Below are 83,056 nucleotides of genomic sequence, written 5' to 3'. Positions count from 1 at the left end.
GCGCAAGCGCCCGTTTAGCAACGAAGGGACTGGACTGAGCCCGTAGTACGATAAAGGAAACACGATGAACCTTGGTGAATCGATGTTGACTTATCGTACGGAGGCGAGGGAAGTCCATTCGTTGCTGGGCGCTGGAGCTGGACTTGGCCCCACTCTCATTAAAGAGTTATACACAAGCTAGCAATTTTATAATTTCCCAGACAGTAAAAAAGTAGTTCAGTTTTAGAGGTGGTTTTTCCTCAAAAACTGAACTACTAATCTTAAAAGTCATGTGATTTTAGTTTTATGAACTAACACTTTTAGCTTCTACATTTTCCTCTGATTGTTCTTCTGTTTGATTAGTTAAGCGTAGCGGAATCTCTTTCAAGAATGAAATTAAGATTAGAGCTACACCAAGGACAAACACACCAAATAAAAAGGCGCCACTAAGCGAAGTACTTAAAATCTCTCGCATAGATTGAATTATTTGATTAAATAAAGGCAACATATCAGCTGGGACCTTCTCTTTTACCCCAGCAATTTTATCAGGATCCATGAGGACTTGAGGATCCTTAAGAGCTCCCATGTTTTGAAGCTTGGAAGCAGCTCCACCTGTAGCTTTTGCCATCATCTCTTTCATTTCATCTGCCATAATAAGGTTCATAATAGAGCCCATTATGGAAACACCTATCGTTCCACCTGCTTGTCGGAAGAACTGTGAGGCTGATGTGGCAACACCTAGATATTTGTGATCCACTGCATTCTGCACGGTAAGAGTTAGTACCGGGAATGTCAGACCTAAGCCCAGACCAACCATTACTAGGTTACGAATAACTCCGAATAATGTTGTATCTATACTCATTCGAGACATGGAGAACATCCCTAGCCCCATAATTGTCAGACCCATTAGAGCAAAGATTTTATAACGTCCTGTTTTTGTAATAAGCTGACCACCTATAGTACTTGTGACAACCATACTAAGCATCATCGACATCATAACAAAACCAGTGCGTGTTGCTGAAATGCCTAATACCCCTTGAACAAAGAAAGGCATATACATAATTGCACCGAACATCCCCATTCCCATTAACAATCCACCTACATTGGATATCGTGAAAATGCTATTTCGGAATAAATGCAGTGGAATAATGGGGTTTTCTGCACGTGTTTCAGCAAAAATAAAGATAACTAATGCAATTGATGACCAAACAAACAATCCAATAATCATCATCGAATCCCAAGCAAAGGTTTTACCTGCCCAAGAGAAAGCTAAAAGTAAAGGCACAATGGTTAGAGCTAGAATTACAGCACCTACATAATCGACTGAAGTTTTCCCTGCTGATTTTACATTCGGGAACATCTTCCAGATCATCGTAAAAGCCACTAGGCCAAACGGAAGAAAGACCCAGAATACCCAGTTCCATTGCCATGTATCCACGATATAGCCACCTAGAGTCGGACCAAAGACACTCGCCAATCCAAATACGGAACTCATCATTCCTTGCCAGCGTCCTCGCTCACGAGGAGGGAACAAGTCACCAATTGCCGTGAAGGATGTAGACATGATCATTCCGCCACCAAAACCTTGTAAGCCACGATAAATGATCAATTGATAAATATTCACGGAAGTCCCGGATAGAAAAGATCCTAAAATAAATATTCCAATACCCGTGAGAATGAATGGTTTTCGTCCGTACGTATCAGACAGTTTTCCTACTAAGATGGCTGTGATACTTGTTGTGAGCATATAAATGGTAAATACCCAGCTAAAGTAATCCATGCCTCCAATATCAGCCACAATAACAGGCAATGCTGTACCAACAATCGTCTGGTTCAACGCTGCAAATAGCATCGCTGCCATGATCGCAATCATTATGGTGACCTTCTGTTTATATTCTAAATGTTCCATAAGACATTCCTTTCTATAACTTTTTGAAAATACGTAGCAATTCTTTGATTTCATCTTGTGATAAAGAATCAAATCGTTGTTTCATATACGCTTCTCGTTTTTGATCTAGAGAGTTAAAAACTTCCTCTCCTTCATCCGTTAACGTAAATACCACTACACGACGATCCTTTTCTGACCGTGTACGTGTAATAAGGTTTTTCTCAGCTAAACGATCCATGACAGATGTGGCGTGACTGTTTGACACACCAAGCGTTGATGCAAGGCTCGATACATTCTGGTTTTGATTTTCCGAGATCGCTCGCAAAAAGCTAAATTCGCTACTAGTGAAGTCCTCACCTAACATTTCATTTAGCCCTTTACGAAAATCTCGAATAAAAGAACGCATTACATGTTCAAGCTCCACGATATCCTTCATTTTATTTTGATCCATCCAAATAATCCCCCAATCGAAAATCTCACTACATGAATATTAAACTAGGTTAAATATTTAATCAAGAAATATTTAGCGTTTATCAACTATAACCTAAGCGCCCCATTTAGTCGAAAACTTCAAAATAAGATATACTGTGTAGATGAATAACTTGAACGCATTGAGAGTAGCAACTATCTCCATATGCGCTTTGAATTAGAAGGGGATGTGGGTTGTTTTGCCTGATTTAATGGTAGGAAGGATGTGTTAAACATGCTTCTTATTAAATTGTCTAACTTAATGAATGACTATAATTATAAATGTTGTATATATTAGTTTTGCGGTTAGTTGGGGGTGCAATCATGAAGAAAAGCTCCATGTCACAAAAACCCTGGATTTATAAATCAGGAATCCTACTTATTATTTTTTCGGTACTTACCTGGATTTTATCCCCTATCGTCATACCCTTTTTACCTCTAACGAGTGAGGTGAAAGCGATTACGATTACAAGCTGTCTGGTTATAGGTGAGGTAATCTTTTGGATAGGTGCTTTGATGGTAGGAAAAGAAGTAGCAAATAAAATTAGAAAATCATTTAATCCTGTAAATTGGAGAAAAAAATCTGATCAAAAGAAACGTGACAATGAACTATAGAAATGAAAGTAAATAAAAACAAACATATTTAAGGTGAGAGATAGGGGTACTGAAAATAATTTTTAAAAAAGAGCGAGACTGTAAGCAGTTTCGCTCTTTTCATGTAAAACCCAAACGGGATTATAAAAGTAGGATTATGTAGCTATTCACTCTAGAACTGATCGGCTTACACGTCTATTTGTTTATCCCCTGTGCTGTTTATATTAACTTCAGATAGCCCTAATGTATTGTGATCAAATAGAATGTCTTTGACCATTTTAATATTTTCCTTTTCACACTGGATAACGATCATGACTTCCCCACCGCTGCCCTTTTTTAATTTCTTCATGATTTCCTTTTTCTCAATGAGAAAATCAAAGGCTAAGCCTAAAATGGCACCAATCGCAAACCCAATTAACCCCCATAAAACAGGCCCTCCAGTCCAAATAAACCCATAGATTGTTCCCAGTACAGTAAAAGCTGTAGCAAAAGAAACCGCAATTTCGAAGGTTTTAATACCTTCTCCAGTAATCACATCAACATTCTTCTTTCTAGGCTGTTGATCCAAAGGGATGGCGAATATGTTTTCCTTGGAAATCCCGCTTTGTGTTAATTCATTTATAGCTAATTCAACATACAAGGAAGAAGCAAAAGAGGCTACAATGTTCATTTCATTCCCCCTCTCTGACAAAAGTTTCGATTTAAATTGTTTTGGTTGATTAGACTTTTTTAAATATTTGGCTTGTTGTGTTTTATACAATTCATTACTTTTTATACAAAATAAATAAGCATCAAAAATTGCAAACCCATAAATAGAGGGAAGAAATAATAACCACTGTGGATCAAGGACCTCGGTAGCCTTGTCAAATTGACCCAATAAAGTCATGTGCATAGAGGGAAGTAAATTAGAAAAATACACTGAAGGTACAACCCATACAATCACATAAAATGCAGTTGGAAGTCTATTTATGTAAAGGTGACCCAGCCCAGGTAGAATAAATGACCATAAAGCAGCAATACGAGGTCTCATTTTATCTAACAAATTATGGTCATACCATGCCAGTTTTGTAGGCGTTATATTCTCAGCTGATCCGAAACTATCCGCTAAAATGGCGAATTTATTCGTTTCCATTACACCCCGTCTACTATCCCAAATACCAAAAAGATAAACCGGAATGTATATAAGGATCCATCTTGTATCTAATACTTGAGTGGCCAACTCAAATTCTCCAATAAATGAATAATAAATAGCTAAATTAAAGTTTGCGTTTAGGTTTATAAAAAACTCCCATAATATCAAAATTCCACCCATTAGATATTTACACATCGCAATTTGAGGAATTCCCGGAAATGCAGCCGCCCACCACATAGCAATGTAGGGGTTTCGGATCGTAACTAATCCTATATTAATGGGTGATATGACTGCTTTGGAGTAACGTTTTTGGTTTATATTCCCATTCATCACCCTACCTCCTATAACGATAGACATATATTATATTTTTACCAACTACTCCATATTTATCAGAGTAAAAGTTGTACCGAAATATGAGGGGTGTTAAGCACAAATAAAAGTGCCTATCCCTCCGCTCTTACAGAGGTATAGACACTTTTTCACATTTACTATTTGTCATTTTAGATTGTACTCTTAATCATTGAATGAAGGTGACCTACTAAAACCTTCTTTTCCAATTGACCTTTGTCACTAATTAAAGAATTAAAAATGACTTCTACTTCCACTCTTCCTCCGTCTATATCTTGAAAAACTAGATGGGACTCACCCTCTTCATGCGGAAGTCCAAAATAAATATAATTTTGAATTGAATCCCCAATGATGTCTTGAACTGAGTAACCTAAAACCTTCTCTACTGATGGAGAAGCATACATGATAGTGTCATTTGGATCCAATGTAATAACAAGATCACTAACGTTGTCTAACACAAATCTGTTTGTTGTCTCACTTTGAAGTAGCTCTTTTTCAATCTGCTTTCTTTCTGTAATATCAACACATGATCCAATAACTGCTTTTACCTCTCCTCCTTTTCGAACTGGGCGTAAGGAGGCAAGGTAATAAACATCGCCAAAGTTTCCCTCGTATGTTACATGATCTTCCCCACTCCAAGCTCTTTCATAATAAGAAAGTTTGGGTTGGAGATCCTCATATGCAAGAAAGTCTTTTAACTCTTTTCCAACAACTTTTTCAGGGATTAAGCCAACTTTATAAAGCAATTCCCCGTCACATAATGTATGGATAAAACGGTCCCCTACTTTTTCAAACTTAAAGATCATCCCTTGTTGCTGACGTACCGTTTCAGTCAATTCATTTTGTGCATTTAGGATTAACCTCTCCATTTCCTTCTCTCTTGAAACTTCTTTAGAAAGACTAAAAGCGTGCGGGTGGTCCTGTATTTCTGCAAATTTACTTACAAACTCTTCAGGAGGTAATGGTTTGCTAAAGAAGTACCCTTGAGCTTCATCACAGAGGTTGTTTTGTAATTTAAGCAAATGTCCTTTTGTCTCAACACCTTCAGCTACAACTCCTAAATCTAATTCATGAGACATTGCAATAATCGTTTTGACAATAGTTTCGTCTTTGGCATCTTCTGTACAATTGTACACAAAGGATTGATCAATTTTAAGCTTATCAATAGGTAGATCTTTTAAGTATGAGAGGGAACTATACCCTGTCCCAAAGTCATCTAAGCTAATCTGAACACCGATTCTCTTCAGTTCTTTCAATGCTTGAATACCTAACTCAAAATCCATCATCATACTTTCTGTAACCTCGAGTTCTAGGTACTTTGGTGACAAATTGACCTCTTGTAAAATATTTTGAATTTCATCTGCAAGATTTGGTTGGAACAACTGGCCTCCTGAAAGATTTACCGAAATCACCATGTCTGATAATCCGTCATTTTGCCATGTTTTCGTTTGTTTACAAGCTGTATGTAATGCCCACTTCCCGATAGGAAGAATCATACCTGTTGCTTCAGCAATCGGTATAAATTCGTTGGGAGGTACTAAGCCTTTCTCTGGATGTTCCCAACGTATTAAAGCTTCAGCACCTGTGATTTCAAATGTTCTCAGGTGAAGCTTTGGCTGGTAAAAAAGAGTGAACTCATTTCGTTCTAAAGCTTTTTTTAGATCGTCCTCTGTTATTCCTTTGTTCATTGTAATTTGATTTATTTCATCGTCCTTTTTTAGAAGAGTAGAAATGTTTCCTTTTTGCTTCAAAATATAAAAAGAACATAAGCTAACAACCAGTACACCAATTCCTATTAAATATACCATTCTATTAAAGCCCTTCCTTACTCTTCCAACAAGAGATCAGCCAAGGTAAAACCAACAAGACTATATCCCTATTCAATTAGTTTATTTTAAGTATTCTATACTATATTCATACCATGAAAATACAACTCGTTTCAACAAAAATCGACACAGGTTTATGTAGAATGTGTTACAAAACTGGTGTCTCCATTTAATTTAAGATTATAGAAAAAAACCCTCATCATTTATTGATAAGGGATTTCAGTTTATATAAGGTTTATATTTTAAGGTTAAAAATCTTCATAAGGTTGATCAAGATAACCATCAGTCGCATTCACAAATAGTAGATCTGATTTATTCATCCCTCTGAATTCATGTACAAGCTCAAATTCTCCAGACAACTGTGAATATATGATTCCTGTATTATTAAAACTATATTTCTCAATATTGTTATGTTGCTCTAAGAGACCTTTTTCTTTAAATAACTTTAATTTCTTAGCAGCTTCCTCTTTTGATACATTTAGTTTAAAGTCTCTAGTGAAAAATTCATTCGAGAAAAAGTTATTCGTTTTATTTCTAATACTCGTTATATGAAAGTCACCAATTTCACCGGTATGTTTATCAATGTAAATACCAAACTGATTATGGAATGGTTGAAGGTATGGATACTCTCCATTGAGAGGTACTGCATAAAAGCTATGCAGTTGAATGTTAGGTGCTCCAGATCCTGAATAGCTCCGATTATGATTGATTCCGTTATACGTTATTTTATAGTTATAGTCACCTTCAAAAATATGATTGAGAAAGGCTACCGCAGATTTCTCAGCATCCTCTTTTGATAAATCTTGGGTAGGATTCTCTCTAGAATTATAGTTAATTTTCGTTACAAGACCTGTATAAGGACTTACTTCTCCATGCATCTCTCCATCGATTTCAAAATCATACTCACTTCGAAATTCGTCAGATGTATTCTGAATATCAATACGGATCTCTTTAGCACTTTTACTTACTTGACGAGCAATCATTTCTTTCATTTTTTCTTGGCTCATCGTCTTTACTTCTGATACTTGATGGTTAGAAACATAGGAATAGCTCAAGCGATTAATAGCTTCTATTTGTTCAGAAAGATTATTCACATTAAATATCGCAAACAGTGGCGTTGATTCAAAACCTTCTTTTTCTTTCTTTAACACGTTTGAAAGGTTTTTTACATAGGTTAATAGTTTGTCATAATATTTCCGGTCAGTTTGACTCCATAAATCTTGTTTATGACGAAGTTCTAAGATAGATAAACCTTCAATAAAATACCTACCATTCAAATATAAATTGGTATTGAGATCATTTTTATTTTCTTCATAAAAATTAAAGTGACGTTTTAACTGCTGGGTTTCCTCAAATAAATTATGTAATCGTTTTTGTAGACTATAAGGAACACCAAATTCTCTTTGTTCCATTCGACTGAAATCCTCATATGTAAGACGAGAGATATGATACATTTCATTTACAGCATAATGAGCATTCCACCTTTGCTGTTTGTAAACCGAATAAGAAAACCAGAGAGAGAAAATTAGAAAAACAAATAATCCATATAGAAAAATTTTCTTAACTCTTTTAGAATTCTTCAACCACCTAGCTATTCTAAACATGCTTTGCCCCCTTTTACTCATACTATCTATAAAACCTTGCACCCAATAACGCAAAAGTTATTAGAAAACATCCCCTCCCATTTTAATATCAACTAACCAGAAATTGTATATGAAATTAATAATAAGTAAGAATGTCCTATATAATGAAGAGTCATTCTTCGAAGGTTATATTTAAATTCAATTATTTTACCATTTATAAAAAAAGCGTAATGCCTCCTATCAAATAGGGCATTACGCTTTTCATAAATATTTCACTTCATTAATCAGAAGTCTTCATTTCCCCTACAACCGGCAATGTAAGAAAGGCACCGTCTGCCTGTACTGTAATCTCTGCTCCTGGATCTGGGCGAAGGGTGTAGTTGTAATCGGAAGAAATTAAGACTAAACCGATTTGGTGTCCCGCTTCAAAAATGTAATCATCAGGCTGCAAATTCCATTGGAGTTTATAGGTTTTGCCTGACACAACATCCTTCGGTTCTGATAAAGATTTACGATTTTGCGGATCCATCCAACCTCGTGTGACGATTTCTCCGGAACCTTTATTATAGTCTACGAGTAAAGCTGTTAGGTTTGTTTCAGATTGATTTATACTAGCATGAATGTTTACGATAGGTCTTCCGCTTATACGAACAGACTCTTTTAGTTTCGTGGTTACATAAGCCAATCGATGTTGATTGCTTTCCTCTAGATTCTTAATTAAATCTTTTGCCACTAGGCTAGAGTCATCTACAATCGTGTAAGATTTAGCCTTATTGTTGCTTTTGTTTTCTCCAATTAATCCAGGCTTACCCTCACTTCCTAAATTCAAATGAAGTTTCGAAACTTCTGGGTCATTCCCTGGCCAATCTTCATATGCTTTCCATTCATTATTTTCTCGTTCAATTTCAACCATTGCTGTATCCATAATGCCGTTATCAACATCATACAGCCAATGGTCAAACCACTTGTTCATCGTACTGTACCATTCTTCTCCTCTTTTTCTGCTCACACCACCATGTCCACCTTGGTGTAGCCATAACTTCCGAGGTACATCATGCTTAGACAGCGCACCCCACCACTGAGAAAATTGGCTGGTCTTTACGTTCCAATCATTTAATCCATGAACAATAAAAACACTAGCTTTCACATTATTTGCGTTTTTCGTATAGTTTCGTTTATCCCAAAAATCATTATAGTCTGCTGAGTCTCGATCTTGCTTCTTAACAAGAGAATCGATAGCATCAGAACATGTTTCTGGATTTTCACGTGTTAAGACTGCTTTTGCTAGGACGTCAGCATCTTCTCCCTGATATCCTTCTGGTGCCACAACCAACCCGTTAGCACGGTAATAACCATACCAATTACTGATAGCTGAAATCGGAATGATGGTCTCAAGACCTTCTACACCTTCAGCAGCTAATGCGTTCGGAATCGTGCCATTATAAGATACACCCATCATTCCAGCTTTGCCTGTAGACCAGCTTGCTTTCACTTCATCCCCATTTTCATCGAATGCTTTCGCTTTTCCGTTCAGCCAATCAATGACCGCACGTCCGGCTGCTACTTCACTATCTCCCCCTATGGAAGGACAACCTTCAGAAAGGCCAGTACCGGGTGCGTGCGCTTCGATCATGGCGTACCCTCGTGGTACAAGAAAATCGTCCAATTTCCCTCTGAATTTATCTTGAACTTTTCCAAATGGTTTACCATCTAATTCAACATCGACATCATGGAATTCGATTTCGTTTAGCCCTTCAAAATAAGGACTCATCACATAAACAGCTGGCACCTTGAGTTCATCTTGAGTCGCTTTTGGACGCATAATGTCTGCATAAATAAGATCCTTTTCTCCATCATTGTCACTATCTACAGGAGACTGTATGTACACCGTTTCGACAATGGCATCTTCATGCGAAAAAACAGGTTGAGTTCTACCGTCTTCTACCTTTATTTCTGTTGCTATTTCCTTATCATCGCTTGTGCTTGTATCTTGGGAGTTAGATTTTTGATCATCCTTGGTCTCCGCTTCATGATTCATAGACTCATTGTTTTCATTAGAACCAGCGTTACAAGCTACTAATAGACTTGCAAGTAATATCATTATGATCAACATACTAATCTTATAATTATTCAATGAATCTCCCCCTAAAAGAATAATTTTCCATATGTTAGCATTCATTCTACACTGTATGTCGTCTATTTACAAAAATATGTAAGCAAGCATTAGAAAAAGTGACCATCGAACTATTCGATGGTCACTTGCACTTACATTTTACTTTTCAAAATACATGTCAACATCCATTGGCTCCTCTGTTTCTATCAAATCCTTCTCTATTTCAGCTTGAGGGCAATAATATTTTAATGTGTGTATGAATGTATTTTGATTTTCTGGAGAGATTTTGACGTTTCCCCACCATCCATGTCCAAACACGATTTCTACAGCCTCACTCGCTGTTAATACTCTGAAGCCATCAAAGACATCATCCGTAGATCTAGCATAGATGATTTTGGAATAAGGAATTTTCTTTCTTAATGGTCCTCCTTTAATTTTGAGATGGTCATCAAGAAATTCATACCGGATATTCGCTATCATCATGATCACTGAGGTGAGGATACCTAAATAGAGTGAGGCCCAAATTGTAATAAATAAAGGGGTTCTGGTGGAGGCATCAACAACAAAAGGAATAACAAACATTAAAGTCATATTCGTAATCATTTTCGTTTTAAAAATGGTAAAAAAGCGATCCTTTTTGGCTTTGAACACCATAGTGACATTCCTCCTTCACTAAAAAACTGGAAACTTGTTACTGTTAATTGTTTCAAAATTATGAAATTAAATCAATTCCTTTCTTTTAAAAAAGCATCTTTATGGTAAAATATGAGATAAGTTGATGAAGGACTGACAGTGTATGATCTGTTAGGCTTCATTTTTACAATAAGGGAGGGGATGAAGTGTCGAACAGTAATGAAGCTTTAATGGAAAAGGATCCTCAAGAAGGACCTAAAGTAAAACCTGAAAGAAGAGAAGGCGAGCCTACCGGTGCTTTCAAAGGTGCATCATGGTCAGCATTGTTTATTGGAATCATTTCTTATTTAATTGGATTATATAATGCAACCATGCAGCTAAATGAAAAAGGCTATTACTTTGCGGTATTAGTTTTCGGCCTTTTTGCAGCCGTATCCTTACAAAAAGCCGTAAGGGATAAAGAAGAAGGAATTCCTGTTACGAATATCTACTATGGAATTAGTTGGTTTGCCATCATAATCGCTATTTCACTTATGGCTATAGGTTTATATAATGCGGGAAGTATTATTTTGAGTGAAAAAGGATTCTATGCGATGGCATTTGTTCTTAGTATATTCTCTGCGATCACCGTTCAGAAAAATGTTCGAGATACGCAGAGAGCTAGAGAAAAAGAATAAACGAAATTCCAAGCAGTAACTCATTTACTTACTTTAAAAAAGCATCACGAAATATTGCTAAAAAAGTCCTCCGACTCTAAAGAGTCTGGAGGATTTTTTCATGATTTGTCTTTTAACACCCATTATGCTATAGTCTCACCATTATAATAGAAGAATGGATTTCGGAGGTACGTATGACGCAATTAACCTATACTAAATTATTAAATGAAACACTTGAGAAATATGTAGAGAGTGGTGTGGAAGAAGCTTATCAATTTATCACTCAACATGCAGATGAAATAAAGGGTGACCATGCTCAAATCTACAACTTTAAATACTCTTTAGCCGCTGCATCTGGTCGTGAGGAAGAGGCTCTTGCCATCATGAAAGAAGCGATCATTGAAAAAGGACATTGGTATTCCTATGAATACTTGAAGGAAGATGAAGACTTAGATTCCATCCGAAACTACGACGATTTTCAGTACATGCTTGATCTTTGTAAGAAACGTGAAGAAGAAGCAAAAGAGAAAGCAAAACCCGAGATGGATGTCATGATGCCAAGTGCTAATGATGAAGGTCATCCGCTACTAATCGCTTTACATGGAAACCAGGAAAACAATCGCCGCACCGAAGAAAACTGGTACACTGCACCTTCTCATGGTTATACATTAGCGATGCCTCAATCATCCCAAATTGAATTCTCTGGTGGTTACTCCTGGGATGATGTTGAAAAAGGATCTCAAGAACTAGAAGCGCATTACGAGGAATTGAAACAACATGGGAGTATAAATGAAGATCAGCTTATTCTAGGTGGTTTTTCTGCTGGTGCCAGGGTTGCCCTTCACACTATCTTAAAAGGTGACCTGCCTGTAAAAGGATTCGTTTTGGTCGGTCCATGGCTCCCTGACATTGATGAGTTAGCTGATAACTTAGAGTATCTTGCTGACCAAGAGATCGAAGGATACGTAATTTGCGGAGATCAAGATCAGGATTGTCTTGAAGATACCAATCGATTTGTGGAGTTATTGAAGGAGAAGAATGTAAAGCACACGTATAAGCTTATTGAAGGATTGGATCATGACTATCCAGAAGACTTCCCTTATTTATTAGAAACTGCTTTAAAAAACATTATAAACAATAAATAAACATTGATGGTTACTCAAAAGTGTCTGCTCCACTCGGATCAGACACTTTTTTATCGATTGTGTAAGAGGAACGCGATGGACATTCACCACGTTCATAAAACACTTAACCTACAGCAGGTGCTCCACCCTGTCTTTGCCCCAACTCTTGATCTAACAGCAGTAAGGCTGAAGGGTTATTCTCAGCTAAAGTTAAACGTTCTACGATGGTTAATGATTGAGCTTCCTCATCAATTTGTTCTCTTAAAAAGTCTTGGACGATAACAGCTGTTTGAGGATCGATTTGATTGATATAATCATAGGCTTGACGGTAGGAGTTCGTAACAAATTGCTCATGCTCTAACACGCTTCTAAATGTCTCAAGTGGCGTACCAAAATTAGTAGGCTGTTCTGGTATTTCCTTTAACTGAACGATTCCGTCCTTCCCTGCAAGGTAATCGATCAACGTCAACATGTGAGTGCGCTCTTCTTCCGATTGAAGTCGTAACCATTTAGCCATGCCTGTAAAGTTTTTACGATCCAGATAAGCCGACATTGCTAAATACAATGTTGTAGAAACATGCTCAATTTGAATTAAATTATTTACGAGTTGCTGTACTTCTTCTTTCACCATATATAACCACCCCTATATACAAATTCATTTATAGAATATGTATCAAAATGGAGAAAGTGCCTAGTGATTTATTATGGAGGTTTACTTAATCAAAACTTTTCACAAAAAAAACTCTCCCACATCACATGAAAGTTTTTCCTAAATCAGGTAAAGTTAGGTGTAACGCTACAATAGGGAGGACTTTATTTGGAACTTACATTAAACAAACAATGGGATTTAGACTCTATATACCCTGGAGGCAAACACTCTGAAAAGCTAAAGAAACAAATAACTCAACTCAACCATGAAATACCCGTCTTAATTGAAGAACTTCAATCACCTCTAACACCCCAAGAGCTAGCACAACACATTCAAGATATTCAACATGTTGCACTAAACGCATTTCAGGTCGATGAGTACTGTATCTGTCTGTATTCAGATCATGTTCAAGATGAAGATGCCTTAAAACTTTTAGATCAAAGCAATCATATAAAAGCAAAAGTACAATCTTTAAAAATCGAATTAGATGGCAAACTAGGTGAGCTTACAGATAAAGAATGGAACGAACTTTTGGAAGATAAAACGCTTAAATCAATTCGTCCATTTCTTCTTCATAAGAAACAAAAACTAAGTGAACAATTACCTCAACAAATTGAAGAAGTCATCAATACCTTATCGGTTAATGGAATTCGTGGTTGGGAAGATCATTATGAACAGCTTCTACATCGTTTAGAGGTTCCTGTGGAATGGGACGGGGAAACACAAAAACTATCCATCAATGAAGCTATTATACAATCAATGCTAGATACAAATCGAGAGAAACGAAAAGTCACTGCGAAGGCCGTTGAGGAAGTTTGTCATCAACATGAGGACCAATTCGCTTCAATTTTCAATCACTTCGCTGGCTTTAGACTGGATACATATCAGCTAAGAGGCTTCGAAAACACTCAAAAGGAACTGTATGAGAATAACCGAATTCAAGAAGATTCTTTAACTAGTATGCTGAAGGCTATAGAACAAAATCAAGAACTGATCCAACGATTCACTAAACGTAAGGCTCAACTGATGGGATTAGAACAACTCAGTTACTATGACATGTATGCTCCCTACTTTACTTCGAAGTCAAAACTGACATATGAAACGGCTGCGGATATTGTAACAAAACAGTTCCAATCATTTAGTGAAGAGATGGGCCATATTGCTGACCGTGCATTTAATGAGCAATGGATCGATGCAGAGTCTCGAAAACATAAGGGCTTTGGTGCTTTCTGTGCTTCTATGCCTATAGAAAAGCAAAGTCGTGTTTTACTTTCATTCAAAGGAGACTATCAGGATGTAGTGACGTTGGCACACGAACTAGGGCATGCATATCACAACTCCATTCTCCAAAAAGAGCCGACTTTTTCTCAAGATACAGGTACATCATTGGCAGAAACCGCCTCTACCTTTGCAGAGAACTTAGTTTTAGATGCAGCTATCCAATTGGCTGAAACAGATGAAGATCGACTATCTCTATTAGAAATGAAGATTACAAATGCACTGAAATACCTTAGCTTAATCCCTGCTAAATTTGATTTTGAAAAGCAATTCTATGAAAAGAGAAAGACAGAGAAACTTAGCGCAAATGAAGTTAAGAATTTAATGTTGGAAACTGAAAAACGTTGGACTAAGAATCAATTAGAGGAATACGATCCATACAATTGGATTACCATTTCGCATTTCTATTCCTCTGAGGACTCTTTTTACAATATTCCATACACGATTGGTTATCTTTTCAGCAATGGCATTTATGCTTTATCAAAAACGAAGGGTAAAGGTTTTGCCAATGAATATGAACAATTATTAAGTCATACAGGGAAAATGTCTCTAGAACAATTGGGAGAGAAGTTTCTAAATCAAGACTTAACTGAGGAAGATTTTTGGCAAAAGTCTATTCAACCTATCTTGGAAGCGATTGAGGAGTTTGAAAAGCTAACGGAGAAATATGTGTAAACTCTAATCATAAAATTATAAATACCTGTCATTACCTGTGTAAGTTATTCTCAGGTAATGACAGGTATTTTATTTTACACGTTAACAAATTCACTTCTAAACTTCCTTTTATACTCTTCAAAATTCCATGTTTCTAAGAATGTTGAAGCTGCATCATATCCGGAATGATATAGCCACTGTTCTTGACTCTCACTTAACCCAAAATCAGTAATGGAGATGTTTCCTGTTGGGATCTTCACTGTTCTGGTATCAGCTTCTTTATCAAGGTGACGTAGGTCATGAGCTTGTAGCATCGTTTTAAAGATCGATTTGTAAATCCCGATTGTTCCCAGATTTTCTGAAGGGTCTGGGTTGGTTTCTTCTCGAGTAAAGTGAAAGCCGAATGTTGGCCATTTAGGCATGTAAGGGGTATCGAAAATCCATATCGGAAAATTACTCAGAATCCCTCCATCTACCATATAAATTGGGGATTTGTATTTATTTGTTTTCCATTTAATCGGCTGAAAGTAATAAGGAATCGTGCTACTCATCGTAACAGCCTTTGCAATGGAAAAGTCATAGGTCTCCCCATACTTTTCAAGGTCATCTGGGAATACTGCCATTCGTCCATTGGTGATATCTGAGACAATAATTTTTAACTTTCCTTCTTCAAGGTCACGGAAGCTGTGTACGTTTTTCTTGGCAAGGAGTTCGTTGATCCATTCTTCTTGAAAACGATTCTTATAAAGTCCACCCTTAAAGGCGAGGTTAATTCCGTTCCCTATAAAAGGAATATGATTGATCCAATTCTTTTTCATAAAATCTTGATAATCTAATGATTCCATAATCTCTAATAGTTCTGAACCTGAATAACCACACGCTAACAGAGCTGCAACGATAGATCCCGATGAAGTCCCAGCTAAACGGTTCCACTCATATCCATGCTCTTCAATCGCTTGTACAGCCCCAACATGAGCAATCCCTCTAACGCCGCCACCTTCAAACACACCATCTAGTATTTTCACGTGATAGCTCCTTTTTATTTTAAATATATCGAAGGGGTGGTGAGATTGTCCAATTTTATATTTTATTTATTTCACCAATGGTTCACTAATGTTATCTATTCTGAATTTATTGGTGCGCTTAGCTCTAGACCATAAAAATACAGCATGCACAATTAATACAGAAATGATTACATAATTATAAACTGAAGATCCCTCAACTTGTGCCGTTAAAATAAAAAAGTTGTTCAGCCCATGGAAAATAATAGCGATAAGAATCGATTGATTGTTCACTATTAACAAGGAGAGCACCATACCTATTAAGAAAGCATATGTAATTTGCAATAATGTATCCTCAATAGATTGTCCACCAAGAAGTTGTAAGGAATGAGTTAAAGCAAATAGAAAACTTGATGTGAGAACTGCAAATCTAAACCCCTTAGAAATCAGAATATTGATCATAAAACCCCTGAAAACCATTTCCTCAATGAAAGCAACAATAAGGATTTGCGTTCCTAATATCAGTATTAAATCCGTTACGGATGTGACACTTAATCCTCCATTACCAATTAATAATAGAGTTAATACTATCAATAAAGGAGACCACAGAAGAATGTTTTCCTTATCAAAACAAAGACTATCTTTAGAAAAGAAATTCCGCCATTTTTTTGTTTTTATAAGGTAAAAGTAAAAACCTATCGCCAATGGTAAAAGACCAATATATTGCATAAAAGGATTAGAAGGATTTGTGAGTGTGGCATAAATCCCGTTTATAGTAAAAAAGAAAATGATCAATAACTCTAACCCTAAGATTTTAAGTAATAACTTAATCGTATTTCCCATTCCCTCACCCTCTCTTCAACGTTGTCTCTATCTGCTCGCTCCGTACTTCTAATAGATAGTTTTTAATAACATAATCCCTCCCACCGTGTTCATCATACCAAGCATTCACCTTACTTACATGCTCTTGGTCACCTCTTACGTTGGCTTCAATTTCTTTATATTTTTCATAACTGTCATACTCCCAAATAGCAAATATTTCAGTAGTGGTTTCATCATTCGGTATCATCCATCTCCCTAGTAATCGTGCACCATGCTTAATTTGATTAGGTAGATTATTTTCATTAAAATGCGCATTAAAGACTTCTACAAATTCATTTTTCACAATGTAAAACTTCCTTCTATAAAACATGTTTCCCACTCCTTATCGTTATGTAAATTAATCGTACATCATTGTTAACTCTCAGACTTTATTTAATCGAGTCTATTGGTTTGCTCTAGATGGTATACATTCTCCCTTTACACCCTGTTTCCTCCTAATAATGTTTTGATTTACCAATTTGTTACTAAAAAAGAAAAAGCATAAGATGGGTTAGCATCTCATGCTTAATTGAAATATTTTGTCTATAGTTAGGAGTTTGATTATCTTCTTTAAGAACCTAAAATAGTTCTTGGTTTTTGCATAACACTTAATTTTTCCAATTCACTATAGCTTCCCCCTGTTCCACTTGTTGGTGTTGTGTAAGTGTGGTTTGCTCCACCTTCCCAAACCACATTTCCGCTTCCATCTATTTTAATAAATTTAAATTCTAATGAGGTTCCCGCTGGTACACTTACATCATAATACCATGTTGGATAGGAGTAGATAACTTGATTAAACATAGGTTATAAACTCCCCCTTTTTCACACGCATTGCCCTCTACTTTTTATAAGCGCTTTATTAAAAATTAACTAAGTACTTTCTATATAGATAAAACACTTAGTGAAAATTAAATAAATTATATACGACCACTTTTTTAGCTATATTCTCGTTGTCAGCATTTGTATAATACCATACCCTTACTTTATTACCATGTTTTAAATCATCTATATTGTTTACAAAGAGTGATCTAAAACCTAAGCCTGTTATTCTAGTTTGACTTGTAATTTTCACTTCTAAAAGCATATATGAAGCATCTGGCTCGATTTTAAGTTCAGATAGAACTAATGTATCCCCATTAACATCAGATACTTGCTTCTTCTCATCATAATCACTAAATCGTATAAAATCTATAACATACCAAGCTACAATAATTACTACAAATAAAGGGATTAACCATTTAAGTGATTTCAAATAACCCACCCTCTTCTGCCCACCTTAATCATGGATAACTGTATTTTGAGATAACTCTAATAAAATATCTTCTCTCTAGCCCCTTAGTAATAATGGAATGTGCTTAATACTCTTCTTATGACTTCATCAAATGCCCAAAAAAAGAACGAAAAAGTTATAGCTCCTATAAAGACCTCATTAGCTTCAGTTTTACTCAAATCTTGAATTAGGCCTAATAAAACAGGAAAAATCCCGCCAAAGAACAAATGAAAAATCATGGCTAAGAAAGCCCTCTTAACTCCCGAAAATTGTTTGGTTACATAGTCAGAAAAAAATGTTACAGGAACCCCATAAAGCAATATGAAAGGCGAAAACATATAACTAGTAAATAAAACAGTATAAACAAAATCTAGATCCAAACTTTCATCGAATAATACAAGCATTAATAAAGTCATTGAGATTAAAGTAGCTAGTATAATAGTAATGAACTTCCTGATAATAATCATAGATTTTCTCCCAAATAAGATTCTTAAATGAAACTGCCACCTAGATCCTAAAATGTTATCCAACACAGAATAGTTATGAAAAACAAAAGCGTTTCCAATGTGGTTATTACTGGATTCATTCTAAACACTCTTAGAAAAGGAATTGGTTTTTGAATTACTTCATTTAAAAGAATGCCAAGACTTCTTACAATGAATAAGGTAAATATAGTCATTAGAATTCCCATTAAAAACTTTTCTTCAAGAAAAAAACCAATTGCTAAAAGCATTATCCAGATATGAAAAACTACATTTACTATACTTTCGTAAACATCTCCCAACATTCCGTGAATCATCCAATTATCTCTATCTTCCCATAGTTCCTTGTCCTGTTGTTTATTACTGTAACTTAAATGTCCAACTTGTAGAGCCATGGTAGTGATGATCATTATTAGAAATAAATATCCAAAGACCGAACTTAATATAAAAATTTGATTACTATTTGTTATAGATAAAAACAATGGTATTGGAGTCATTAAAATAAATGCAAAACAGATTAATAAATGTAATAATGCAGATTCACCATTTTCCAGTAATTTATTTGCTGTAAAGATTACAATTAAATATATTAGAACTCCTAACCAACCCAATATCATCAAACCTAATTCCATACTAATCCACTCCCAGTATGACATTATTCTACATAACACGTAGAATTTCCTTTTTATGGGGAGAGTGTGGTCTACTACGGAAATTTATCTGTTCACTTTTCAATTTGAGGATAACCTTGATCATTTCAAGACGCTATCTCGAATCATAGAATTCACCATACTGGTCAAAAAACAGATAAAAAGCGCAAACCTTTACTCTAGGTTTGCGCCTTATACTGAACACTTGAATTGTGGGTAACACAAGGATAATACTGACTTTCGGAAAAAGAACGATACCTTAAACCACAATTACTCTTCCATTTCATAATATCCACGGTCTTCCCCGTAATACTGGTTATATCGTTTCTTAAACTTATAGAAAAGATAAGAACCAATCACCTTTACGATTGCATAGCCCGGAATACCAAGAATCACACCGACAACACCAAATAAATTACCTGCAATCATTAAAACAAGGATGATCGTTAATGGATGAATTTTCATAGTTCTACCCATAATATTCGGAGAAACGAAATTCCCTTCTAAAAATTGGACTGCGATCCATACAATTACTAGCTTTAAAAACATAAATGGGGAGTTAACAATTGCAATGATAGCAGCTGGAATTATTGCAATTGTTGGTCCTAAATAAGGTACAACACTAGTTACTGCGGCGATAATTGCTAATGTGAATGCATAATCAAGACCTATGATAAGGTAACCAATGAATAATAGAATACCAATAACAGTAGCGACAATAATCTGCCCTTGGATATATGACCCAACTTGAATATCAATATTAGTTAAGATCTGTTTCGTATCATCTCTAAATTTCGGTGGAAATAATTTTATGGTAAAACGTTGAAACCTTTTACCATCCTTTAATAAGAAAAATAAGATAAATGGAAAGGTTACAATGGACACAATCGTATTTGTAATCGTACTAGCGACATTCTGAACCCCTTGAAAACCATTAGAAATATAAGTTCCAATTAATTGCGGCAATTCACCTAATCTTTCCATTACCCAGGTATAACCATCATCATAATATGGACCTAAAAATGAACTTTGTACCCATTGAGTCATCGTATCTCCTAGCTGTTTTAGATAATCAGGAAAGGTTTGAACTAAATCTTTGATCTGCGCTTCGATAGATGGAGCAGTTAACAAGATAATTCCAGTTAAAGCACCACTAATACCGATAATAAGAATGATTACTCCCCAAATTCTTTTAATCCGTAATCTTTCGAGCAAGTCTACAATTGGATTTAATAGATAGTATGCTACAAATGCCAGGATTATTGGAGGTACTATAGTAGATAAAATGACCTCTAGTGGATAAAATATAAATGATATTTTAGTGTATATATAAATGGTTATTCCAACTAGAAGAAAGAAAGCTAATATGTAAAAAAAGGTCTTACCACCAATCAATTTTAAAAATCTATTTTCATCCATCCTTAAATACAGCTCCTTTAAAAGTAATGCACCAAAAATAAAGGTGCCTGTGTCATCCGAAATATATCGAAATCGACAAAGAACGAGAAGTGTCAGGCACCACATTTTTCGTTTCCAGTCTTCAGCTAACTCAAATTATTCCCCCACAAAGCATGTAAAAACAACAAATAGATCGTGAACAACGCCGTAATGATCATGAAGATGACTGGAATAATTCTATAGTTGTTATTTTTTCGTATTGTTACTATATAGATACCAGACGAAAAGATTACAAAACTATAATAAAGGTAAAACATTAAATAATGTGTTAATGGCCCCAAAAATAGAGCAAATACCGAAAATTGTAATAAAAATGCTAATGTAGAAATAGCAACCCATTTCTGCTCATTTCTAATTGATATTATATTTCTGATCGAGTAGAGTATTGAAATTATGATTAAGGTAAGAAGCAGCCATTCATATATGTAAAACAGCGATTCATTGTTTACAGCAAAATAGTATCCTAGTAAAGACAACGGTATAATAGCTCCAAGTACATAAACACTTAACTTGAGATGAATCCCTTCTTTCAATTTACTCCCCTCCCCTTTTAATCTTTATCCACTATAACTTCCCCAGTTATAGCATCGATGTAACGAATTGATGTCTTAGCATGTCGATCACAAGCCTGATAAACTAGAGTATGGGAATACTTGAATTCAAGATCATATATAATATTTATTATTAAAAACTACCACTGAACAAATCAACTAAACAATATTTAATTCAGTATCTCATTTAAGTTGTCTGTATTCCCAGTCTTTTGAATTTCCAAGCTGATTTTTGACTGTATTGTTTTCCCAAATTCAAAACCTTCAGGAGTGTCATTAATAGGTTTGACCTGAAGTATCAATTGTTTAATTTCGCTTATATCATCTACTTGATTAAATGTGTGATACTCAAATTGTTCAAAAGTACCTGTAGCACTAGGCCCATGCACACCTTCCAGCTTTTCACCATCTTTGTTTTTACCAATTACTATAAAATTAGATCCATCCTTTTTAGCATAATCATTCCAATGATTGTACCAAATCCCAAAGAATACTTCATTTGTTTTAGGAATGTAATAAAAATAATCCGTCAAATGTATCTTCTTCTCTGAAAGGTATTCATCTTTATTTTTGACCTTAAGTTTAATAATTTTGGCGTTATCTAGTTCATATGTTCCTCCACTTAGCTTCCATAAGATAGGTGCTGCTCCCCCTGACTTCAATTTAAAGATTCTTTCATTTTTTTCATAGAATGTATGTACTGAAAATGGAATAACCAAGAATAATACTAAAAATAGAATTACGATATATCTTTTTCTCATTCTAAACCCCCTCTCAACAGTATAATCGATAAGAAATATTACATTTTTCTGTTTAAGTAACGCAATTCTTATTAAAGTTTCGGGCTCTTTAACAGAAGACTTGAGTTCGAGATAAATTACAAATATGATCTTCCACTAACGCATCCTTTAGCTTAAAGTGAAATAATTCACAATGTATTCCATTAAGGAAGCTTGGGAAAAATCCAAATTTAATAACTCCTTATTTCCAAGCGGACATATATTTCTTTTGATATTTACTATCTTCTTCGTACTCAATCAAATCCATTGCTATTTCCTTAATTTGCTCATCTTTTACTTCATCATATAATTTTTTTAACCCCACAATCATATCGTATCGAATCAAGGTATAATTTTTTTCGTCCATTCCATTTTTAAACCTATCAATAATATGATCGAGAAGCATTTCTCTTTGTTCTTGTCCTGCTAATCCTACTTTCCAAATTGATTGTATAGTATGGCGAGCTGTTACAAATTTTGAATCTTTTGTTACTTCCCATAACGCCGGGAAATCATGAAGCATCCGTTTTTCAGGGTCACTGATTGCTAAAGCAGATAGAAACTGTCCTGCTCTGGCTCTACGGTGATTATCGCGATCAGTAAGCCAACCTATCATTTGATCCCATACTTCATAAGACCAGTCTACTTTTTCTTTGGTTGCATTAATTATATTCTGAAATGCTTCATATTGTAAATTTTTGTCTTCCCCTTCAAGGTTTGCAAAATAAGACTTAATTGTATCATCCATTGTAACACCTCTAACATGATTTATTATGTAAATTTTATCCTATTTATGACCTCTTTCAAACTATACTAACCTGTCCTTTAGTTGAAGAACACCAAATTTAAATCCCCTCACATTTTAACATAAATATCCAGTTGGTGATCAGTTATATTTATGATCAAAACAAATAAAAAAGAGCTTTTCTTATTCTAGAAAAGCGCCCTAAAGCTGAATATTTGACTTCGAGATAAATTGCAAATATGTTCTTCACCGATTGCACACGTTAGTTGTAAATTAACTATTTATCCTCATTGTTATAATTTTCTAATTCTTTTTCAATTTCTTCATCAGGAATTTTTTTATCTTCAATATCGAATATGTCCATTTTATTTGCTATCTTAGTGACTTTTCTATTGTTATCAATTATAACTCCCCAAGCACCTATAAGTAATATAAGAATTATGAATAAAAGAATTAAGACCACACTATCCCCCTCTCTTATTACATCAACCTGCCTCGTTAGTTGAAGATCTTTTCTTCACAATCTAATTCAAATTTTAACACAAATATCCAGTTGATAACTCACGATATTATACGAGCGATACAAATTAAAAAGCCTTTCCTTATTCCAGAAAAGCGCTCAAAAGCAGAAGAATTGAATTCGATATAAACTGCATATATGCTCTCAACTATTGCACGTTTTAGTTAAATAAATTGTAAATTGAATTGATCATTTTATTAGAACAGTCTTCTTACCTACCTTGAACTCATCTAAAAAATTGCTCAATCTCATCCTCAAATGATTGGGAATCCCCCTGTATTTGCTTAACCATATTGACCCAATCCTTATTATTAATAATAACGCCCCAATAAACATCCTTGTATATGTCGGTAGTGACCCCGTTATCCATTGAGCTTACACCTCCGTTTATAACTTGATCCTCATCTGGGACATGAACTCCTTGAATATGATCTTGTACTGCCGTAAACCATACCTGATTCAATTCTTTCATCACATGTAATCGTTCTATATCTTCATTTGACAATGATAGACTTTCTTTCTCCATCTGCTTTTCAAGGCTTTTAACAAATTCCCTGAATTCAACAACCATATACACCGGATATGGGCTAGACGGATATTCTTCATCTATTAGTCCGAGTGATTCCGCTAACTCAACAATGGTCCGAGAACTTTCGGTCATCCTTTTATAATGTGATTTCATTATAGCAAGTTGATTGCTATTTATTTTCTTTTCTGTCATCAAATCATCTAATAAAAAACTGTTTAGCGTCGTGGACCATGCAACGCTCGATACATCGTTGAAAAGCTGTTGTGAGAGATATTTTTCATATTGCCTATTCTCCATATATTGAATGAAGCTAAATAAACTAAGAACAAAAAAGAGCAGAAAACTTATCCACATCCCCTTCTTCAACTAGAAAACCTCCTAATTTAAAAGAATCTAATTGTAGTATATTGCAACCACAGTTCTTCATTTTTTCACAATGTTTCTCTATTTTAACATAATTACCCAATCAGATTGCGAAGAGAATTTTTCTGCCTTTACCTTTCCGAAAATACAAAAAAGACGCTAATTCTTATTAAAGAATTGCGCCCTTTAACGTAACACTTGATTTCGAGATATTTTTTTCATAAACTATAACACGCTACACTTGAAGATTAGAATCCGTATTGGTCGATAACTTTCCCATTTTTATCTAATGCCTTTATTGGTCCCCAAGCGTTAACTTTATAAAAATAACGACCTGAGTTTATAGGTATGATTTCTATCTTCTCAATCTCGTTATTAACTTCTGCTGTAACAGAAGAAATATTTATATCTCCCACCTTTCCGAATGCTATCGGTATTTCTATTACTTTTCCTTTTTCATTTTCAATATGTAATATTTTGTGATGTGCAGCAAATGAGTCGCTTGCAACTGTGTCTATTGTGGAATCGTTTAATTCCCAGTCTGAATCACTATTTTTATCCATTAAGGCAACCCCAACTCTTTCAAACTTATCATTTCCGTCTACATCATAGGCAGAAAAGAAAACGAATGTTCCATGATTTGTTTCCTGTTTAGATATAATATCATTTACTTCTATTTCGCCAGACCAACCATTGTGTATTGCCTCTTCAGGTGATTCATTGCTGCAACCTATAAATATAAAAACAAGTGATATCAACAGTAAGTGCATTGTAAATTGGGGGAGTCTTTTTAATATCAATGGCAATTATCCTCCTATATGTTTCTTAATCCTTTTCTGTTTAATACATTTAATTTACAATCTAGTTGAAATTTTAAAATGAATATCCAGATAATAACCTAATAAACTGTGCAATTAAGACAAATTAAAAGGCTTTCCTTATCCCAGGAAAGCGCCCGTTCACTGAAGTCTTGAAGTTGAGATAAATTATCTCTCATTGAAAATATAGGTGAAGAAAAATTTTTACAAGTGCTATACATTCAAACAAGGTTCTCAATTATTTTTAACCATTCTTTATTTCTTCAAACCATTCCTCAGCTACATCAACAGCGGTTTTTAGAGGATTATTAGAATAGACATTTTCATATTTATAATCTGCCTCTAAGCTATTGTTTTCGACATTATAAACTAACTTTATCTCAGTAGGCATATCTCTTCTATGTTCATTACATAAATCATTTATTTTCTTAATATTATCATTGATGATTCTCAGAACTACTCTTTGCCGATCAACTGAAGTATCGTATTGTAAATCGTTGTTATTAGCTTCTAATACCTCATTCAATTTATGATTCATAACAACTCTTCCATTTATACAATAAAAGAAATCGTTAGAGATAGCACCTTCTTCAAATGAACAATATATAAATATTTTTTACGCTCTATTATCTACATACTTCAAACAAATTGCTATCATATCTGCTTGTAATTCACTGAAAGTATCTTCAAATACTTTGCTCATTAAAATCACCTTTTCTTTTAAGAGTAACTATGTAAATATAATCCTTATTATTTAATTCACCTCAACAGTAATATCGTTAAATTTGTATCTTTGTTAAAACTAAATATCAAATAAAAAAGAACGCCCCTGTTTATTACAAAAAAGCGCCCTATAGAGGAATACTGGAATTCAGGATAAATTTTTTATGATAAATAACAAGAGAAACTAAAGGTCCCTATTTATAAAAATATAACTACCTGTGTAAAGCCAAATGTTCCCTATTAACATAATCACACCTAACAGTATGACCAATTGAAAAGATACTTGAGAAACAGATTCGTTTGAGACTTTACTCAACCTAACAAATACAGAGTATAATATGAAAACAGGTAGCCCATAAACTAGATAGAATATCAAAGTTAAAGTAGCCGGTCCCATGATTTGTGTCCCTATTATTATAGCGGTAGCATAAACCAGAAACATAACAATCCCATAAAGAATGTAATACCTGATAATGATCCCTCCTATTTAGCGTAGCAGACAACATTCATTAAAACCTATTTACTACTAATCCCCTAACCATTCAAGGATTTGAATAAAGAAATATATAGTCGGTAAGAAAAATGCAACAATAAACATGATGATACTAGACCAACTGAAATTCCCATCAATATCTCTCCAAAATAAAAAAAAGTGTCTCAACCAATCCCTCATGCCAGAGTTAGCCCCCTTTTTGATAATTGGACTTTCAACTGACCAATTAGCTGACGTTATAAAACAAAAGCGCCTTAATGCGGAATACTTGATTTCGATATAAACTTTTATATCATTCAACTAACATCCATTACTTTACAATTTCTTGTACCTTACTGGTTATTAAATGAGTTGAAATAAGAGATAGAAAATAAATTACGCCTTTTAGTTCTTCTGGAACCAAATCAATTGCTCCAAAGAAAAATGTTACTAAAATAGGAATTACAATAAGAAAAGTAACATATATTTTTAATTGTTCATTCATCATTTTAACCCCCTATTATTTTTTTCTTGTCCAAATACCTGCAAGTTTGCTTTATCACATCTCTTTTAAATTTAATTTAAATTTTAACACAAATATCCATAATTACTTGCACTTATGTACAAACCTAGACAAATAAAGAGGGCTTCCCTTACTCCAGGAAAGCGCCCGATTGTGGAAGACTTGAACTCAAGATAATTGAAACTCTAATCAGATCTTATCTCTGTTTATTGAATTTCCTTAGTTTTATTAAACCCTATTTTAAACCCAAATATTGATACTATTATGCTTATTATTAAGAGAACATAGTATAAGAAAATCAAGGAATTATTAGCTCCCCAAATACCCAGAAAACCTATGTATTGATGACTAATAAAAAGTAAGAGCAGTAAAAGAAAAAATAAATACTTTCGATTTAAAAGTAATGAAAAAAGTGCTGTAATATTTATAAAAACTACGATAAAACCAACAAACATTTGAAACATATCACACCACCTATTCTTTCTTAAGGACTGCCTGTTATTGCATAAACCACAATTTCAATACAGGTATTAAAAAATCCTTTCTCTCCTCAAAATTAGCTAATAAAAAGACACATTCTGTTTTCAGAATCGCGCCCTTATCATGAACACTTGAATTCAAGATAATTATCAAAATGAACGTTTACCCTAACCAAATAGTTTAAATTCATTTTCACACATTTTAATCTTCTAAATCAGCGATATATAAAGGGAAATTGTCTGAAACTGATTTCTTCAAACATTCCATATGACAAAACATTTGTTGTTCCTGCTGAGTATCACTAGCCTTATCCCAATTAGATACTACTATAATTGAAGTAATATCTGGTTTTTTTGATATTATCCTCTTATCACAAAAACAACATTGATAGGAAGAATTATCATTCATAACATCACCACATTTCGTACTTCTCTTTTTAACTCAACTAGCCCTTAGTATAGGTACATTTTCTCACAACTAATTCAATTCTTATAACATACAAATATCCAGTTAAACCTAGAGGTTATAATATATCAAGATAAATAAAAAACGGGCTTTCCTTACTCCAGAATTGCGCCCGATTAATGAACACTTGAATTCGAGATAAATTAAAAATATGATCTTCAACTAAAAATATTTTCATTTATCCATATGTTAATCTTTGAAATAAACGGTATTTCTAAATTGAAGAGCTATCGATACTCCATACTTCAAAATTATGATTCACAGACCTTGTAAATAAAGTCACTTCTAACCCTAAATAATCATCCTCACCTGTCGGTATATGTTCTGTAAGTCTTGTTTCTATCATAATCTGATATCCCACTGGATTAACGTGATTAATATAAGAAACAGAATTTATATAATAATTTCCTGTTAATTTGCTACGTACTGGAAATGAATCTTCACTGTCATCAAAACACAAACTATCATCATGGATATAGTCCAACAATTCATGGTGAACAAACGACAACATTTCATTCCATCTTTTAGCTAAGTCTTGATATTCATTTAAGCATACTCCGTTATAAATGGTGATCCTGAGCTCATTTTCATTTTCTATTAATTTCAGATCCATATTTAATATCCCCTACCACTGCATTAACTTGAAAGAGCATTTATTTAAATTACTTCTTCAACAGAAGTAAAATATCCTTCTTCCACATAACTCCCAGTTAGCTTAAGTACATTTGTTAACAAACTAATTAAAATTTCAACATAAATAACCAATTAATTATCCTTATTTATACGATCAAGACAAATATAAAGGGCATAACCTTATTCCAGGTTTGCGCCCGTTTACTGAAAACTTGAAATCGAGATAAATCACATATGTGCTCTTTAACTAACGCCCCCCTTAATCAAAAAAGCTACTGCTTTTGTTCAGTAATCGTCACCCATTTTGCTGAAGAGATCATTTCTAAATCTTGCATAAGAAATAGCCCGTACATAAGATATAACGAATAAACTTTCTTCAAGAGTAAAAAATAACAATACGTTTTAAATAGAAAAGGTAAAGATTCCGTTTAAAACAAATAAATAATGAGGTGAACATTTTATGAAAAGGGTTTTAATAATCTTTATGACCTTAATATTATTCCTGATGAATATTCCTATAGCCGTTAATTCTAAGAAGGATGATTTTCATCACCTTAAGTCCTATGCTACAACTCATGATATGTTTAAATCATTAATAGAGCCAGATTTAACTGAAATATTACATGAAAAGCTAGGCTCAAATATCGATTGGAGTTATAATAAGAAAGATATTCTACGAGTAACATTAGTACAAGATAAGTCCACTCCTAAATGGTATGAGGTCCATTATTTAATCAATTACAATAATTATGAAATATATGGAGAAAGAACTAAAGGAAAAGCTGTAGTGAAATTAAAAATTATCCCTGCATCCTTTAATAAAGAAAAGAATTCCAAAAATGAAGTAAAGTTGATAAAGATAGATAATATGTATGTTACACCAAATATGTAATATATCTAAACTTATCATGAAGAGTACAAATTGGACGCAAACTCTTATTAAAGAATTGCGCCCGTTTATGGAAAATTGACTTCAAGATATATCACTCATTTTTTGAGTGGTTATAAACTTTATATATATCATTTCGAAGCTCTTTTCTTTTCGCTTCTAACATCTTAACTTTCCGAAGAGTTAGCAAGCTCATTAAAGAAATAATAAGATACTTTGAGCTAACATTTTCTTTATCTTGATCAATAATTTTTTCCATCAAATATCCTCCAATTAAAATAAATTCTAGAGCTAATAATACTTTTCACATTAATAAAGGTGTGAGGAAGTAGTAATATCCTTAACTGAAATAAAAGTATATTTAGTCACGGATTAGATATACCTTCCTCAATGAAGTAGGTAACATTGCCAGTAATCTCCATTATGAGGTCATCCTCTTTTATACTATAACCTTCTAATGAGCCACTCTTTTTAACTTCTTGTTTATTTAGGTCAATAAAAAGTTCCAAAATAATTTGTTGTTTTTCTACGTCTACAATGTTTACATGTCCATAATTGTTTGGAATATCTATTTCTATGTAATCATATTTGAGTGTTAGTCCTAGAGGTGAAAATGTAGTCCAATCTTCTTCCATTGTTTCTCCCCCTAATAATACTTATTTATATTTATTTTCTATATTCAGAAGTATTATCCTCTATGAGAAATGAAACTTTAATGTACTTATCTCGAATCCAAGTCTTCAACATAATGGCCCTTTAAATGAAGACTCAGTTTCAAGATATTAACTAAAATCATTCATATATCAGTTAGCCTATTTCTCAACCCCAACAAAGCTCTCTGCAACATCAATCAATTGGTCTTTGGAGAAATTTTGAGGCGAAGATAATTGATAAAATATATCTTCCTTTTCCCATTTCAAAACCTTCCCACCATTTGGACCAACTCCATACTTTCCTGTAAGTGAATCATTTATTACAACCTTATCTTGAGTGAAGTCGATAACATTTCTTTGCCCCTTCATAACACCAAGTAATAAATAATCATTATCTTCATTGTAAAATTTTACTGATAGCATTCTTCCCCCACCCATTTCCGGTGTTTTTATTTTTATATTTTCTGGCTTAAAAGGTAAGGTTTTAGGAATCATTGGATTAAAGTTTAGTTTCGTTATTTCATGCTTCAACTTAGATGTATTATACGTGTGCATTTGATCGCCACTACATCCAACCATAAACAATAAGATGAATAAGATATGTAAATGTTTCACTGTTTTTCTCCTAACTTCATAATATAACTCTCTACTTATTTATAGCATCAAAATATGTTTTGGGATAATTATGTGATACTTGCTTAAAAATAAGCTGTTCTAATTTATCTTTTGGAAGTTCAGTGTTCACCTTATTCGATGAAACTTCTATTCCTCTTTTAACTTGTTTCATATAACCAGTCATCGTTTCAAGGATTAGAAGTTCTTCCTTATCTAACTTCCCATCTTGATTAAATGGAGGAATCCTCTTTTTATTTATCTCTTCCTGTATATAAAATCCTTCTAAAATTATCTTAGGAGATTGATAGAAAAAATGTTTAGGGACATTTAAATCCACATAACTCCGACTAAAGCCAACTAAATAATAAAGTCTCATCATCTTCCCTTCGAATCCATGCAAAAAATCATCTAAGGAATCCCCCTTTGGTTTCTTCTCCTGAATGGTTTCAGCATAATCTATCGCATGATATAAATTAAAATGTAAGTCATTTAAAAAATCCTCATAATTCTCTTCGTTTTCAACTCTCTCTTTTCGGTACATATTCCCAATAATCACCAATGTAACTACTAAAATAAAAACGATTATTCTATAGATCAGTTTTGTAGACATGAAATCGGACCCCCAACCTTAATTTTCCATAAACATACTATATCAGAGGAACTCTGGATCTAACACCTGTTATCTTTAATTGATTCATTTTTACAGGATCTTTAGTCAATAAAAAACACTCACAGAGCCATGCTCCATAAGTGTTCCTTTACTCAGGTTCGTATCGACTTGCGCCCATATCTACTTTATACTCACTAGCAAAAACAACCTCTTCATCTTCCAACCGCTGCTTCTGCTCAAAACTCCCCTCTTCATCCTTGATGGCTATCTCCCCTTTGGCATTTACGACTCGATGCCAAGGTAGTTCATATTTCGAACTCATTGTATGTAAGATGCGAACGACCTGGCGTGCACCTCTTGGGCTGCCAGCATGTTTGGCTATTTGTCCATAGCTCATAACTTTTCCTTCTGGAATATCTCTAATAATATGAATTACGCTTTTCGTAAATGGTTTCATATTCAATGGTTCTTCCTTTCATAAGAAAAAAGCAGACTACGTGAGCCTGCTTAATCTGTCATTAATGGATGATTCAGTACATTATAGGATTCATCTTTGTTATGAATTTCATTACCGTCCTGGAATACACTCTCGAAGAATCGATTTGCTGGTTCAGCGAGTTCTTTGTAGTAGTCGCTGAAAAGCATAGCTGCGTGGTTGCCATACCATTTTTCAGGCAATAACTCTTCTGGTAGTCCTGGGTCAACGAATAAGAATTTCCGATATTCGTGAACGAGCTTTGTGCGTTCAACAAAACATTCGGCGTCAGTCATTTCGCCTTTTTTTATTTTGTTACGGTCAATAATGAACTTTTGACTATAATGCGCGATAAAGTCATTGTATTTTTCATTGATGTCTTCTAAGTCCCAGCTCTTCTCAACTAAACGTTGATTTTCCCCTGGACCGTCGTAAGAGGCAATGAAAAAGTCGATGTAATCGGAGATCTCATATTTTTGAATGAGCGAGTGAACCTTATCATCCAGATTATTTGGGGAGATCCAACAACTCGGTGAAAGAGTGCCAAAACCGCTCCAAACAAGCTCTTTCCGCAATTCATCACGAATGCTTCGTTTTTCTTCAGGGATTGTGTAAAGGAGCATACGCCACTTTCCATCCCACTCATCCGGCTTGAATTTAAAAATACGTTTGGCCGCTTCGTCCATACGCTTCACACCATGTTCAGTAAGAGAATAATAGCTTTTGTTCCCTTTCTTTTCAGCTTTTAGCCATCCCTGCTTACTCATGCGTGAGACAGCTGCACGGACGGCTTGCTCGTTATGTCCAAACTCTTTTAAAAACCGAATTAAGCTTCCAATCCATATGTGATTGCCATAGTGGCGAATGTAGTCTCCATATAAGGTGAAAATCATTGATCGTGTATTCATGCCAACATCCCTTTACCGTTTTACAGTTAGAAACTATTTTATCAAATTTAAAATCTTGGAACAATGAAAGTCTGAAGTTCTTACTTCCCTTCGAATACAGGCTTCCGCTTTTCTTTAAACGCATCAAGAGCCTCGATCCGATCTGTTGTTGGAATTGTAACTTCATAGGCTTTAGACTCGATCGCCATGCCCGTTTGCAGATCCACTTCGACACCCTTACTGATCGCATATTTAGCTTGTTGAACTGCCACAGGCCCGTTTGCCATGATTTGTTCAGCCAATGTCTCAGAGGAGTGCATCAGATTATCTCTTCCTACAACCTTTAGAAGAATGCCGTATTCATACGCTTCTTCTGATGTTAATTTTTTAGCAGTCAAAATTAACTCTTTCGCCCTCATTTCACCGATTAAACGAGGTAAACGTTGCGTTCCACCCGCTCCAGGTATAATCGCCCAGCTTAGCTCAGTGAGACCCATTTTTGTATCATTTACTGCAATACGGAAGTCACAGGCAAGCATCAACTCAAACCCTCCACCAAATGCATAGCCATTAACTGCCGCGATTGTTGGTTGAGGTAATTCAGCTACTGCGTTAAAAACGTCACGAATCTTTTTGACGTTACGACGAACTTGCGCTTCCGTTAGTGTTCGTCTTTCCTTCAGATCTGCACCAGCACTAAATGCTTTTTCACCTGCTCCTGTAAAAATTACAACACGGACTTCAGGGTTCACGTGAATATCAGAAACGATCTCCCCTAATTGGTGTAAGGTATCATAATTAAAGCAGTTCAAAGCATCTGGTCGATTCAGTGTAACGTATGCAATGTGTTCTTTAATTTCATATTGGATTGAACTCAAAACTTTCCTCTCCTTCTTATACGTTTTCAACGATCGTGGCGATTCCTTGACCTACACCGACACACATTGTAGCGAGTCCGTACTCGACATCTTGCTTTTTCATTTCGTGAACTAGCGTTGTCAAGATACGAGCTCCGCTTGCGCCTAATGGGTGACCAAACGCAATAGCCCCTCCATTAACGTTTACACGAGAAGGATCTAATTCTAGTTGATTCATACATTCTAGTGATTGAGAGGCAAACGCTTCATTCAATTCGACTAATCCTAGTTGATCAATAGAGACGCCGGAACGTTGAATCGCTTTTCTCGTTGCATAGATAGGGCCTAATCCCATGACTGCAGGCTCTAGTCCAGCAGTAGCTGAGACTTTATATTTTGCAAGTGGTTTTAAGCCAAGTTCTTTCGCTTTATCTGCTGTCATAATGAGTAATGCAGAGGCACCATCATTGATACCAGACGCATTTCCTGCCGTGATTGTCCCCCCAGGGAAAAGAGGGTTAAGTTTTGCTAATTTTTCAGGTGTTGTGGTTGGTCTCGGATGTTCATCTTCTGATACCACAATTTCATTTCCTTTTCGGTCATGATAAGAGACTGGAACAATTTCCTCAGTGAAACGGCCAGTTTCCATCGCTGTTTTGGCTCTTTGCTGGCTCTCATATGCAAAAGCATCCTGATCCTCACGGGAGACATGATGCAGTTTTGCTACATTTTCAGCCGTTTCTGGCATAGAGTCTGTACCGTACATTTCGGCTAGCTTGTCATTTACAAAACGCCAGCCAATTGTCGTATCGAACATCTCCATATTGCCACGTGGGAATTCTTTTTCAGGTTTCCCCATCACATAGGGCGCACGTGTCATGCTTTCCGTACCACCAGCAATAAAGATATCCCCTTCTCCTACCATCACTGCACGGGCTGCATAGTTAACGGCATCTAAACCAGACCCACACAAACGATTAATCGTTGTACCTGCTACACCAACTGGAAGCCCTGCAAGTAAAGCAGACATACGAGCTACGTTTCGGTTGTCTTCACCTGCTTGGTTGGCGTTTCCTAAAATAACTTCTTCAAGTTCCTCAGCCGGTACGTCCGGATTTCGGTCTAAAAGTGCTTTAATGACAATCGCCCCTAAATCATCAGGTCGAATGGATTTAAGCGCTCCTTTGTACCGACCGATTGGCGTTCTCACAGCATCGACAATGACTACTTCTCTCATGTTTTTCACCCTTTCTATTCTGAGTAATCGTACACGCCTTTTCCTGTTTTGCGACCATGGCGGCCTGCTTTTACATATTGTTCAAGCAATGGCGCTGGACGATACTTTTCGCCAAGCTTTTCGTGTAGATATTTTAAGTTATTCAGACGAGCGTCTAATCCGACTAGATCACCGAGTTCAAAAGGCCCCATTGGGTAGTTCAATCCCATTTTGATTGCTTTATCGATCTCTTCAGGGGAACCTACACCTTCCTGCAGCATATAGAACGCTTCATTTCCGACTAGTGCACTAATTCGACTGGTCACAAAGCCAGGGAATTCGTTTACCACAACGGTTTCTTTCCCCATTTTTTCAGCAGTTTCTTTAATGACTTGTGCTGTTTCGTCTGATGTTTCTAGGCCACGGACAATTTCAACAAGTGGCATTTTATGTACAGGGTTGAAAAAGTGCATGGCGATGACCATTTCAGGTCGCTTCGTATAAGAACCGATTTCCGTTGGGCTCATCGTGGATGTGTTCGTTGCAAAATAACAAGACGCAGGTGCGTGCTCATCAATCGTGTTAAATACGCTTTGCTTGATTTCAGCTTTTTCAGGAACCGCTTCAATGATCAGATTTGCCTGACCTGCCGCTTCTGCTAGATTGGTAGAGTAAGAGAGATTGCTCTTTGACTTTTGCATATTTTCTTGTGTCAATTTCCCGCGATCAACACCTTTTTGGAAAATCGAGGAGAGTTCCTGTTCTGCGTTTTGTAGTTGTTCATCTTTTATATCTACAAGTGTGGTATTAAATCCGCCACAGGCACTGACATACGCTATTCCGCGCCCCATAACACCTGAGCCGATAACGACAACGTTTTGGATCATGATTTGTTCCTCCTTCATGTGATTAGAAGATGGTTACTGATATTTGTTCCGTTTATACGTTAAAAGAAAAAGAATGCAAACACAGCCACAGGGTGTGCTCGCATTCTTGTCACTTCGAAATCAAACGCCTACTAGATTCTTTGGACGATTTCCTTCCTATGAAAGAATGCTGATCATTTTGTATATAATCTAGTTCACGTCCAAATCCAGATTATTTCCCTTGAAAAGCTGGTTTACGTTTATCGATGAAAGCTTGAACGCCTTCTTCAAAATCATCAGTAAGTCCAGCAATGCGCTGACCATAGGCTTCTTTTTCTAAATATTCATCAAAGGTAATGTTCCAGCTTGCTTTGATTGAGCGTTTAATCAGCCCAATCGCTTTTGTCGGCATAGCGGCTAGTCGACCAGCAAACGCGTTTACTTCATCCTCCCAATTATCAGAAGACACAAGTTTCGTTAGGAGTCCGTATTGTTGAGCTGTCTCAGCAGAGATTTTATCGCCCAATACAGCCAATTCCATCGTTTTGGCCTCTCCGATCAATTTTGGTAAGTAATAAAGGTTAGCCGCATCTGGGACTAAGCCAATGTGAATGAACGCTTGGATGAAGCTCGATTTTTCTGAAGCAATTCGGAAGTCACATGCAAGAGCTAAACTAAATCCAGCTCCAGCTGCAACACCGTTTACTGCAGCGATAACAGGCTTCTCACAACGTTCGATCTCTCGCACCATTGGATGATAGTTATTGCGCAACACTTCACCAAAGTCAGCTGATTCTCCCACATCTTTTAAGTCTTGGCCTGAACAAAACGCTCGACCAGCTCCGGTTATGACAATGCAGCGAACGTCCGAGTCACCCGATGCTTGTTTAACAGCTTTACGTACATCATCATTTAGTTGTTTTGTAAAAGCATTAAGACTATCAGGACGGTTCAAGGTAATCGTCGCGACACCTTGGTCCACGTTATACAAAATGGTTTCGTACATGCGATCACCTCTACTTTCCTTTGAATTGCGGTTTACGTTTTTCGATAAATGCGTTCATACCTTCTGTTTGATCCTCTGATGAGAAGAGTAGGTAGAAGTTTTTACGTTCAAACTTCATGCCTTCATCCAGTGGGTAATCGACCGCCTTATCAACGGATTCTTTAATTAAGCGAACAGCTAAAGGAGGCTGTTTTGCTACTTTTTTAGCAAACTTCATGGTTTCTTCAATAAGGAGTTCAGGAGCAATTAAACGATTGACGATGCCATAGTGTATCGCTTCATCTGCTGACATCTTTTCTCCTGTCCACAACCATTCCAGTGCTTTTTTCTTGCCCATGATTTTCGTTAGATGTTGGGTTCCGCCAGCTCCTGGCATAACGCCAAGATTAACTTCTGGAAAACCGAACTGACTTGTTTCTGTAGCAAAAAGCATGTCACAGGATAAAGCCAATTCAAAGCCTCCACCTAGGGCAAATCCGTTCACAGCACCTATGACAGGCTTTTTCACCTGTAGCATTTGATCCCATTCAGCAAATTGATCCAAGAGTTCAAGGTCAATCGGAGAATCTTGGGCCATCTCATCGATATCTGCCCCAGCTGCAAAAGCGCGTCCTTTTCCGGTTAAAACGATAACTTTAACATGATCATCACGATCGAACTCCTTCATAGTAGATACGAGCTCTGACACCATACCTCGGTTAATCGCATTGAGTACCTCAGGACGATTTAACTCAATGAAACCAACGCCATCAATGATCGTCGTTTCAATGAATTCAAACTTACTCATCGATCTCTTCACCAATCATCATGGTTACAAGATCGCCTGCAAAACTCATCACATCTTTACCAGACGCTTTTGCTTCGTCCGTTTTCATTGCTTCTTGGAAAGCTTCCATAGAATCATAGTACATTTCCGCCATTAAATAGTACTTCGCTTCGCCTCCCATTGGAGAACCTAGCATCTTCGTAACTTTCATGTCGCGAAGTCCTGGGATTTTCGCAGTAATTGGACTGTGCGTGTTAAAGTAGTGCTCATCAAATGCTTCTTTATCTTCTGGGTGTTTGTACAATGCAATCATTTTAATCATTCGGATTCATCCCCTTTAAATTTTATGTAAAGTGAGGCCTTAGTAAAGCCTCACTCTTCCTACATGATTGTAGATACTGGTTTCATAGCTTCAAATGGATTTTTACAGCCTTTACAATACAAAATGCTTCGGCAGGCAGTTGGTCCAAAAATGTTTTCCATCGTGGTGTACGTGGATCCACAATACGGGCAATCTACGTGCCATTCCCCACTGTCGGAGTGCGTTGGTGGTGGTGCGATACCGAATTCACGTAAGCGCACATGTCCTTGCTCCGTAATCCGATCGGATGTCCAAGGTGGGTTGTTGATGAATTTCACCTCAACTGAATCGACGCCCTCAACTTTATAGAGAGCTTCTTCCACATTCTTTTGAATGATTTCGAGTGCAGGGCAGCCCATAAAAGTCGGCAACATTTTGACGGAGACATGCCCATCTTCAAAAGATACATCCTCTACCATTCCTAAATCGATCACACTCACTGTATCGATTTCAGGATCTTTTACAGATTCCAAACTCGTCATCACACTGTCTTTCACTAGAGTCATAGATTCTTCGCCTCCTTTTCATGATATTTCTTAGTTGCGAGGCGTATTACCATGTAGCGGCAGGATCTTGGCGATACACTTCAGTTAACGTGTCAATTGCAGAATCTAAATCCTCAGTGTGTTCACCTGCTCGCCCATTTCCACGCTTCATGCCAAGTGCTTTAGGCATCTCTATATTTAATGATTCAAATATAGGTTTTATTTCTTGTAACCATCTTTTTCGTTGGAATTCTTCTCCTTCAATCAATCCGTGCTTAGTGATTTCATCTTCTTTGGGTCCTAGGGTTAGAACGCCTCCGAAATCTTCAAGTACGGTTTCTACTGCTGTTAACATGCGTTCGCGCGCCTCTCCCTGTGTGCCGGTAAGCTGCATGAACCAAGTTTTCCAGTGCATGTGGTGGTAGTACAACTCCATGTTCACCTTCACAGCTACATGCTGCAGTGGTTCATAGGATGATTGTTTTACAGATTCCATTCGAATTTTCTTTGCTAGTGTATAGAAGTAGTGACGAACAACGGCAAAAGCCCAGTCATAGCGTGGCTCTTTCAAATAATGTCCAGGTCCATTCACTTCTTCTAAAATGATGGCGTTTTTGCGTTCAGCTGGTGTACGGCCATGTGCTAAGTGATCAGCATCGCCTTCACCTAGCTCCTCTAATAGTTGATAAAACATCGTAGCGTGCCCCATCGTATCCTGACTGATAGATGAAAAAGCTACATCTTCCTCAATGTGGGGAGCTAATCCAAGCCATTCTGAGCCACGGTAAGCGACGATAAAATCATCATCTGCTAACTGGTACAATAGCTCAGTTAACGCACTTTTATAGGATGCATCTTGTTTTGCTTCTTCTACGGTTTTCATTAGTCATCCCCTCCCCATGAAAGGATCTCTTTTTCATCAAGCATGTTTTGCTCGTAGTCACGCCATTTCTTTTTCAAATAGCCGTACCCTTTCGTATTTCGGTAGTCCTTGTTATCTAAGCGTTGAAGCCCTTCACGTTCCTCCTGATCCAGCATGCGAATATCTGAACGTTTCACAACCCAGATATCAGCTACTGGCTCACGTCTCATGAAGTTCTCCTGCGCCATTACGATTGCTAATTCTTCATTCGGTGCCAGTAAGCTGAATTGGTGCTGGAAAGGAGATTTAAATGTACGCTTACTAAACACTTCAAATTCTTGGTAAAACCCTTTACCTGTTTCGTCCATAAAAAGACCTCCTCACATTTATGTCTAGTTCGATTAGATTGCTTGATTATCTGGACTAAGTGCTTTGCGGACCCAAGCGTTTTGATCGTATGCGTTTTTGCGCAGGTCAAGGCGATCCTTCGATTTTGGTCCGTTGTTTTTCACGATATTCTTAAATTCATTCCAGTCTGGCTGCTGGTACACCCATGTTTCATTTTCTTTGTCATAGTGCATCGTTTCATCTGGAATCTCTAAGCCAAGAGAAAGGATTCTCGGAACATATTTTGAAAAGAAATCCTGACGAAGCTGTTCATTGGTCTTGGAACGGATTTTGTATTTAACCGTGATATCTTGCTTAGATGAACCTGTTGTATCTGCTGATGCAGGCCCGAAGAACATAAGCAAGGAATCCCACCAGCGATTTAGCGAATCTTGGATAAGCGCCTTTTGCTCCTCTGTTCCTTCAGCAAGTGCCATGATGATCGCTTCACCATGCTGTGCGTGGAAAACTTCCTCTGCACAAATCCGTTGAAGTGCTCGTGCGTATGGTCCATAAGATGCTTTTAACATGTTCGTTTGCGTCATAATCGCCGCTCCATCAACAAGCCAGCCGATTAAACCAGCATCTCCCCAAGTTGGTGCAGGCATATGGAAAACGTTGTGGAACTTCAGACGACCTGTAAATAGATCCTGCATGATGTCTTCACGGTTTCTTCCGTAAGGCTTCATGAGATCCTCAGCTACGCGTAGTAACAGCTGACCATGCCCCATTTCGTCTTGGACCTTAGCCATAATGCCTAATTTACGACGTAGAGTAGGCGCTTTCGGAACCCATTCTTTCTCAGGAAGTGCGCCCATGATCTCACTAATTCCGTGCATGGAAATCAGTTTGATTAACGTTTGGCGGTACTCCTCTGGCATCCAATCATCTGCTTCAATTTTTTCTCCTGCTTCAATACGCTTCATAAAATGCTCATACTTCTCTTCATCTGACAAACGCTCAAATGATGTTAAGACATCCATTTTATGACCTCCTCTTATTTCATTACATCAAAATTACGATGTTAAATCTTTATGTTACATAACTGAGAACAACTTGAGAGATTTGTTAGTCTGGATAGGCTCGGGCTATTTTCTTTATGTAGGTTGGTGGCAACGAATGTAATAAGTTATGTTGATTGACTAGAGCTTGTTTTAAAGCGCTTTCATTTTTGTTTTGAAAATAAGCCACACCCAAGCGAACTTTCGTATGACAAAAATAATTCGTTCTATTGTATTTGTGTAATATCTTTATCATAACCTTACCTTTTAAGTGGGTTTCTGTCAATCTATTTATCTGAAAATTTTGATGAATGGTTTGGTGTGGGTGGGTACGGGGCTCGGCTCGGGTTTAGGTGCTCGTATCTTGGGTTCGGGCGATCGTATCTCCGGTTCAGGCGCTCGCATCTCCAGTTCAGGCGCTCGTACCTCCGATTCAGGCGCTCGCATTCCGGGTTCAGGCGATCGCTTCTCCGATTCAGGCGATCGCATCTCCGGTTCAGGCGATCGCATCTCGGATTCAGGCGCTCGCATCTCGGATTCAAGCGCTCGCATCTCCGGTTCAGGCGCTCGCATCTCCGGTTCAGGCGCTCTGATCCTGGGTTCAGGCGCTCGCATTCCCGGTTCAGGCGATCGCATCTCCGGTTCAGGCGATCGCAACTCTGATTCAGGCGCTCGCATCTCCGGTTCAGGCGCTCCCACCTCCGATTCAGGCGCTCGCATCCCCGATTCAGGCGCTCCCACCTCCGATTCAGGCGCTCCCACCTCCGATTCAGGCGCTCGCATCTCAGATTCAGGCGCTCGTATCTCAGATTCAGGCGCTCCCACCCCAGATTCAGGCGCAACACAAAAAAAGCCTAGCCTCCAACCCGGAGACTAGACCCTCATCTTATGATGGCAAGTAAGAAACACCCATTAAATATTCATCTACCTCATGAGCAACTTCACGACCTTCGTTAATCGCCCACACAATCAAGCTTTGCCCTCTTCTGGCGTCGCCTGCAGCAAATACGCCTTCTACACTAGTTGTGTACTCTCCATACTTCGCATCCACGCAGCTTCTTTCAGTCGTATTGACATCGAAATGTTTTAATACAGGCTGTTCAGGACCTTCGAAGCCAATGGCGATGAATACGTGTTGGGCAGGCCAGATTTGTTCTGTTCCTGGAATTTCGCGATGAACAAATCCTCTTTCTTCGTCTTTCACCTTTTCCAGTTGGATCGTGTGAAGTTCTTTCAAAGCACCGTTTTCATCTGTTACGAATTCTTTTGTTTGAATAGAGTAACGGCGCGGGTCTTTTCCGAACTCACCCTCTGCCTCTTTATAGGCGTAATCCAATGTGTACACATCTGGTGGCTCTGGCCATAAGTTATCCTCAGTACGCTTAAGTGGCTTTTGAGGGTGTTTGCCAAATTGCACAACACTCTTACATTTTTGTCGAAGAGCTGTGGCAACACAGTCAGCTCCTGTGTCTCCTCCACCGATTACAATAACGTCTTTTCCTTCAACATTAATATATTGATCTTGAGTATCTTCATTAAATAACTTTTGTGTTGAGGCTGTTAGGTAATCCATCGCAAAATGGATACCTTTAGCGTCACGTCCAGGAATGTTCATATCACGTTGCTTTTGAGCTCCTGTACATAAAATTACAGCATCGTGTTGATTTTGTAATTCTTCAGCGGTAATATCCTTACCAACCTCTGTATTCGTTACAATTTGAATCTCTTCTTGCTCTAACAAATCAATACGGCGTTGTACGATATCTTTTTCTAACTTCATGTTAGGGATGCCGTACGTTAACAATCCACCAGCACGGTTTGAACGTTCATAAACCGTTACGGAATGGCCTGCTTGGTTGAGTTGGTCTGCAGCAGCTAAGCCTGCTGGACCTGAACCAATAACGGCTACACGTTTCCCTGTTCTAGCTTCAGGGATGCGAGGGGTGATCCACCCATTTTCGAAACCTTTATCGATAATGGTACGTTCGATATCCTTAATGGCTACCGCTGGGTCAGAAATTGCTAGTGTACACCCACCTTCACAAGGGGCGGGGCAAACCCGCCCTGTGAATTCAGGGAAATTGTTTGTTTTTTGGAGCTTTTCTAAAGCTTCCTTCCACCTTCCACGATAGACAAGGTCGTTCCATTCCGGGATCAGATTGTTGATTGGGCACCCTGTTGCCACACCCTTAATCTCCATCCCTGTGTGACAGAAAGGAGTTCCGCAATCCATACAGCGAGCTCCTTGCCTTTTCATTTCCTCATCCGAGAAAGGGGCAACGTATTCATTCCAGTCTTTTATACGTTCACCAGGGCTTCTTTCTGCTGCTTCTTCACGTGCGATTTCCATGAATCCAGTTGCTTTCCCCATTTACCTCTCTCCTTTCTTACTTCCCTGCTAAAACAGGTTTGTTTGTAGATGGTTTTCCTTTTGAAAACTTTTCTTGAAATGCGCTTAAGCTCGCTTCTTTATCAGATAAACCGCCAGCTCTTTTCGCTTCGATTTGTTGTAGCATTTGCTTAAAGTCATGTGGGATTACTTTAACAAACTTCGGTACGGATTCTTTCCAATTACTGAGCAGCTTACCTGCTTGAAGACTACCTGTATGGTCCCAATGAGCTTGAATCATCGAATGAACTTCAGTAATTTCTTCAAGGTCTGACAATTGTTCAAAGTCGATCAATTCTTGGTTACAAAGCGATTTAAACGCTTCATGATCTTCCGTTAATACATAAGCGACGCCACCTGACATACCAGCTGCAAAGTTTTTACCAACGTCACCTAAAACGACTACACGGCCGCCTGTCATATATTCACATCCGTGATCTCCGATTCCTTCGACCACGACATTTGCTCCACTATTACGAACAGCAAATCGTTCTCCTGCTCGACCATTAATATACGCTTCGCCATCTGTAGCGCCGTAAAAGGCAACATTTCCGATAATGACATCATCGCTAGACTGCGGCACGTCATTTGGTTTTGAAACGGCGATCTTACCGCCAGATAAGCCTTTTCCAACATAGTCGTTCGCGTCACCCGTTAATAGAAGGGAAAGGCCTTTTGGAACGAATGCACCAAAGCTCTGACCCGCTGATCCTCTAAAACGTAGTGAAATTGTATCTGCAGGCAATCCCTCTTCACCGTAACGTTTGGAGATTTCACTTCCGACGATTGTACCTACAGTTCGGTTAATATTTTTAATTGGGAAATCTGCTTTGATTGGCTTTTTCGTTTTGATAGCCCCGGAAACTTTAGGAAGGATTCTCTCTACATCCAGCGTTTGATCGATACCGTGATTTTGCTCTTTTTGACAAGTACGAGCTCCATCTGGTTGATAAATTAGTTTGGATAGATCAAGATTCTTCCCTTTCCAATGTGCTTTGGCACGGTCACTTACATCTAATACATCCGTACGACCTACCATTTCTTCTACAGTACGGAATCCGAGCTCTGCCATAATTTCACGCATTTCTTCTGCAACAAAATACATGTAATTTACGATGTGATCCGCTTGCCCCGTAAATTTCTTACGTAGTTCTGGGCTTTGGGTTGCAACCCCAACTGGACATGTATCCTTATGACAAACACGCATCATAATACAGCCAAGAACTACTAATGGAGCCGTTGCAAAGCCATATTCTTCTGCTCCTAACAAAGAAGCCATAACAACATCTTTACCTGTCATCAGTTTTCCGTCCGTCTCTAACGTCACTCGATCGCGAAGACCGTTTAACATTAGTGTTTGATGCGTTTCTGATAAGCCTAGCTCCCATGGTAGACCTGCGTGCTTAATACTCGTTTTCGGTGATGCTCCGGTACCTCCATCATAACCACTCACGGCGATCACATCGGCTGCACCTTTTGCTACACCAGCAGCGATTGTACCAATTCCGGATTTAGCAACCAGCTTCACACTAATACGTGCGTCTCGGTTTGAGTTCTTCAAGTCGTAAATCAGTTGTGCAAGATCCTCGATGGAATAAATATCGTGATGTGGCGGTGGTGAAATCAATCCCACACCCGGAGTTGAACCTCGGACATCACCAATCCATGGATAAACTTTTTTACCAGGAAGCTGACCACCTTCACCAGGCTTCGCTCCTTGAGCTACTTTGATTTGAAGCTCTTCAGCATTCACAAGATAATGACTTTTTACTCCAAAGCGACCAGAAGCAATTTGTTTAATAGCACTTCTACGAAGGTCTCCGTTCTCATCCGGTTTGAATCGGTCTGCGTCTTCCCCACCTTCACCGCTATTACTCTTGCCTCCAATTCGGTTCATCGCAATCGCTAAAGCTTCATGCGCTTCTTGGCTTAAGGAACCGTAAGACATCGCTCCGGTTTTAAAACGCTGAACGATGGAATCAGTAGACTCTACCTCTTCTATAGGAATAGATGGCGATTCTTCCTTAAAGGTAAATAAGTTTCTCAGAAAACTCATACGCTCTTCGTTAGCGGCTTCAGAGTATTCCTTAAATAATTCATAATCGTTTCTACGACAAGCCCACTGTAATTTGTGAATGGTAGTTGGATTAAAGGCATGAAACTCTCCATTTTTTCTCCATTGGAAGTCACTGCCGGATTCTAATGTTTGATTAAACGTATCTCGATAAGCTACCTCATGTCTCTCTTTCGCTTCTTTTGCAATAATATCGAGATCGATTCCATCTAGCTGTGACACTGTACCAGTAAAGTAACGATCAATAACTTTTTGACTGATCCCTAAAGCTTCAAATATTTGAGCTCCTCGGTAACTTTGGATCGTTGAAATTCCCATCTTGGACATAACTTTTACGATACCTGTTGTTACATTTTCTCGATATTTCTGGACCGCTTCAGTCTCAGAAATATTTAATGCTTCATCATCTTCAACTGTCTGGGCTAACGTTTCATAAGCTAGATACGGATAGATTGCATCAGCCCCGTAACCAATTAAAGCAGCAAAATGGTGTACCTCTCTCGCTTCACCCGACTCGACTATAATGCTCACTTCAGTACGCTTACGTTCACGAACGAGATGTTGGTGCAATGCGCTTGTTGCTAATAATGTTGGTACAGGAACTTGTGTCTCGCTCATGTTCCGGTCAGATACAACAAGTAAATTCACACCGTCATCAATTGCTTTCTCTGCTTCCTCACAAATCTCTTCTAACTCCGCTTCAAGATCATCAACAAATAAAGCATCTATAATTCGGCTCTTAAATTCTGGATATTTATCTCTTTCGATTTGTCTGAATTGGCCTTCTGACAGAACTGGTGAATCAATTCGAAGACGATGACAGTTATCCTCACCCGGATGTAAAATGTCTCCTTCAGCACCTAGATAGGTAATCGTAGAGGTCACGAGTTTCTCACGAATAGAATCAATCGGAGGGTTTGTGACTTGGGCAAATAGCTGCTTGAAATAGTTGAATAATGATTGAGGACGATCAGACAATACCGCAAGTGGAGCATCATTCCCCATTGCTCCCACTGGGTCTTTGCCTTCTGTAATCATTGGAATCAGGTATTTATGAATGTCTTCATATGTGTACCCGAAAGCATGTTGGCGAGTGAATACATCAGGTACTGATTTACTTTCAGCTTCTGCATCCTCTTCATTTAAGCGAACCAAGTTTTCATCTAGCCATTCCTGATAAGGATAAGCTTGAGCTACATCCGACTTCACCTCATCATCTGAAATAATACGCTCTTGCTCTAAATCAATCAGAAGCATCTTACCTGGGCTCAATCTGTTTTTATATACGATATCCTCTTCTTCCACATCAATGACGCCCGTTTCAGAGGAATAGATAATCATATCATCTTTTGTGACATAGTAGCGAGCAGGTCTAAGTCCATTACGGTCTAAAATAGCTCCTATTTGCTTGCCATCTGTAAATGTGATGGATGTAGGACCATCCCAAGGCTCCATGAGTGTACTATGGTATTCATAGAAAGCTTTCTTTTCAGGACTCATATTTTCATTTTGAGACCATGGTTCAGGAATCAACATCATAGCTGCGTGTGCTGGTGAACGCCCAGCCAAAACAAAGAATTCAAATGCGTTATCTAATACCGATGAGTCACTTCCACTCTGATCTAAAATCGGTAAAAGCTTCTTAAAGTCATCCCCAAATGCATCAGAGACCATTTCTCTTTCGCGCGCCCTCATCCAATTGATATTTCCTCGTAATGTGTTGATTTCACCATTATGAATGATATAACGGTTCGGGTGTGCACGCTCCCAGCTTGGAAACGTGTTTGTACTATAACGTGAATGGACTAATGAAAATGCAGATACGAAATCTTCGTCTTGAAGATCCTCGTAAAACGCATCTACTTGCTCTGGTAAAAGCAAACCTTTATACACAATGGTTTGACTTGAGAAGCTTGGAAAATAAAAATCTCGCCCCTCATTTTTAGCCCAGTACTCGATTTGCTTTCGAATCACATATAATTTTCTCTCAAAAGCTAATTCATCTTGAAAATCTTCACTTGCGCCAACAAAAACCTGGCGTACAATTGGGCAGCTTTTTTGTGCTCCAATTCCGATTTTTCCGACATTTATAGGTACAGTTCTCCAGCCAAGAACCTTTTGCCCCTCTTTTTCTATAACTTCATTGATTCGTTCCTCTTCAGCGATTCGTTCTTCATCGTCTGAGAAGAAGAGCATCCCAACACCGTAATGTCCCTTGGAAGGTAAATTCATTTCCGTACACGTTTTCTGGAAAAATTGATCAGGGATTTGCACTAGTAACCCTGCTCCGTCTCCAGTGAAAGGATCACTTCCTTGACCGCCACGGTGATCCAACTGACAAAGCATATGCAATCCTTTCTTTACAATATCATGGGTTGCTTCACCTTTTATCGATGCGTAAAGCCCAATCCCACATGCATCATGCTCTAATTCCGGGTGGTAAAGACCTTGGGAATTTGGTATCTGATTGTACTTCATAATATACCTCCCATTTCTAATCTATAACTTTTCTTTAATACGTTAATTAGGTTTAAATTTAATTTTAAGTTTTCAAACTAATTCAAACAATATATAATTTAGATAGGAATGATCTAATTTTGAGATGAATTGAAATGGAGGCCGTCATGATGGAGTTAAAACAACTACATTATTTCATGGAAGTAGCAAAACGAGAGCACATTTCAGAAGCAGCAGCCGATTTACACGTAGCTCAATCTGCCATCAGTCGGCAAATTGCTAATCTTGAGGCGGAACTTGGAGTTAAACTATTTGTACGTGAAGGAAGAAACATAAAACTAACTCCAATCGGGGCCATCTTCTTCGACCATACGAAAACAGCTATGAAAGCGATCGAACATGCTACAAAGCAGGTGGAGGAATATTTGGATCCAGACCGCGGACAAATCCGGATTGGGTTTCCTACCAGTCTAGCGAACCACTCTCTCCCTACCGTTATATCATCCTTTAAAAATCAACATCCGAATGTTGATTTCCATTTACGTCAGGGCTCTTATCAATATTTAATTGATTCTGTAAAAAAACGCGAAATTGATTTGGCTTTTCTAGGACCTGTACCAAGAGAAGATCCAGACATCGATAGCCATATTTTATTTACCGAAAACATTTCGGCGCTTATTCCAGATAATCACCCTTTAGCTGAAAGGGATCAATTGCTTTTAAGTGATTTAAAGAATGATTCATTCGTACTTTTCCCTGAAGGTTATATATTACGCGACATCGCGATGAATGCATGTAAGCAAGCCGGCTTCACACCTAACGTTTCCTCTGAAGGGGTTGACCTTGATGCCATCAAGGGTTTGGTTTCAGCAGGAATGGGTGTGACGCTTTTACCTGATAGTACATTCTATAACTCTACCCCTCGATTTACTGTTAAACTTCCGATCCAAGTACCAGAAGTTAAACGAACAGTGGGAATTATCTCACCTAAGAATCGAGAATTAGCTCCATCAGAAAAGGTGTTCTATCAGTTTGTTAGAGACTTCTTTGATCGGTTGCAGAGTTATCAGTAGGAAGGTATTGCGGGTTTGGGGCTGTTTTCTGAGCTGTGGGGGTGCTGTTTGCGAGCGGGTCGGCACCGTTTGCGAGCGGGTGCGGCTCTTTTGCGAGCGGCTCAGCACCGTTTGCGAGCGGGGCGGCTCGTTTGCGAGCGGGCCAACCCTGTTTCCGAGCGGTGCAGCTGGATTTGCGAGCGGGACGGCTCCGTTTGCGAGCGGGGCGGGGCGATTTTCGGGCGGACCAACTCTATTTTCAGGCGGCGCAGCTCGGTTTTCGGGCGGACCAACTCCATTTTCAGGCGGCGCAGCTCGGTTTGCGGGCGGGCCAACTCCATTTCCAGGCGGCGCAGCTCGGTTTCCGGGCGGTCAGGCTCATTTGCGAGCGGATCAGCTCTGTTTTCGTAACACTGAGCCCCCTTCCCCCACCAAAACACGAACAATATCAACGCCAACCCAAACAATCGTTAAGATCCCCTTTGACAAATCACCCAAAATCATGTAAATTACACAATGTACGAACAATTATTTAAACCAATTAAAAATCATTCGTCTTTTAGGGGTGTTTTTCGTGGAAAATGTATTTGATTATGAAGATGTTCAATTAATTCCTGCAAAATGTGTGGTGAACAGCCGTTCTGAATGTGATACATCCATAACGTTAGGTGGCCATTCTTTTAAACTACCAGTAGTACCTGCCAATATGCAGACCATTATAGATGAAGAAGTCTCAACATCTCTTGCGGAAAATGGATACTTTTATGTCATGCACCGTTTTGAGCCCGAAACAAGAAAGGCATTTATTCAAGACATGCATGCTCGTGAATTGATCGCATCCATCTCTGTCGGAGTAAAACAAGAAGAGTACGGATTCGTTGAAGCGTTAGCACATGAAGGACTGCTTCCAGAATTCATTACGATCGATATTGCGCACGGTCATTCAAATGCTGTTATTGAAATGATTCAACATATCAAAAAACACTTACCCAAAACGTTTGTTATTGCTGGTAATGTGGGAACACCAGAAGCTGTTAGAGAGTTAGAAAATGCAGGTGCAGATGCAACAAAAGTTGGAATTGGACCTGGTAAGGTTTGTATTACTAAGATTAAAACTGGCTTCGGAACAGGAGGCTGGCAGTTAGCAGCTCTCCGTTGGTGTGCAAAAGCAGCCAGCAAACCAATCATTGCTGATGGTGGCATTCGAACACATGGTGATGTTGCTAAATCGATCCGCTTCGGAGCAACCATGGTCATGATTGGATCACTTTTTGCAGGGCACGAAGAATCCCCAGGTGAGACAGTCGAAAAAGACGGAAAGCTATATAAAGAATATTTCGGTTCCGCTTCTGAGTTCCAAAAAGGTGAAAAGAAGAACGTGGAAGGAAAGAAAATGTTCGTTGAGCATAAAGGATCTTTAAAAGACACGTTAGAAGAAATGGAACAAGATCTTCAATCCGCAATCTCCTATGCAGGTGGTAGCACATTGGATTCCATTCGTCACGTGGACTATGTTGTGGTGAAGAACTCTATTTTTAATGGAGATAAAGTTTACTAATAAAAAAGGGTGAGCTATTTATGGCTCACCTTTTTCTATTGATTCTGCTTTGAAATAGGAATCAAAATATCAAAATGAGGATCATCTAAGTCTCGATCGGCCGGATAACGTTCATGTTTGATCGGTAACTTATCATAATACTCTTCATCTTTCTCTTGAAAAGGAACATACCCATTCTCTTTTATCCATTGATAGATTTCTTCATAGGATTGACCAATGTTTTGACCCTTTTCATGTTCGGTTATTAAATAGGTCATTTCCGGAACCTGAAACTCTAGCATACCTTCAGGAATCGGCTGATCATCTGTAACTTCATATCCTGAATAATGCACAAATCCATCTTGTCTTAAATTATAAGATAAACCTAATTGTAGTTTTGGATTTACCGCATACTCTAACTCTCCTACTCTTTCACTCACACTAGCTATTACATTTTTTAATTTAGGAACCTCAGAATAAGGACCTTCCCACTTCTGCCCAATCACTCGATACGCTGGTATTGTTACAATATTAATATTATCTTTTAACATGAAGCTCTACCTCCACTTTGATCTTTTAATTAATATTCTACTTTCGTTTATGTAATCCTTCTAATTCAAAGGTTCTGCTTTGAAAAAATAACTATGCTTAACAGGTGGCGTCTGTAACTCCCCGGTTTTCGTCGAATAATCTTCTTCTTAAAAGCAAAGCACCTGCAAGTTGATGCAGGTGCTTTTTTAAATGGTTTTTACGTGATCTCAATCGTACTTTTATAACCGAATAGATAGTTGTACATTCACACATTTTCTATCTTTTCTCATTCATTTTTATATGTAATAGGTAAAGTGCACCTTCATTCTTAAACTTTATTACATATTCTAAAACGAACTATTGAATTAAGGGAGGGTTTTTAATATGGATAAAAGATCAAGAAAAGAATGTGGGTGTACGAAAAGAGTACATGATAGCAGTACTAGAAATACACGAAGAAGCTATTCAAAAGTTACGAAGAATATTAATCGACAAGAAGAAAGCTCAAAAAAACCTACTAATGCTCCCCTTCTAACTGAAGAAAATGCAGAACCTCAAAGAAAAAAGAGCTTTTTACAAAAAATAAAAAATTTATTCACTAAGAATAACAACTAGTTTTAACATAAGCAAATTTATCATTTAACATTATTTTCTAAATTAATGGTAAATTAGCCGTATCTATTCTTTTTATAATTGCATTAGCTATAACGTGATGATCTACAAGATTATTATTTTGGGAGAAAATCCTAAGATAGTAAAAGTAGATTAATCCAAAAAATTTTAGGAGGAATTTAGATGGTTAATTGTAGTGATTTGACGTGTGGAAATGAAGTAGATTTTTGTTGTACGGTGGTGGTTCCTAGCAACTTCACTTTAAATGGTACAGCAACAGTGGGAATTGAAACGAGTGCTCTTAAATGTGTTGTTGAGCAATGTACTCAACAAGACGTTTCAATTCCGGATCCATGTGATGGAGAAAATCCGCTGAGTTGTGATGTAGTTATTGATGTGGTTAAGGCAGAGGGATGTATTCCATTTTATTTAGCACAACCAGTAACCAATTCAAGTAACGGCACCAGTACTTCAGTGGGGTGCACAGGAACAGTTTGTGTAGACAGAATTCTATGTTCAAGTTGTTCTAGTGAAGGGGTATGTGATGGTATTGATTTTGATACAAGTAGAGTAACTAACATTAATTCCCCTATTATGATAGGCACTAGTTGCAATGACACAATTTATGAGATTTCTGGAACAATCACTCTTCCATCATGTCCAGCACCAGCAGAAGCATAATCACAATTAAAAGACAAAAGGGTAGGGTCTATTCTACCCTTTTCAATTAGCTTTATAAGGAAGGAGGTTCCACTGGATGCCATGTACAAATACAGTTACTCTTAATGGTTACACATTTACATTTGTTAGTAGAAATTACAATGGTTCGAACACAACTTTTTGCTATGATGTGAAAGGGCTAGGGACTAGTGAAAATGAGTTGAGTAATTGGGTATTAGAAGTTGATTGTCCTGCAGATGAATTTTCTATTGTTGAAAGTACAAAACAAGTACTTCCAAATGGAAATGTGGAAAGCGCAGACTACGAGAAGGTGTCTGCCCCTCAATCCGGTCAAGTCAACTTAGTTGGAGTTAAATTTAATGAATCAGTTGGGAATAATGCAAATGACCCTGCAATAAGATTTTGTGTCACTTTTGCAGGAGAGTTATTTGAAGGGTGTGTCAATGTTGGATTTAAAGCCGGAACACCTACATTTCAAACCAGTACCAGACCCTTAATCGGTCCCACTTGTGATCCTAATCCTGACTTTTGTTGTACAATTAGTCTTCCTAGCTATCTATCTCTCGCTTCCTCTACACCCAAAATTAGTTTTAATCCCGAATGTCTTGATTGTGATAATAATGGAAATAGTATTCTCATTAAAGGATGTATCCCTATCCAAGTAGCCATACAAGTGAAAAATGATTGCGGTAGAACAAGTTGGTTATGTTGTTCTGATGTAGTGTGCGGCATTGACCTTGAGTGTCGTACTAGAAACAACTGCGATAATATCGACTTTTGTAATGTTATTGGCATATTAGATCCAAGCGCAAATCAGGTGGAGTCATTAGAATGTCCTGAAAGAAATTTCGTTAAAATTACAGCAACCGTAACGACAACTTGTCCCACATAAGAAAGGAGTTGTGAATTATGGTGAATTGTCAATCAATATCTTGTAACAACAGAGTTCCATTTTGCTGCCAGATCATTGTGCCTGCTCACCTAGATATTGTATGTACTCCACCTGAAATTACGTTTGATCCTAATTGCTTAACTACTATTATAGGAACTTGTGAAGAATCAATTGATGTTACAGACCCATGTAATAGTGAACAACAAATTGAGTGCAATGCTGAGCTTACTACAATTTCAGCAGTAGGTTCTATTCCCTATTTAGTTGCTATTGAGGTCCAAAATTCATGTGAACAAATAACCTACCTTTGTTGTCAAGATACTGTCTGCGTTAATCAAGTAATGAATATAAAATGTCCAGAAGAAGATCAACTCTGTTTTATTAACGAATGCGAGATTTCAATAGATGCAGATAAAGAGATTATGGATTCTGAATTATGTGTCGATGAACAAATTGTAACGATACAAGGAGAATTTATATTACCACCTTGTATATAGCTTATTTAAGGTCTCCTTATTACCATTTTGAGAGACCTTATTTCCATTCATGTTCTATCCACAGATAGTTTTCCATAAAAAACCACCTTAGTTAATCTCAATCTTACTCGATACTTCCACACCCTTTAAAGCTTGAGATGCGAGCCTATCAGCCTCATTGTTTTCTTTTCGAGAAACAGCTTTATATTCTGGAGTAATATTGATCTCCCCCATATTCTCTTCTATCCGATCCGCCCATCTAGATAATTCTTCTTCTAGTACTGGCCATTCGTCTGTTAATTGATTAATGACCACCTTTGAATCACCAATCACCTCTACTGTTTGATGCTCGACGCCCAAAAACTCTAATTCTTGAAGGCCGAGATGAAGCGCAGCATATTCAGCCTCATTATTTGATTCCAGTTCCTCCACTTTTGCATTTTTTCTTAACCGATAGGATTTTCCATTCTGTTCATAATAGATCACGCACCCTAAACCTGAGGTCCTCGTTTCAAGATTATAACCACCATCAAAATAGACCTTGATATTGTGTGGTTCTGTTTGAATTCCCTTCATGAATTCTCTTAGTTCTTTTAAGTTCCAGGTGTTTTCTTTAGGATCTATAAACGTTACATCTTTCATGCGACCTGTTTTCTCAATGTCCTCAGCTAGGACAAGAGCTTTGCCAGCTAACATTTCCTCAGAGATAAATGTTGTTTCATTGCCTTTTGGCGATTTATAGATTAATTCCATTTTTACTCTCATCGGTAAAAGACCACCCTTCTCTGATTTTATCCTCTTTTTATTATTGTACCCTGCATTATACATGATTATTTTTTAAACCGTTATCTTTGAATCTCCACTCTCCAGATCTTACACTTATTCTTAAGAACTAAAGAAAGGGAGTTGAAAATGGGACAAGATATAAGAGGCAAAGTTGCATATATTACAGGAGCTGGCAGTGGCATTGGTCGCTCTACTGCTCTGGAGTTTGCTAAAGAAGGTGTACATGTAGGGTTGATTGCTCGTACGGAAAGCAAGCTAAAAGAAGTTGCTGAACAGGCAAAAGCACTTGGTGTTAACGCTAGCTATGAAGCTGTGGACATCTCTGATATGGAGAAAGTCAATCAAGCAGTCGCTAATTTACAACAAAACCTTGGCTCTGCTGATATTTTGATCAATAATGCAGGGATTGGTTTACATGGATCATTCTTAGAGGTCGAGCCTGAAGACTGGAAGCATACATTTGAGGTGAATGTTTATGGCACCTATCATGTTACACGCGCTGTTTTACCGCAAATGATTGAAAAAGATCAAGGGGATATCATTAATATCTCCTCAAGTAATGGATTGAAAGGTACAGCAGGATCAACTTCATATAGTGCATCTAAATTCGCAATACAAGGTATGACTGAAGCCCTTATGCAAGAAGTACGAAGAAATAACATCCGCGTATTCACGCTTAACCCAAGCCTTGTCGCAACAGAACTTGCTTTCGGGGAAAAGCTTGATGAGCAGAATAAAGAAAAATTCATGCAACCTGAGGATATGGCGGAATATATGGTCTCTCAGCTGAAACTACACCCTCGCATCTTTATTAAGCAGTCCTTACAGTGGGCGACAAACCCGTTTTAATGTTTGATAAAAAAGGTGTCAGTCCATTGTAACTGACACCTTTTTTATCCTATTTAGCTGATTCCTCAATTTTATCTTTATATTTTGAATCAAAAGCAATTAAAACAACATCATGCTTATCCTCTAATTCCTTAAGGTCTTTTATTTTTTCCTCCGATAAGTTTGCATAATCAAAAGACATGAATACCCCTCCTTTATTAATATTGTGAACGTAAAAGGATTAGGTTATACCAATCATCTCTAAATTATGCACAAAGGATAATGCTTTTTATTCGATTATGAATTTATCAATAGTCTCTCGGTCATCACCAATGGAGTAAGTTGTGAACGTTACCTCATCACCATCTTTTACATCCTCATTCTCAATTTGAGCTTTAGCATCCTCTGATAAACGGTACATTACATCTTGCCCATCTACTGTGATCACGACATCCCCTGAAGACTGAATTTCTTGTAACACACCCATTTGCTCCGGTGCCTCCTGACCAGCAGGCATAGTTCCAGCATTTTCACTTGTTGAACCTCCACCCATTTCTTCGTGTTGTTCAACTGTAAACCCACATGCTCCTAAAACGAATAGGGTCATCACACTAATCATAAGGACAGCCAATTTTTTCACCATATAAACGACCTCCTGTTTTATTGTTTCATTTATATAGACGTCGCTTATGGAAAAAGGTTTACGTTTTTGGTTAACTTTTTTTAAATAGGAGAAATATTGACCAGCTAACCTAGTGGGGGTTTTCGGAAAAGTATTTGCTGTTTTGACTAGAACCTTTCCGAATAAGGGCTCCATTCGGAATACATTCACCCCTCTTCACCAACCCCTTCCAAACCAGAGCTCTTTACTCCATTCCCCATCTCAAATCACACCTCTGTTCTCACCAACAAACCCTCCACAGTTTTAATTGTGATAAAACGAACATCTGTGGTAATATAAAGATAATAAAAACATAAATTAAAAAATGACCGTAGCTGCAACTACGGTCACTAGATAAACGTTCCCATTAGGGATCGGCCTATATGAAAGTAGACCTCGCCCGTCCAATTTGCTGTTGAAGGGAGGTCTACTTTTTATTATTCTTCAAGAATTCAGATACTATTTTCACGACGAAACTTAAAGTCGCGACCATGAAAAGCCCAAAAGTGAACAGTACCATTAAGACCTCATACGCATTCAAGGCATCCCCTCCCTTCTTCAGAGGGTAGCCGACCACCTTCACATGGAACGTTATCTATTTACGATATTATCATAAACTGTTCGCTTTTAACAGAACATATGTTCCCTTTAACTCAAATATAGTACATCTTTCATATTAAATCATATTTTTCCATATCAAAAATTCTAGTAAATAAAGACACCTCCAAATGCTGTGCACCCCACTTATAAAACGACTTCCATACTTGAACCATAACTAGAATTAGGTAATTTTTCACATAAGCACCTCTCTAATTTTCTTCAGTAAACCGACCTAATGAAAACATAGATAAATCAAACTCACTCTCCCCCTTAACAACCAGATCACTCAATATTTCCCCAATCACACTACTAAACTTAAACCCGTGACCAGAAAAACCACCCGCTATGATAAGGTTCTTATTCCTAGGATGTTGATCTATAATGAAATCTTCATCAGGAGTTCTCGCATATGTACACACTTTGCCCTGGATTGTATCCTTATTTATGCTTGGGAAAAATTGATCTACTAAAGAATGAAGTTCCTCTTTATCTTGTTTATAGGAGCCAAATGATAATAACTCCTCTTTCCCATGAATAGGTTGTCCACCGTCATGCCGACCGATTTTCACACCTTCTCCATTAAGACTTGGCATGCCATAATGCGTACTTTCATGTTGCTCTACAAAAAATGCTGGGAAATTCTCATGACCAAAAAGCGTCTCATCCCCTTCATACCAAGCAAATGTTTTACGAATTGGTTGGATAGGCAAATCAATGGAGAGAGTGAGGTTAGCCCCTGTGGTAACAATGACTTTCCTGCCAAAATAATCACCACAACTAGTTTGAACTTTAATTGGTTGACCTCCGTCTTCATCAATTTTGTTAACTTCCGTATTCTTTACCAATCTTGCTCCGTGTTTTTCAGCTAATTCACGATAAGCACGAATAGCCTCTTCACTAAAAAGTACACCAGACTTCTGTTCAAAACAGCCTATAAAATGTTCTGGAACTTTAAGTCCACTCCAGCGATTCGATATTTCTTCAGAAGAAAGTATTTCATGTTCCAGCTTATACGTTTGAGCACTAGTAATTGTCTCTTTCACAAAAGCAGAATCCTTATCCCCTATTCCTAGAACCCCTGTACGCTGAAATACCTTTCTACCACTTTCTTTCTGTAACTGCTCCCATAATTCTTGTGCTCTTAAGACTAAAGGGACATATGCACTCCCCTCACCATAAGCGTGACGAATCGCACGAGTACTTCCGTGATGGCTCCCTTGATCATGAGGGGGATCATCCTTATCAATAATTAAAGTACTCAATCCCTGCTTCGCTGTTTGATAAGCTGCTGACATCCCCATTGATCCGCCACCAACAATCACAACATCATATACATCTTTCATGAGCTCACCCTCCTTAGTTTTTGTTCAGATTACTCTAAAAGATTTACTTTAACACGTCAATAAATCGGTTTAATAAAGGTTTACAATATTATTTCAAAATCATTAATTTAATACAGTATCAGTTTTATTATTGGGTTACAGGGTACATATCCAATAAGCACTAATGTTTTTCTGATATAATAAAGAGTATAGTGTTAAGTAGCGACTCTTTAGTGTGAATAATATTGGTGTCTTTTATGAAGGGGATAGGCATATTCATCAAAGGATGAGAAGAGTGATTTTGACTAACTTAGGGGGCTTATCTTGGAGCTTTTACAGTTTCTAGAGGACGAAAATTATTCTGTTCTAGGGTACCATCAAGAAGAACATGAACCTGAAACGATTATTAAGTTGGAAGAAGTTCAATCAAATGAACAACTTTTAACACAGTTACAAATTGTGCCTTTACGAATGGAGTACTACCCTTATGATCGAAAACCTTGCATTGTTTGCTTTGACAATGAACGGTGCCAAAAAGTATTTCTTTATAAAACCAATAATTGAAAAAGGGGTACACTTCAGTGTACCCCTCACTCATTATGCATCCTTTATTTCGCCTTTATAAAACACTTTTTTACTTACTGGTATTCCTAGATCACGACTAAACTTCTTCAACGTTTTCTCTTCCTTAGGAGTAACCACTGATATAACTGTTCCTGAAGTGGACCCTAATCTCCCAGTTCTTCCCGAACGGTGAATATATTGATTCACATCTTCTGGAAGGTCAACATGAATGATGTGGGTTAAATCTCTAATATCTAACCCTCTGGCTGCCACATCCGTTGATAGTAATAAAGGTAGTTTTCCACTACGGAAATCCTTAAGTGTATTTGCACGGTCTTGTTTATTGGAATCACTGTTCAATACACCAACAGAAAGCCCTTTATACTCAAGCTTCTCAGCCATAGCTTGCAGGTGACTAATTTCTTTTAGGAATGCAAGAGCCTTGACTTCACCATGCCTTGCAATTTTCCTAACGATATCGATTTTATCTCGAGCCTCAGATACAAAATAGATATGCTCGACTTCCGGCTTGTTGATTTCTTCTTCTGAAACTTTTATCACTTCAGGTTCTTTCATAAATTCCTTTGCTTCTTGTTCAGTGTTTTCACTGAGCGTAGCTGAAAACAAAAGAAGTTGGCGATCATTTAATGTGCTTTTGACAATACCGTGAATCGTTTTTCGATGCTCAGGTACTAAAAGCTGGTCCCCTTCATCTAAAACAAGGGTTTGGACCTCGTGCATCTTTAATTTCTTCTGATTAATTAATTCAGATACACGCCCAGGTGTTCCAATAACCACATTTGGCTTTTTCTTGAGCTTTTCAATCTGGCGTTTCATATTGGCACCGCCGATTAATGTCGCGCTGGAAATACCGCTTCCCTGCGTCCACTTTTGAACCTCTTGATGAATTTGCATGACTAATTCATGTGAAGAGGCCAAAATCACGACTTGAACATGCTTCTTTTCCGTGTCGATTTTTTGCAGTAATGGCAATAGATAAGCTAGTGTTTTGCCGCTTCCTGTAGGAGATTTCGCAATAACATCTTCCCCGTTTAGGATTGGTGTACTTACTTTCGTTTGAATTGCTGTAGGTTCTTCAAATCCTGACTTCTCCCAAGCATCATGTATAAAAGACTTCCATTCAATTTGTTCCATCGTTATTTCCTTTCTGTAAAAGGGCTAAATAAATAATCATGACTACTTATTATGCCATAAAACGAGTCATAAACATAGCAAAATAATAGGTCGGCTCCCAAGCTTAAACTTGAAAATAACGACCCAAATGATCCTTAAGATCTTTTTTATAAAAGTCAATATCAGGGTTCTTTTTAACATCAAAACATGAAAATGTCTTCAACCCTTCCATCCCGGTATATTTATGGATTAGATGTAGATGGAACAAAACATCCTCTACATTACGCCCTTCAAAAAACTTATTACGGTCATTAAACGCCTCTGCTGGAGCATTCCAAGTGGTTGAAAACATATATTTCTTGCCTTCTAACAATCCACCTCCAATGCCATATTCTTTTGTTTTCCCACGAAAATAGACTCCATGCTCATGAGTTTGATCTAGATATTTTTTAAAGACAGCTGGAACACTATAATTATAAATCGGTGTTTGATAGAATCACTGCATCAGCCCATAACATTTTCTCCTGCTCTTCCTCTTTATTAAAACCGTCCTTTAGAACAGTGGTTTTCACGTTATAGTGTGGTTCTAATAATTCTACAATCGCATCAAACATCGTCTGATTGAGTTCGCCTCTTGAATGCTTATAGTATTCATGCCCATTTAGTACTAGGATATTTTCCATTCTTCTCTCTCCTCTTATCTTCGTTGTTTATTAATATTTTACTCCACATAAGCTTTGTATTCTAATGGTACAAATGAATCCTTATTATAAGAATTTTTTTAAATCTTTGAAAAAGCATTGATTCTTTCTCTGCTACTTGCTACAATGTCCTCTATAAATAAACATATGTACACACCAAAAAGACATTTAATAGTCAGGTTAGGAGAGGATTTTAATGAAACAGCAAGCATTAAACCAGAATGAACAAAGCGAATTGCAACATATACGTATTGGCCTATTAGGACTTGGAACGGTGGGTACTGGTGTTTACCGAATGATTGAGGATTATCAAGAAGATTTGCAACATAAAACAGGTTGCCAAATCTCCATTAGTAAAATTCTAGTGAATTCACCAAATAAATTAAGATCTATTGAAATCAACCCAGACCTATATACAACAGATCCAAATGAAGTATTACAAGACCCAAACATCGATATGATTGTCGAAGTCATGGGTGGAGTTGAAGAAGCACGTGAATACATTACGCAAGCGTTAAACAGTAAAAAACATGTTGTGACTGCTAATAAAGATTTAATCGCCCTTCATGGCGGTGAGTTGTTAAGCCTCGCAGGTGAACAAAATTGTGACTTATTCTATGAAGCTAGTGTTGCAGGCGGAATCCCTATTTTAAGAGGTTTAGGAGATGGCTTTTCATCCGACCGAATCACGAAAATGTTAGGGATTTTAAATGGAACAACAAACTATATGCTTTCGAAAATGGCTCAAGAAGGTGTAGATTACGATACTTGTCTTAAAGAAGCACAAGACTTGGGCTATGCTGAGGCAGATCCAACATCAGACGTTGAAGGTTTGGATGCAGCTAGAAAAGTTGCGATTTTAGGAACTCTAGGATACAACACAGAATTCTCTCTAGATGAAGTTGACGTTCAAGGAATTTCTTCTATTGATCAAAAAGATGTTCAATACGGAAGAGAATTTGGATATGAACTTAAATTATTAGGAATCGCAGACAAACAAAATGAAGAAGTTGAGCTGTCTGTTCAACCTACTTTTATTAAAAAATCTCACCCTCTTGCCAATGTAGATGGCGTAAATAATGCGGTTTACGTTCATGGTGAATCAGTTGGTGAAACGATGTTTTATGGACCAGGAGCAGGTGAATTACCTACTGCCACTGCGGTTACATCAGACTTGGTTACAGTGGTTAAAAACATCAAGCTAGGAGTTAATGGCAAAGGCAATGTTGCTCCATTCAACGTTAAGAAAATGAAACCAAAAGAACGCCGAAAACACAGCTATTATGTTCGTTTACTTGTTCAAGACGAACCTGGTGTAATGGCAACAATCGCAAACTCCCTAGCAGAAAATAATATGAGCATTTCGAACATGGTACAAAAACCATATAGTGAGGAAAAAGCTGAAGTGGTCATCGTAACGCACGAAGTATCCTTATTAGCTTTAGAAGATTGGAAAGGAAAAATCGAGTCTCTCAATCCAACGTTAGAACTAGCAAGCTGTTACGCAGTTGAAGGTGGCGAATGACATGTCAAAAGGGATCATAGAACGATATAGCAACTATCTACCCGTCTCAGAAAAAACACCTCGAGTCACATTAGGTGAAGGCAATACCTCTCTACTTTATGCGGATTCCCTATCAGAACTATTATCCGCACATGTCTACATGAAAGTAGAAGGTTTAAATCCTACAGGCTCATTTAAAGACCGTGGCATGGCTATGGCTGTCGCAAAAGCACAAGAAAAAGGTGCTAAAGCAATCATCTGCGCCTCTACAGGTAACACATCTGCTTCTGCTGCAGCATACGCAGCACGAGCTGGAATGGAGTGTTTCGTAGTCATTCCTCATGGATATGTAGCGCTAGGAAAACTAGCTCAAGCGATCCATTACGGGGCAAAAATCATTTCAGTTGAAGGCAATTTTGATCAAGCGTTAGAGATCGTAAGGCAATTAGGAGAAAAATATCCTTTAGAGATTGTAAATTCAATCAATCCCTACCGACTTGAGGGACAGAAATCAGCCTCTTTTGAAATCATTGAACAGCTTGGTCATGCGCCTGATGTTCTTGCCCTACCTGTAGGAAATGCAGGAAACATTTCTGCTTATTGGAAGGGATTTAAAGAAGCACTAGATCATGAGTTGTGTTCTACCTCCCCTCAAATGTGGGGATTTGAAGCAGAAGGTGCAGCTGCCATCGTAAATAATAAAGTGTACGAAGAACCTGATACCTTTGCTACCGCTATCCGCATTGGGAACCCAGCAAGCTGGCAACTAGCTATTCAAGCAAGGGATGAATCACAAGGACTTATTGATGAAGTATCTGATGATGAAATCCGCGAAGCTTATCAACTCTTAGCTCAAAAAGAGGGAGTCTTTTGCGAACCCGCTTCAGCTTCTTCACTTGCAGGGTTAATTAAACAATCCAAGCAAGGCAAAATTCCTGAAGGGTCAACGATTGTGACAGTTCTTACAGGAAATGGCCTAAAAGATCCGGACGCGGCCATGTCAAACATCCAACAAGAAATGAAGCCAGTACCAGCCACAGAAGCAGACTTAGTACAAAATATATTTGGCAATGAGGAGTAATGATTATGTCTCATGAAAAAATTAAAGTGAGGGCACCTGCAAGTACAGCTAATTTAGGTTCAGGTTTCGATTCGATTGGCATTGCTTTAGATATGTACACAGAAGTTGAGATGTCTTCACATAATCACCTTCAATTTGAATGGATAGATGAGAACGGAAACCATACTCCTTTCCCTTTCACAAATGAAGAGAACTTAATTTTCCAAGCTATGAAGAAAGTTTGCGAACTTCTTCAAAGGGACATTCCAAATGTAAAAGTAATCGTCAAATCAACTATTCCTTCAACTCGTGGTTTAGGTAGTAGCGCTTCAGCCTTTGTAGCTGGACTTGTTGCTATAAATAAGTGGTTAGGAGGAGCTTTATCTAAAGATGATCTTCTTTGGCTGGCAGCAGAAAAAGAAGGTCATCCCGATAATGTGGGAGCTTCCTTATTTGGTGGTGTATTTGTAGGTGCTATGGACTGGGAGGCTAAGAAGGTCCAGCACAACTATATCCCCTTCCCGAACAAGTGGAAATGGCTAGCGGCTATACCATCTTACTCTTCTTCTACAGCAAGCGCTCGAAAGAAGTTACCTGACTCCTACGAAAAGCAGGATGTTATCTTTAATTTAAGTCGGTATGGTTTATTGGTTTCCTCTATCATGTTGGGGGATGAAGAAGGCTTGAAGACAGGCTTTTTTGATAAACTCCACACACCTTACCGCCAAGACTCGATTCCTGGATTTGATCGTTTAATGAACAGTCAAGATGAAATAGGAGCTTTAGGCTTCATGATTAGTGGTGCAGGACCAACTGTCTTAGGACTCGTACCCCAAAAGGCAAATCTAAAAAAAGCTCAATTGTATATGGAGCAATTCTTAAAATCTGAGGCACATGACGTCGATGTCATCCCATTAAATGTCGACCATTTTGGTGTACAGGTTTATGTTGGTGATGATTTAGAATACTTATGTAACACGCAAGCATTTATGGCGTAAAGCATGTACAGGAACACACAGAAACGTCTGGGGTTGGGAACCTAGACGTTTCTTTTATCTAGAAAATAGTCCGATTCTTAATCATTCAACCCCTTACCATTAAGGATTTGTTGTGTATATTTTTCAATCCTAGACACTCGTGTTTTGGATTTTTTCGCTTTAGAAAAATAAAGAAAGTATGCTCTTTGTCTCCCCGGCGTCAACCCTTCAAAAGCCGTTTTCAATTCTGGCATTTCGTTGAATTTACTTTGAAGTTCTTCAGGTAATTCGAATTCTGTTTTCTTTTCTACTTCCAATCCGGCTTTTTCAATTTCAATGGCTTCCCGAATATAGTCTTTCAAGATGGGTTCTAAATCGTTTATTTCTTGGACATTAGTGAACCTAATTTGACGTGCCGCCTGTACATTTTCAGTTTGTTGGATCAAAATCCCTTGAGAGTCCTTTAACAAGGCGCCTTTGTGAAACAGAAGCGCACAATATTCTTTAAATCCATGTATTAAAACGATATTTTTCCCGTCAAACGTGTAACAAGGCTTCATCCACTTATATTCTTCAGTCAGCTCACAGTCGAGAATGATATTTCTCAACTTTTCAAATTCTTCTTTCCATTGATCAGCTTTTCTTAAAAATTCATCAACCTTAGGATTCATATTACTATTTGTCATTAGAAACACCCCTTTTCGATTTTCATCCAGCTGATATTTATTTTTTTGTTACTTCTTTAAATTGACGCCATTTATCTAAATATTTAGGGTTAGTAACTATTAATTCTTCAGAAATAATCTCCATATCTTTCAAGTCATATGTAACGATATAATTGCCAAATGGGAATTTATTTTCAGCCAACCCTCTATCAAAGACGTATGTACCCTCTGAAGTTATTTTAGAAGCAACTATGGATTTGTAATCATCATCAACAAAGGCAGCCAGAGTCGGGTTAAAAGCGCCTAAATTGTTTGCTAATTGATCGACTACCTCTTGTCTTTTATCCTCCAGCTCATTTGAAGAGTTCATTTTTTGAGACTGGTAAAACATCAGTATTAACCCTAATATAATTACAAAATAGACACTAATAAGTGGTAGTTTTCTTTTCAACTTACTCCCCCTTACAAATGAGACTTATCCTGAAAACCCAAACTAGTTTTTGTGATACCTTCACTCCAAAAGTACCTATCAAACTAATAATTAAAACTTTTACTTAGTGATCCACTTATCTTTATTGGATAAAGCGTTTAAAATGTCTTCTTTAAAACTGGCCTTTAGTTCATAGAAATGAACACCAGAAATCTCAATAACATCATTATTTTTATAAAAAGTAAAATTAATAAGAATTCTCCCATGAGCAACGTTATTATGATCCCAACGTTCTACCTGTCTAAAAATTATGTTATATTCTGACCCTCTTTCACCAAATGGCAGATTTGCTAAATATTGGTCAATGGTAAAGTCTTTCATTTTGTTAGCACGATCAAATTGTTCTAATAAATTTTTAATTTTCTTTTCGTCCGTAACATAATGATAGAAACTTTGCTGACCCTCTTCATCCCATTTAACTACTTGCATCACAATAGGTTTTTTAAAAGTTAGGAAAGAATAATCATATTTTTCAATATTATCATTTGGATATGTAAGAGGATTGTACAAATAATTTAGGTTTATATAAACAAATGCAATAATAATAAGAATTACAGCTATCACTATAGAAATAAAAGTTTTTTTCAAAAAATCCCCCACTTATCTAGATATTGAATACACACAAACATTTTGTCCGTTCAACTTTATTTCCTTTTCTAATCTCATCCCAAGTTTGTTTGCTATACTTTTGGAAGCTTTATTTTCACGCTGAATTAGAGATATCAATCTTTCTTCTTGAAGGTGATTTTGTCCATAATCCAATAACGATTTTGCTGCTTCTGTAGCATAACCTTTTCCCCAATACTCGCGCGAAATCCAATAGCCAATCTCCAGCTCTTCAACTCCTTCTATCTTTTGTGGAACAAGGCCTGCATGCCCTATCGGAGTATTGTCATCCTTATCTTCTAGAACCATAAGTCCCTTATCTGTACCTATTTCATATGTATTATAAATCCAGTCTAAAAACCTCTTAGTTCCTTTTCTATCTCTTGTCTTACCTTCTCCAATATGTCTCATCATTTCAGGATCTGATAATAGAGAGAATAAAAAGTCAAAATCATGATCTTTATATTTACGAAAGTTTAATCTATTGGACTCTAAATTAATTATAATCATTCCTCATATTAAAGATATACATTCAATTCACTATTAACTTTAACATAAATATCCAAATAGTATTAATGGTATTACTCTAGCTCAAGAAAAATTGGTTTTTTTGTAAAAAAGAGCACAAACACTTGTGTTGTTTGCGCTCTGTGAAGATAAACTTATCTCTAGTCCCATGATTAATAATCTTTTAAAACCGTATAACGCTCTCCCCAAGCTCTTCATAGTTAATGTCTTGAATATCACCTGATTTGGCATTCATGTTAATAATAATTCTGTAAGCCTTGTCTTCGTATATAGCATGGAAGCCAACCGACCACATTCCCATGCTTAAAATAGCATCTTCTGATTCCACGGACACACCTTTTGCTTTATGTCCTTCAATCCATTCCTTGACTTCTCCGTCCTCTTTCGCTGTCTGTATAGCTTGCTCTACCGTCAAAATTTCAGGTTCGTTTTCATTTTTTAGCTCTATAGGGAACATTGATGAAAATGTATCTTTCTTATGCATCTCGAATGAAAAAGAGACCTCATATTTACCACTTAAGGCATTTACCGTTTTGTTCTGATCTAGGTTAACTTTTTTAGCAAACGTTTTATCGATTTCAAATGATTCACCTGGTTTCATATCTCTTAAGTCATCAGGGTCAAAGATATCCTCACAACCATTTCTTTCGCTATTAGGAGCTATAAGATGAGCATGAGCATTTTCTTTCTGGATCGAAATCCAAAAAGGGACACCGCACCGACCATTGTAAACAATCGTTTCTCCGCTAACATTGGTAAGTGAAGCTTCTACATGAATGTTTGAGCCTTTTTTAATCGTTGCCTCTAACGAAAGTCCATTCTTTTCAACTTCATGTTTAATCGTCTCTAGGTTAACAGATGCCACTTTCTCATTTGTTGTCCCACAAGCGCTCATTATTAAAAGGGAAAGCATCCCTAACCATATGAATCTTTTCAACTGTTAGCCTCCTATCTTTTGAAGTTCACCATTTTCATATCTGTACTTTACGTTTTGATACGTCCTTGATTGATAATCGGTTAGAATACGGACATCAAATATGTATTGATTACTTTTTGTTACTAAAGAAACCGTGTTTTGATTATGATTGTTTATACTAAGCACTTTTTTCCAAGAAAGACTCTTGTAAATTGTTCCGTTTTCCCAACGATAAATAGTCACATCTGGAAACTGCATATGAAGTCCTTGAAACTGATTGATAAATTCTTTTTCACCAGAGTGATCTAAATCAACAACCTTTAGGAGACCCCAGTCCTCAAACGACCATAAATTTTGTCCACTAGAATCGTAAACCATATATAACATTCTTCCTGGACCATTGGCTGCAAGTTCGACTCCAGCTACGATTATTTGCTCATGATTTTTTTGTTTTAAGTCTTTTGATGTAAAAAGAGCTTGCTTAAGCTTTTTCTCTTTCAAACTGGCAGACGTACAATCAGGTAGTTTATAAGTATTTCCATTAAATTCTACAAGAGATACAGTTTCGTATGATGCAGAGCATAAGTTGTCTTGATTCGTTTCGTCAAAAACATGAAGCGTTATGCTTTTACCTTTTATAGATCCTAATGAGATCGATTTGAGAGGTTCCCAACTTTTTAATTTCTCTCCCCTTTCTAAACCTTCTAGTTCTAGAGGAGTGAAAGATAAGTCAACACGATCAGGCAATTGGGTGATGTCAGTAACTTCTTTGTGAGGTTGAATTGATGCTTTATTTTCATTTGAGTTTTGTGAATCTGCTCCTTTATTTTTTAACTCCAAAACACCTGGCGTTTTATATTGATACATAACGAGCTCTTTAGAACCATTAAATAATACTCGAAACAAATTCTCCTCAGTATGACTCACATGTAATGCACCCAATGCCTCATTGATGTTTGCAACTTTAAAAGCACCGTTATCCCATTTATAAATGTGCGCCAACATTGGACTTCCGTGTAACGATACAATCTCTGATTTTCCGTCACCTTCTAGGTCCACTTCCTTTACATGACCTGTTGTGACTTTCAAAAAGGGCTTGATTTTCCCATCTTCTATTTCAAAATAATTTTGTACAGGTGCATTTGCGCCGAACACTCCATCTATACGGACTAACGAGTTATTATATAGTTTTAACTCGTGAATGTTTATATTGTCAGGATGACGCCCACTCACAACACCTAAATCATAGGTCTTGTTTTGGTTAACAAATGCCCCATAATGATTTTTATCATCATCCTTCTTGTTGTATATCATGATTTTCCCAACAGAAGTCTGCAGTTCTTGAACAATCTCTTTACTATTAATCTGTGAAACTTTCCTGATTTTTTGTGTATTCGTAACAGGCTTATAAGTTAGGGCCACACTTTGTTTTTCTTTTTTCTTGTGCTTCAAAACATCTTTAATTTGTTCTTGCTGCTCAGGAGAATGTTCAGGAATTTTAGACCTATTCTCTCCATTTGTACAACCGGAAATCAGAAACATTCCAACAACGATGAGGAATATATTTTTTCTCATTTGATATGCCTCCCGGGCAAACCTATTTGCGTTTTAAGACTTTCCAATAAGCAGTTACTTCAAATTTTTGTTACTTGTTCATTTGACGTTCAGATGATATCAAAAGTTTCAATGGTCAGTTCATTTTGGGAGGCGTTCTATTACAGAGGGGGTTTTAAAGAGCAAAAAATTCAAGGAAAATTTTCTATTAGATATAATAGTTGAATTATGCTATACTAATCTCGCGATGAGCTGAATTGCATAAGACGAGATTGACGCGCCTTTATGGCAAGGCACAAATGTGGAGTGCTGTCTCTCGCCGCAATACGCAAAGACGTCCTTCAAAGGACGTCTTTTATTTTGGGAAAATATGCTCCCCCATATGTTAAACCTTTGTGCAATTTTTCGTAAACATAATTTCTTCTTGCATCTGTCAATATTAACTGCCACATTTGACAGTTCCATGTTCAGCTATTGCACCCGTTAATTTAAGTACATTTTGTCACATAGATACGTTAATTAAATAAGTTAATTCACATTTTCTGCTATTATTTTTAGTTCTTTTGCACGAGAAATTATAAAGTCTGTCATATACTTTTCCAAAAATAATTTATCTGCAATAATTCCAAGTGGACCAAAAGGTGACTTATACTCAAATGTATCAATCATTAAGGTCCCACCTTTTTCTTCTTTGAATTGATGGGTATGTGTGAAGGAACTAAAAGCTCCATTTACCATAATATCAACAAACATATCAGGCTTTTCCATATGAGTTACTTTTGCTGTTAGCCTTTGTTTAATACCAAAGTGAATAGCTTCCCAAGTAACAGTATCACCCTTTTCTAATAGCCCTTGCATAACTCCACCAACAGCTTTTTCCTTAGTTTCAGCAGTAGTTTCAGTATGTATATCTACATTTCTTGCAAGATCAAAGCATACATCGATCGGTGCTTGGATAAATTGCTCATTCCTAATAATAGGCATTAATAACTCCTTGGTATAAGAATTTTTAAATCCCTTATTCAACTATTCTGCCCCGTTAACACAATAGGAGCTGCCGCATAGACAACTCCTGTTAAACTAATGCACCCGATAGTTGAAGAAGAATCCCCATCTTTTTACTTTTGTAAAAGAGGGGAATTACTTGCTTTTTGTAAAATTCTATCTATACATGTGGACATACCTGTCTGGGGATTATCTCCAACATAAAATTTATAATAATTTCCGCGGTTAAAAAAGTCTCCATTTTCTAATTGTATGCCACTTGACCAAACCCAACCTGTTCCAATAATCTTATCTTCTTTAGATAACTCTTTTTTCTTGTTATCACTACCGTAATAAAACTTAGCATCGTACCAACCTGTATCGTCCTCATAAGCCCAACCTATTTTATAGTGGGATGAAGTTAACAAAACACCGTTATCAGGTATTTTATATGTAATCGTGTTATTTTTCATAGGGAGTTTAGGAGCCCCTTCAACATCGTGAATGATGCCTACACATCCTTCAAATCCTTCGGGGATTACATATACTTTGTCGGCTGCGCTATAATATTTATCTGCAATAACAATTGAAGAAATAATCACTAATGCTAAGGACCACCAAAGTATCGTTTTTTTCATCTTTATCACCTCTTAAATAACCAAAAAAATACAATAGTCCTTTCGCATTAATTTCTTTGTGAAATACCGTGCGATTTTTCTTGATATTTTATTGTTTGCACCTCTGAAGTGAATCCGTTAGGTGATACCCCCTTATTTTTGAGCATAAATCGTTTCAGAAATACTCCATTTATCAGTTTCTTTATCTAACAAGATCTGATAGATATTGATTTTTCCATTCTTTTTCTTTTCAAATATATAACCTTTAGTCTGAGACCTATCTAAGTAGACATAAGGCTTTATATCACCTTTCTTTTGACTCTTTATTAGATCGACATACAGGATCCCTAAACTTTTATATTTTTCATTTTGAATTATAGTTTGTGAATTCATATAAACATAATCTTCTATTGTTATATCTGTAGTCTCTAGTGCTTCTTGCACTACAGCTAAGCGAAGAGATGTCAGTGGATCTAAATATATATTATCTAGATTAAGAGTTTTAATACGGACAGATTCTTCACTATTCCAAAGTGGAGTATTTTCATCTTTATATATATTTAAATATAGCCCCGCTTTTCCTTCTATTCTATGAGTCGCATCTTCTCCATTAAATAAGACTTCAAATGGAATCATCGCTTTTTCTGGTTGATTACGAAAGAATATCGATTTCCCACTATATTTCTTACTAATGGAAGATGATTCTTGTCCGTTTAACACAACTGTGTAAGTGAGAGAAGACGGTTTAACGTCCGCATTTATTGAACTAGGTACAGTAAGACTGACCATACCCGTTAACTTATCTTGTGCCCCTTCTTTTGTAAGCTTCAAATTTTTCACATTTAGTTGGACCTTTTTTGAAGTAAACAGATCCCTAATCGCATCAGGTCTTTCTCCCAACTTTTCCAATTCCTTACTTGTTTTTAGATTTGAGTGAGCAACAGGTTGTGTATGCGTATCTTCCACATCATTATAAGCATATAACGAAAGGTCTACGTTTTTTTCTTTTAATTGTGTTGCCTCTTCTTCTGTCAAATTAATCTCGAACTTCAATAAACCTGAAGCCGACTCATTATTAAATATTGTAGCCCCTTTATACTTATCACTCATGACAGATATATTTTCATTCGACACCCTTACTCTAAAAGAGGACTGTAATGACTTAAGCTCATTTGAAAGTCCAGAAGGAACCGAAATATCGATCATTCCTGTTACCTGATTTAGACCTTCAGATTCCTTATAGTTTTCATTAAAAAGGCTTATCGTCACATCTTTTGAGGTCATCATTTTTTCTAATACTTGCGTTGTCTCTTGATCCATCTGAGAGAGAGTTGTATCTTTCTGGGATGATTCCCCATCATATAACGGATCCATAATCGGTGAAGCAAAAAGAATGAATATTAACAGTGCTGCGAAACCCACACCTAATGAAGGGATCAATGGGATCTTGTTTCTCTTTTTATGTAGAACTTCGTTGTCAGCTTGTTTAAGATGGGTTAGGATTTCTCTCTTTTTTCCCTCATTCATTTTATACTTTGTGGGTGCTTCATTGTGATTTTCCCTATTCATCTTACGTTGACCTCCTTTAACTCAGGCGACTTTTCTTGTAGTTTACGAATTGCCCGGTAGTAGGTTGTTTTTACTTTAGCTTCCTTCCAACGAAGTGTGTCTGCGATCTCTGTAAATGAAAGTTCGTTAATTAAACGCAAAACTAACACATCTTTATAGGATCTTTTTAACCTTTTAATGTGTTCTAAAAATGTATTGTGTTCCTCACTAGCTAATAATGAAGATTCCGGTGAAAGATCTGGAGCTGGTACCTGCTGCACCTCATCTGAAGTTCCCCATTTAAACCGCTTCGACTTTCGCACATGATCTATCGCTGTATTTCGAGCAATGGTGAACAAATATGTTTTGGGTGTATGGACATTTTCAAATTTGTTGCTACGAATAACCTTAATAAACACGTCTTGAACGATATCTTCAACATCTCTATGCCCGAGATAATAGATTAGAAAATTGTATACTTCATCCACATATAGATAAAACCAATCCTCAATTTGTTTTTCTCTACTCAATTTTCCGACCTCCCTTATACCTAAAAGACGTATGGAGTGAAGAAAAAATTTTCACTTTTTTAAAATTTTTCTTATACTTTAATAGTTAAATCTTCTTATAGTGTAAAAAAAGAGCCTCCATGAAGAAGCTCCACCTACGAAAAGATTTTAATTAAATTTTAATTTTATAACCCTTTGTTTCCGTTCCACTGTTTAAATTAATGCTTTTATTATTTCAATTTCATCTCTGATAGGGATACCATCATTCCCTATCAAAGGGATCCCTGGTTTCAACTTTCTTGCTTTATCAACTGCATTATTTATAATCCGGGATAGAACAAAACCTCGCTTTTGATAAAACTTTAAAGCTAACAAGTTATCGTTTGTTGTTACAAGTTTCAGGAGTTTACATTGTTTCTTAATAGCAAGATTTTCTACTTCTTGTACTAGTAATGTGCCTATTCCTTTACCTTCTTCAATACTATCTAATGATATAATTTCACACTCGTTATGTTTGATTATGTAAGTTATTAAGCCAATGATTTTGCCTTCATTTAAAATTGTAAAACCATTTAATTCACTACAATTATAAACGCCACTTGAAACAACCATTTCTGGACTACCCCAGTGGAATTTGAAGAATTCAATTATTTTATTTTTCTGTAGTTCCTCGACTGCATAGACTTTCATTACTTACCACCCCGTGAGTTTTTTACAAATAGGCTCTTTTTATTGTTCTAAATACTCTTCAAAATACCGTTCTAATTTAGGCGCATCATCAAGAAAAGAATAAGTGATTTGCATACCACCTTTAATATCGGTTCTTGTTACATAAATAGAATCCCTACTTACAAATAGTATCTTAATTTTATATCCCGATTTTAGTGCAATATTGATTTCTGCTTTAATATTAGAATTTTGAGAAGTCCTGTCAACCCTAGATTGTTCTTCTATCTTGTTTGGGGGATAATCATTAAACCAACTAATTATTTCGTTTAATTCTTCGTTTTGAATTATTTCTTCACTTTTATTTGCTTCCCACATTCTAGCAATTTGGACTTGATCTCTTTCAATAGGTTGATGTAGTAATAAACTATCCATAAATGCTTTGTCTTCTTTATATTGATGCCACCATAAAAATCCTAAAATGAGAGCAATGGCTACTAAATTTATTTTCTTCACTTATTTCTCCCTCCTAAGTTCTATGAAGGCTTCTTTATATGATAAGAAATCAATGAATCCCTATTTTCTACTTTTATATGTTAATGTTCTTTATTTTGCACTACTAAAAATTCTTCTAAATTTGGAGATTGATTATATTTTATTGCAGCTTGCTTATCCTTTTTAATAATGGCTTTTGATAACTCAATATCATTTATGCTCGCAATGGCCACTGCGTAATGTATAACATCAACTAACTCTTTTTCTAGAGAAGTATCGCCTGAATCTTCCTTCCGACCTTCTAACTGGTTTAATACCTCTGCTACCTCACCAATTTCTTCTACTAGTTTCATAAACAAAGCAGATGAAGTGCGCCCTTCTTTGTATTTTATTGCCAGGTAGCTCTGTAACTCATGGAATGTTAATTGCTTCATATGAATCCTCACTTTTACTATTATTTTTCTTAATCAACTATTCCACAAAAAGTAGCATATTTCCTTTCCTTATTTTAATCCTGCATCTTCTTAAAATCAGTCTCCTTATACGGTCGAATAAAAGGCTTCTTGTTAACTTCTAAAACTTTTTCCATATAAATTACCTTCCTTTTGAATCAAAGAGATTATTTAACTAATTCAAAATGATTTTCTATCGCCTTCGTTATCTCAAAAGGGCCGGACTCCTTATTCGAAGGTACAACCAATTTAATATTATGATTAGGATAAACAGATGAACGAAAACTCACTCCTGGATCATACCCCATCACATGATATTTATAGATGTCAGTGTTTCTTTTGTTCATCCACACTCCATAGCCATAGTTAATTTCTCCCTTAACGTTTACATGAGGTTGCAAAAGCACATTGGTAACCTCCCTACTTAACAATCTATGATTCAATAACTCTTCCCAAAGTTTTATCATATCTGAAGCAGTGATGAATGCTCCTCCGTCAGCTCCACCTTTAATTGGGATTGAGTACATATTCGTTCTCCAGCTCCCACTTTCTTTATCATCTATATATCCCAAGGCAGTGTCCTCAGGAAGTCGATCTAAAGAAAAATAGCCCGAATCGTTCATACCGCATTGTTTAAATACTTCTGTTTCAATGTAATCAGTAAAAGGAAGTCCTGTTTGTTGTTCAATAACTAATCCTAATACGATATATCCAGCATTATTATAATGAAACCTTTCACCTGGTTGGAACTTCATGTGGTTCATTTGGAAAAGAGGTAAAAAATCTTTCAGAGTTTTAACTTGATAGACTGGCTTTACCTTCCAAAGATCTTCAAAGTCATCCATCACTTCTTCATCAAAGTAATCCGGTATTCCCGATGTATGTGTTAAAAGGTGATGTATGGTTATGTTCTCATCAAAATTAGGAAATTCTATATTCAAACACTGCTTTAATGGCGTCCCGAAAGTGACTAACCCTTTCTCAACTAATTGACAAATGCCTATAGCTGTAAACAACTTACAACCAGAAGCGATTCCAAATCGTGTATTGATTTTATTTGATCGTTTTTCAACTCTGTTAGCATAACCATAAGCTCCTGAATAAACAACCTCATCCCTTTGTTTCATATAAACTACGCCAGAGAACTTAACATCTTCACTAACATCTTCTATAGTTTTGTTTAACTCCTCATTTGCTATAAACATAATAGCCCCACTTTCCACTAATTTACTTCTGTACTAATTAAACATTAAGTGAAAAAAGGGATTATATAAATAGAAAAAATAGTTATTAATCATAATTGACACAAAAAAACACACTGACAATCAATAAAGATTTCCAGTATGTCAGCATCTACTTCCTGGAGTACACGATCTTCTTTATGGTATCTGGAGAAAGAAAATAATCATCTGCCAATTGAGTAATTGTCATGCCACGATTAAAGCCATTTTGAATATCAGCATTCCTTTGGTCTATTCTATTTCTTCCACCAGAACTCTTACCCCATTCTTCGTAATTGTTTTTTTCTTTAGGAATATAGATTGTCTGTCCCTGCACGTATTTTTGTAGTTCTTTGATAAGCTCATCAGGTAATACACTTTTTGCTTTTATATAGCTCATTTCTGTTAGCCCCTTATTTATTTTTTTATAAGGTGCAAAGTCAAACATACCAGAAATGATGCCTCTCAGCGATATTAACGGCTACCCCATGCAAAGCATCGCCCTGATTTATCAGACTCTGCATGAGGTATTACTGATTTTGCAAACGAAATAACTTTTCTCATTTTCTTCCCCCCTAGAATTTAAAATGAATATATCAAATAGATCGGATAAAAGCTATTAATTAATTGAGCTCTCACTTTCCTCTTGTCCACTATGTAATCCACTTGAAATTATTCAGTTGCATATAACATTAGTAATTGCTAGTGAACTTTTTGTCCATCCTTATATCGTCCAGCTATCTTTAACGATCGCTGTTAACTTCCACATTCCATTTTTATCTTGTTCAAAGACAAGGTTAATACTTCCCCAGGTCCATTCCCCCATTCTCTTCTGTTCCTGACCTATAAAACTCAACTACATGAGAATTTGGAAAAGCTTCTTTAATATTATTTTTTGTGTTACCACGTTGTTTTATTTCATTCACTAGTATTTCATCAGGATCTTCAAACGATTGGTTATAAACAAAACGATCGAAATATTCCCTTGGGGTAAGTTCAATCGGCTTTCCGCTACCGTCAGCTTCCTCCCAAACCATTACTTTTCCTATTTCTAATAAATTTTTAACTTCGTTTGGTTGAAAGACTAAAGCATCGTAGTTACGCACCCGTTTTATGGAGGAAGTTCACAAATGTTTAGTTAGTTAAAACTAGCGTTTCTTTTTTCCCATTCCATTTTAGTTCTATTGAAATTTCATTACCTTTAAGGGCTATATTGCAATCAGAACACCTTGTTAATATATCTAAAGAATTAGCTTCAAGGTGCTTAGTGCCTTTTAAATCTAAATCGTTTCTCTCAGAAATTATTTTATAGGATACTGGCACTGAAACTTCTTTATTATCTTTTGGTCTTATAACAAATTCTCTTACTCTCTCTTTATTTTCTTCAGAACCAGAATAACGACCTATCCAATTTTCAGACTCTCCACTTAGTGATTTATTTCCGCACGCAACTAGAAACAATGACAAAATGAATAATAATAAAATTACTTTCTTATTAGGAATTATCATTATTTCACCTCTTTTTTTACTCAATTTTCCTGCCATTTAGTTTAAAATCATTTCACCATAATCTAATTCAAATTTTAACACAAATATCCAAACACCTTATTCAACATTCTGACCTATACAAATATAAAAGCACATTTCTTTTACAGAAATGCGCCCACATACGAAAAACTTAAAATGAGATATTTTATCCTAATTTACAAAACTATTTTAGCTTTAGCTCATGAAAAATCCTTGTAAAGAGACATATAACAGTAATAAAAAAACAACTATACTAATCAAACCATGTTCTTTATGTCTCTTTTTTAACTCATCTAATCCAATTACTAACATCAATATACCAAATAAAAATAGTATATATGGATTTAGTTCCAATTTATCAGTAATCAATGCATACACTGAGATAAAAGTTACTAATACAGCCAAAACACTTCTTGAGGTTTTCAGCATATGAACTAACTCCCCCTTATTGTTGAAAAGTTAAATAACCCAAATAATAATTCGTGTTATAAACAAATATTGGCAATGCGCATCCAACACTAATGCACCCTTCAAGTAAGCTATCAGTAAAAAACACGCATACCCCCATCCTATTTTAGGTGGGGGTTGAGTTTATTGGTCAACAATTAACTAGCTATAAAAGCGTTCAAAGAGTTCACATATCTATTTAACAGTTCTTCCTTATTTTTTGCAGGGAGCTTATAATAAGGCTCTTCTGATGGGAAAGTTAGGTTGCTGAGGAGAATGCCTCCTATTTGATTGGCTAGGAGATTCGTGTCAGGTTTATCTTCAAATGTTGCAAAGTGTATATCCAATCCTTTTTTAAGTCCGTTATGAATAATAACTGGAAAATTAACCTCTTCAGCTAAATGGCCCATAAAACTTTCGGCTAGCAGTGTTTTGGCAAGCTTTTTATTTTTTGATAGTGCCGTAAGTCGATCATCAAGTATGCGTGTTAAGAAATCCTCTGTCTTCGGTTCCTCTGCATACTTCATGACTTTTGTTTGGAATTCATTCTCGAGTGCTTTTTTCACCACGGTCTCAAATAGGTTCTGCTTCGTGGAAAATTTGCGGTAAAGCGTTACCTCAGCAACATCTGCTTCCTTTGCGATTTCCTGAGTTGTGGTCTGGAGAAACCCTTTTTTGATAAACACTTTGATTGCCGCATTTAAAATCTGGTCTGTTTTATCTCTCATTTCTGTTTCACCCCAATACAGTATCCGATCCTCTTTCCTCGCCACCCTTTATCTGCACAAATCGGTCAAAAAGCATTAATATTGCAGGCAGGACGATAATCGTGCTGATTAGAGCGAAGGAAATGTTCACTAATGTCATCATACCAAAATTGCTTAGGATTACGAAGTCAGAAACAAGCAATGCACTGAAACCACCGATTGTTGTAAAGGCTGAAGCAAAGATCGCCTTGCCAATCTTTTGGTTGGCTATCATGATCGCTTCTCGCCTCTCTGTGCCTTTTCGACGTTCCTCATAAAAACGTTCCATAATTAAGATAGTGAATTCCGTTCCTATACCAATAATAAGAGCACCTAGGGTTGCCGTGAGCGGTGTATAGTTGATGTCAAACAAGTACATGATTCCTCCTGACCAACCGACAATGAACAAAATCGGCAGTAAAGGAATAAATGCCTTAACCGGATGCCTGTAAATCAACAGCAACACCATGAAGACAAGGCCCATCCCGAGCAGTGTCATTTTATATCGACCTGTTGTCAGTGCAGTAACCATTTCCACATCCAGTACCGATTTTCCGGTTACTATCGCATCGATGCCCTCCGGCGTGTCTTTTGAAATATATGCTTTCATTCCTGCAATAAAATCTTGCATTTCTTCTGCCTCAAGATGCTCGATGCCGACATTCAAGACAGCGCTGTCTCTCTCTTCATTAACAAAAAGCTTCAACTGTTCTTCCGGCATATCTGAAAGAATGTCGGCTGTTTCTTCCTGATCTGGCATTTCACCTTTGTTTGCTTGTTTCAACAGAGCTGACAATGAATTTGTATCCACAACAACAGAAGGGAATTCTTGGGGAAGAGAAGCAGTTAATTCCTCCGTCCATTCAAGTGTCTCCTCATCAAGTACATTGTCTGTACTATACATAATGGAAACCTGGTCGGTGGTCCCTAGGATATCCCGCAGCTTGTGAATATCCTCTAGTTCCTGAGTATCCTGAGGCATAAAGGTTTCCACATCGGTTTCCACTCCTGTATTCAAATCTCCCCAAATGCCGGCAGTTGCTGTGACAATAGCTATAAAAAGGATCAGCCATTTTAGCTTTATGATCAAATTGGTGAGTGTGCCAAACACCCTCTCCACTTTTGAATGTTCAAGTTTTGCCTTTCCATTCTTTTTTATTGATTTTATAAAAAAATGATCACGGGTAAATAAGATTGGAATTAGGATAAACAATCCGACGATGAAACTGACTACCATACCAATGGTTAACATTTTCCCGAAATCTTGTATCATTGGGACCGGTGACGTATACAGAGCTAAGAACCCCACTGCTGTAGCCATAAGAGCTGTTAGTATGGCGGGTACCATCTTTGTTACGGTCTTTTTGGCGCTTCTAGTACTCCTGTTTTCCATCATTTATTGTTCCTCCCCTGTCATTTCTTCAGTAAATCTGCTTTGGAATTGAATGGCATAGTCAATCCCTAAGCCAATCAAAATTGGAAACACCGCCATCGAAACCATCGTGATCGGTACACTGAGCCATCCCATCAAGCCTACGGTTCCAATTACTGCAATCATGATTATCACAAGCGGCAGTATGCGCCACCTCACCCGGAATACAACTGCAAGTACGAGAATCATAAACAAGATGGAAAGACCCATCATTTTTTGCATGCTTTTTTTCATCTCCGTTCGGATTGCATCATCCAAGACAGGTTTACCTGACACCATTGTGCTTATTCCTTCCATCGAATTCTCTTCCATATAATCCTTCACGAAGGAAACGAGTTCACTTTTATTGGCATCCGTTGCGTTACCAGTAAACTTGATCATGAATGTCATGTAGCGACCGTCAATGATTATATCGTCAAACATACTACGCAACGATCCGTCATCTTCATAAATCATCTGGTCAAGTGTTTCTTGTTTTTTCGGGATGCCAGGCAACATGCTGTCAGAGTAATTAATCATTTCCATGAGATTTTCACTCATGGAATCTAGGTTTTCTCCCATCTCTGCAAGCCCGTCTGCGAGTTCTTTCAGATCCTTTTGTTTCTGTGCCTGCCGTTCGCCCATATTGTTCAACTGGCTCTGTTGTCCTCTCAGTCCTTTTTCCAACCCCTGCAGGCCATCGATTGTTTTTCTGGATACATTAGGAAGCTGGGCACTTTGCTTGGATGCGCTAATCATCTGATCAGCCATTCTCCCAAGTTTCAAACCAACCTGTTTCAATTCTACTGCCTGTTTCTGCTGCGCGGGTCTTTCTGCAACGGATTTATTCATTTGTTCGGCGGATTGCTGAAGTTTCATCGCAACACCCTTGAGTTGAACCCCCATACTGGAATAGCCGTTTACTAATTCACCCGTACCCTGCTCAAGTTTTTTCTGTCCTTCGACCATTTTACCGATGCCCTTTTCCATTTCAGAAATTTTCGATTCAAAATCGGGTAAGCTTGACTGGCTTGAAGCATTCTCTTCGATATTTATACTGATTTCTTTAAGTTTTTCTCCCATTTCGTTGAGCCCATCAGCCATTTCCGTCAGGCCTTCTTTATATTTCTCCGCTTTTTTTTCGGATATATTTTGAACAGCCGTATGGGGGCCGACGATTGAATAGATGCCATCTTGTGACCTCAACTGGCTTTCGAGATCTTTCATTTGCTTCAACGTGTTAGGTTTCAGCAAATCGGATTCATTTTCAGCTTCATAAATCACAATTACCGATTCTCCGCCAAACTCCTGTTCCAATTTAAGGTTATTTTGATAGACCTTAGTATCTTCCTCGATAAGTGTGTTGTTCCCTGTTGCCATTTCCACCTGCTGTGCTCCGGCGGCAAATAATAAAATGGCGACTATTGTAAACGTTATAACTTTAATTGGATTTTTTACGATCTTATTTGCAATATTTTTCAGTATCCACATTTGTTATCCCCCTTGTTTTCACCAGTAACTTAAACTTTTATTTAAGTTAGTACTAACTAACATTTAATCAATGAATGTTAGTGGTAACTTACATAAAATATATCCTTTTCCTTTTCTTTTGTCAAACTTATATCTCAAATATCAAAATAAAAGAGAGCGGAATCCCTCAAATTCGCTCTCTTTTCGTCTCATTAATTTTGTTCATAAATTTCCTATTTCCATATCCTTGTTAAGCATAAGTCCCTTTGTTACTCTTACTTAATTTGACCCGATCCACGAATTATATATGTTGATGAGGTTAGCGCTGGTAATCCCATTGGTCCACGGGCGTGTAACTTTTGGGTGCTGATCCCGATTTCTGCTCCAAAGCCAAATTCTTCTCCGTCTGTAAATCGAGTGGAGGCATTATGATATAGAGCGGCAGCGTCGACTCGTTTAAAGAATGCTTCTACATTTTCCTCCGTTTCTGAAATGATAGCTTCAGAGTGCTTCGTTCCATACTGATTAATGTGTTCAGCCGCTTCTTCAACATTTTTTACGATTTTTACAGAGGCAATAAAATCAAGATACTCTGTTGCCCAATCTTCTTCTGTACCTTGTTTTAGTGATGGGACATACTCTGTAGACTTCTGATCTCCTCGAAGTTCTACATCGTTCTCCTGTAAAGCCTCAACAAATTCATTGAAGTAGGAGTCTGCCCACTTTTCATTGACAAGAAAGCTCTCTGTAGAATTACATACAGAAGGCCTTTGCGTTTTCCCGTTTACTGCAATCTCTTTAGCCATCTTTGGATCTGCCGTCTCATCAATATAAATATGGCAATTCCCAGCTCCCGTTTCTAAAACAGGCACCGATGCATTCGATACTACTGTTTGAATCAGATTAGCACTTCCTCTAGGAATGAGTACGTCTAAATAGTCATTAAGCTTAAACATCTCAGAAGCTGTTTCCCGACTTGTATCCTCTAAAAGCTGGACAACATTTGGGGAGATGTCTGTCTCCTGTAACGCACGGTGGATGACCTGAACGATCGCTTTATTTGAATGTATAGCAGATGAACTCCCTCTTAAAAGCACAGGGTTGCCTGTTTTTAAGCAAAGACTGCTCGCATCGACTGTTACATTCGGTCTTGCTTCATAAACCATACCAACTACTCCGATTGGTACTCGTACCTTCTTAATGTGCAGACCATTAGGGCGCTCCCAAGATTCAAGGACATCATCGATTGGATCATCTAAACTCACGATGTTCATCAAAGCTTGTGCCATATCTTTAATTCGTTCTTCTGTAAGCGTTAAACGATCTAGCAGTGATTCGCTAAATCCATTCTCTTTTCCTCTGTTAAGATCCTTCTGGTTTTCTTCGAGAATAAATTCGCTTTCCTCAGTTAGTCGTTGAGATATAGATTCTAAAGCAGAATTCTTTTGTTCGGTTGTCTTAATCCCTAAGTCATGAGCTGCTTCTTTCGCTTTACTCGCTTTTTCTAGTAAATCATTCATTTTCAGACATTCTCCTTTACCCAAAGATTTCGATGGATAACAACTGTGCTTTCTTGATTAGACTGGGACGTATTGTCTTTTACATTAAATAAGTCACTTGAGTTGTAATCAACTTGCCCTCGACCCAGGATATGCCCTTTTGAATTCATGACTTCGACTACATCTCCAGCACTAAATTCGCCATAAACATTTGTAACGCCAACTGACAAGAGACTTTTCCCTTTCTGTAACAAGGCTTTTGCAGCACCTTCATCAATTTCAACTTGTCCTGTAACTTTAGAGTGGAACATGATCCATTGTTTTTTATTTTTCAAAGGAGGTAAAAAGGAATTGCCAATATATGTTCCATCTCCCTTTCCTTCTAGGATGTCTGTGAGCTTTTCAGGTCCAAATCCTGATCCAATAAACGTGTTTACACCAAGAGAAAGAGCTCTTTCTGCCGCCTCAATCTTTGATTTCATACCTCCTGTACCAACATTGGAGGAAGATCCCTTGGCAACGGACTGCAACTCTTCTGTAATTTTAGGTAGGAATGTATATTTCTTTGCTGAAGGGTCCTTATGAGGATTTTTATCATACAAACCATTGATATCTGTTAAAATCATTAAGCAATCAGCGTGAATCAGTCCACTTACTAGTGCAGACAACATATCATTGTCGCCAAATGTTAACTCATCAACCGCCACTGAATCATTTTCATTGATGATAGGAAGAACATCACGTTTTAGCAATTCTGTTATCGTCTGATAAACATTTTTGTATTGTTCTTTTTGTGAGAAATTTTGACGTGTTAGCAGTAACTGTGCGATATCAATATTGTTTTTGGAAAACTCTTTGGTGTAGCCTTGCATTAAAAGGCCTTGCCCTACTGCTGCTGCAGCTTGTTTTCCAGAAATGGTTACTGGACGTGTAGGATAACCCAAATCCCCAAAGCCAGCTGCAACGGCGCCAGAAGAGATTAAAACAACTTCATTTCCTTGTTCTTTTAAATAGGAAAGTGCCTGAACATGCTCTTGTAGTTTCTTGGTAGAAAGCCCACCATTAGCATTCGTTAATGAACTACTCCCTATTTTCACGACAACTCTTTGTTTTCCCATTACATTACCTTCTTTCAATGAATCTATGTTTTAAAGTGAAAAAGACCCTTCACATCTTTTTACAGATGAGAGCGTCTAGTTCGTCTCATAGCTTTATGTAGAGCAAATTTATTTTTCCCAATTATCCACGAGAGACATTAGCTATGTCAATACTCTTTACTTCCTTGATATATTGCAGTTTATAACTCTAAAACCAGAATATAGATAACTAGAAAAAGCAGAACAAAAGCGCAAGCGCCCGTTTAGCAACGAAGGGACTGGACTGAGCCCGTAGTACGATAAAGGAAACACGATGAACCTTGGTGAATCGATGTTGACTTATCGTACGGAGGCGAGGGAAGTCCATTCGTTGCTGGGCGCTGGAGCTGGACTTGGCCCCACTCTCATTAAAGAGTTATACACAAGCTAGCAATTTTATAATTTCCCAGACAGTAAAAAAGTAGTTCAGTTTTAGAGGTGGTTTTTCCTCAAAAACTGAACTACTAATCTTAAAAGTCATGTGATTTTAGTTTTATGAACTAACACTTTTAGCTTCTACATTTTCCTCTGATTGTTCTTCTGTTTGA

88 protein-coding genes and 2 pseudogenes are annotated in these 83,056 nt (G+C 37.1%); 16 read left to right on the top strand and 74 right to left on the bottom strand.

What is annotated here, in order from left to right; all coding sequences use genetic code 11:
* Window positions 1-283: 283 nt before the first annotated feature.
* Window positions 284-1,888 carry an MDR family MFS transporter gene (locus H514_RS0106880; protein ID WP_027446301.1) on the bottom strand — a complete coding sequence of 535 codons (1,605 nt, stop codon included), beginning with the start codon at window positions 1,886-1,888 and terminating at the stop codon, window positions 284-286.
* A gap of 13 nt (window positions 1,889-1,901) precedes the next feature.
* On the bottom strand, window positions 1,902-2,318 hold the full coding sequence (locus H514_RS0106875) for a MarR family winged helix-turn-helix transcriptional regulator (RefSeq protein ID WP_027446300.1): 417 nt from the start codon (window positions 2,316-2,318) through the stop codon (window positions 1,902-1,904).
* A 341-nt stretch (window positions 2,319-2,659) separates the two neighbouring features.
* On the opposite strand from H514_RS0106875, the gene H514_RS0106870 reads away from it, so the two are divergent.
* Entirely contained in the window at window positions 2,660-2,950 is a 291-nt protein-coding gene (locus tag H514_RS0106870; RefSeq protein ID WP_027446299.1) for a transporter suffix domain-containing protein, read from the top strand.
* 166 nt (window positions 2,951-3,116) lie between these two features.
* On the opposite strand, the gene H514_RS22655 is transcribed toward H514_RS0106870, so the two are convergent.
* From H514_RS22655 to H514_RS0106845, 5 genes are all read right to left on the bottom strand, one after another.
* Window positions 3,117-4,391, bottom strand: coding sequence for a hypothetical protein (locus H514_RS22655; RefSeq protein WP_036841994.1), 1,275 nt, complete (start codon window positions 4,389-4,391; stop codon window positions 3,117-3,119).
* A gap of 170 nt (window positions 4,392-4,561) precedes the next feature.
* Complete coding sequence (locus tag H514_RS23950; RefSeq protein ID WP_051255060.1) at window positions 4,562-6,217, bottom strand: sensor domain-containing phosphodiesterase; 1,656 nt, start codon at window positions 6,215-6,217, stop codon at window positions 4,562-4,564.
* A 266-nt stretch (window positions 6,218-6,483) separates the two neighbouring features.
* Window positions 6,484-7,839 (bottom strand): hypothetical protein, encoded by a 1,356-nt coding sequence (locus H514_RS0106855; RefSeq protein ID WP_027446298.1) that lies wholly within the window; start codon window positions 7,837-7,839, stop codon window positions 6,484-6,486.
* 259 nt (window positions 7,840-8,098) lie between these two features.
* On the bottom strand, window positions 8,099-9,952 hold the full coding sequence (locus H514_RS0106850) for a Xaa-Pro dipeptidyl-peptidase (protein ID WP_027446297.1): 1,854 nt from the start codon (window positions 9,950-9,952) through the stop codon (window positions 8,099-8,101).
* A gap of 138 nt (window positions 9,953-10,090) precedes the next feature.
* Window positions 10,091-10,585 (bottom strand): PH domain-containing protein, encoded by a 495-nt coding sequence (locus H514_RS0106845; RefSeq protein WP_027446296.1) that lies wholly within the window; start codon window positions 10,583-10,585, stop codon window positions 10,091-10,093.
* A 209-nt stretch (window positions 10,586-10,794) separates the two neighbouring features.
* Here H514_RS0106845 and yiaA point away from each other — a divergent pair, with 209 nt between their 5' ends.
* Window positions 10,795-11,241: an inner membrane protein YiaA gene (yiaA, locus tag H514_RS0106840; protein WP_407946819.1), complete on the top strand. Its 447-nt coding sequence runs from the start codon at window positions 10,795-10,797 to the stop codon at window positions 11,239-11,241.
* 173 nt (window positions 11,242-11,414) lie between these two features.
* Window positions 11,415-12,365: an alpha/beta hydrolase gene (locus tag H514_RS0106835; RefSeq protein ID WP_027446294.1), complete on the top strand. Its 951-nt coding sequence runs from the start codon at window positions 11,415-11,417 to the stop codon at window positions 12,363-12,365.
* Window positions 12,366-12,468: 103 nt separating this feature from the next.
* On the opposite strand, the gene H514_RS0106830 is transcribed toward H514_RS0106835, so the two are convergent.
* Window positions 12,469-12,975, bottom strand: coding sequence for a ferritin (locus H514_RS0106830; RefSeq protein WP_197063049.1), 507 nt, complete (start codon window positions 12,973-12,975; stop codon window positions 12,469-12,471).
* Between the two features lie 186 nt (window positions 12,976-13,161).
* Here H514_RS0106830 and H514_RS0106825 point away from each other — a divergent pair, with 186 nt between their 5' ends.
* Window positions 13,162-14,946 carry a M3 family oligoendopeptidase gene (locus tag H514_RS0106825; protein ID WP_027446292.1) on the top strand — a complete coding sequence of 595 codons (1,785 nt, stop codon included), beginning with the start codon at window positions 13,162-13,164 and terminating at the stop codon, window positions 14,944-14,946.
* Between the two features lie 74 nt (window positions 14,947-15,020).
* Here the strand turns inward: H514_RS0106825 and H514_RS0106820 are convergent, their stop codons facing one another.
* From H514_RS0106820 to H514_RS0106730, 17 genes and pseudogenes are all read right to left on the bottom strand, one after another.
* Window positions 15,021-15,950 carry a patatin-like phospholipase family protein gene (locus H514_RS0106820; protein WP_027446291.1) on the bottom strand — a complete coding sequence of 310 codons (930 nt, stop codon included), beginning with the start codon at window positions 15,948-15,950 and terminating at the stop codon, window positions 15,021-15,023.
* A gap of 66 nt (window positions 15,951-16,016) precedes the next feature.
* A complete protein-coding gene (locus H514_RS0106815; protein WP_027446290.1) occupies window positions 16,017-16,769 on the bottom strand; it encodes a CPBP family intramembrane glutamic endopeptidase in 753 nt (250 codons plus the stop codon).
* Between the two features lie 4 nt (window positions 16,770-16,773).
* Window positions 16,774-17,118: an NIPSNAP family protein gene (locus H514_RS0106810; protein WP_027446289.1), complete on the bottom strand. Its 345-nt coding sequence runs from the start codon at window positions 17,116-17,118 to the stop codon at window positions 16,774-16,776.
* A gap of 239 nt (window positions 17,119-17,357) precedes the next feature.
* A pseudogene (locus H514_RS0106805) lies at window positions 17,358-17,591 on the bottom strand (carbohydrate-binding module family 20 domain-containing protein); the annotation flags it as partial.
* A gap of 94 nt (window positions 17,592-17,685) precedes the next feature.
* Window positions 17,686-18,039 (bottom strand): hypothetical protein, encoded by a 354-nt coding sequence (locus H514_RS0106800; RefSeq protein ID WP_154657345.1) that lies wholly within the window; start codon window positions 18,037-18,039, stop codon window positions 17,686-17,688.
* An 83-nt stretch (window positions 18,040-18,122) separates the two neighbouring features.
* The gene (locus tag H514_RS0106795) at window positions 18,123-18,524 is read right to left on the bottom strand and encodes a hypothetical protein (RefSeq protein ID WP_027446286.1); all 402 of its coding nucleotides are present in this window, start codon (window positions 18,522-18,524) and stop codon (window positions 18,123-18,125) included.
* A 47-nt stretch (window positions 18,525-18,571) separates the two neighbouring features.
* Window positions 18,572-19,171, bottom strand: a complete 600-nt coding sequence (locus tag H514_RS0106790) for a hypothetical protein (RefSeq protein WP_027446285.1) — start codon at window positions 19,169-19,171, stop codon at window positions 18,572-18,574.
* Window positions 19,172-19,459: 288 nt separating this feature from the next.
* Window positions 19,460-20,608 carry an AI-2E family transporter gene (locus H514_RS0106785; protein ID WP_027446284.1) on the bottom strand — a complete coding sequence of 383 codons (1,149 nt, stop codon included), beginning with the start codon at window positions 20,606-20,608 and terminating at the stop codon, window positions 19,460-19,462.
* Between the two features lie 760 nt (window positions 20,609-21,368).
* The gene (locus H514_RS0106775) at window positions 21,369-21,959 is read right to left on the bottom strand and encodes a hypothetical protein (protein WP_027446282.1); all 591 of its coding nucleotides are present in this window, start codon (window positions 21,957-21,959) and stop codon (window positions 21,369-21,371) included.
* A 220-nt stretch (window positions 21,960-22,179) separates the two neighbouring features.
* The gene (locus tag H514_RS0106770) at window positions 22,180-22,725 is read right to left on the bottom strand and encodes a hypothetical protein (RefSeq protein ID WP_027446281.1); all 546 of its coding nucleotides are present in this window, start codon (window positions 22,723-22,725) and stop codon (window positions 22,180-22,182) included.
* A gap of 274 nt (window positions 22,726-22,999) precedes the next feature.
* Complete coding sequence (locus H514_RS0106765) at window positions 23,000-23,185, bottom strand: hypothetical protein (protein WP_027446280.1); 186 nt, start codon at window positions 23,183-23,185, stop codon at window positions 23,000-23,002.
* Between the two features lie 283 nt (window positions 23,186-23,468).
* On the bottom strand, window positions 23,469-24,137 hold the full coding sequence (locus H514_RS0106760; RefSeq protein WP_027446279.1) for a hypothetical protein: 669 nt from the start codon (window positions 24,135-24,137) through the stop codon (window positions 23,469-23,471).
* Between the two features lie 245 nt (window positions 24,138-24,382).
* Window positions 24,383-24,934 carry a hypothetical protein gene (locus H514_RS0106755; protein WP_027446278.1) on the bottom strand — a complete coding sequence of 184 codons (552 nt, stop codon included), beginning with the start codon at window positions 24,932-24,934 and terminating at the stop codon, window positions 24,383-24,385.
* Window positions 24,935-25,196: 262 nt separating this feature from the next.
* Window positions 25,197-25,565 (bottom strand): DUF600 domain-containing protein, encoded by a 369-nt coding sequence (locus H514_RS22645; RefSeq protein ID WP_231566562.1) that lies wholly within the window; start codon window positions 25,563-25,565, stop codon window positions 25,197-25,199.
* Window positions 25,566-26,478: 913 nt separating this feature from the next.
* Window positions 26,479-26,652, bottom strand: coding sequence for a hypothetical protein (locus tag H514_RS24625; protein WP_154657344.1), 174 nt, complete (start codon window positions 26,650-26,652; stop codon window positions 26,479-26,481).
* 699 nt (window positions 26,653-27,351) lie between these two features.
* On the bottom strand, window positions 27,352-27,558 hold the full coding sequence (locus H514_RS24620) for a hypothetical protein (protein ID WP_027447685.1): 207 nt from the start codon (window positions 27,556-27,558) through the stop codon (window positions 27,352-27,354).
* Window positions 27,559-27,829: 271 nt separating this feature from the next.
* A complete protein-coding gene (locus tag H514_RS0106730) occupies window positions 27,830-28,228 on the bottom strand; it encodes a hypothetical protein (protein WP_027446276.1) in 399 nt (132 codons plus the stop codon).
* A 480-nt stretch (window positions 28,229-28,708) separates the two neighbouring features.
* On the opposite strand from H514_RS0106730, the gene H514_RS0106720 reads away from it, so the two are divergent.
* The gene (locus tag H514_RS0106720; protein ID WP_027446275.1) at window positions 28,709-29,140 is read left to right on the top strand and encodes a hypothetical protein; all 432 of its coding nucleotides are present in this window, start codon (window positions 28,709-28,711) and stop codon (window positions 29,138-29,140) included.
* A 91-nt stretch (window positions 29,141-29,231) separates the two neighbouring features.
* Here the strand turns inward: H514_RS0106720 and H514_RS24615 are convergent, their stop codons facing one another.
* The 18 genes from H514_RS24615 to gltB all read right to left on the bottom strand — a co-directional run bounded on the left by H514_RS24615 (window position 29,232) and on the right by gltB (window position 47,125).
* Entirely contained in the window at window positions 29,232-29,396 is a 165-nt protein-coding gene (locus H514_RS24615; RefSeq protein WP_154657343.1) for a hypothetical protein, read from the bottom strand.
* A gap of 106 nt (window positions 29,397-29,502) precedes the next feature.
* On the bottom strand, window positions 29,503-29,772 hold the full coding sequence (locus H514_RS0106710; RefSeq protein WP_027446274.1) for a hypothetical protein: 270 nt from the start codon (window positions 29,770-29,772) through the stop codon (window positions 29,503-29,505).
* A gap of 177 nt (window positions 29,773-29,949) precedes the next feature.
* A complete protein-coding gene (locus tag H514_RS0106705) occupies window positions 29,950-30,405 on the bottom strand; it encodes a DUF4367 domain-containing protein (protein WP_027446273.1) in 456 nt (151 codons plus the stop codon).
* A 31-nt stretch (window positions 30,406-30,436) separates the two neighbouring features.
* A complete protein-coding gene (locus tag H514_RS0106700; RefSeq protein ID WP_027446272.1) occupies window positions 30,437-31,015 on the bottom strand; it encodes a hypothetical protein in 579 nt (192 codons plus the stop codon).
* Between the two features lie 148 nt (window positions 31,016-31,163).
* Window positions 31,164-31,472 (bottom strand): MGMT family protein, encoded by a 309-nt coding sequence (locus tag H514_RS0106695; protein WP_027446271.1) that lies wholly within the window; start codon window positions 31,470-31,472, stop codon window positions 31,164-31,166.
* Between the two features lie 50 nt (window positions 31,473-31,522).
* Window positions 31,523-32,398, bottom strand: a complete 876-nt coding sequence (gene paaX, locus H514_RS0106690; protein ID WP_027446270.1) for a phenylacetic acid degradation operon negative regulatory protein PaaX — start codon at window positions 32,396-32,398, stop codon at window positions 31,523-31,525.
* A gap of 80 nt (window positions 32,399-32,478) precedes the next feature.
* Window positions 32,479-33,255, bottom strand: coding sequence for an enoyl-CoA hydratase-related protein (locus tag H514_RS0106685; protein WP_027446269.1), 777 nt, complete (start codon window positions 33,253-33,255; stop codon window positions 32,479-32,481).
* Between the two features lie 16 nt (window positions 33,256-33,271).
* A complete protein-coding gene (locus H514_RS0106680) occupies window positions 33,272-34,471 on the bottom strand; it encodes an acetyl-CoA C-acyltransferase (protein WP_027446268.1) in 1,200 nt (399 codons plus the stop codon).
* A gap of 14 nt (window positions 34,472-34,485) precedes the next feature.
* Window positions 34,486-35,337 (bottom strand): 3-hydroxyacyl-CoA dehydrogenase, encoded by an 852-nt coding sequence (locus tag H514_RS0106675; protein WP_027446267.1) that lies wholly within the window; start codon window positions 35,335-35,337, stop codon window positions 34,486-34,488.
* Between the two features lie 211 nt (window positions 35,338-35,548).
* Window positions 35,549-36,322: an enoyl-CoA hydratase-related protein gene (locus tag H514_RS0106670; RefSeq protein WP_027446266.1), complete on the bottom strand. Its 774-nt coding sequence runs from the start codon at window positions 36,320-36,322 to the stop codon at window positions 35,549-35,551.
* A gap of 10 nt (window positions 36,323-36,332) precedes the next feature.
* Window positions 36,333-37,109, bottom strand: coding sequence for an enoyl-CoA hydratase/isomerase family protein (locus H514_RS0106665; RefSeq protein ID WP_027446265.1), 777 nt, complete (start codon window positions 37,107-37,109; stop codon window positions 36,333-36,335).
* Window positions 37,102-37,410: an EthD family reductase gene (locus tag H514_RS0106660; protein WP_027446264.1), complete on the bottom strand. Its 309-nt coding sequence runs from the start codon at window positions 37,408-37,410 to the stop codon at window positions 37,102-37,104. Before H514_RS0106660 ends, H514_RS0106665 begins: the two co-directional genes overlap by 8 nt.
* 59 nt (window positions 37,411-37,469) lie before the next feature.
* Window positions 37,470-37,955, bottom strand: a complete 486-nt coding sequence (gene paaD, locus H514_RS0106655) for a 1,2-phenylacetyl-CoA epoxidase subunit PaaD (protein ID WP_027446263.1) — start codon at window positions 37,953-37,955, stop codon at window positions 37,470-37,472.
* Window positions 37,956-38,001: 46 nt separating this feature from the next.
* Window positions 38,002-38,817 (bottom strand): 1,2-phenylacetyl-CoA epoxidase subunit PaaC, encoded by an 816-nt coding sequence (paaC, locus tag H514_RS0106650; protein ID WP_027446262.1) that lies wholly within the window; start codon window positions 38,815-38,817, stop codon window positions 38,002-38,004.
* A complete protein-coding gene (gene paaB / locus H514_RS0106645) occupies window positions 38,817-39,164 on the bottom strand; it encodes a 1,2-phenylacetyl-CoA epoxidase subunit PaaB (protein WP_027446261.1) in 348 nt (115 codons plus the stop codon). Before paaB ends, paaC begins: the two co-directional genes overlap by 1 nt.
* Window positions 39,165-39,197: 33 nt before the next feature.
* On the bottom strand, window positions 39,198-40,166 hold the full coding sequence (gene paaA / locus H514_RS0106640) for a 1,2-phenylacetyl-CoA epoxidase subunit PaaA (protein WP_027446260.1): 969 nt from the start codon (window positions 40,164-40,166) through the stop codon (window positions 39,198-39,200).
* A 904-nt stretch (window positions 40,167-41,070) separates the two neighbouring features.
* Window positions 41,071-42,555 carry a glutamate synthase subunit beta gene (locus tag H514_RS0106630; RefSeq protein ID WP_027446259.1) on the bottom strand — a complete coding sequence of 495 codons (1,485 nt, stop codon included), beginning with the start codon at window positions 42,553-42,555 and terminating at the stop codon, window positions 41,071-41,073.
* A gap of 16 nt (window positions 42,556-42,571) precedes the next feature.
* A complete protein-coding gene (gene gltB, locus H514_RS0106625; RefSeq protein WP_027446258.1) occupies window positions 42,572-47,125 on the bottom strand; it encodes a glutamate synthase large subunit in 4,554 nt (1,517 codons plus the stop codon).
* A gap of 149 nt (window positions 47,126-47,274) precedes the next feature.
* Between gltB and H514_RS0106620 the strand changes: the two genes are divergently transcribed.
* Both H514_RS0106620 and guaC read left to right on the top strand, forming a co-directional pair.
* Complete coding sequence (locus H514_RS0106620; RefSeq protein WP_027446257.1) at window positions 47,275-48,177, top strand: LysR family transcriptional regulator; 903 nt, start codon at window positions 47,275-47,277, stop codon at window positions 48,175-48,177.
* Between the two features lie 553 nt (window positions 48,178-48,730).
* Window positions 48,731-49,714, top strand: coding sequence for a GMP reductase (guaC, locus tag H514_RS0106610; protein WP_027446255.1), 984 nt, complete (start codon window positions 48,731-48,733; stop codon window positions 49,712-49,714).
* Window positions 49,715-49,749: 35 nt separating this feature from the next.
* Here the strand turns inward: guaC and H514_RS0106605 are convergent, their stop codons facing one another.
* Window positions 49,750-50,244, bottom strand: a complete 495-nt coding sequence (locus H514_RS0106605; protein WP_027446254.1) for a GyrI-like domain-containing protein — start codon at window positions 50,242-50,244, stop codon at window positions 49,750-49,752.
* A 364-nt stretch (window positions 50,245-50,608) separates the two neighbouring features.
* Between H514_RS0106605 and H514_RS0106600 the strand changes: the two genes are divergently transcribed.
* From H514_RS0106600 to H514_RS0106585, 4 genes are all read left to right on the top strand, one after another.
* Entirely contained in the window at window positions 50,609-50,839 is a 231-nt protein-coding gene (locus H514_RS0106600; RefSeq protein ID WP_027446253.1) for a hypothetical protein, read from the top strand.
* A 180-nt stretch (window positions 50,840-51,019) separates the two neighbouring features.
* The gene (locus H514_RS0106595; RefSeq protein WP_027446252.1) at window positions 51,020-51,517 is read left to right on the top strand and encodes a hypothetical protein; all 498 of its coding nucleotides are present in this window, start codon (window positions 51,020-51,022) and stop codon (window positions 51,515-51,517) included.
* A 76-nt stretch (window positions 51,518-51,593) separates the two neighbouring features.
* Entirely contained in the window at window positions 51,594-52,409 is an 816-nt protein-coding gene (locus H514_RS0106590) for a hypothetical protein (protein ID WP_027446251.1), read from the top strand.
* Window positions 52,410-52,426: 17 nt separating this feature from the next.
* Window positions 52,427-52,906: a hypothetical protein gene (locus H514_RS0106585; protein WP_027446250.1), complete on the top strand. Its 480-nt coding sequence runs from the start codon at window positions 52,427-52,429 to the stop codon at window positions 52,904-52,906.
* Window positions 52,907-52,993: 87 nt separating this feature from the next.
* Here H514_RS0106585 and H514_RS0106580 read toward each other — a convergent pair whose 3' ends face one another.
* Window positions 52,994-53,650 (bottom strand): reverse transcriptase-like protein, encoded by a 657-nt coding sequence (locus tag H514_RS0106580; protein ID WP_027446249.1) that lies wholly within the window; start codon window positions 53,648-53,650, stop codon window positions 52,994-52,996.
* Between the two features lie 147 nt (window positions 53,651-53,797).
* On the opposite strand from H514_RS0106580, the gene H514_RS0106575 reads away from it, so the two are divergent.
* Entirely contained in the window at window positions 53,798-54,520 is a 723-nt protein-coding gene (locus H514_RS0106575; protein WP_027446248.1) for a 3-ketoacyl-ACP reductase, read from the top strand.
* Window positions 54,521-54,569: 49 nt separating this feature from the next.
* On the opposite strand, the gene H514_RS25285 is transcribed toward H514_RS0106575, so the two are convergent.
* The 4 genes from H514_RS25285 to solA all read right to left on the bottom strand — a co-directional run bounded on the left by H514_RS25285 (window position 54,570) and on the right by solA (window position 57,103).
* Window positions 54,570-54,701, bottom strand: coding sequence for a hypothetical protein (locus H514_RS25285; protein ID WP_267879769.1), 132 nt, complete (start codon window positions 54,699-54,701; stop codon window positions 54,570-54,572).
* Between the two features lie 87 nt (window positions 54,702-54,788).
* Window positions 54,789-55,142, bottom strand: a complete 354-nt coding sequence (locus tag H514_RS0106565; RefSeq protein WP_027446247.1) for a hypothetical protein — start codon at window positions 55,140-55,142, stop codon at window positions 54,789-54,791.
* Window positions 55,143-55,587: 445 nt separating this feature from the next.
* Window positions 55,588-55,737: a putative holin-like toxin gene (locus H514_RS25420; protein ID WP_407946820.1), complete on the bottom strand. Its 150-nt coding sequence runs from the start codon at window positions 55,735-55,737 to the stop codon at window positions 55,588-55,590.
* 232 nt (window positions 55,738-55,969) lie between these two features.
* A complete protein-coding gene (gene solA, locus H514_RS0106550) occupies window positions 55,970-57,103 on the bottom strand; it encodes an N-methyl-L-tryptophan oxidase (RefSeq protein ID WP_027446246.1) in 1,134 nt (377 codons plus the stop codon).
* A gap of 303 nt (window positions 57,104-57,406) precedes the next feature.
* Here solA and H514_RS0106545 point away from each other — a divergent pair, with 303 nt between their 5' ends.
* Complete coding sequence (locus H514_RS0106545) at window positions 57,407-57,646, top strand: hypothetical protein (RefSeq protein WP_027446245.1); 240 nt, start codon at window positions 57,407-57,409, stop codon at window positions 57,644-57,646.
* Window positions 57,647-57,679: 33 nt separating this feature from the next.
* Here the strand turns inward: H514_RS0106545 and H514_RS0106540 are convergent, their stop codons facing one another.
* Both H514_RS0106540 and H514_RS22635 read right to left on the bottom strand, forming a co-directional pair.
* Complete coding sequence (locus H514_RS0106540; protein ID WP_027446244.1) at window positions 57,680-58,801, bottom strand: DEAD/DEAH box helicase; 1,122 nt, start codon at window positions 58,799-58,801, stop codon at window positions 57,680-57,682.
* Window positions 58,802-58,904: 103 nt separating this feature from the next.
* Window positions 58,905-59,463 (bottom strand): annotated as a pseudogene (locus H514_RS22635) (NAD(P)H-dependent oxidoreductase).
* 214 nt (window positions 59,464-59,677) lie between these two features.
* Between H514_RS22635 and H514_RS0106530 the strand changes: the two are divergent.
* From H514_RS0106530 to thrB, 3 genes are read left to right on the top strand one after another with little or no spacing between them, the layout of a single operon-like run.
* Window positions 59,678-61,006, top strand: a complete 1,329-nt coding sequence (locus tag H514_RS0106530) for a homoserine dehydrogenase (protein ID WP_051255057.1) — start codon at window positions 59,678-59,680, stop codon at window positions 61,004-61,006.
* A 1-nt stretch (window position 61,007) separates the two neighbouring features.
* A complete protein-coding gene (gene thrC / locus H514_RS0106525) occupies window positions 61,008-62,066 on the top strand; it encodes a threonine synthase (protein WP_027446242.1) in 1,059 nt (352 codons plus the stop codon).
* 5 nt (window positions 62,067-62,071) lie between these two features.
* The gene (thrB, locus tag H514_RS22630; RefSeq protein ID WP_051255056.1) at window positions 62,072-63,043 is read left to right on the top strand and encodes a homoserine kinase; all 972 of its coding nucleotides are present in this window, start codon (window positions 62,072-62,074) and stop codon (window positions 63,041-63,043) included.
* Window positions 63,044-63,120: 77 nt separating this feature from the next.
* Here thrB and H514_RS0106515 read toward each other — a convergent pair whose 3' ends face one another.
* From H514_RS0106515 to proB, 23 genes are all read right to left on the bottom strand, one after another.
* Window positions 63,121-63,708 carry a YdeI/OmpD-associated family protein gene (locus tag H514_RS0106515; protein ID WP_027446241.1) on the bottom strand — a complete coding sequence of 196 codons (588 nt, stop codon included), beginning with the start codon at window positions 63,706-63,708 and terminating at the stop codon, window positions 63,121-63,123.
* Window positions 63,709-63,745: 37 nt separating this feature from the next.
* The gene (locus H514_RS0106510; protein ID WP_027446240.1) at window positions 63,746-64,138 is read right to left on the bottom strand and encodes a hypothetical protein; all 393 of its coding nucleotides are present in this window, start codon (window positions 64,136-64,138) and stop codon (window positions 63,746-63,748) included.
* Window positions 64,139-64,237: 99 nt separating this feature from the next.
* Entirely contained in the window at window positions 64,238-64,765 is a 528-nt protein-coding gene (locus H514_RS0106505; RefSeq protein WP_027446239.1) for a hypothetical protein, read from the bottom strand.
* A 12-nt stretch (window positions 64,766-64,777) separates the two neighbouring features.
* Window positions 64,778-65,293: a GNAT family N-acetyltransferase gene (locus H514_RS0106500; RefSeq protein ID WP_036842000.1), complete on the bottom strand. Its 516-nt coding sequence runs from the start codon at window positions 65,291-65,293 to the stop codon at window positions 64,778-64,780.
* 181 nt (window positions 65,294-65,474) lie between these two features.
* Window positions 65,475-66,248, bottom strand: coding sequence for a hypothetical protein (locus H514_RS0106495; RefSeq protein WP_027446237.1), 774 nt, complete (start codon window positions 66,246-66,248; stop codon window positions 65,475-65,477).
* Between the two features lie 3 nt (window positions 66,249-66,251).
* Window positions 66,252-67,802 (bottom strand): hypothetical protein, encoded by a 1,551-nt coding sequence (locus H514_RS0106490; RefSeq protein WP_027446236.1) that lies wholly within the window; start codon window positions 67,800-67,802, stop codon window positions 66,252-66,254.
* A gap of 507 nt (window positions 67,803-68,309) precedes the next feature.
* Window positions 68,310-68,765 carry an SRPBCC family protein gene (locus tag H514_RS0106485; protein ID WP_027446235.1) on the bottom strand — a complete coding sequence of 152 codons (456 nt, stop codon included), beginning with the start codon at window positions 68,763-68,765 and terminating at the stop codon, window positions 68,310-68,312.
* A gap of 134 nt (window positions 68,766-68,899) precedes the next feature.
* On the bottom strand, window positions 68,900-69,403 hold the full coding sequence (locus tag H514_RS23940) for a DUF6843 domain-containing protein (RefSeq protein WP_027446234.1): 504 nt from the start codon (window positions 69,401-69,403) through the stop codon (window positions 68,900-68,902).
* A 132-nt stretch (window positions 69,404-69,535) separates the two neighbouring features.
* Window positions 69,536-70,951: a hypothetical protein gene (locus tag H514_RS0106475; RefSeq protein ID WP_027446233.1), complete on the bottom strand. Its 1,416-nt coding sequence runs from the start codon at window positions 70,949-70,951 to the stop codon at window positions 69,536-69,538.
* A complete protein-coding gene (locus H514_RS0106470; RefSeq protein ID WP_027446232.1) occupies window positions 70,948-71,460 on the bottom strand; it encodes an RNA polymerase sigma factor in 513 nt (170 codons plus the stop codon). Before H514_RS0106470 ends, H514_RS0106475 begins: the two co-directional genes overlap by 4 nt.
* A gap of 192 nt (window positions 71,461-71,652) precedes the next feature.
* Window positions 71,653-72,129: a GNAT family N-acetyltransferase gene (locus tag H514_RS0106465; RefSeq protein WP_027446231.1), complete on the bottom strand. Its 477-nt coding sequence runs from the start codon at window positions 72,127-72,129 to the stop codon at window positions 71,653-71,655.
* 39 nt (window positions 72,130-72,168) lie between these two features.
* Window positions 72,169-72,621 carry a hypothetical protein gene (locus H514_RS0106460; protein ID WP_027446230.1) on the bottom strand — a complete coding sequence of 151 codons (453 nt, stop codon included), beginning with the start codon at window positions 72,619-72,621 and terminating at the stop codon, window positions 72,169-72,171.
* 80 nt (window positions 72,622-72,701) lie between these two features.
* Entirely contained in the window at window positions 72,702-73,034 is a 333-nt protein-coding gene (locus tag H514_RS0106455; RefSeq protein WP_027446229.1) for a MazG nucleotide pyrophosphohydrolase domain-containing protein, read from the bottom strand.
* A gap of 185 nt (window positions 73,035-73,219) precedes the next feature.
* Complete coding sequence (locus H514_RS0106445; protein ID WP_027446228.1) at window positions 73,220-74,257, bottom strand: serine hydrolase domain-containing protein; 1,038 nt, start codon at window positions 74,255-74,257, stop codon at window positions 73,220-73,222.
* A 148-nt stretch (window positions 74,258-74,405) separates the two neighbouring features.
* A complete protein-coding gene (locus tag H514_RS0106440) occupies window positions 74,406-74,672 on the bottom strand; it encodes a CD3324 family protein (RefSeq protein ID WP_027446227.1) in 267 nt (88 codons plus the stop codon).
* Window positions 74,673-75,069: 397 nt separating this feature from the next.
* Window positions 75,070-75,309 (bottom strand): hypothetical protein, encoded by a 240-nt coding sequence (locus H514_RS23935; protein WP_027446226.1) that lies wholly within the window; start codon window positions 75,307-75,309, stop codon window positions 75,070-75,072.
* Between the two features lie 97 nt (window positions 75,310-75,406).
* Window positions 75,407-75,817, bottom strand: a complete 411-nt coding sequence (locus H514_RS0106425; RefSeq protein ID WP_154657342.1) for a hypothetical protein — start codon at window positions 75,815-75,817, stop codon at window positions 75,407-75,409.
* 177 nt (window positions 75,818-75,994) lie between these two features.
* Complete coding sequence (locus H514_RS25415; protein ID WP_027446224.1) at window positions 75,995-76,228, bottom strand: DUF3953 domain-containing protein; 234 nt, start codon at window positions 76,226-76,228, stop codon at window positions 75,995-75,997.
* A gap of 176 nt (window positions 76,229-76,404) precedes the next feature.
* On the bottom strand, window positions 76,405-76,974 hold the full coding sequence (locus tag H514_RS0106415; RefSeq protein ID WP_027446223.1) for a TetR/AcrR family transcriptional regulator: 570 nt from the start codon (window positions 76,972-76,974) through the stop codon (window positions 76,405-76,407).
* Window positions 76,975-76,981: 7 nt separating this feature from the next.
* Complete coding sequence (locus H514_RS0106410; protein WP_027446222.1) at window positions 76,982-78,388, bottom strand: efflux RND transporter permease subunit; 1,407 nt, start codon at window positions 78,386-78,388, stop codon at window positions 76,982-76,984.
* On the bottom strand, window positions 78,389-79,894 hold the full coding sequence (locus H514_RS0106405) for an MMPL family transporter (protein ID WP_027446221.1): 1,506 nt from the start codon (window positions 79,892-79,894) through the stop codon (window positions 78,389-78,391). It lies immediately after the preceding gene.
* Between the two features lie 254 nt (window positions 79,895-80,148).
* Window positions 80,149-81,393 (bottom strand): glutamate-5-semialdehyde dehydrogenase, encoded by a 1,245-nt coding sequence (locus H514_RS0106400; protein ID WP_027446220.1) that lies wholly within the window; start codon window positions 81,391-81,393, stop codon window positions 80,149-80,151.
* Between the two features lie 2 nt (window positions 81,394-81,395).
* Window positions 81,396-82,490 (bottom strand): glutamate 5-kinase, encoded by a 1,095-nt coding sequence (gene proB, locus H514_RS0106395; RefSeq protein ID WP_027446219.1) that lies wholly within the window; start codon window positions 82,488-82,490, stop codon window positions 81,396-81,398.
* Between the last annotated feature and the right edge of the window lie 566 nt (window positions 82,491-83,056).

The organism is Pontibacillus marinus BH030004 = DSM 16465, from assembly GCF_000425225.1.
Lineage (GTDB): Bacteria > Bacillota > Bacilli > Bacillales > BH030062 > Pontibacillus > Pontibacillus marinus.
This window is presented reverse-complemented; position numbering and strand designations above follow the sequence as displayed.

Coding starts and splice junctions, on each gene's coding strand:
- H514_RS0106680 (WP_027446268.1), bottom strand. CDS start 34,471: ATGAGAGAAGTAGTCATTGTCGATGCTGTGAGAACGCCAATCGGTCGG.
- H514_RS0106810 (WP_027446289.1), bottom strand. CDS start 17,118: ATGTTTTATAGAAGGAAGTTTTACATTGTGAAAAATGAATTTGTAGAA.
- H514_RS0106730 (WP_027446276.1), bottom strand. CDS start 28,228: ATGGATCTGAAATTAATAGAAAATGAAAATGAGCTCAGGATCACCATT.
- thrB (WP_051255056.1), top strand. CDS start 62,072: ATGTCTCATGAAAAAATTAAAGTGAGGGCACCTGCAAGTACAGCTAAT.
- H514_RS0106585 (WP_027446250.1), top strand. CDS start 52,427: ATGGTGAATTGTCAATCAATATCTTGTAACAACAGAGTTCCATTTTGC.
- H514_RS0106440 (WP_027446227.1), bottom strand. CDS start 74,672: ATGAGCTATATAAAAGCAAAAAGTGTATTACCTGATGAGCTTATCAAA.
- H514_RS0106465 (WP_027446231.1), bottom strand. CDS start 72,129: ATGAAAGTCTATGCAGTCGAGGAACTACAGAAAAATAAAATAATTGAA.
- H514_RS23950 (WP_051255060.1), bottom strand. CDS start 6,217: ATGGTATATTTAATAGGAATTGGTGTACTGGTTGTTAGCTTATGTTCT.
- H514_RS0106620 (WP_027446257.1), top strand. CDS start 47,275: ATGGAGTTAAAACAACTACATTATTTCATGGAAGTAGCAAAACGAGAG.
- proB (WP_027446219.1), bottom strand. CDS start 82,490: ATGGGAAAACAAAGAGTTGTCGTGAAAATAGGGAGTAGTTCATTAACG.
- H514_RS24625 (WP_154657344.1), bottom strand. CDS start 26,652: ATGAATGAACAATTAAAAATATATGTTACTTTTCTTATTGTAATTCCT.
- H514_RS23940 (WP_027446234.1), bottom strand. CDS start 69,403: ATGAAAAAAACGATACTTTGGTGGTCCTTAGCATTAGTGATTATTTCT.
- H514_RS0106415 (WP_027446223.1), bottom strand. CDS start 76,974: ATGAGAGATAAAACAGACCAGATTTTAAATGCGGCAATCAAAGTGTTT.
- H514_RS0106600 (WP_027446253.1), top strand. CDS start 50,609: ATGGATAAAAGATCAAGAAAAGAATGTGGGTGTACGAAAAGAGTACAT.
- H514_RS0106845 (WP_027446296.1), bottom strand. CDS start 10,585: ATGGTGTTCAAAGCCAAAAAGGATCGCTTTTTTACCATTTTTAAAACG.
- H514_RS0106710 (WP_027446274.1), bottom strand. CDS start 29,772: ATGGAAGAAGATTGGACTACATTTTCACCTCTAGGACTAACACTCAAA.
- paaA (WP_027446260.1), bottom strand. CDS start 40,166: ATGGATGTCTTAACATCATTTGAGCGTTTGTCAGATGAAGAGAAGTAT.
- H514_RS0106575 (WP_027446248.1), top strand. CDS start 53,798: ATGGGACAAGATATAAGAGGCAAAGTTGCATATATTACAGGAGCTGGC.
- H514_RS25415 (WP_027446224.1), bottom strand. CDS start 76,228: ATGCTGAAAACCTCAAGAAGTGTTTTGGCTGTATTAGTAACTTTTATC.
- H514_RS0106425 (WP_154657342.1), bottom strand. CDS start 75,817: ATGGCAGGAAAATTGAGTAAAAAAAGAGGTGAAATAATGATAATTCCT.
- H514_RS0106665 (WP_027446265.1), bottom strand. CDS start 37,109: ATGAGTAAGTTTGAATTCATTGAAACGACGATCATTGATGGCGTTGGT.
- H514_RS22655 (WP_036841994.1), bottom strand. CDS start 4,391: ATGAATGGGAATATAAACCAAAAACGTTACTCCAAAGCAGTCATATCA.
- H514_RS0106870 (WP_027446299.1), top strand. CDS start 2,660: ATGAAGAAAAGCTCCATGTCACAAAAACCCTGGATTTATAAATCAGGA.
- H514_RS24620 (WP_027447685.1), bottom strand. CDS start 27,558: ATGAATGATAATTCTTCCTATCAATGTTGTTTTTGTGATAAGAGGATA.
- paaC (WP_027446262.1), bottom strand. CDS start 38,817: ATGAAAACCGTAGAAGAAGCAAAACAAGATGCATCCTATAAAAGTGCG.
- H514_RS0106720 (WP_027446275.1), top strand. CDS start 28,709: ATGAAAAGGGTTTTAATAATCTTTATGACCTTAATATTATTCCTGATG.
- H514_RS0106400 (WP_027446220.1), bottom strand. CDS start 81,393: ATGAATGATTTACTAGAAAAAGCGAGTAAAGCGAAAGAAGCAGCTCAT.
- solA (WP_027446246.1), bottom strand. CDS start 57,103: ATGAAAGATGTATATGATGTTGTGATTGTTGGTGGCGGATCAATGGGG.
- H514_RS0106770 (WP_027446281.1), bottom strand. CDS start 22,725: ATGGATGATACAATTAAGTCTTATTTTGCAAACCTTGAAGGGGAAGAC.
- gltB (WP_027446258.1), bottom strand. CDS start 47,125: ATGAAGTACAATCAGATACCAAATTCCCAAGGTCTTTACCACCCGGAA.
- H514_RS0106475 (WP_027446233.1), bottom strand. CDS start 70,951: ATGAATAGGGAAAATCACAATGAAGCACCCACAAAGTATAAAATGAAT.
- H514_RS0106410 (WP_027446222.1), bottom strand. CDS start 78,388: ATGATGGAAAACAGGAGTACTAGAAGCGCCAAAAAGACCGTAACAAAG.
- H514_RS0106500 (WP_036842000.1), bottom strand. CDS start 65,293: ATGATTATAATTAATTTAGAGTCCAATAGATTAAACTTTCGTAAATAT.
- H514_RS0106790 (WP_027446285.1), bottom strand. CDS start 19,171: ATGGAATTAGGTTTGATGATATTGGGTTGGTTAGGAGTTCTAATATAT.
- yiaA (WP_407946819.1), top strand. CDS start 10,795: ATGGAAAAGGATCCTCAAGAAGGACCTAAAGTAAAACCTGAAAGAAGA.
- H514_RS0106590 (WP_027446251.1), top strand. CDS start 51,594: ATGCCATGTACAAATACAGTTACTCTTAATGGTTACACATTTACATTT.
- H514_RS0106490 (WP_027446236.1), bottom strand. CDS start 67,802: ATGAGAAAAAATATATTCCTCATCGTTGTTGGAATGTTTCTGATTTCC.
- H514_RS0106815 (WP_027446290.1), bottom strand. CDS start 16,769: ATGGGAAATACGATTAAGTTATTACTTAAAATCTTAGGGTTAGAGTTA.
- H514_RS0106580 (WP_027446249.1), bottom strand. CDS start 53,650: ATGAGAGTAAAAATGGAATTAATCTATAAATCGCCAAAAGGCAATGAA.
- H514_RS0106405 (WP_027446221.1), bottom strand. CDS start 79,894: ATGTGGATACTGAAAAATATTGCAAATAAGATCGTAAAAAATCCAATT.
- paaX (WP_027446270.1), bottom strand. CDS start 32,398: ATGAATACACGATCAATGATTTTCACCTTATATGGAGACTACATTCGC.
- H514_RS0106540 (WP_027446244.1), bottom strand. CDS start 58,801: ATGGAACAAATTGAATGGAAGTCTTTTATACATGATGCTTGGGAGAAG.
- H514_RS0106515 (WP_027446241.1), bottom strand. CDS start 63,708: ATGACAAATAGTAATATGAATCCTAAGGTTGATGAATTTTTAAGAAAA.
- paaB (WP_027446261.1), bottom strand. CDS start 39,164: ATGGACGAAACAGGTAAAGGGTTTTACCAAGAATTTGAAGTGTTTAGT.
- H514_RS24615 (WP_154657343.1), bottom strand. CDS start 29,396: ATGGAAAAAATTATTGATCAAGATAAAGAAAATGTTAGCTCAAAGTAT.
- H514_RS0106605 (WP_027446254.1), bottom strand. CDS start 50,244: ATGTTAAAAGATAATATTAATATTGTAACAATACCAGCGTATCGAGTG.
- H514_RS0106660 (WP_027446264.1), bottom strand. CDS start 37,410: ATGATTAAAATGATTGCATTGTACAAACACCCAGAAGATAAAGAAGCA.
- H514_RS0106455 (WP_027446229.1), bottom strand. CDS start 73,034: ATGAAGCAATTAACATTCCATGAGTTACAGAGCTACCTGGCAATAAAA.
- H514_RS0106675 (WP_027446267.1), bottom strand. CDS start 35,337: ATGATCCAAAACGTTGTCGTTATCGGCTCAGGTGTTATGGGGCGCGGA.
- paaD (WP_027446263.1), bottom strand. CDS start 37,955: ATGACTCTAGTGAAAGACAGTGTGATGACGAGTTTGGAATCTGTAAAA.
- H514_RS0106855 (WP_027446298.1), bottom strand. CDS start 7,839: ATGTTTAGAATAGCTAGGTGGTTGAAGAATTCTAAAAGAGTTAAGAAA.
- H514_RS0106595 (WP_027446252.1), top strand. CDS start 51,020: ATGGTTAATTGTAGTGATTTGACGTGTGGAAATGAAGTAGATTTTTGT.
- H514_RS0106795 (WP_027446286.1), bottom strand. CDS start 18,524: ATGATTATTATCAGGAAGTTCATTACTATTATACTAGCTACTTTAATC.
- H514_RS0106670 (WP_027446266.1), bottom strand. CDS start 36,322: ATGTACGAAACCATTTTGTATAACGTGGACCAAGGTGTCGCGACGATT.
- H514_RS25285 (WP_267879769.1), bottom strand. CDS start 54,701: ATGTCTTTTGATTATGCAAACTTATCGGAGGAAAAAATAAAAGACCTT.
- H514_RS23935 (WP_027446226.1), bottom strand. CDS start 75,309: ATGGTTTGGGAGGAAGCTGACGGTAGCGGAAAGCCGATTGAACTTACC.
- H514_RS0106835 (WP_027446294.1), top strand. CDS start 11,415: ATGACGCAATTAACCTATACTAAATTATTAAATGAAACACTTGAGAAA.
- H514_RS0106530 (WP_051255057.1), top strand. CDS start 59,678: ATGAAACAGCAAGCATTAAACCAGAATGAACAAAGCGAATTGCAACAT.
- H514_RS0106485 (WP_027446235.1), bottom strand. CDS start 68,765: ATGCCTATTATTAGGAATGAGCAATTTATCCAAGCACCGATCGATGTA.
- H514_RS0106775 (WP_027446282.1), bottom strand. CDS start 21,959: ATGAGAAAAAGATATATCGTAATTCTATTTTTAGTATTATTCTTGGTT.
- H514_RS0106880 (WP_027446301.1), bottom strand. CDS start 1,888: ATGGAACATTTAGAATATAAACAGAAGGTCACCATAATGATTGCGATC.
- H514_RS0106875 (WP_027446300.1), bottom strand. CDS start 2,318: ATGGATCAAAATAAAATGAAGGATATCGTGGAGCTTGAACATGTAATG.
- H514_RS0106695 (WP_027446271.1), bottom strand. CDS start 31,472: ATGAAACCATTTACGAAAAGCGTAATTCATATTATTAGAGATATTCCA.
- H514_RS0106785 (WP_027446284.1), bottom strand. CDS start 20,608: ATGGATGAAAATAGATTTTTAAAATTGATTGGTGGTAAGACCTTTTTT.
- H514_RS0106445 (WP_027446228.1), bottom strand. CDS start 74,257: ATGTTTATAGCAAATGAGGAGTTAAACAAAACTATAGAAGATGTTAGT.
- H514_RS0106630 (WP_027446259.1), bottom strand. CDS start 42,555: ATGGGGAAAGCAACTGGATTCATGGAAATCGCACGTGAAGAAGCAGCA.
- H514_RS0106700 (WP_027446272.1), bottom strand. CDS start 31,015: ATGTCTACAAAACTGATCTATAGAATAATCGTTTTTATTTTAGTAGTT.
- H514_RS0106565 (WP_027446247.1), bottom strand. CDS start 55,142: ATGGTGAAAAAATTGGCTGTCCTTATGATTAGTGTGATGACCCTATTC.
- thrC (WP_027446242.1), top strand. CDS start 61,008: ATGTCAAAAGGGATCATAGAACGATATAGCAACTATCTACCCGTCTCA.
- H514_RS0106830 (WP_197063049.1), bottom strand. CDS start 12,975: ATGGTGAAAGAAGAAGTACAGCAACTCGTAAATAATTTAATTCAAATT.